Genomic DNA, 111,580 nt, shown 5'->3' on the forward strand with positions numbered 1-111,580 from the left:
GGGTTCCTGACGACCGGTCTACCAACCTGCGTATGGCCTCCACCCTTCGTTTGGTAGCGAGCGTGATGGCTCCTTTTCGTTCATCCGTCAGGAGTTGTACAGCCTGCAATTGCGCACGACCGGTTATTTTTCCGCTAAATAACCCCCACTGCATTGCCCGTAGCGCCCTATTGGCTGAATAGGCCGGGCGCTTGATTGTTAGCTATTTACGTGAAGAGAATTTATGTCTACTCCTGATAAGCCGAAGTTGCCGCTGCAAGCATTTGTGATGTCGTGCCTAGTGGCCGGCTGGGGTCTGGTGTATGCCGGTCAGGTGAAGTGGGCGGTGCGTGTTGCCGCTTTGCTTTATCTGGGGGTGATTTTACTCGGTGTCTGCGGGGTGCCTGCCACGCCATTGGGCCTGTATGTCTTCGCTACGTTTATCGTCCTGGTGAAACTCGGCTCGGCCACGGCGGCTGCGATATCGGTGCGTAGAAACGACCGTCCGGTGAACAGCCCCAGCACCCGTTTCCATGTGCTTTACGTGGTGGCGCTGGTCATCTTTACGCTGGTTCTTTTCGGTCCATTGCGAGGCCCGACGCTAGGGTTCAAGACTTACTTGATCCCCTCCGGCTCGATGGTTCCGACCCTTTCGATCGGTGACTATATCGTCACCAACATGCGCATCGACGCGCCGCAGGTGGGCGACATTGTGGTGTATCGCTATAACGGCACGGAGGCGGTCAAACGTGTGGCAGCAGTGGGTGGCGACACCTTGTCGATTGTTGACGGTAAGGTCATCCGCAACGGCGAAAACATGGGGCTGTTCTTTGCGCCGACAGAGCGCGTGAAGGATCCTCGTTATCTGCAAACGCCGCAGACGGTGGTCGAGAAAAATCATGTTTATCTGCTCGGCGATAACCGCGACAGCAGTAACGACAGCCGCTTTATGGGTCAGGTCGCAGTCCAGGACATTACCGGTAAAGTCACCGGAATCTGGTATTCATCCGATCGATCGAGGATTGGTACAGCCTTTCAATGAACACAAAAGCCGTCACCTTAAGGTGACGGCTTTCTCTTGCAGATCTAGCCAAACTGACTCGCCGACTCAACCGCAGATTTCGGCTTCCTCAACCGGGTCAGCTGGTAAGCAATCCAAACCATCACTGCATGGCCCTCAAGGCAATCTGCGTGTACCCATGCCCACCACGCACCACACACCACACACCACACACCACACACCGGACGCCTTCGAGGCAGTGATTGCGTGGCCAGGCATTTGAATCCGCATTTTCAACCCCGTTTTACGCCAATAGCGATGTGCCACAAATCATGATGGCAATGCGTCATCACGCCGCTCAAAAAGTTCAACGATTATACAAAAATATAAAGTTGTACAAGTTTTCCCAAAATTAATAGCATCCCTCCAGACACCTTTGCTGAAACGATAAATCCAGCGTGCAAATGCTCTGTTTGCGACGTGAAGGGTTTGTCTGCCGGTGCTCGCGTCGGGTCTCTTTTCGACGCTTCAACAGTATCGGCATTTGCATTTCCGGGGCAGCTGGAGCGTCCCGTATTACGCCCTGGATGACGACCCCCGAATGTCTGGACGGTGACTGTGGTTACCGGAGATCAATTTTTTGTGCCTGGCGTTTCGCGTCAGGACGTTTGAGGCTGAATATGGCAGTAGCATCGAATTTCCTCGGTGACATCAAAGTTTCCCGCAAGCTGGGAACCGGCTTCGGCATTCTTCTGCTGGCCGTTTTGGCGGTTGCCTTCATTGGCTATAACAGCAACAGCGTGCTGGTTGATCGCTTGAGTACGACGCGTCTGATCGGCACGTTGAATGACGCTACGCAAAATATGCGTCTGTCCGAGAAACAGTACGAAGCCGCCGCTGACGCAGCGTTCGCCGAGTCCTATAACGCGCAGTTGAATGTCTTGCAGGGCCTTGTGAGCAAGGCGCTGGACACCTTGACTCGCGCTGAAAACCAGCAAGCCCTGAAGGCTTTGCAAACCACGATTGTTGCCTACGACCAGAAGGTCAAACGGCTGATCGCTGCCGATCAATCGACCACTGATGCGCTGAAACCGCTGACGGCGCTGTCGGACAAGTACGCGCAAACTTTTGCCGGCATGCTTGAAGGCACCACAACCAGTGCACTGGCGTCTGCCGATGGTGAACGCGTTCGGGAGCTGCGCACGGTGGCCGATTTGCGCAATGGCATGACCACGTTTCGCCTGATGTTGCGTCGTTACATTGCGGTGCCCAACGACGTGAACAAAAAACTGCTGATGGAAACCATCGATAGCTTCTTGAGTGATATCAGCAAGGCGCGCACCAGCCTGCCGACGGCCCTGTCGAGCCAACTGGAAGAAGCGCATGCCGGCATGCGGCGTTATCGCGAAGTATTGATGGAAGTGGCCGGGCTGTTTGAGCAGAAGCAGAACATGCGCGAGCAGGTCGACCAGCAAAGCAAGGCGATGGACAAGATCATGAGTGGCCTGATGGACACCCAGCAGCGCCTTGCACATGAGGATCAGCATTCGGCTTTTATTCAGATGGCGGTATTGACTGCGTTGGCGCTGGTGATCGGGCTGTTGGCTTCGGTGGTCATCTCGCGCCAGATCACTGCGCCGCTAGCGCTGACGGTTGATCTGGCACGACGGATTGCCAAAGGCGACCTGACGGTACAGGCCAGGTCTGCGCGCAAAGATGAGTTGGGCGATCTGCAAAATGCGATGCAGGAGATGGCGCAGAACCTGAACACGCTGGTGCAAGGTATCGGCAATGGCGTCACGCAGATTTCCACTTCTGCGGAAAAGCTTTCGGCCATGAGCGAGCAGACCAGCGCAGGTGTACGTCAGCAAAAAAGCGAAGTGGATCAAGTTGCCACGGCGATGCACGAAATGGCTTCGACGGTGCAGGAAGTTGCGCGTAACACCACCGATGCTTCAGCTGCCGCGACCCTCGCCGATCAGCAGGCGCGCCATGGCAGCACGGTGGTCAAGCAGGCGACGGTGCAGATCAGCGAACTTGCCATGGCCATTGAGGAGTTGGGCGGTGCGATGAACGTGCTGACTCAGGACAGCGAGCAGATCGGCAAAGTCATCGATGTGATCAAAGCCGTCGCCGAGCAGACCAATCTGCTCGCGTTGAACGCCGCTATCGAAGCCGCACGGGCGGGTGAGCAGGGACGTGGTTTTGCTGTGGTGGCAGACGAAGTGCGCTCGTTGGCACAGCGCACGCAGGACTCGACCAAGGAAATCGAAGCGTTGATCGTCACCCTGCAACAAGGCACGCAAGCGGCCGCGACGCTGATGACCTCAAGCCGCGAGCGCACCCTCGATACGGTGGTACTGGCGCAGAAGGCCGAATTGGCGATTACCGAGATCAATCAGTCCATCGGTACGATCCAGGAGATGAGTCTGCAGATCTCGGCCGCCGCCGAGCAGCAAAGTGCCGTGGCCGACGAAATCAACCGCAGCATTGTCAGTGTGCGTGATGTGGCTGACCAGTCGGCTGTCGCCAGCGAAGAAAGTGCGGCGGCGACGATCGAATTGGCGTCCCTGGGGCAGGACCTGCAGCGAATGACCGCGCATTTCCGCACCTGACCATTTAACGTCGAGCACGCGGCGCCTTTGAATATTCAGGCGCCGCAGGGCTGCAGTTGTTGCCTGGTTTGCAGATGACGCAATCCTGCAACTGATCATTTATCACCATGGAAGGTTACAACCCGTTATCAGGGGTGTCATGACCGACTTTCCAAAATCAATAGTGTCTCCCGGTGGCTGCCAGGGCTGTAAGAACAAAGGTGTGCCAGAGATGGATTTCGCCTTCGCTTTCCAGCCCATTGTGGATCTGCGCGATCAAACGACGTTTGCCCATGAAGCGTTGGTTCGCGGCGTAAACGGTGAAGGCGCCTTGTCTGTCCTGGAGCAGGTGGACGATCAGAACCGTTATCGATTCGATCAACTGTGTCGTGTGCGGGCGATTTCCACGGCGGCTGACTTGGGCATGACGCAGTACCTGTCGATCAACTTTCTGCCGAATGCCGTTTACCGGCCGGAGATGTGTATTCGCAGCACGCTGGAAGCGGCGCGCACATACGGCTTTCCGCTGGAGCGGCTGATCTTTGAGGCCGTGGAAGGCGAGCACGTTGAAAGCAACAAGCATTTGATGAATATCTTGCGTGAGTATCGTGAGTTTGGTTTCAAGACGGCGATCGACGACTTTGGCGCAGGCTATTCCGGCCTTAACTTGTTGGCGGATTTTCAGCCAGACCTGATCAAGCTGGATATGGCGCTGATCCGCAATATTCACCGTGACCGCGTACGCCAGACCATCGTGCGCAACGTGGTGAACATGTGTAGAGAGTTGGGCGTGGAAGTGATCGCCGAGGGCATAGAAGATGCCGAGGAAAGAGACTTTCTCGCCGATTGCGGCATTTACCTGATGCAGGGCTACTGGTTCGCCAGGCCGGCCTTTAAATCATTGGCGCAGATCTCGACGAGTGCGTGGCAGGGGAGATCATCCAATCCGCGATCTTGTGCAAAACATTGATCACCACCAACACTGGCTGCCGTGGGTGCCCTGCGCCTTAATGTCGGTTGTTCTGCGGTCACGGGTTGCGTCGGGTTTCCAGCAGCGTAGCCCCATGCCTGCGAGCATCGCCAATACGAAAACGATTGCTTGCCAGTGGCCTGTCAACAGGATGGTCACTGCCGGGCCAGGGCAGATGCCGGCTATCCCCCAACCGACCCCGAACAGCAGGCTGCCACCAACCAGACGTCGGTCCAGCTCTTTTCGGGCGGGTAGTTGCATGGGGTTGCCCAGTACCGATTTGCGTTGCCGGCGTGCCCAGGTCAGCGGGCCGATAGCGATGGCAATGGCGCCCACCATGACCAATGCCAGCGAGGGATCCCAGGCCCCGGCCACGTCGAGGAACGCCAGGACTTTCGTCGGATTGGCCATGCCCGCCAGAAGTAATCCGACGCCGAACAGCAGGCCGGCCAGGAATGCATTGAGTTTGAGCACGTTCAAACTCCCGTCAGATGGCGCAGGACAAATACGGTGAAGAACCCGCTGAGCATAAAGCAGGCAGTGGCGAGCATCGAACGTGGCGAAAGGCGCGATATGCCGCAAACGCCATGGCCGCTGGTGCAACCTGAGCCGTAGCGTGTGCCAAGCCCTACGAATAACCCTGCGAGAATCAGCCCTGACCAGTCGCTCTGGAACTCGATCGGCGGTAACGCCTTGAACAATCCCCACAGCAGTGGCGCCACCAGCAGGCCAAGGATGAACAGCGCCTTCTCGCTGGCGCCTTCACGATTGCGTTGCAGCAGGCTGCCGATCAGGCCGCTGATGCCGGCAATACGTCCATTGCCGACCACGAACAGACTCGCGGCCAGGCCGATCAGCGCGCCGCCGGCAAGGGAAGACCAAGGCGTGAAATTGAGCCAGTCGACATTCATGGGACGCCTCAAGCGCAGTAGCGGTGGATGTGCGGTATGCATCGCGGCGGAAGCGAACGTGTCGCTGTGATTTCAGTGTAGGCCTTGTCTGCTTTTTGGAATTACGGCTGCCACTTTTCTCCACCGCGTGCCGACCGCGTGCATTGAGCGAACCGTTCCCTCAATGCGCGCGTCGGCCGGGTTCCTTGGCTTACTGCGGCACCGCAATCCACTCACTCAACGTCTGCTGATACTTGCCAGTGACCTTGCTCAAATGTAGCCACTGATCGACATACAGTTTCCAACTGATGTCATCGCGCGGCAGCAAGTACGCCTTCTCACCGTACTGCATGTACTGATGCGGATTCACTGCGCACAACCCCGGTTTGAGTTTCTGCTGATACAGCGCTTCCGAGGCGTCGGTGATCATCACGTCGGCTTTGTTGTCGAGCAGTTGCTGGAAGATCGTCACGTTGTCGTGCAGAGCCAGTTGCGCTCTGGGCAGGAAGGCGTGAACGAAAGCTTCGTTGGTGCCGCCGGCAGGTTCCACCAGGCGCACGTTGGGCTGGTTGATCTGGTCGATGGTCTGGTATTTGGACTGGTCGGCGCAGCGCACCAGCGGGATTTTGCCGTCAGTGTCGAGGGTGTTGCTGAAGTAGGCTTTTTTCTGCCGTTCCAATGTGACCGAGATGCCGCCCATGCCGATGTCGCATTTGCCGGCCTGCATGTCGGGCATCAGGGTTTTCCAGCTGGTCTGCACCCATTGCACCTTGACGCCGAGGCTGTCGGCCAGGGAGCGGGCCATGCTGATGTCGATGCCTTCGAAGTCGCCGTCGCTGCGCTTGAAGGTGTAGGGCTTGTAGTCGCCGGTGGTGCAGACACGCAACTGGCCTTGTTGCTGGATGCTGTCGAGGTGGGACGAGGCCGGGTCGGCGTGAGCGCCAGTCGCCAGGGTCAGCAGGCCGCCGAGGATCATCGTGCTTTTTAGTGTTGTCATTGAGATCGGGCTTCTGAAAGGGAAGGTGGCCCAGTGTAGTGAAAGCCTTCCACGGGTGTCATCCCGGGTCCGGACTCAATGTGCCGAGCCACGCCACCAGCGCCACGATCAACAGGGCAAGGGCCAACTCCATTACGACACTGCGCCGCAGCGCTTTCGCGGCGATGAGGTGCTGGCCGTCGCGCAGCGATCGTTGCAGTGACGGTCCAAGATGAAAGCGGTTCAACGCAGCCAGCACCAGCATCACGGCGAACGCCAGCACCTTGATCGCCAGCAGCAGCCCGTAAGTGCCGAACAGCACTCCGTCGAACCTTGGGCCGACGATGAAAAGATAATTCATCACGCCGGTGACCGACACCGTCAGCACGATCAGCGCGCCCACCCATTCGAAGCGTTTCACTGCATCGGCGAGCAGGCGAAGGCGTGTGTCACCGATCCGCCCGCTCACCATCAACACCAGCGCCAGCAAGGCACCCAACCACGCTCCCGCCGCAAGCAAATGCAAGATGTCGCTGAGAAAGTGCCAGAACCGCAGCCATCCTTCGTCCATCGCGCCATGCCCGCTCCACGCCAGCGAAGCGAGGGCAATGGCGCCTGCCAGCGACGCTGGCCACAGACCCGGCCGGATCACCACGATGGCCAGCGCTGTCATCCGCAGCGCCCACGCCAGGCCGACGTCCGTTTCCAATACCATCATCTGCAGGTGCGGCCACAACGCCGCGAGCTGTGTTTCGCCACTCATGGCGCGGGTCATCAGCACCAGCCCGGCCACTGACAGCAATGCCCCTGTGACTGCCATGCCACGCAATAACCGACGGAACTGCAGCAACGTGTTGAAGCTGTACAAGCCAAATAACGCCAGCCCGAACACCAGCAGCAAATCGATATACAAGGCGAACCGCAGGATGATGTTGAGCAGGTCCGCCATTGTTCACTTCACTTTGAACGTGACGTTACCGGTGATCGGGTGCGTGTCGGCGGACACCGCGCGCCACTGCACCTGATAGGTGCCGGCAGGCAGCGGGGCGAGCGGGGTGATCAGCATGGTTTTCGGATCGCTGCTGGCGCTGACTTTGGCTTTCATCGGCATCGGCGAGTGAGCCATGCCACCCATTTCGGTCATTACCAGTTTGGCCCCGGAAAATTGCGTGACCAGGTTCTCGGAAAAGTGCAGCTCGATCCTGCCCGGCGCGGCGCCTTCCGCGCCTTCGGCTGGCGTTGACGAAAGCAGTTTCGGGTGGGCCTGGGCGAGGGTGCTCAGGAGCAATCCGCTGGCGAATATCAGGGGCAGGGTTAATGTGCGCATGCAAGGTCTCCGATTTGTTTTTTTAGAAGAATTCAGAACCACAGCCTGACCCCGAGGACCAGGCGCGCCTCACTGCGATCCTCGTCTTCTTCGCGGGCGTAGTCGGCGGTGTTGCCGTAAGTGCGATTCCACGTCACGCCGATATAAGGCGCGAATTCGCGGCGGATTTCATAGCGCAACCGCAGGCCCGCCTCGGTATTGGACAACCCTGAGCCGATGCCCCGCTGCGGATCGTTTTTGCCATAGATATTCAGTTCTGCGGTCGGCTGCAGGATCAGTCGATTGGTCAGCAGGATGTCGTAGTCGCCCTCCAGCCGTACCGCACTCTGGCCGCCCTCGCCAAGGAAAGCCGTGGCTTCGGCCTCGAAGTTGTAGAGCGCCATGCCCTGCACGCCGAACGCGGCCCAGGATTGCGGTGCGCCGGGTTTGAAGTCCTGACGCACGCCGCCGACCACGTCCCACCACGGTGAAATGGCGTGGCCCCACAGCGCTTGAATTTCCGCGTCTTCGGTCTTGCCGTTGTTGCGCTCGCCTTCAGAGCGCAGCCACAACCGATCGGTATCCCCGCCGATCCAGCCGGACAGGTCCCAGGCCAAAGCGCTGCCGTCATCGGCGTTCTGCCATTCGAGTTTGTCGGCAAGAAAGTAACTGTTTATAACGCTGTCATGCACCTGATGACCGCCGGGGCTGGTGAACACCGCAGCGCGGTCGGCGTCGGTCACGGGCGGAATCGGCGTGCGGCTTTCGCTCGGCGCGGCGGGCTGCATCATGCCGTCGTCCATGCTTTGCATTGCCGAATGATCCATCCCGGGCATCTGGCTGTGGTCCATGCCGTGCATGGCGTCGGCGGCCATGGCGGAGGTGCCGGCTAGCAGCAGCGGAAACACGCTGAGTCGAGTCATGATCGGCCTCTTCATTCTTCCACCCGCACTTCGCGGAACATGCCCGTTTCCATGTGATAAAGCAGATGACAGTGATAGGCCCAGCGGCCGAGGGCGTCGGCGGTGACGCGATAGCTGCGGCGGCTGCCGGGCGGCATGTCGATGGTGTGTTTGCGCACCTGAAAGTTGCCGTTTTCGTCTTCCAGATCGCTCCACATCCCGTGAAGGTGGATCGGGTGGGTCATCATGGTGTCGTTGACCAGCACCAGGCGGATGCGCTCGCCGTATTTCAGCCGTAAAGGCTCGGCATCGGAGAATTTGATGCCGTTGAACGACCAGGCGAATTTCTCCATGTGGCCGGTCAGGTGCAGCTCTATCGTGCGGCCCGGATCGCGGCCGTCCGGGTCCTCGAAGGTGCTGCGCAGGTCGGCGTAGGTCAGCACTCGGCGGCCGTTGTTGCGCAGGCCAAGGCCCGGATCGTCAAGCTTTGGCGCGGTGATCATGGCCTGCATGTCCACCAGCGGATTGTTGTTTTCACTGTCGGGATGGGCTTGCATCGGGCCCATGCTGGAGTGATCCATGGCGCTCATGTCCATGCTGCCGTGATCCATGCCGCCCATGCCCATGTCGTCCATGCTCACCAACGGACGCGGATCCAGCGCCGGCACTGCTGCCGACATGCCGGCGCGTGTGGCGAGAGTGCCACGGGCGTAGCCAGTGCGATCCATCGCTTGAGCGAAGAGGGTATAGGCCTCGCTTTCAGGTTCGACGATCACGTCATAGGTCTCGGCCACTGCGATACGCAGTTCATCGACGCTGACCGGTTTGACGTACAGGCCATCGGCAGCCACCACCGTCATCTTCAGTCCCGGAATGCGCACATCGAAATAGGTCATGGCCGAGCCGTTGATCAGGCGCAGGCGCAGTTTTTCGCCGGGACGGAACAGCCAGGTGAAGTTGTCATCGGGGGCCTGGCCGTTGATCAAAAAGGTATACGTGGCGCCACTGACGTCGGCAATGTCGGTGGGATTCATGTTCATTTGCGCCCACATCTTGCGATCGGCAACCGTGGCGCCCCAGCCTTTTTCGCTGACATCGTTGATGAAGTCGCCAACGGTGCGTTTGTGGAAGTTGTAGTAGTCGGACTGTTTTTTCAGGGTCTTCATCAGGCTGGCCGGGTCTTCGTCGGTCCAGTCGCTGAGCATCACCACGTAGTCGCGATCGTAATGGAAGGGCTCTGGCTCCTTGGCCTCGATGACAAGCGGCCCATAGACGCCGGCCTGCTCCTGTAAGCCGGAATGGCTGTGATACCAGTAGGTGCCGTGTTGCCGGACCTTGAATTGGTAGACGTACACGCCGCCCGGTTCGATGCCGTGGAAACTCAGACCCGGCACGCCGTCCATGTTCGCCGGCAGCAGAATGCCGTGCCAGTGAATCGAGGTGTCGGCGGTGAGCCGGTTACGCACCCGCAGCGTCACGGTATCGCCTTCGCGCCAGCGCAACAGCGGGCCGGGCAGGCTGCCATTGATGGTCATCGCTGTGCGTGCGGAACCCGTGAAATTGACCGGAGTTTCGCCGATGAACAACTCGAATTCGTTGCCGCTCAGTTCGTTGACGGGCGCGGCGCCGTTCAGCGCCCAGACCGGTGTCCGCCAGAGCCCGAGGCCACCGAGCAAGCTACCGGCGGCCAGGCCTTTGACAAAAGTGCGTCTTGTGAGAATGGAAGGCATGCGCTGGAAATCCCCGTCTGGCTCATGACAGAGAGACTAGCCAGCCCCGGCTTTCAGTTGGCTGAGGCAAACATTACAGTTTTGTCAGTTAACCCGGGCGGCTTAAAGCCCCAGCCCTTGCTGCACCACTTGCAGCAGATTGTTTTCCGTCAGCGCAATCGCATCCAGCTCCTGGCCGGTCTCGATAGTCTGCAACCACCAGTGACTCTCGCCATGCTCGTCAACCGTGCGCAGCAACGACTGATCGCGCCCCGGCACCTTGATCTCGACACGTCCGCAACCGTCCTCGGTAAACCGCGCAATCGGATCGAACATCAAACTGTGATGGTTGGCTTCGATCACCAACTGGTCGATGGCGTAGTCGTGGCTTTCGCCGTCCGGCGAACTTTCGCAAACGTGCGTAGGATTTCGCCGAATCTTCAGTCCTACTTCGGTGACTGGTTGCAGCCAGCCCTCAATGCGGTGGTACAAGTCGTACACCTGAGCAGGCCAGCAATCGATTTCCAGCGCCGCATCAGCCTGGGTGTGCCGTGTCTGCTTGAGTCTGGCGGCGAGTTCGTCTGCTTTACTCATGTCGGTTCCCTTGTTGGATGTCTGCCTGTTCAGCGTAGACCTTTGCACGGCGCAGGGCCTTGCCTTGCGTCATGCGCTTGCAATACAAGCGTGTCGAAATCAGCACTGGCCAGGTCTGGCCAACAACGAAAACCACGGACGCAGGCGTCCCAAGGAACGGGTTAATGAAAAAGCTGTTTACAATTCTGGCGCTGATCGCGCTGACGGCCGGTAGCATCGGCACGAGTTCGGCGCGTCAGCCGGCGTCGATGAAAGCGCAGGCCGAATCGGTGGCGGGGGTGTTCGACTACTACCTGCTGGCGCTGTCCTGGTCACCGACTTTTTGTCTGACGCACAAGGACGATGCGCAGTGCACCGGCAAGGGTTATGGTTTTGTCCTGCACGGTTTGTGGCCGCAATACGCCAAGGGCGGCTGGCCGCAATCCTGTCCGCCGCTGACCAGGCTGTCGGCGGCAGAAACCAGCAAGGGCCTGACGATGTACCCGACGAAAAAACTCCTTGATCACGAATGGTCCAAGCACGGTACCTGCAGCGGTCTTGGCGCAATGGGTTATCTGGACAAGTCCGATCAGGCCCTCGGCGCGGTGAAGATTCCGCAGGCGTTACAGCCGTTCGGCTCGACGTCGTACTACTTCGAAGCGCAAGAGATTGTCGATCTGTTTCGCAAGGCCAATCCGGGTATTCCCGAGGATGGAATTGCGGTGATTTGCAGCGGCCCGCAGCTGTCGGAAGTGCGGGTGTGCATGGACAAGGATCTGCAGTTCGGCGCGTGTGGCAAAGGGGTGAAGACGCAGTGTCGGGCGGGGGATATTCGGGTGCCGCCGGTACGGTGAGCCATCCGTAATGAGCCAGGAAAAACAGGCGCTCCCGTGAGCGCCTGTTTTTTTGGTCTGAGGATTTTGAAATGTGAATATGAATACGAACCACGCTACTACTCAAACACCATGAACATCCCCACCGCCGACCTGCTCCGGGAAATCAACAAATCCGAATAAGGATCCCCGGGGGGGTTCAGGCAAATCCCCCCGCATCCACCCCCAATTCTCCACGCAAAAACTCCACCAGCCCCCGCTGCAAGTCGCTCAACACTCCCTCGCGGCTGACCAGCGCCAGTTCCGTCGGCGCCAACTCCGGCAGATCCCTACACACCTCGTGCTCTGGCAATACCGCCGAAACCGGCAGCACCGAAACCCCCAACCCGGACGCCACTGCGGCTTGAATTCCGGTCAGGCTGTGGCTGCCGAACGCCACTCGCCATGGTCGCTGCGCCACATCGAGCAGGCGAATAGCCCGCTGTCGGTACAGACAGCCCTGCGGAAACAGTGCCAGCGGTAGCACACCGCTGGAGGTGTCGAACTCGGTGCCTTTGACCCATACCAGTCGTTCCGGCCAGGTAGCCCATGCCGGGCCGCTGTCGGGTTCGCGTTTGATCAGGGCAATGTCGATGTCGCCGGCGTCGAGGCGTTGGCGCAGGTCGAGGCTCATGCCGCTGATGGTTTCCAGGCGCGCCTGCGGATGGTTGCGGGTGAAGCCGGCGAGGATCAGGGCCATGCGCCGGGCGTCGAAGTCTTCCGGCATGCCGATGCGCAGCACTTCCAGGTCGACGTCACTGGCCAGCGCTTGCGTGGCTTCGGCGGACAGCGCCAGCAACCGGCGCGCATAGTGGATCAGCAGTTCGCCGTGCTCAGTGAGAGCGACGTTCACTCCGGTGCGGTCGCGCAGGAGTAGCGGGTGGCCGACCAGATCCTCGAGTTTGCGCACCTGCTGGCTGACCGTCGATTGGGTGCGATGCACACGTTCGGCAGCACGGGTGAAGCTGCCTTCATCGACTACGCAGACAAAGGTTTTCAGCAATTCCAGATCCAGCATGGCGGCGCTCCTGATAGTGGATTTATGAATGACAATCGCGTGTTTATTTAATTTCACACTATCACCGCGCGCTCATAAGCTGAAGTCCTCACTGTGGAGGAATCGACCGATGACCTTAAACAACACGCCGCGCCCGCACTGGCTGACCTTCGATTGCTACGGCACGCTGATTCAGTGGGATGAAGGCCTGAAAGCCTTGGTCGAAAAAATGCTCAGCGACAAGGGCGAGCACGCAGTCGACGCCGCTAAGTTGATCGAAGTCTACGACCGTCACGAGCACCGTCTCGAACAAACACCGCCGCACCGTTCCTTTCGCGAACTGAGCACACTCGGCCTGCAACTGGCGCTGGCAGAACTGGGCTTGCCGAGCCAGTCCGAGGACAGTCAGCGTCTGGCGGCGGCCATCCCGAACATGCCGCCATTTGCCGAAGTGGTCGACACCCTCGCGCAGCTCAAAGCCTTGGGCTTCAAGCTGTGCATCGTCTCAAACACCGACGACGACATCATCGCCGGTAACGTCGCGCAACTCGGCGGCCATATCGACCGGGTGATTACCGCGCAACAGGCCGGTGCCTACAAACCGGCGCCGCGCCTGTTCGACTACGCTCATGAGCAATTGGGCGTGACCCGGGATGAAGTGGTGCACATCTGCGCCAGCCCGACGCTCGATCACACGGCGGCGCGGGACATGGGTTTTCGTTGCGTGTGGATCGATCGCGGCACGGGTCGTCAGTTGTTGCCGGACTATCGCCCCGACGCGATCCTGTCCAGCCTCGATCAAGTGCTGCCGCTGTTCAAATCCCTCGGCTGGACCTAAGGAGAATTGCCATGGCTCATATCTTGAGCGGCACTGGCAAAGCCAGACCCAGCGCAACGCTGCACCTGGACACCGAAGCGATCATCACCGCCCGCAACGAACTCGCTGCGTGCTTTCAACTGGCCGCGCTGCATGGGCTGGAGGAGGGCATCTGCAATCACTTTTCGGCGATGCTGCCGGGGCATGATGATCTGTTTCTGGTAAATCCATACGGCTACGCTTTTTCGGAAGTGACCGCGCAAAATCTGCTGGTCTGTGACTTCGCCGGCAACGTGGTCGATGGCGAAGGCGAGCCCGAAGCGACCGCGTTCTACATCCACGCGCGCCTGCACAAGCAACTGCCACGAGTAAAAGTCGCGTTCCACACGCACATGCCGCACGCCACCGCGTTGTGCCTATTGCAAGGCCCGCCGCTGCTGTGGCTGGGGCAGACTGCGCTGAAGTTTTACGGGCGCACAGCGGTGGACGAGGATTACAACGGCCTCGCGCTGGACGCATCTGAAGGCGACCGCATCGCCAGCGTCATGGGCGATGCCGACATTCTCTTTCTGAAAAACCACGGTGTGATTGTCGCTGCGCCGAGCATTGCCGAAGCCTGGGACGATCTGTATTACCTGGAACGCGCCGCGCAGGTGCAACTGCTGGCACTGGCCACTCAGCGCGAATTGAAACCGGTGCCCCATGCGATTGCGCAGCGCGCCTATGAACAAATGCGTGAAGGCGATGCGCAAAGTGCCCGCGCGCACCTGACCAGCGCGATGCGGCGGCTGGCCCTGCACAACTGATTAACCGTAAAGAAGCAATCGTAAATAAATCGACGAAAAGCGATCATCCAAACTCGCGACGCGCCGATAACTGGGCGGGAGGCGGGCGTTTGCCCGGTACATCCCGGTGGGCTACGCTCACAAATACAAGGGTTTCGGGCTCGCGCCCCTGTCGTACCTGCCCAGGACATGCTTTTGCCAATCCCCATTCACGATCCGCATCAGGCTCCCGGCACGCTCAAACGGTTGCCGCTTCGCAAAGCGGCGGTGCTGTTTATCGTTGCGGTGAGCCTGTGCCTGTGCGGTCTGCTGTACCTGCAATTGGAGCAGTCGCGGCGTCAGGATCTGGCGGTGGCGAAGATGGCCTCGGGCAACCTGACCCGGGCCATGGCGCAGCAGGCCGAAGACACTGTGCGTGCAGCGGATCTGGTGATGACCAGCCTGGTCGACTGGATTCAGGACGATGGTTATGGAGCGGCGCAGCGACCTCGGTTGCAACGGATCTTTGCCCGTCGCGCGCAGCAACTGGATCAGCTGCATGGCATCTTTCTCTTCGATCGCGAAGGGCAGTGGATCATCACCTCGTTCGCCGATCTGCCTCGTGGCAACGGCGTGGCCGATCGCGAGTATTTCAAGTTCCATCAGCAGAATGCGTCGACCGTTGCGCACATCGGCCCGGCGATTCGCAGCCGCGAAAACGGCGAATGGATCATTCCGATTTCCAGACGCGTCAACGACCAGCTCGGCAACTTTCAGGGCGTGCTGATGGCGGGCATCCGCATGTCCTACTTTGATCAGTTCTTCAAAAGCTTCAGCCTCGATGACAGCGGCATCATGTTTCTGGCGCTGACCGACGGCACCTTGCTGGCGCGACGGCCCTTTGATGAGTCGTTGATCAATACCTCGGTGGCCCACGGCGAGATCTATCAAACCCTGCTGCCGAACGCTAACGCTGGCACCGCGATGCTCAATTCAGTGGTAGACGGCGTGACCCGCTTGTATGGCTATCGCCAGCTCGCCTCGTATCCGCTGGTGGTCTCTGCGGCGACGTCGCAAGACACGATTCTGCAGGGCTGGTATGACCGCGCCTTTCAGTCCAGCGTGATTGTCGCGCTGGTGATTCTCGGGGTTGGCCTGTTCGGCTGGGTATTCATTCATCAGGTGCGCGACGGCGAGCGTATCGAGAAAAACCTGCGCAAGGCGCAACTGGCGCTGGAGCAGATCGCCACCCACGACAGCCTCACGGGACTTGCCAATCGGCGCCTGTTCGAGCGCTCGCTGGACATCGAGTTTGCTCGTGGCGCGCGCCAGGTCAGCCCGGTCAGCCTGATCATGCTCGATATCGATTTCTTCAAGCGCTACAACGACGCTTATGGTCATGTCGCCGGCGATCAATGCCTGGCGCAGGTGGCGCAAGTGGTGAAGGCCTGCTGCCAGCGCAAGTCGGATCTGGCGGTGCGTTACGGCGGCGAAGAATTTGCCGTGCTGCTGCCGGACACCGACATCAACGGCGCGCTGGCGATAGCCGGGCAGATTCGCCGCAGCGTGATCGACAAGCACATCATCCACAGCGGCTCGCCGACCGGTTATCTCACCGTGAGCCTGGGCTGTTATGCGTTTATTCCGCATGGCAACGACAGCCCGCAAGTGTTTATCCAGCGCGCGGACGCGGCGTTGTATCAGGCGAAAAATGCCGGACGCAATCGCGCGGCGGTGTATGCGCCGGAAGAAGGTTTTGCCGAACTGATGCGGTCGGATCGCTGATTCTTTCAATCAACAGAAATCAGAAGTGGGAGCGAGCCTGCTCGCGAATCGGTGTGTCAGCTTGCATCAAGGTTGGCTGACAGACCGCTTTCGCGAGCAGGCTCGCTCCCACATTGGGTCCTGATGTAAGCAGGACTATCTGGGATGGCTCTTGTTCGTTCAGCTGCCCGTGCCACCGCCCGCACCACCCGTGCCGCCGCCGGCCGAGCCGGTGCCGCCACCCGCGCCGGAACCCGAACCGCTGGCGCCGCCATTGGTGCCCGTTCCAGTGCCCATGCCCGAACCAGTTCCTGTCCCGGTTCCTGTGCCAGTTCCGTTATTGGTTCCACCCGAATTGCTGTCAACGGAAGGCGAGCCCGGCGTGCTGTCTGGCGGCATGGTTGAACTGCTGGCGCCGCCGGACTTGGTGCCCGTCGCATCGGTGCTGTCATTGGCAGCGAAGCTGGCGGCGGACGCCGTGGCGAGCAGGCCGGCCAACAATAACGAAGTGAATTTGCGCGTCATCATGGTACGTCTCCTGATAAAGGGGATTACCTGATATTGGTCTTGCGCACTGAAACCTTGGTGCCCGTCGAGTGACGAGCGGTCAGTCGCCGCGCCGAGTGGCCTACCGTTCTTCTGCAATATTGGCTATTTGCCGAACCACCCCCGGGGACTAACGTAGCCACACATTCAATCGCTACCCCGGAGCCCACCATGCAACCTCGTGCCGATTTCTACACCGCGTCCCCTGATGCCATGAAAGCGATGATGGCGCTGGAAAATGCCGTCTCGAAACTGTCGCTGGAAAAGAGCCTGCTCGAACTGGTCAAGCTGCGCTCTTCACAGATCAACGGCTGCGCATTCTGCATCGACATGCACACCGCCGACGCGATAAAGGACGGCGAAACCCCGCGTCGTCTGTTCGCCGTGACGGCATGGCGAGAAGCGCCGTTCTTCAGCGAGCGTGAACGCGCCGCACTGCTGTGGACCGAGTCGCTGACACAACTGAGCCTGACCCACGCGCCGGACGAAGACTATGAAGTCGTCGCTGCGCAGTTTTCGCCGAAGGAACTGGTTGACCTGACGGTGGCGATCAACACCATCAACGGCTGGAATCGCCTGGCAGTGGGCTTCCGCAAACTGCCGCAGGCCTGAGACATTCACGCTTTTACCTTGTGGGAGCGAGCCTGCTCGCGAAGGCGACGTGTCAGTCACCATCATCGTTGCTGACATACCGCATTCGCGAGAAGGCTCGCTCCCACAGGGTCCTATTCAATGCCCATCGGAGCTCGGCGTCGTCGGTGCTTGTACCTTGCGCATCAAGAACACCATCACAGCGTGCATTGCTTTGTATTAATACGAAGCATTACTATTCACGCCCCTTTCTCACCACGCCGCCCATCCCCCATGCGCTCCCGCAGATCCGGCTTTTTCGAGCATTACGAAGAGTTGATCGGCACCTGGACTCGTCGCCTGCGCAATCGCGCGCAGGCCGAGGATCTGGCGCACGACACCTTTGTGCGGGTGCTCGAGGCAGATTCGGCGGCGGTGCAGCAGCCGCGTGCGTATTTGCATCAGACCGCACGCAATATCGCCGTTGACGGTTATCGGCGGGAGGACCGGCGGGGCGTCATGGAGTCGGAGGCGGTCGATGACAGTGCATCGTCGGCGGGCGATCCGGAGCATTACATGCACGCGATCCAGTTGGCCGACTCCATCGAACGCGCGCTCACCGAGCTGCCGCTCAACTGCCGCAAAATCTTTGTCTGGCAGAAGATCGAAGGCCTGACGCAGGCAGAAATCGCCGAACGCCTGGGGCTGTCCAAGAACATGGTCGAAAAGTATATGATCCGCACCCTGCGCCATCTGCGTGAGCGACTGGATGGCTTGCAGTCATGATGACGAGTGACGTCGAAAAGATCGCAGCCTTCGGCAGCTCCTACAGGGGGGCCTGCCTGCTCTCAACCTCAGCCGGACAGAATATTCCATGATGGAGACGAGAGATTGCGCCTGTGGGCAAGCGGCGGTGCGTGACGAGGCGGCGGCATGGTTCGTGCGATTGCAGGAGCCGAATGTCAGCGTCGAGCAACGGCAGCGCTTCGACGCCTGGCTGAACGCGCATCCGCAGCACCGTGAAGAATTCCAGTTGCTGCAAGGATTGTGGGCGGCGGCTGATCTGCTGCCGACGTCGCGTCTGCAGGCCCTTGCCGAAACTCCGCCAGCTCGCCGCCAACGTCGGCCGATGCTGCGTTATGCCGTCGCCGCGAGTGTTCTGGCCGTGGCGCTGGGGCTTGGCCTGTTCAGCGGGCTGAATCATCCGGGCGGTTACCGCGCTGAATTCGCCACGGCGCCGGGCGAGCGCAAGCATGTGGCGTTGCCGGACGGTTCTGTAATCGATCTGAACAGTCGCAGCCGCTTGCAGGTGCGTTATGAGCAGGATCGACGGGTTATCGAATTGAGCGCGGGCGAGGCGATGTTCAGCGTTGAACACGACGCCTCGCGTCCGTTTATTGTCGAAGCCGGCAGCGGCAGGGTCACGGTCACCGGTACGCGTTTCGATGTGCGCCGCGATGCCACGCAAACCCGCGTGGCGGTGGAGCAGGGCACGGTGAAGGTGCAGGGAAGTGCTGCCCCGGACAACCAATTCATCAACCTCACCGCAGGCCTCGGCACGGCGGTCGATGGCCAAGGCAAAGTCCTGCCGGCCTACGCGGTCAACCCGGCGCAGCTGACCGCGTGGCGCAACGGCAAACTGGTGTTCAACAACGCCAGCCTCAGCGAAGTAGCGGCAGAAGTATCGCGCTATCGCGACAAGCCGCTGACCGTAACCCAGCCGAACGTAGCCAGCCTGCGCCTGACCAGCGTGTTCAAATCCGACGACACCGACGCCTTGCTCAAAGCCTTGCCGAGCATCCTGCCGGTGACGGTGCGCACCCTTGCCGATGGCAGTCAGGAAATAATTTCCAGATAGCATTCAGGTTTTTTCCCCGTTCATCGTCTTCCTGTTCAACTGCAACTGGTTTGCATTAACAGCCGCACACTCTTGCGATCCACAGGAATCCGTACGACGTGAACATCACCACAACCCACAATAAAAAATCCCCTTGGTTGCCACTGGCTCTCGCGCTGGCAGTCAGCGCCGCGATGCCGTTGGCGTTTGCCGCTGAAGCCATTCATATCCGCGCGCAACCGCTGGGCCAAGCCTTGAGCGAACTGGGCCAGCAAACCTCGCTGCAGGTGTTTTTCAGCCCTGAGCTGGTGGCGGGCAAACAAGCTCCGGCGGTGGACGGCGACCTCGCGCCAGAGCAGGCGCTGCGGCAGTTGCTGCAAGGCAGCGGCCTCGATTATCAGATCAATGAAGGCTCGGTGACGCTCGCCCCAGCAGCCACCTCCGCAGCCAGCAACGGCCCGCTGGAACTGGGTGTGACCGACATCAAAGTGGTCGGCGACTGGCTCGGTGACGCGGACGCTGCGGTGGTGCAGAACCACCCCGGCGCACGCACGGTGATTCGCCGCGAAGCGATGGTCGAGCAGGGCGCGATGAACGTCAGCGACGTGCTCAAGCGCGTGCCTGGCGTGCAGGTGCAGGACTCCAATGGCACCGGCGGCAGTGATATTTCCCTCAACGTCGGCGTACGCGGTCTGACTTCGCGGCTGTCGCCACGCTCGACTGTTTTGATCGATGGCGTACCAGCGGCGTTCGCGCCTTACGGCCAGCCGCAACTGTCGATGGCGCCGATTTCCTCGGGCAATCTCGACAGCATCGACGTCGTGCGCGGCGCCGGTTCCGTGCGCTACGGGCCGCAGAACGTCGGCGGCGTGATCAACTTCGTGACCCGCGCGATTCCGGAGAAAACCACCGGCGAAATCGGCACCACCCTGGAAACCACGCAGTACGGCGGCTGGAAACACATCGACACCGCATTTCTTGGCGGCACCGCCGACAACGGCATGGGCGTCGCGCTGCTGTACTCCGGCGTCAACGGTCACGGTTATCGCGAGCGCAACAACGGCAATGACATCGACGACGTGCTGCTCAAGACGCATTGGGCGCCGACCGATAAGGACGACTTCAGCCTCAACTTCCACTACTACGACGCCAGTGCCGACATGCCGGGTGGCCTGACTCAGCGTCAGTACGATGACAAACCGTACGAGTCGGTGCGTGACTACGACCAGTTCACAGGCCGGCGCAAAGACGTGTCGTTCAAGTGGATCCGCCAGATCGACGAGCGCACCCAGGCAGAAATTCTCACCTATTACACCGACAGCTTTCGCGGCAGTACCATTGCCGCGCGCGATCAGCGCACCCTCAGCTCATACCCGCGTTCCTATTACACCCTGGGCATCGAGCCGCGCGTGTCGCGGGTGTTCGATGTCGGCCCGACCACTCAGGAAGTCAGCGTCGGTTATCGCTATCTGAAAGAGGCCATGCACGAAGAATCGAGTCGTCTGGCGCTGGTCAACAATCAGCCGGTGGTCACGCCAACCTCCGACGGCCATGTGTTCCAGGATCGCACCGGCGGCACCGAGGCCAATTCGGTGTATGTCGACAACAAGATCGACGTCGGCAACTGGACCATCACCCCGGGCATTCGCTTCGAACACATCAGCACCGATTGGCACGACCGCGCCGTGCTCGACACCGCTGGCCGCCCGGTACCGGAGAAAAACCGCAGCATCGAAAGCAATGAGCCGCTGCCGGCGCTGAGCGTGATGTATCACCTCTCCGATGCCTGGAAACTGTTCGCCAACTACGAAACCTCGTTCGGCAGCCTGCAATATTTCCAGCTCGGCCAGGGCGGTTCGGGTGACAGCACCGCCAACGGTCTGGAGCCGGAAAAGGCCAAGACCTACGAGATCGGCACGCGTTACAACGATGATGTCTGGGGCGGCGAGGTGACGCTGTTCTACATCGACTTCGATGACGAGCTGCAATACATCAGCAACGACGTCGGCTGGACCAACCTCGGTGCGACCAAGCACCAGGGCATCGAAGCCTCGGCGCACTACGACATGGCCGCCCTCGATCCGCGCCTCGATGGTTTGACCGCCAACGCCGGTTTCACCTACACCCGCGCCACCTATGAAGGCGAGATCCCCGGCTTCAAGGGCCGCGACCTGCCGTTCTATTCGCGGCAGGTGGCCACGGTCGGTTTGCGTTACGACATCAACCGCTGGACGTACAACATCGATGGCTTCGCCCAATCGAAACAGCGTTCGCCGGGCACGGGTGTGAATGCGGATGGCAGCTTCAATGGCAACTACATCACTGAAGGCACGGCGGACGGGCAGTACGGCGACATCCCGGGTTACGTGACCTGGAACGTGCGCGGCGGTTATGACTTTGGTCCGCAGGCGTCGAACCTCAAGCTCGGTGCCGGGGTGAAGAACGTCTTCGACAAGCAATACTTCACCCGCTCCAGCGACAACAACTCGGGCATGTATGTCGGCGCACCGCGCACGTTCTTCGTGCAGGCCAGCGTAGGCTTCTGATAGAGCGCGGTGCCTTCTTCGCGAGCAGGCTCGCTCCCACATGGACCACTGAAACCCTGTGGGAGCGAGCCTGCTCGCGAAGCTTTTAGACCTTGAGGACCTTGCCGCCAATCGCCACAGCCACCAGCAACACCGCCATCAATCCAAAGGCAAAACTCAGGCTGCTGGCATGGGCGACAAAACCGATCACCGCCGGCCCGGCGAGAATCCCGGCATAACCGAGCGTGGTAATCGCCGGTACCGCGATGCTCTCCGGCATCACCGTCTGCTTGCCCACCGCCGTGTACAGCACCGGCACGATGTTCGAGCAACCGGCGCCGACCAGCGCATAACCCACCAGCGCCGCTTGCCAGCTCGGCGCGAACGTGGCGAGAAACAGTCCCGTTGCCGCCAACAGCCCGCCGAACAGAATGATCCGTGTAGCCCCCAGCTTGCGCACGATGCGGTCACCCAGCAGACGACCAACTGTCATGGTCAGGGCAAACGCCGCGTAACCCATTCCCGCGTAAGCCGTGTCGATCCCGCGTTCCTGAGCGAGGAACACTGCGCTCCAGTCCAGCGCCGCGCCTTCGGTAAGGAAAACGATGAAGCACATGCCGCCGATAAACAGCACGATGCCATGGGGAATGGCGAACGCCGGGCCGGAGCTTTCGCTGCCGTAGGGCAGCATGTGCGGCACGCACTTGAGCAAGGCGCCGATCAGCAACACGACGACGACCAGCATCGCTGCCAGCGGTGTCAGCCCGAGGCCGAGCAGGGCGCTGACGCCCGCCGCACCAACAATGCCGCCGAGGCTAAACAGGCCGTGGAACCCCGACATCATGTGCTTGCCGCTGGCGCGCTCGACGATCACTGCTTGCAGGTTCACCGTCGAATCCACCGTGCCGAGGCCGGCACCGAACATGAACAGCGTGGCGATCAGCGCCGGTATCGAGGACACCGTCGCCAGCAACGGCAGCGCCGCGCAGATCAGCAAGGTGCCGCCGGTGGCCACACGTCGGCAACCAAAACGCGTGGCCAGAATCCCCGCCAGCGGCATCGCCAGAATCGAGCCGACACCCAGGCACAGCAGCAATAACCCCAGCGTGCCCTCATCCAGCCCGGCCCGCGCCTTGGCATACGGCACCAGCGGCGCCCAGGCGGCGATGCCGAGGCCAGCGATGAAAAAAGCGACGCGGGTGGACATCTGTTGCAGACGTCCGGGGACGAAGGTGTCTTGGGGGTTGAGGCTGGTCATATCGATCCTTGGCAAAAAAAACAACTGCATCCCGAGTGACATTCTGACGGCGTTGAGGTTCGATCTCAGGCCTTTCGGGGCATAACGGTGAACATCCTACCCTGTGGGAGCGAGCCTGCTCGCGAAAGCGGTGGGTCAAATATGGAATTGTCGACTGACGCACCGCCTTCGCGAGCAGGCTCGCTCCCACACTGAATTGCGGTTTACAGTTGGATTTTCGCCAGCATGGAATACGGGAACAAGGCATGACGAGCTTCTACGACGCACGCGGCAATATCTACGCTGTGGTCTCACCCCAAGCCTTGCGCGAGGCCGGGATTGCTTTGCCGCTCAGCGCCGCCGAGTGCGCCGGATCTCGGCAGCAATGGAGCGAAGCTGCCATCGCCCTGTGCTGCCATTGGCCCGACGGCAAGCGCCCGGCCAACAGCAAGCCTCACCGCAGCGACGGCCTGCTGATCGGCCCGTTCCAGGCATCTGCGCCGTTCGATGTACTGATCGTCAACACCGACGGCAGCCTCGCCGAGCGCAGCGGTAACGGCCTGACGATTTTTTCTCAGGCATTGACCGAGCAAGGCTTGATGGCGGAGCAGGGCGCCATGCTGCGCGTTCATCATGACAAAGGCGAAGCGCTGGAAACCGCAGTGACACCGGCCGAAGTCGAAGGCGTGCGCGGTTTCTGGCTCGACCTCGGTCAGCCTGGCTTCGGCCCGGAGGCTATGGGTGCGCAGACGGTTGCAAACGTTCAGTTCAACAATCGCGACGTCAGCCATGTCCAGCCCCTGGCACAACTCGATCCCACTTGGACCCACAGCCAATTCGTCCGTATCGGCAATCCGCACTGTGTAACGCTGCTCAGCGATGCAAGCGCTTTGCCGAGCAACGAACAGATGCGTGAACCCACCCTGAACCAATGGCTTACAGCAATCGCCTATGCCATGCCCACCGGTGCCGGCAATCCCTGCCCGGCGGGCGTTAATCTGCAATGGGCCGTGCTGGTGTCGCCGCAGAAAATCGCTGCGCGGGTATTCGAGCGTGGCGAAGGTCCAACCGCGTCATCCGGCACCAGCGCCAGCGCGGTCGCGTGTGCAGCGTGGCGGGTGGGTTGGGTCGAGGCAGGGGAGGTGCGGGTGGTCATGCCGGGTGGCACCGCACCGGTTTTGCTTGAGGTTTCGCAAGGGGAGTTGCTGCGCGTCAGATTGTTTGGCACGGCGCGGTTGATGGATTGACTCGGCCGACGCTATCGCTGGCAAGCCAGGCTCCCACAGGGTTTTGCATGAGGGCCCAATCATGTGCTCAACACAAAACCTGTGGGAGCCTGGCTTGCCAGCGATGAGGCCATCAGCCCCAGCGCAATCTCAGCTGAACTCCACCACCGGCATCTGCCGCTTCATCAACACCTTGCCGCCGCGAATCGAATACAGCGGCAGGCCTTGGCTGCGGATCACTTCGTAGTCGCTGTCCGCCGAGAGAATCAGCAAATTCGCCGGGCGGCCCTGTTCCAGTCCGTAACGTTCGCCCAGGTGCATGGCTTTGGCGCTGTTGTCGGTGACCAGATCCAGCGCGCTTTGCAGGTTGCGATAACCGAGCATGTGGCAGATGTGCAGACCGGCTTCGAGCACGCGCAGGATGTTGCCGTTACCCAGCGGATACCACGGGTCGACGATCGAGTCCTGACCGAAACACACGTTCATGCCGGCTTCGAGCAGTTCGTTGACGCGGGTCACGCCCCGGCGCTTCGGGAAGTTGTCGAAGCGCCCTTGCAGGTGAATGCTTTCGGTCGGGCAGGAAACAAAACTGATCCCGGAATGGCCGAGCAGGCGGAACAGTTTGGCGCAGTAGGCATTGTCATAAGAACCCATCGCCGTGGTGTGGCTGGCGGTGACGCGGGCGCCCATGTCGCGGCTGCGTGCTTCTTCGGCAAGCACTTCAAGGAAGCGTGAATGCGGATCGTCGGTCTCGTCGCAGTGCACGTCGACCAGGCAGCCGGTACGCTCGGCCAGGTCCATGAGGAACTTCACCGAGCTGACGCCCTGATCGCGGGTGTATTCGAAATGCGGAATGCCGCCGACCACGTCAGCGCCCATGCGGATCGCTTCTTCCATCAGCTCGCGACCGTTGCGGAACGACTCGATGCCTTCCTGCGGGAACGCGACGATTTGCAGGTCAATCAGATGACGGCTTTCCTCGCGCACTTCGAGCATGGCTTTGAGCGCGGTGAGTTGCGGGTCGGTGACGTCAACGTGGGTGCGCACGTGCTGAATGCCGTGGGCAGCCAGCGCCTGAATGGTCTTCTTGGCGCGGGTCTTGGTGTCTTCTTCGGTGATGGTGACCTTGCGCTCGCCCCAGCATTCGATGCCCTCGAACAACGTACCGCTCATGTTCCAGCGCGGCTCGCCAGCGGTGAGGGTGGCGTCGAGGTGGATGTGCGGCTCGACGAAGGGCGGCACCACCAGATTGCCGCCGGCATCGAGGTCATCCGGGCCGAGGGTCGGCGCTTCGGTCTGACGGGCGATGCTGTGGATCAGCCCGTCTTCGAGGTGCAATTCGTGCAGGCCTTCCTGGTTGCGCAGGCGGGCGTTGATGATGTGCATCAGGCGAATCCTTTTTATAGGTCTTGTAGTGGTGCGCTGACGCGACGTGCGCCGAGCACACCGGTGACGATGACATACGTTAGCGCGGCAGCGGCGATCCCTACCAGCGGCGCGACCCAGGGCGAACTGAACGCAGCGACGGTGCCCACCCCGTAGGCCCCGAGCCCCGGCCAGTTGAACGCCGGCAACCGTGCGTCGGCCAGACGCGGGTAGTGCCCGCGCCAGCGATAGAAAAAGTCAGCCATGATCACCCCGCCAATCGGCGGAATCACCGTGCCGAGCAAGATGAGATACGGCACCAGCATGTCGTACATGCCCAGCAGGGCGAGCAGAGTGCCGATCACCGCGCCACCGAGGGTCACGGTCTTGCGCCGCCCGGTCCGCAGCAGGTTGCAGCCGGCCACGGCGAAGTTGTAGATGGTGTTGTCCTGCGTACTCCAGATGTTCAGCAACAGCATGGCCATCGCGGCCATGGCGAAACCTTGCAACAGCAGCACTTCAACCACATCCGGTTGCTGATAGACGATCGCGCCGTATGCGCCGATCAGCACCATCAGGCCGTTGCCGATGAAAAAACCGATCAGGCTGGCCAGCACTGCCACTTTTGCCGAGCGCGAAAATCGCGTCCAGTTGGTGGCTTGGGTCGCGCCGCTGACGAAGGTGCCGAACACCAGGGTGATCGCCGTCGACCAGTCCAGCGAACCGGTCGGCACCACGCTGAGCAAGCCTTCGAAGCCGCCGACTTTCACGGTCGCTGCCCACATCGACAGCATCAGCAGCAACATCATCGCCGGTACCGCGATGTACGAGAGAATCTCCAGTCCGCGATAACCGATGTACGCCGTAGCGCAGAAACCCAGACCGAACAGCACCATCAGGACCAGCACGGTGGTTTCATCGAGATTGAAATACTTGCCGATCACCACCGCTGCCGTCGCCGTGCCCCACGCGTACCAGCCAATCTGGGTGAAGCCGAGGATCAGGTCGCTGAGCTTGCTGCCGACTTCGCCAAAACAGAAGCGGCCCATCAGCACCGAATTGAGGCCGCTCTTGAAGGCGATGTAACCCAAGCCTGCCGCGTACAGACCGAGCAGCAGGTTGCCGACGATGATCACCGCCATCATCTCGGCGAAACCGAACGCAACCCCGAGCTTGCCGCCGGCAAACATGGTCGCGGTGAAAAACGTGAAGCCCAGTAACACCATCGCCGTCGAGGCCAGGCCTTTGCGCGCGTGCATGGGGACTTCACTGAGCGGGTAATCGTTGCCGGAGGCGTTCTGCGTCATGGGGCAGTCCTTGCAGGAAGGGGAAGACGCAGAAGGGTTGCAGCGGTCGTGCCAAGCGGCGTAAGTGAACGAATGTGTAGACGCGACTGAGGTTTTCAGCGCGAAAGCAGTGCACTGAATGCAGCAGGAGCCCAATGTGGGAGCGAGCCTGTTATGTGCATGGCAGATGATTCAAACCTGGCGCCGGACTCTTGTGGGAGCGAGCCTGCTCGCGAATACGGAGTGTCAGTCACCGAATAAATTGACTGGAACGACGCTTTCGCGAGCAGGCTCGCTCCCACAGGGGCGGGGAGATCTGTTGCTTATTCGCCGCGATAGATGCAGCCGCTGGTGCACGTCTCATGAATGCGGATCGCGCTGAGTTCCGGCAGCAATGGCTTCATCTCATTCCAGATGAATTTGGCCAGCACTTCGCTGGTCGGGTTTTCCAGGCCGGGAATGTCGTTCAGGTAGTTGTGGTCGAGGCGCTCATACAGCGGCTTGAAAATCGCTTTGATCTCGGAGAAATCGCGAATCCAGCCAGTGTGCGGATCGAGGTCGCCGCTCAGATGCAGCGCGACCTTGAACGAGTGACCGTGCAGGCGTCCGCACTTGTGGCCGTCCGGGACGTGCGGCAGGCGGTGGGCGGATTCGAAAGTAAACTCTTTGAAGATTTCCACGGTAGTTTCGGCTCTGTTCAGATGGCGTTCGCCGCAGCGATTCGGGCAGGCGGCGAGTTTATCAGCTTGTCTTTGGCCGTGCTGACTAAAGGGTCAGCAAGCGCTCGGCGAGGCGACCGTTGGCCGTCAGCTCGAGGAATTCGTCACCCAGTCGCCGGCTCTCGTCCATCGCCGTGTGCCAGTATTTCTGCCGGCCCGGCGCATCGCCCATGAAGCGTTTGAAGTCGTTGCGATCGGGCAGTTTGCCGTAGGGCAGGCGCGCCAGATATTCCTTCGATGGCGCGACCAGCAGCACATCCTGCAGACGCTGCACCGAAGCGCGGCGCCATGGCAGCGTCTTGTCGAACCAGCCGGGAATCACCCGATCGGTGAAGTGCGGATAGAGCACGATGCCGTCGCCGCTGTAGGGCAGGTCGAGGTGGTAGTCGAGCAAACCGCCATCGCGGAACGTACCGGCGCCGGCGCCGGGCAGGTCGCGCACGCCTTCCATCACCATCGGAATCGACCCGGAAGCGAGCAGGGCCTGGCGCAGGTTGCCGGTGTTGAGGGCAACGAAGCGTGAAGGGAAATCGGTCAAGGCATCAAGCGGCGGCGCCAGGCGTGGATCGTGGATGATCAGCCGCTCAAAGTGTCGCGACAGCCGTGCACGGCCGCGCAGGTTGTCGGCGATCACTGAACCCAGTGCCAGACCGAGGCGCCCGCGATGGTCTTCGGCGAGGCGGCCCTGGCTCTTCACCACCATGATGTTCAAGCGGTAATCGGCGTTTTCAAGAATGCTCGCATCGCGGCCGTCGAGCAGGTCATTGAGCATGCGCTGCGAGCTCTGGCTGATCTCGGCCATGCTCACGCCTTTGTTGAAATGCTGCTCGGCGTACAGCTCACCGAGGCGGCGAATGCCTTCGGCGGCGTCCGGCAGGCAGGCGCTGGCGAAGCGCCAGGAACCCACCGAGGCGCCGATCAGCGAACGCTCACGCGGCGCACCCGGCAGCCACTCGCCGAACAACGCCAGATCCAGCCCCTGTATCCCCAACGCCTTCGGCCCACCGGCTGCACCGGGCAGGGTGCAGACGTCCGCGGCGTGCAAGCCCTGCGCACGAATCCGCGCCATGGCCCGTGGGCCGGCCTTGAGGGTGAGGGCGGGAAACTTGATGTGGATGGCGGTCATACCGGTCTCGATCGTTAGCAAGCTGGCGATTATAAGCACATGTTGCAGGCCCATGTAGGAGTGAGCCTGTCCCACAAACGGGGCAGACGCAAAACCAGTGTGGGAGCGAGCCTGCTCGCGAAAGCGGCGGGTCAGAAACATCGCTGCAGCTGACACTCCGTCTTCGCGAGCAGGCTCGCTCCCACAGGGAATCTTGCCAACAGTGGGGCACAATGATGGCCATTCAGTTTCAGTTAAGTTGACCTCGCTATGGTGCCCACCGTAAGCAACATATAAGAATTCGGAGACACCATGAAAACCCTGACTGCCCTGACCACTGCCTCGATCCTCGGCCTTGGCGCCAACACTGCGCTGGCGCGCGATCTCGGGCCTGACGAGGCGCTTCGTTTGCGCGACGCTGGTACTATCGTCTCCTTCGAGAAGCTCAACGCCATCGCGCTGGAAAAACACCCCGGTTCGGAAATCACCGAGACCGAGCTGGAGGAAGAGTACGGCAAGTTCATTTACCAGATCGAACTGCGCGACCCGAAAGGGCTGAAGTGGGATCTGGAGTTGAACGCGGTCGATGGTGAAGTGCTCAGGGATCATCAGGATACGTAATGAAGCTGAATAGTCGCGCCACCCGCCTGACGGCGCTGGCGCTGGTGTTGTTGTGCAGTACGGCCATGGCTCGCGACCTCGATCAGGACGAGGCGCTGGCCCTGCGTCGCGATGGTGTAATCCTGCCGCTGGAGCAAGTGCTGCAGCAGGCCATGGATCGCTACCCCGGCGCCAAACTGCTGGAAGTCGAGCTGGAAGAAAAACACGACGTGTACATTTACGAAGTCGAATTGCTGACGGTCGAGGGCGTGGCGCGCGAGCTGCACCTGAAAGCCGATACCGGCGAGTTAGTGAAAGACAAGGAAGATTGATCGATGCGTTTGCTTCTGGTGGAAGACCACGTACCACTGGCCGACGAATTGCTCGCCGGCCTGCAGCGCCAAGGCTACGCGGTGGATTGGCTGGCCGATGGTCGTGACGCGGTGTATCAGGGCAGCAGCGAGCCCTATGACCTGATCATCCTCGACCTCGGCCTGCCCGGCGTGCCGGGGCTGGACGTGCTGGCGCAGTGGCGCGCGGCCGGTCTGGCGATTCCGGTGCTGATCCTTACCGCGCGCGACTCCTGGGCCGAGCGCATCGAAGGGCTGAAGGCCGGCGCTGACGATTACCTGACCAAACCGTTCCACCCGGAAGAACTGTACCTGCGCATTCAATCGCTGCTGCGCCGCTCCAAGGGCCAGGCCAACCAGCCGACCCTGCAAGCCGCCGGCCTGCATCTGGACGAAGGCCGCCAGTGCGTGGTTCGCGACGGCGCCGACATCCAGCTGACCGCCGCTGAATTCCGCCTGCTGCGCTATTTCATGCTGCATCCCGAGCAGATCCTCTCGAAAAGCCACCTCGCCGAACACCTCTACGACGGTGAGACCGAGCGTGACTCCAACGTCCTCGAAGTCCACGTCAATCACCTGCGGCGCAAGCTCGGCAAAAGCGTGATCGAAACCCGTCGCGGTCAGGGATACCTGTTCGGCGGACAAGCTTCATGAGATCAATCCAGCGCCGTTTGAGCCTGGGTCTGATCAGCGTGATGGTGGTGGTCGGTCTGGTGCTGGCGCAAACCAGCCTGTGGTTGTTCGAAGTCGGTTTGCAGCGCTACCTCGAAGCCGGCCTGCGCAACGACAGCGAAAGCCTGCTGGTAGCGCTGGTGCGCGGCCCGCAAGGTTTGCAGCTGGATGAGCGGCATCTGTCGCCGGCCTATCAGCGGCCGTTTTCCGGGCACTACTTTCGCATCGATTTCTCCGACAGCCACTGGCGTTCGCGCTCGCTGTGGGATCAGGAACTGCCGCTGCTGCAACACCCGGGGCTGCACAGCAATCTGCAACTTGGCCCGGACGGGCAACGCTTGTTGATATTGCGCTCGGACTATCGACGCCTGGGTCAGTCGATCTCGATCAGCGTCGCCCAGGATTACACGCCGGTCAGCGACAGTTTCCAGCGCATGCGCCAGATCGGCCTCGGTCTGGGGCTGGCGGCGTTGCTGTTGATCCTGTTCCTGCAACGCCTGACCGTACGCCGCGCCCTTAAACCGCTGGAACGCGCGCGCGAGCAGATCGCTCAGTTGCAGCAGGGCCAGCGCTCGCAACTCGACGATCAGGTGCCGGTGGAGCTGGAACCGCTGGTGGCGCAGATCAACCATTTGCTCGCCCACACCGAAGACAGCCTCAAGCGCTCGCGCAATGCCTTGGGCAACCTCGGCCACGCGCTGAAAACCCCTTTGGCGGTGCTGCTCAGCCTGGCCTCCAGCGACAAGCTCGATGACCATCCCGAGCTGCGCAGAATTCTCAAGGAGCAATTGGAACAGGTGCAGCAGCGCCTCAATCGCGAACTCAATCGCGCGCGGTTGTCGGGGGATGCGCTGCCCGGCGCGTTGTTCGATTGCGATGCCGAGCTGCCAGGGTTGCTGGCGACCTTGAACATGATTCACGGCGAGCATCTGGCCTTGAGCTACGTCGCACCGCCGGGTTTGCAACTGCCGTGGGACCGCGAGGACTTGCTCGAACTGCTCGGTAACCTGCTCGACAACGCCTGCAAATGGGCCGATGCCGAGGTGCGCTTGAGTGTGATCGAAAGGTCTGACGGCTTTGCCCTGAGCGTGGAAGATGACGGCCCGGGGATTCCCGAAGAGCAGCGCACTCAGGTGTTCAGCCGTGGCACGCGGCTGGATGAGCAGACCCACGGGCATGGGCTCGGCCTTGGGATCGTGCGGGATATTGTCGAAACGTGGGGCGGGTTACTGGTGCTGGGAGAAAGCGAGTGGGGCGGGTTGAAAGTGGTGATTGAACTGCCTCGGCGGTGAGCCCTTGAAAAGCCCCTCACCCTAACCCTCTCCCAGAGGGAGAGGGGACTGATTGTGTTGTTCTTGAGAGATGCACCCACTTGAAATCCGAGTCGAACTCAGGACTTGAATGGCATGAAGATCGGCTCCCTTTCCCCCCTCGCCCCTTGGGGGGAGAGGGCTGGGGTGAGGGGGGATTGGAACTGACACCCCGCACTTGTGCATCAAACGCGAAACTGATCCATCAACCGCTGCTGCTGATTCGCCAGGCTGTTGAGCGACTGGCTCACGCGCGCCGATTCATTGGCCTGCCCGGACAGCGACTCGGTCACATCGCGAATCGTTGCCACGTTGTTATTGATCTCTTCAGCCACTGCGCTCTGCTCTTCGGCAGCACTGGCGATTTGCAGGTTCATGTCGCTGATCACCGTCACCGCATCGCCGATCTGCCGCAACGCCGTGACAGCCTGACCCACCTGCTCAACGCTGCCCTGGGCCTGACGATGGCTGTTGCCCATCGCACCGACCACTTCCTGCGTGCCGTTCTGCAATTGCTCGATGACCTGGCGGGTTTCCTCCACCGACTCCTGAGTGCGGCGCGCGAGGTTGCGCACTTCATCGGCGACCACAGCAAAACCGCGTCCGGCTTCACCGGCGCGGGCGGCTTCGATGGCGGCGTTGAGTGCGAGCAGGTTGGTCTGCTCGGCGATGGCGCGGATGGTTTCCAGCACCGTGCCGATTTTCTCGCTGTTGGCGGCCAGGCCTTCGACCTGAACCATCGCTGCGCTCATGTCGGCGGCGAGGGTGTCGATGCTCGCGGTGGTGTGGTCGATCACGGTCAGACCCTGGCGGGTGGCGCGGTCGGCGTCCTTGGCGGCTTCGGCGGCCTGGGCGGCACTGCGCGCGACGTCCTGGGCGGTGGCGCTCATTTCATGGGACGCGGTGGCGACCTGATCGACCTGACGGTATTGCTGCTCCATGCCGGCGCTGGTCTGGGTGGCGATGGCCGAAGACTGGTCAGCAGTGTTGCGCGCGTCCTGCACCGAGCGTTTTACCTCGGCAATGATCGGCTGCAACTTGTCGAGGAACTTGTTGAACCAACCGGCCAACTGGCCCAGTTCGTCCTGCTTGTCGTAGGCCAGGCGCCGGGTCAGGTCGCCTTCGCCGCTGGCGATGTCTTCAAGCATGTGCGCCACACCGAGGATCGGCTTGGTCACGCTGCGCGCCATCAGCCACACCAGCAGCAGACCGATCAGGGCGGCGAACAGGCCGAGGCTCAGTTCGATCAGCGTGCCTGAGGTATTGCTCGCATCCAGTTGCTGCTTGAGCGCTTCGGCGCGGCTGACCAGGACTTTCTCCGGCACATCGAGCAACACGCCCCACGCCGGTCCGCCGGGAATCGGCTGGAACGGCGACAGCACTTTCAACTGGCCGTTGCTGTGCAGGCTGCTCACGCCAGTGCTCGAGGCGAGCAGGCGCAGCAACTCGCTGCCGCTGGCCTGATCTACCGCATCCAGGCGCTGGCTGAGTTTGCCGGCATCCGGGCTGTAACCGGCGAGCAGGCCGGCGGGGCTGACAATACTGACGGCGGTCTGACCGTCGTAAAGCTTGCGGCTGGCGTTCTGGCTGATCGCTTGCAGGCTGTTGAGGTTGATGTCGACCGACAGCGAGGCGATGACTTTGCCATTGACCTGCAGCGGGAAGACGATGCTGGTCATCAGCACTTTCTGGCCATCGATGACATAGAAGTACGGCTCGATCACGCAGGGTTTGAGCGTGGTGCGCGGGCAGGTGAACCAGGCGTTGGCGGCCTGACCGCTGGGGCCGGTGCTGGTGTCGCTCATGTCGCTTTCCGGCAGCGCCATCGAGGTGACTTTGCCCGGGGTCGGCTGCGACCAGTACAGGGCAAAACGGCCCTTGTCGTTGCTGCCCAGTTCAGCCTGATCGGCGAACAGTTCGTCCTTGCCGTCCAGCGCATTGGCTTCGAACACCAGCGACAGGCCGAGCAGGTCCGGGTTGGCTTGCAGCGCGGATTTGACCTGACGGGTCATGTCCTCGCGCAGGTCGAAGGCATCGAGAAAGCGCTTCTCGGCCTGCTCACGCAAAAACAGTACCTGCCGCGAGAAACCGTGGCCGTACTGATAGGCGTCCATGAATTGCTGACGAATGCCGGCGGCCTGCACTTCGCCTTGCGACTCGATACGCGCCTGCGCCGATTCGGTGAGCATCTCCATGCTCGAGGCCTTGACCAGCGCCGAGCTGTGTTCCATGCGATACAGCGAAAGACCGACCAACAGCGTCACGATACCGGCCAGGCAGAGGCCGGCGAGCAGGGTGATTTTCCACTGGATGGAAAGTTGTCTGAGCGCCATGGAAAACATCCTTATCCGATAAATATCTGAGACTTTGCACTGTAGCGGCCGCGTTTCGGCTTTCTTTATGCCGTGAGCGCAATATGACCGATTGCCGCATGCGGGGCCTGTGGTCCTGTGATCCTGTGGTCCTGTGGTCCTGTAGTCCTGTGGCGAGGGGATTTATCCCCGTTCGGCTGCGAAGCAGTCGTGACACCTGCGTACAGGGTTGATTTAAAGTTTGCCGGGGGCGGCTTCGCCACCCAACGGGGATAAATCCCCTCGCCACAGAGCTTTGACAGCGCCGCCACTCTGCGGCACAGTGCGCGCCCTCTAATAAGACCCTTCATACAAATCCGCCGGCCAACCCCGGGCGGACTCATCCTGTCTGGCGGTGTGTTTCCACCCGCAGTGTTTTTTGAGGTAGTGAAATGAATGCAGTCATAGCAGCCGTCGGCGTCATGCTGATCCTCAGCCTGTCGCGCGTGCATGTGGTGATCGCGCTGATCGTCGGGGCGCTGGTCGGTGGCCTGACCGGCGGTCTGGGCATCGACGCAACACTCAAGGCGTTCAACAGCGGTCTGGGCGGCGGCGCGACGGTGGCGTTGTCCTACGCCTTGCTCGGCGCGTTCGCCGTGGCAATCGCCAAGTCCGGCCTGGCTCATGCGCTGGCCGACAAGGCCCTGGCCATGGTGGATCGGCAGCACGCAACCGGCGGCGGTAACGTCAAATGGCTGCTGATCGGCCTGCTGTGGGTGGTGGCGATTGCCTCGCAGAACATCCTGCCGATCCATATCGCGTTCATTCCGCTGCTGGTGCCGCCACTTCTATATGTATTGACCAAGCTGCAACTCGATCGCCGTCTGATCGCCTGCGTCATGACCTTTGGCCTGATCACCCCGTACATGTTTCTGCCGGTGGGTTTCGGCAACATCTTCCTCAACGAAATCCTGCTGGCTAACGTCGCCCGCAGCGGCGTCGACATCAGCGGCATCAATGTCACCCACGCCATGGGCATTCCGGCGCTGGGCATGGTTTTCGGGCTGGCGATGGCGTTTATGAGCTACCGCAAGAAGCGCGTTTATGACCTGGCGAAGATCGAACAGGTCGAGCAGACGGCGGTGCAATACAACCCGCTGAGCCTGATGATTGCCGGTGTGGCCATCGCTTCGGCGTTTGTCGTGCAGTTGCTGTTGGACTCGATGATTATCGGCGCTCTGGTCGGGTTCCTGATTTTCTCGGTGTCGGGCATCGTCAAATGGCGCGAGACCGATGACCTGTTCACCGAAGGCATGAAGATGATGGCGATGATCGGCTTCATCATGATCGCCGCCTCAGGCTTTGCCGAAGTGATGAAGGCCACCGGGCAGGTGCAGACGCTGGTCGAATCGTCGGCGGCCTGGATCAATCACAGCAAAGGCGTCGGGGCTTTGTTGATGCTGCTGGTGGGCTTGCTGGTGACCATGGGCATCGGTTCGTCGTTTTCCACCGTGCCGATTCTCGCAGCGATCTTCGTGCCGTTGTGCGTGCAACTGGGCTTCAGCCCGATCGCCATCGTCTGCATCGTTGGCACTGCCGGTGCGCTGGGCGATGCCGGTTCGCCGGCCTCGGACTCGACCCTCGGCCCGACCTCGGGCCTGAACATCGACGGCCAGCATCACCACATCTGGGACACCGTCGTGCCGACCTTCCTGCACTACAACCTGCCGCTGCTGGTGTTTGGCTGGATCGCGGCGATGGTTCTCTAAAAAATCCACAATTGCCCCATGTGGGAGCGAGCCTGCTCGCGAAGGCGTCGTGTCAGTCGACACACAGGTTGCTGAGCCAACGCTTTCGCGAGCAGGCTCGCTCCCACAGGGGGGGCGGCGATGTTTCAAGACTCAACTTTTGCCCCGGCGTGCCGTTAAAGCCTTTAACCACGCCAACAAAATCAAAAGAGTGAGTCCCCCGATGCGCCTGAGTCTCAAGGCTAAAGTCCTGTCCCTTGCCGTTCTGCCGGTGCTGCTCTTTGCGCTGGTCATCAGCGTGACCACGCTGTTCATCCTCCAGGAACAGGCGCGCAAGGAGGTCGAACAGACCCGCGAGCGGCTGCTCGGCGACGCCAAGGCCACCCTGCAAAGTTACGTCGCCGTGGCCATGACCACGATCAAACCGCTGTACGACGCCGCCGCACCGGGCGACGACGCGGCGCGGGCGCAGGCGATCAAGTTGCTCTCGGGCATCCGCTACGGCAAGGACGGCTACTTCTTCGGCTACGACTCCGAAACCGTGCGCCTGTTCAAGGCCAACGACCCCGATGGCGTGGGCAAAAGCTTCAAGGACAACCGCGATCCGAACGGCGTCTACGTCAACCTCGGCCTGGTCAAAGTGGCCAAGGACGGCACCCACTATTTGCAATACAGCTCACCGCTGCCGGGTAACGCCAAGGTGCTGGTGCCGAAACTCGGCTACACCGAATACCTGCCGAAGTGGGACATGGCGGTCGGTACTTCGGTCAACCTCGACGGCATCGAAGCGCAAGTGGCGCAGGTCGAGGCGCAAGTGCAGGAGCGCGTGCAAGGCGTGGTGCTGAGCATTGTCGGCGTTGCGGTGCTGGTGCTGTTGGTGATCGCGGCGGCGGGCATGCTGCTGGCCAACACCATTCTGCGCCCGCTGACCCTGATGAAAGCCAACCTCGATGATATCGCGGCGGGCGAGGGCGACCTGACCCGACGCCTGAACATCACCAGCCAGGACGAACTCGGCGAACTGGCCGGCTCGTTCAATCGTTTCGTCGACAAGATCCACGGCCTGGTGCGGCAGATCACCGAGATGACCACGCAACTGACCGGTCTGGTCACCCAGGTCTCGGAACAGGCGCAGCGTTCCGATCAGGCCATGGAGCGTCAGCGCCACGAAACCGATCAGGTCGCCACGGCGATCAACGAAATGTCCGCCGCCGCCCAGGAAGTCGCCAAGAGCGCACAGAACGCCGCCGTCGCCGCTCAGCAGACCGACGAAGAAGGCCAGAGCGCCAAGCGCGTGGTCGCAGGCAGCATCAAGCAGATTCATGCATTGGTCGACGACATCCGCAACAGCGGCGTGTCGCTGGACAGCCTGCAGCAGGACGTCAGTTCGATTGTCGGCGTGCTTGGGGTGATTCGTTCGATTGCCGAGCAGACCAACTTGCTGGCGCTCAACGCCGCGATCGAAGCGGCGCGCGCCGGTGAGGCCGGTCGTGGCTTTGCGGTGGTTGCGGACGAAGTACGCGCACTGGCCAGCCGCACGCAGATCAGCACTCAGGAAATCCAGGGCATGATCGACCGCTTGCAGGCCGGCACGCAGCAGGCGGTCGAAGCGATGCGCCGTTCCAGCGAGGCCGGCGACGGCACTTCGCAGCAAGCCAATCAGGCCGGTGCATCGCTGGACGCGATGGCGCAGTTGATCGCGACGATCAACTCGATGAACGCGCAGATCGCCAGCGCAGCGGAAGAGCAGACGGCGGTGGCCGAAGAGATCAACCGCAGCGTGCATCAGATTGCGGTGGCGGTGGACAGCGTCGCCGATGAAACGCAACTGGGCGCGCAAACGTCGCGCAGTCTGGCGGAGCTCGGGCAGCGGTTGGGCAAGCTGGTCGGGCAGTTCCGTATCTGATGGCCTGAAAAGCCCCTCACCCTAGCCCTCTCCCAGAGGGAGAGGGAACCGATTGGGGAATATTGCGGGATTACGCCGACCTGAAAGTCCTGCTTTGAACCCATAATCGACGCGGTTTTTCAGGTCGATGCAGTAGGTGGGACACCTCGGTCGGTTCCCTCTCCCTCAGGGAGAGGGCTAGGGTGAGGGGGCTCTTGATCTTCAGGCTCTGTCCCAATAAGGAATCTCGCCAAAGCACTCGACAAAAAAATCAATCACCGTCCTCACCTTCACCGACAGCCGTCGGCTCCCCGGCCACAGCACGGCGATCTGCTGCGGTTCCAGACTGTTCGACACCTGATATTCCCCCAGCACCGGCACCAGTGTGCCCTCGCGCACCGCTTCGCCAATCAGCCACGACGGAAACATCACCAGCCCTAAGCCTTGCTGGGCGGCCTGGGTCAGGGTGTCGGCGTGGTTGCCGGTGATCGGGCCTCTGACCGTGTATGGCGTCCAGTCCTCGCCGTCGCGGCGGAAAAACCAACGCTGCTGACCGGCCGCGCCTTTATAGGCCAGGCACTGATGTTGCGCAAGTTGGTCGGGATGCTGCGGGATGCCGTGGCGTTTGAGATAGGCCGGGCTGGCGGCGACCTGAAAACGGTGCGGCGCCAGAATGCGTGCCTGCATGCTCGAATCGTGCAGCGCGCCGATGCGAAACAGCAGGTCGGCGCCTTCCTGTAGCGGGTCGACGTAATGGTCGGTTTGCTGGATATCCAGTTGCAGCTTCGGATAGCGCGCGCAGAGCTCGCCTAGCCAGGGCGTCAGATGGCGTTGGCCGAACACCACCGGGGCGTTGATGCGCACCAGTCCGGTGGGTTCGCTTTGCTGTTCCTGCAACGCCTGCTCGGCTTCTTCCAATTGCACCAGCAGCAACCGCGCATGGTGACCGAGCGTGCGCCCGGCTTCGGTCGGCGTGACTGCGCGGGTGTGGCGGTAGAGCAATTGCTGGTTCAGCGCCTGTTCCATCAACTGGATCTGCCGAGAAATGGAGGAGGGCGCGACCCCTCCGCGGCGGGCGACTTCGGAAAAACTGCCGTGGTCTAGGACCGCTACAAACAGCCTTAACGCTTTGAATCCGAGTTCGTTGAGCCCGTGCATGCCATGTCTCGCTGTGCGTGTTGCGCAAAAGTGTTGTCCGGATGCTCCCATTTATCGCACAGCGGCACCAGCCGATAATCCGCGCCATTGTTTTTGAGCGTGGAAGGTTATGTATGCAGACGTTGGCTGAAGGGGTGGTTGCTGCACCGGTGAAAAAATCGGTGTTGCGTCTGCTGTTGCTGCCGCTGGTGATTCTCGCTGGCATGGGCTTGTCGGTAGAAGCCGGATTGCTCGGGCCGCTGGGTGAGCAGGTCGGGCATTTATGGGCGACGTTGAGCATCTTCGGTGTGGGTTCGGCAATTCTGTTTTTGCTCTTGCTGTTCGCCGGCCCACAGAAAGGTCCGGCGCTGACCCAGTTGCCGCGCTGGCAGTTGATCGGCGGTTTTCTCGGGCCGATCTACGTGGTGGTGTTGACGCTGGCGACGCCGCATATCGGCATTGCCATGACGATGATCGCGATTTTGTCCGGTCAGGTCGGCAAGAGTGTGCTGATCGACCATTTCGGCTGGTTCGGCGCGACGCGCAAGAAGGTCAACGGCGAGCGCTGGCTGGCGTTGGGCTTGATTGTGGTGGCTTTGGTTCTGATTGCGCGGGGGTGAGTGATGGGTCTGGTGATTTTGTTGGTGGTGGTGGTATTGGCCGGTGCGGTGTTGAGTGTGCAGGCCGCGATCAATGGGCGTCTGGGTGAAACGGTGGGGGTGCTGCGTAGCAGTTTGCTGACCTTTGCGGTGGGCGCGGTGGTGACCGGGTTGTTGATTCTGTTTTTCGAGCCGGCGCAGGCGGTGAGTCTGCTTGAGGTGCCGAAGTGGCAGTTGACCGGGGCGCTGTTCGGCGTGGTGTACATGATGGTGATGGTGGGTGCGGTGCCGGTGGTCGGGACGGCTGTGGCGACGGTGGCGGTGATTGTCGGGCAGTTGGGGATGGGGATGTTGATCGACAATTTTGGCTGGTTGGGGAATCCGGCGATCGGCTTGTCTGCGAGTCGGATGTTGGCGATGGTGTGTCTGGCGGTGGCTTTGGTGTTTATGTATCGGAGTTCGCGGCAGGCGCAGTGATTTTATTTGTTTGACTGTGTACATATCCGTTGCTGCGGGTGTTGCTGATTACGGTTCCGCTCTTACAGCGGGTCACTTTTTCAGACGCCAAAAAGTAACCAAAAGGCTTGGCCCCGGCGTTCGGCCCGCTCGCTGGGGCTCGGGGTTTCTTCGCTCCGGGACCGATCCCTCCACTCAGCCTGCCGATGGGGCCGGCACGGCAAGATCAAGGGCGGTACTCGAGCTTGCGCTCATTGTGTTGAGTGGTTAGGAGCGGGTGGTGTCTGGCTTTGGTTTTGTGCCGGGATTCGCCCCCTCACCCCAGCCCTCTCCCGAGGGAGAGGGAGCCGACCGAGTTGTTTCGCGTTATACAGCGAACTGAAAGACCTTATCGATTATGGATTCGGTGACGCACGATCAGGTCGGTGTACTTTTGAAGCACTCCCCAATCAGTCCCCTCTCCCTTTGGGAGAGGGCTAGGGTGAGGGGCTTTTGATGTCATGTGCAGGTCTGTGCAGCGCGATGTCGTTCTGGTGGGAGCGAGCCTGCTCGCGAAAGCCATCTCTGCGTCGCCCAATCTCTCAACAGTTGGTCAGCCTGCAACACCACCTTCTACACTGTCCCTTACGGCTTACCACTCAAGCCTCAGACAACCACCACGCAAGGAGTCTGTCCCATGTCCGATAAAAAATGCGACTGCCCGGGCTGCAACTGCACGATCAAAGAAGGCGAACATTCCTACGCTGTACACGGTAAACACTATTGCTGCGAGGCTTGCGCTCATCACCACAAACACGGTGAAGAATGTGCGATGAAGGGTTGCGGTTGCGCTCATCCGAAATAAGCGCGGCAAAAAAAAGTGGAGCCTAATCAGGCTCCACTTCCATTTTCAGACTGTCGTCTTCCTGTCGCTCAAAGTGCCTCACCGTGCCTTGCAAGGTTCGCCCTTCGACCTTGATCACCACAACCTTGGCTTGGTGGAGGTCTTCCGGTACCGGTGCCTGGACGCACAAGGTGAAGCGATAAGGGTCATCCGCGACCGTTTCCAGTGCGACTGCGCAATTCACCGTTTTGGTGATCTGGCCGAAGAAGGTGGTCAGGCCGTAGTCCAGTCGGGCCGTGTGATAAGTGTCGGTCATCGGTCGATTCCCCCTGTCGATTGCCAAGCCTGCGGTGGAGGCGGTGGGGTCAGTTGGTCTGGCGCCAGGTGACGTTTTCCAGGCCGAATTTTTCTGCCATCGGTTTGCTGGTCTTTTGCACTTTCTCGCGGCCGAAGCGCGGGATGCGACCCACGCCCGCGTCGCAGCTTGCCCAATGCCAGGCTTCGGCGTTGTCCATTTTGTCCGAGCGGATAATGAACGACTTGGGGGTGCCATGCAGTGTGTAGTCGATGACGTAAAGTTTTGCGTTGTTCATAAAGCCCGAATTCCTCCCTGTGGTATTAAACGGATCGCGCTGTGCCGGGAAAATTCATTCGGATTGTCCGACGGTATCTATCGTTGGCGAGGGCGCGGCGTGCTGGTTACCATGGCGGCTTCGCCAACCCCCTGTGAACGCTCGCCATGGCCCTCGCCGCGCCCCCTGATCTGACCGACACCGATGTGCCCGTGCAACCGCTGGCGCGAACCTATCCGCGTGGTTTGTTCATCGAGCCGCACGAGCATGTCTGGGGGCAGTTGCTGTATGCGATGAGCGGGGTGATGTGGGTCGAAACCCCGCACGAAGCGCTGGTGGTGCCGCCGCAGCGGGCGGTGTGGTTGCCGCCGGGGGTGCCGCACGGGATTCGGGTGGTGTCGGATTTGCAGATGCGCAATATCTACCTGCGCCCGGCGCTGGCGGCGACGCTGGATGCGACGGTGCAGGTGATCGAAGTCGGTGGTCTGCTGCGCGAGTTGATCGTCGGACTGGTGGCGCAGGGCGATGACGGCGAGGCTGAGTATTACGATGCACTGGTCGGGCTGGCATTGCTGGAACTGCGCCGGGCCAGGCGTTCGCAGTTGAAGATTCCACTGCCGGACGAGTCCGACCGGCGTCTGATGAATCTGTGTCAGGCGGTGATGGCCGCGCCGTCGCTGGAGATCCCGTTCGAGCAGCATGCGCAGAACGCCGGGGCCAGCGTGCGCACCCTGGCGCGGTTGTTCAAGGACAGCCTCGGCATGGGCTTCGCCGAATGGCGACGGCAGGTGCAGTTGGCGACGGCGGTGGCGGCGTTGATTCAAGGCGTGGCGGTGAGCGTCATTGCTCGCGAACTGGGTTATTCACCGAGCAGTTTCAGCGACATGTTTCGCCGGGAACTTGGCGTAGCGCCTTCGCAATTCTCGGCAACTTGAACAGATCCATGTGGGAGCGAGCCTGCTCGCGAAAGCTTTGCACCAGGCAATGAAGTGCTGACTGGAAGACCGCATTCGCGAGCAGGCTCGCTCCCACACGGTTCTATGGCGGCTGCAGAAGGTTTGTCCGAAATTCAGAAGTCCTTGGCCGATACCGCTCCGCCCGTTTCCCTAGACTCTGCCCATCACTTATCGCGGCGGAGTTCCTTTCATGAACTACCTCATTTCTCTGGCCATCGGCCTGGGCGTCGGCCTGCTCTACGGCGCGCTCGATTTCCGTTCTCCCGCCCCACCGGCCATCGCGCTGGTCGGTCTGCTCGGCATGTTGGCCGGTGAGCAGTTGTGGCCGTTGGGCCGGCAACTGGTCGCTGGCTGGGTGTCCTGAATTTCCTTTTTCTTTTCGGTGGATGTGCCCATGAAAGCGTTGCAATTCGATCAGACCGGCGACCTGTCTTCCCTGCGTTTCGTCGACGTTCCGACCCCGGTGCCCGGCGCCGATGAAGTGCTGGTGCAGATCAAGGCTGCCGGGCTCAATCCCAGCGATGTGAAAAACGTCCTCGGGCGTTTTCCCTACACCACACTGCCACGGGTTCCGGGGCGGGATTTTGCCGGGGTGGTGGTCGAGGGGCCGCAAGCGTTGATCGGTCAGGAAGTCTGGGGTACCGGGCGCGAGCTGGGCTTCTTCGCCGACGGCGCACATGCGCAATTCGTCAAATTGCCGGCCCGTGGCGTGGCGCACAAACCGGCGCATTTGAGTTTCGCTCAGGCGGCCAGCCTTGGCGTGCCGTACACCACGGCGTGGGATGCGCTGGAACGCAGCCTGGTCAGCGCCGATACGCGTTTGCTGGTGATCGGCGGCGGGGCAGTGGCAACTGCGGCTTTGGCCCTGGCAAAAGTGCGCGGCGCGCAATTGCTGGCGGCGGCGCGCCGGCCCGAGCAGGTCGCGGATCTGCAGAAGCAGGGCTATCAGACGATTCAACTGGATAAGCCTGAAGACCTCGGTGCCCAGGTCAATGCGGTGTATCGCGGCGGCGCCGATGTGATCTTCGACACCACCGGTTTCTGGCTGCCCGCCTCGGTGGCGGCACTGGCGACCTTCGGCCGCATCGCCATCATCGCCGCGCCGGTCGACGGCCACGTGCAATTGCCGGCGCTGGCGCTGTATCGCAAGGGCGGCTCGGTGGTCGGGATCAACTCGTTGTTGTACGGCGTTGAGGCGTGCGCGGCGATGCTCGAGCAGTTCGGGCGCTTCTTCGATGAGGATCGCTTGCCGCTGCCGCAGGGCTTGGTGGAGGTGCCGCTGTCTGAAGGGCCGGCGCGCTATGCAGAGGTCAATCAAGGTGGTGGCGACAAGATCATCTTGCTGCCCTGATTCACGCAAATCCCTGTGGGAGCGAGCCTGCTCGCGATGACGGTAGATCAGTTAAACCGTCGGCGACTGACACACCGTTTTCGCGAGCAGGCTCGCTCCCACAGGGGAAAGGCATAGGATTCGGGATCATTTCCGTAGGATCCAGGGCGTTTCTCTGTGGGCCACGTCCTTTTCGCTCGCAGACCGGCAAAACAGGGAAACCTCTGACTTCACCCATTGCAGTGCACCGTTGCACAGTCCCGTCTTTCAATCAGACACAGGGACAGGTGGATGCGCATCGCTGGCAGGCCCGTTGTTTTCACTCTCGAGATAGAAGGCGTTGCCCACGATCTTCAAGTGTTCGGTTTTCGCACCCGGGAAGTGCTCAACCAGACCTATGAACTGGATCTCGAGCTGGTCAGCGAGCGGTCCGATGTGGATCTGGAAGGCTTGCTGCATCGGCCGGCCTTTCTCTGTTTCGGTGCCGACGGTAGCGGCATGCACGGGCTGGTCTATCGGGTCGGTCAGGGTGATTGCGGTGTTCGGCTGAGCCGTTACCAGATCACCCTGGCGCCACACCTTGCCTACCTCGCGCATCGGCGCAATCAGCGGATTTTCCAGAACCTGAGCGTGCCGCAGATCATCGCCAATGTGTTGAGCGATCACGGCATGCAGGCCGATGCCTGGCATTTTCAGCTCAGCGCCGAGTACCCGGCGCGAGTGTATTGCGTGCAATATCAGGAATCCGATCTGCACTTCATCCAGAGGCTGTGCGAAGAGGAGGGCTTGCACTTTCACTTCCGCCACCGCCGTGAGGCGCACCTGTTGGTGTTCGGCGACGATCAAACGGCGTTCCTCAAACACGACGTGACGACGCGCTATTTGCAGGGCAACGGCCTGGTTGCCGATGCGCCGGTTATCGACCAGTTCACTGTGCGCCTGGAGCCACGCTCCAACATCGTCGAGCGCCGCGATTATCACTTCGAAAAGCCCGCAGTGCAGTTGGACGCCAAGGTCAGTGCAGCGCGGGTTCCGCTGCTGGAAGATTATGAGTTTCCCGGGCAGTTCACCCACCGCGAGCGCGGCAAGCACCTCAGCCAGCGTGCGCTGGAGCGCCATGGTGCCGACTATCGTCTGGCTAACGGGCGCAGCAATCAGGCGCTGATGCGCGGCGGCAGTTTCATGTCCATGGCGGATTACTCGCGCGCCGACTGCAACGATTTATGGTTGCTGACCGAGGTCGAGCACATCGGCAAACAGCCGCAAGTGCTCGAGGAAGCGTTCACCGAGCAGGCTGACGCAGATGGTTTCAGTCAGGGCTATCGCAACCATTTCGTCGCGACACCGTGGGACGTGGTGTTTCGCCCGCAGCTCAAGCATGTCAAACCGCGCGTCAGTGGCAGTCAGTTGGCGGTGGTGACCGGCCCGCCCGGCGAAGAAATCTACAGCGATGCCTACGGCCGCGTGAAAGTGCAAATGCTCTGGGATCGCGACGGCCAGCGTGATGAACAGTCAAGTTGCTGGCTGCGCGTGGCCACTGCCTGGGCACATGACCGCTACGGCAGCGTGCAGATTCCTCGCGTCGGTATGGAAGTGCTGGTGGGGTTCACCGATGGTGATCCGGACAAACCGCATGTGGTCGCCTGCCTGCCCAACGCCGAAACCCCGGTGCCACTGGACCTGCCGGCGCAACAGACGCGCAGTATCTGGCGCAGCCAGAGCAGCCCCGGCGGCGGTGGTTACAACGAACTGCGCATCGAGGACCGGCAAGGCGCGGAAGAAATCTCCATCAGGGCGCAGCGCGACTTGGTGCAGCACGTGCTCAACGACTTGCGTGTGCAGATCGACAACCTGCACAGCCAAGTGATTGGCGGCGTCTCCAGCCTTGAGTTGCGCGACGAAGAACATCATCTGACCCATGGCAATCGCCTGACTGAACTCAAGCAGGACGATCATCTGTGGGTGCAGGGCGAGCAGCATGTGCGGGTCGCCAGCCAGCGCGTCAGTGCCGCGCAGCAGCTGCATTTCGGCGCGGGCGAGCAGGTGGTTTTCAACAGCGGCCTGCAGATCACTCTGGCTGCTGGCGGGCATTGGCTGACGGTCGGCGCCGCCGGCATTTTCAGCAGTGTGCCGGTGGTGCAGGGCGGGGCGCCGACGGTGTGTCTGCCAGCGGAACCCTTGCTGCCGGGGGCCGCGCCGTTGCTCAAGGCGACGTTCGATGCCGTGCAGCAACGGCATGCGTTGCTGACCACGCGGACCTCGCGTTGCCTGATCTGCGAGGCAGCCCAGGCATGAGCCTTTTGACGGATTGGCCTGAAGGTTTGCCGTGGGCTGAGCAGCAGGCGTTTGTGCTGCTCGATGGTGCGACGATCACCGATTTACCGGCGCAACTGCGAAGGCTCGATCCCGCCGCCAACGCTTTTGCGCTGTACGACCAGCCACCGTTTTCGGCCCTGCGTGACATCTCGCCGCTGCTGGTGGCGCTCGCTGACGCCGACGATCCGGTGGCGCGGTTTTATCGCCAGTACGCCCAACAGGAATGGGGCGTGCTGTTGTTCAGCGCCGCGCCGGCGCATGAAATCGTCGCGCACTTGCGTCAGTTGCTGATCGTCGAGTTGCCGGTCGGCTCGCCGGTGTTGTTGCGGCTGGCGGATGCCGCCGTGGCGCAGGCGCTGTTTGCCAGCGGCGATGCGAGTCTGTTCGGGCCGCTGGGGTGCGTGGTCACGGCGGATGGCGCGCGGGGAGTCTGGCACTGTCAGCGACCTCGGCACGGGCAGGGTGGGGCGCTGGTGGCGCCGTATCGGTTGAGTGCGGAGCAGGATGCCGCGCTGGATCGGGTGGATCGGCGGCGAGTGTTGCTCGACATCGATACCCACCTGCTCAAGCACTTTCCTGACTTTCATGTCGGGGACACGGCAGTTGAACGTTGGCAATTGCTGGAACGCATCCACGCCCATGCCAGCGAGCTTGCCTTGAGCAGCCCGTCCGAGATTCTGCTGTACGCCAACGTGGTGGCATGGCTGGACGATGCAGCGTGCAGTCGGCATCCGCAGATCCATCAGCTGATGCACACACCTTCGCTGCAATCCCCCGGCGAGCGCGTTGCGATTGCCGCTGCAATAGCCTTTCGATGGGCCTCTGAGAGACATCAATCATGAACCACCCCGCCAACCTCGATGCGTTAGCCGCCTCGAAAGCGCCCATTGGTGCACCCGCCGCCTGCCCCTTGCGCAACACCCACGTGCAACTATTGCCCCTCGCGTACGGCCTGGTGGAAAAACCCTTCGACCCCAGCACCGAATTCACGCTGCCGTACACCCTGACCACGCGCCCCATGGGCATCCGCCGCCTGCGCGACGGTTGGCTGTACATCGTCGACAGCCTCAGCGGTGAGCTCTACGAATACCGCGTGCTGGAAGGGGTCATCAGCGCATTGCTGCATCGCGGCAAAAGCGTCAGCGAGGATCAGCGCAGCGCCATCGAAGAACGTCCGGCGTTGATCTTTTCGCGCAAAAGCACCCTTTACGTGACCTTTGCCGACGTGCAGTTGAGCGCGGCGAAATGCCGACAGGTGCTGGACAGCGCGCAGGAACGCGAGCACTTCATGCAGGCCGTCGATCTCGGCCCGGTGCATTGTCTGATCGGCGGCGAGCATCTGCTTACCGTGGCCCAGGCCAAACAGTGGCTGGCGGAAGTGGCCTGCACAGCGAAACCGCTGGCCGAGGCAGACGCCACGCGGATGCCGGCGGTGCAGGTCAGCGATGCGCCGGAGCACGAACGCGAACCTTATCTGTGGGAAAACCCGCGACGTTTTCGCGAGGCGCATATCGGCGAATTTCTTGGTCGGGTGCGCGGACCTTATCAGGACGACACGCTGTTTCTGCTGGTCAACGACGACCTTGGGGTGATGCGCGACCTGGCCGATTATCAGGACCTGGTAGTCGGCTGGATCGAGCAGTGGAGCAACACCGACAACAACGAGCGCGACTACCTGCTGGCCAGTTACATCGAGTCGCTGAGCCAGTTGGGCGCTCAGGATTTCGACACCCTGGCCAAGGCCAGCGACGATCCGCGCGCCCAGGCATTGTTCGCTGAGCTGGAGCAATTGCCCGAACCGGATCGGGAAAATACCCGGCAGGCGCTGCTCGACTATTTGAACAAGGGTGGTGAGGTTGTCCCGACCGATACCCAGGCTCGACCTGAACTGCAGCAACAGCGCGAAAAGGCTTTAGACGAGTCATTGGCGCTGAACCGCTTTGATGGCGTCGCCCCTGATTTCACCGCGCACGCTCGCGTCACCGCCGAGGCGGACCGACGCTTTTACACCCGCGAATATTTTGCTGAAGTCGCCCCGGCCGACTTCGTCGAGCGCCACCTGAACACACTGGTCGACCTCGGCAAGGATCAGAGCCGACGCATGAAAGACGTGCTCGACGGCCCATTGCTCAGCGGCAAACGCGGCATCAACGACCTGATCGACCGCCCGGCCATGGATGAGGTGCTGAACAGTCATCGCGACAACCTCGGACGCTGGAATCGCCTGCTCGAACGCATCACCGCCGATCGCGCGCAACTGCTGTGCGCCGGGCGTTTCCATCGCTCGGCGTGGTATTTCGACGGCCAAGCGCAGATCGATCAGGCGCTCGCCAGCGAATACGCCTGCCTCAAGGACATCGGCCGTAGCGACGCGGCCAATGAGCAAATGCTCGGTTACCTCGAGCAGCACCCGCAACTGACCCGCCCGCTGTTCTACACCTTGCCGCTGCGCTTGCAGACCGAACAGGCCGGGCAATATTCAACGCTGTTCAACGCCGGCATGGCGATGTTCAACAACCTGCCGGACTGGCTGGCCAAATTGCAGAGCATCGAGCAGCCACAGCTTCCAGCCCTCGACGATCTGCCGGCACACAGCCGCGTCCTCGCCGATGCCGTGCAAGACACCTACAGCCCGGCGCTGAACCTCGGCCTGAGCCGGGCGCTGGAAGGCTTTGATCTCGCCGGCGAGAAAATCCCCGACCTCGACGAACTGTTCCAGCGCCTGCCCAAAGCCCTGCGCCTGCGCGTCTTCGACGCCGCGCGAACCAGCGGCGTGACCTTCACCGTATCCACCCCGGCGGAACAAGCGGCGCTGCAAGCCACGATCAAGGAAGTGCTGCGCGAACGCGACTACCTGAAAACCCTCAACCGCGAACGCAACCAGCTCACCCACAATAAAAACCGCCAAGGCCACAAAACCGCCCGGGCGATGGAATTGCAGGAAGAAATCGTCCGCGTGCGCACGCAATTGGCGCTGTTCGAAGGCCGCCTCGCGGCGGCGTTGAGCCCGATTGACGAACTGCCGGATCGCTCGGCACGGCTGTACGGCGCCACCCCGGCGAAAGCGGGATTGACGGTGGTGTTTCCGCCGGCGCAGCACGGGGAATTGCGTGGGTTGCTGGAGAATATTCGCGCGGGGGTGGCGGGGGTTTCGAAGGCGAGTCTGGTGCGGACGGAGGGGATGGGGTTGTTGGTGGTGTTGGTGCAGGTGGTGAATTTGGTGGGGGCTTATCGAGAGGTGATGAAGCAGACGAGGGACAGGAAGAAACGGGCGGAGTTTTCCGCGGCCCTTGCCGCGACAGGCGCGGCGGGTTTTACCGCTGCACAGGGGCTTGCTGATACAGCGTTAAGGGCTCGAAGATCCAGCCTTATTGCCAGTTTGCAGCTGGAAGCGCTGCAACAGGTTCGTGTGCAAATAGGTAAGTTGCATGTTGGTTTGGGCTTCTTTACTTATATTTTTGGTTTCAGAACGTCTATCACCAGCCTCGGAAACCAAGATCGAAAATGGCAAGACGCGATCCGCAGTGGCACTCCATCTGAGCAAAGCGCGGCTGCGCTGGCAACGTTGGGCGCTGCAGGAATGGTTGCAGCTAACGGATATGGAGCGAGCAACACCTTTCACGCTTCTTTTAAAGTGTTGACTGCACTGAACAGTTCGGCACGCGCAGCGGCGTGGGCTGCCGCTGGCACACGTCTTTCTACTGTATTTTTTCGCTTTAATCTCGCCGGTGCGTTGTTCACCGTGCTGGAGTTCGTCGGTACTTGGCTGTTCAATCGTTACAACCTCTCTGCCCACGATAAGTGGTTGAAAATTACGCCTTGGAGCCGTGATGAAGAGATGCGCGGTGACCACTCCCTGGATGACTATCAAAATTATCTGGCGTTTTTGATACACGCTCCTTACGCCCAATCAGGACCTGATCCCAGTGATACCTGGCTGAAGACTTTATTATTTGGCGCCAAACCCAGTGATATTCATTTGGTTCTGCCGAGGCTGACGCTAAATGATCTTCTGCCGCCGTTAAACGGTAAACCGAGTCAACGCTTGGGAATCGGTGCCCATCGACTTGTTGCACCGCTGCATGGTCGCGGTGTGCCGCAAGTGCGCAAGGAAGTCATCAGTGAGGAGATATTGAGCAGTCTGCGAATCGTGAAGTCATCGCCAGATGGTTTGGTGCTTTGTCTTCACTACCCCATCCGTCCTGATTCTGACTACACGCCTGCAAAGGAAACGCTCGAACTTGCCATATGTATACAGACCGTCAATGGCAAAGGCGGGGCGGAGTCAAGAACGCGCGTAATTCATATTGACCCTCGGGATAGCGGTCATTTTGCTGTAGTAACTCCCGGCTCGGTTAAAGAAAACCCTCCGGTTTTGCTGGTAGAAACTCAATACCTCGAATGGGCTGACCATGCTGAATAATCGTAGTAATCCTCTTTCCAGTTCGGAATATGAGAGGGTAAAAAAAGCGGGCGATATTGAGCCGTTCCCAACCGGGAAGATTACCTATCTCGCACCATTGCCCTTACCTACAGCGATGCCGCCTTACGGACCTCATATTGGAGCGTTCAATGACGGATACATGGACTTTGGTCTCGGCTCACTGGAGGTATTCCCATGGCAGCTAATTATCGGCGGAACGACCGCAGGCACTTTTATAGTTCTCGTTTTATTTCCTTTGTTCACGGGCTTGCTAGGAATTCTATTTGGCTATGGAAACGAGGCGATTTGGGAGTCAATGGTTGGTTTATTCGAAGTGGCATTGGAAAATGAATTAATCAGCAGCCCCTTGATCTTGCTTATCTGTCTAAGCGTCTGGCTCCACGTCCACAAAAAACGTCTCTCCCTCATCCCAACCCGCTTCAACCGTCAACGCCGCGAAGTCTGCTTCATGCCCGAAGGCGCCACCGAGCCGGTCTTTGTCCCGTGGGAGTCGCTCAGCGCCTGGATCATCGAAGCCAAGGGCGCCACCCAGTTCGGGATCCATCGCCAATACGGCATGGGCATCGGTTTCTACCAAGGTGAAACCCTCATAAGCCAGGAATTCCAATGCGCCGGCCTGGAGCTCGCGATCAGCCATTGGGAGGCGATTCGCGGTTACATGGAGTACGAAGTCAACGACCTCAAATCAATTCAGGATTTGCAGGATCTGCAAGGCCCGGACGACCCGCCCTACGAAGGCCTGCACACTTTCCGTAACGCCCGCGCGCGGATGCACCAGCAGATTCGTGAAGGCCGCCGCTCGCGGCTGTCGGGGTTCTTTTGGTACCTGTATCACGTCATGACTTTATGGACGATTCCAAACCGTTTGGTCGAATGGGAAGTGCGCCGACTCGAAAGAATCGGCAAGCAGGCGCTGCCGGAAGTCATGCGCGCCTGGTCCGAGCCGCTGCCGAAAGAGCAATGGGCCAAGCCCAGTGAAGAGTTGTTGCGACTGGGTGAACAAGTGCGGCGGATGCACAAGCGCCAGCCGCATCGGCCGATTACACAGATTTTTGCTGAGGTTTGCAGGCGGGCTGTGGACTGATGCAGAGCAGTTTTGTGACCAGAGGAGGGGAGGTTTTTTGCCTGTTTGAGCGCCTTCGCGAGCAGGCTCGCTCCCACAGGGGACCGCGTTGGATGCGGATGTTTCGGTTGATCTTGGCCAAAGTGGGAGACCCTCGGGGTGGCGGCCATTTCTCAATTGTTGCTCCCGGGTCGGTCAAGGAAAACCCGATGGTTCTGCTGGTAGAAACTCAATATCTCGAATGGGCCGACCATGCTGAATAATCACAATGAGCCTCTTGTTGATGCGCAAAGTGAGGTGATCAGAAAAGCGGGCGATGTAGAGCCGTTCCCAAGCGGAAAGATCACCTATCTCGCACCGTTGCCACTGCCCACACCGATGCCCCCTTATGGTTCACATATCGGTGAGCTCAATGATGTTTACATGGACTTCGGATTAGGCCAGCCGCAAGTTTTTATGTGGCAAATGACGTTGGGGGGGCCGGTCAGTTTAGCGGTTATGGTCATTTTCATATTCCCCTTGATTACGGGAATGCTGGGTGTCGTATTCGGCTATGGTCCAACACTCATTTGGGAATCAATAGTGGGTATATTCCAAGCAGGATATGAAAGCGCTTTACTGACCGAGCCTTTGATTCTACTGATCGGCCTGGGCGTCTGGCATCACTTCCACAAAAAACGCCTCTCCCTCATTCCAACCCGCTTTAACCGCCAACGCCGCGAAGTGTGCTTCATGCCCGAAGGCGCCATCGAGCCGGTCTTTGTCCCGTGGGAATCGCTGTCCGCGTGGATCATCGAAGCCAAAGGCACCACCCAATTCGGCATCCATCGTCAATATGGCATGGGCATCGGTTTTCATCACGGCGATACCCTCACCAGCCTTGAATTCCAATGCGCCGGCCTGGAGCTCGCGATCAGCCATTGGGAGGCGATTCGCGGTTACATGGAGTACGAAGTCAACGACCTCAAATCGATTCAGGACCTGCAAGACCTGCAAGGCCCGGACGACCCGCCCCACGAAGGCCTGCACACTTTCCGCAATGCCCGCGCGCGGATGCATCAGCAGATCCGTGAAGGCCACCGCTCGCGGCTGTCGGGGTTCTTTTGGTACCTGTATCACGTCATGACTTTATGGACGATTCCCAACCGTTTGGTCGAATGGGAAGTGCGCCGTCTGGAAAGAATCGGCAAGCAGGCGCTGCCGGAAGTCATGCGTGCCTGGTCCGAGCCGCTGCCGAAAGAGCAATGGGCCAAGCCCAGTGAAGAGTTGTTGCGACTGAGTGAACAAGTGCGGCGGATGCACAAGCGCCAGCCGCATCGGCCGATTACGCAGATTTTCGCTGAGGTTTGCAGGCGGGGCTGACTGGGCGGTGCAGGCAGGTTCGATAGCTTTCGCGAGCGGGCTAGCTCCCACAGGAGACCACCGTACAAATGTGGGAGCGAGCCTGCTCGCGAAGGGGCCGCTCGGTCAGCACAAAAATCTGCGCTCTCGCGCTCTGCTAGAATCCGCCCCATTCATTGCCAGAGACTCTCCCATGAGCGAGCCGATTCGTCTGACCCAATACAGCCATGGCGCCGGTTGTGGCTGCAAGATTTCCCCACAGGTGCTGGAAGTGATCCTCGCCGGCAGCGGCGCACAGAACCTTGATCCAAAACTCTGGGTCGGCAACGCATCGCGCGATGACGCGGCGGTGTATGCGATCGATGCCGAGCGCGGTGTGGTGTCGACCACCGATTTCTTCATGCCGATTGTCGATGACCCGTTCGATTTCGGCCGCATCGCCGCAACCAACGCGATCAGCGACATCTACGCGATGGGTGGCGATCCGTTGATGGCGATCGCGATTCTCGGTTGGCCGGTGAATGTGCTGGCGCCGGAAGTGGCGCGGGAAGTGATTCGTGGCGGTCGCTCGGTGTGCGACGCGGCGGGCATTCCGTTGGCGGGGGGGCATTCGATCGATGCGCCGGAGCCGATCTTCGGCCTCGCCGTCACCGGGCTTGTGGAAAAGCGCCACATGAAGCGCAACGACACCGCTACCGCCGGTTGCCTGTTGTACCTGACCAAACCGTTGGGCATCGGCATCCTCACCACCGCCGAAAAGAAGGGCAAGTTGCGCGCCGCCGACGTCGGTGTCGCCCGCGACTGGATGTGCACCCTGAACAAGCCTGGCAGCCGCTTCGGCAAACTCGCCGGCGTTACGGCGATGACCGACGTCACCGGTTTCGGCCTGCTCGGGCACTTGGTGGAAATGGCCGACGGCAGCCAGTTGACCGCGCGCATCGCCTATGACCGCGTGCCGCGTCTGGACAGCGTCGAGTACTACCTCGATCAGGGCTGCGTGCCGGGCGGTACGCTGCGCAACTTCGACAGCTATTCGAGCAAGGTTGGCCGCGTGCAGGAGTTGCACAAACGCGTGCTGTGCGATCCGCAGACCAGCGGCGGTCTGCTGATTGCGGTCACGCCTGAAGGTAATGCCGAGTTCCTCGGCGTCGCCGCCGAACTGGGCCTGAGCCTTGCGCCGATCGGCGAACTGGTTGAGCGACAGACGAACGCGGTCGAGGTGATTTGATGCTCCGCGACTGCACCGACTACCGCGACATTTTCCTCAACGACCGGCCAATGATGGATGTCCGCGCGCCGGTCGAGTTTCACAAAGGCGCGTTCCCCGGCGTGGTCAATCTGCCGCTGATGAATGATCTGGAGCGGCAGAAGATCGGCACCTGCTACAAGCAGCATGGCCAGCAGGCGGCAATCGAGCTGGGCCACCAACTGGTGTCCGGCGCAGTCAAGGCCGAGCGCATCCAGGCCTGGGCCGAGTTCGCCCGGGCTCATCCCGATGGTTATCTGTATTGTTTTCGCGGTGGCTTGCGCTCGCAGATCACCCAGCAATGGTTGCGCGACGAGGCCGGCATCGACTATCCGCGCGTCGGCGGCGGCTACAAGGCGATGCGCAGCTTTTTGATCGACACCCTTGAGCAGGCCGTCGCGCAGTGTGATTTCGTTTTGCTCGGCGGCATGACCGGCACCGGCAAGACCGAAGTGCTGGTGCAGTTGCGCAACGGTGTGGATCTGGAAGGCCACGCCAACCATCGCGGCTCCAGTTTCGGCAAACGCGCCACCGGGCAGCCGTCGAACATCGATTTCGAGAATCGCCTGGCCATCGACTTTCTGAAGAAACGCGATGCTGGGATCGAGCAGTTTGTGCTCGAAGACGAGAGCCGTGTGGTCGGCAGTTGCGCCTTGCCGTTGACGTTGTATCAGGGCATGCAGCAGTACCCGATGGTCTGGCTGGAAGATCGTTTCGAGGATCGTGTCGAGCGGATCCTGCGTGATTACGTCATCGATCTGTCGGCGGAATTTGCCTCGCTGCACGGCGAAAACGGTTTTGCGCTGTTTTCCGAACGTCTGCTGGAGAGCCTCAACAACGTACAGAAACGCCTCGGCGGTGAGCGCCATTCGCGGATGCTGGCATTGATGGAACAGGCGCTGGCCGAGCAGGGCCGCAGCGGCGCGGTGGACCTGCATCGCGGCTGGATCGAGGGTTTGCTGCGTGAGTACTACGACCCGATGTATGTATTCCAGCGCGAGAAGAAGGGCGGGCGGATCGAGTTTGCCGGGGAGCGTCAGGCGGTGATCGAGTATTTGCGCGCGAGGGTGAGTCAGAAGGCTTGAGGCGCAAGCGGATGGCCTCTTCGCGAGCAGGCTCGCTCCCACAGTTGAAATGCGTTTCCCTGTGGGGGCGAGCCTGCTCGCGAAGACGCAAGGTCAGGCGATACAAACTCAGGTCGGGCAAGTGTCCTTGCCGTTATCCAGTCCCTGTTTGTAGATGTGGCTCTGCAAACTGGCCTTGCCGTTGTGCCACTTCAGGGTCAGCACATACAGCGAATCGAAGTCATCGCCGGCCCAGTCATCGGTGATCTTTTGTCGCTCGCCCACTGCGTTGCCGGCGACCTTGTTGATCAGATCCGGCAGATAACCGTGGGACCAGGCGGTGTAGATCGTCGAGTTGTGATACTTCTCGTCCAGCAGCTCGCGGGCCAGATCGCTGGTGTCGTTGGCGGAGAACTCGATGTTCACCGGCAGGCCGAGCTTGATCGCGGCCGGGCTGATGGTCATCAGCGGACGAATGTAGCTGTAGGAATTGTCCAGCTCGCCTTCCTCGACGTTGCGCGTCGGGTTGGCGGCGAACACGTAATCGGCCTTGCCGAATTTTTCCGGCAGCAGCGTCGACAGGTCGATGGCGCGGTTCAGGCCCTGGCAGTTGAGCTGGCCGAGGCCGCCTTCGGGCTTTTCCGCGTGGCGCAGGAACACCAGCGTCTGTGTGCCGTCCGCCGGTTGGGCGCGGCTTTCGCTGGATTCGAGGGACAGAAAAAGCGCGCTGACTGCCAGCAGGGAGGGCAGGGCCACGTACGCGCGATGTTTGAAACGTTTGGCGAAACTCATCAGGTTCGTCATCAATTCGAGGGTTCTTCAGCAAAATCGGTTAAGGCTGACAAACCTTGGCACCGCGGGCTCCCAGCACCGGGTGTTTCCCTGTCATAAACAGCTTCCTCTGCGAGAAAGGCATAACTCAGAGTCCTGTAATGCCCGTTTGGTTCGATCCGGGCCAGTGCGCAGCACTCTAACGGCAACCTTTGCGGGCATGCAGGCAGGTTAGCGACAGGATGTTACGGTTCGTGTAGGCGCAGCGGCAGGCCTACTTTATGATCGGTTTTCAATTTGTGACTGGATGCTTCCAATGACCGATCTGTCTGCATTCCCGATTACTCAGAAATGGCCGGCGCAGTACCCGGACTGGATTCAGCTCTACTCCCTGCCGACCCCCAACGGCGTCAAAGTGTCGATCATGCTCGAAGAGATCGGCCTGCCGTACGAGCCGCACCGCGTCGGTTTCGACACCAACGACCAGACCTCGGCGGAATTTCTCTCGCTGAACCCGAACAACAAGATCCCGGCGATCCTCGACCCGCATGGCCCGGAAGATAAACCCCTGCCGCTGTTCGAATCCGGCGCGATCCTGATTTATCTGGCCGACAAGAGCGGCCAGCTGCTCGCTCAGGAAGGCGCGCTGCGCTACGAGACCATCCAATGGCTGATGTGGCAGATGGGCGGCATTGGCCCGATGTTCGGCCAGCTCGGTTTCTTCAACAAATTCGCCGGCAAGGATTACGAGGACAAGCGTCCACGCGATCGGTATGTCGAGGAGAGCAAACGCCTGCTGAATGTGCTCAACACTCGCCTCGAAGGCCGCGACTGGATCATGGGCGAGCGCTACACCATCGCCGACATCGCCACGTTCCCGTGGGTGCGCAATCTTCTCGGGTTTTATGAGGCCGGGGATCTGGTCGGCATTCAGAATTTCCCCAATGTCACCCGAGTGCTGGAGCGGTTTCTAGCTCGCCCGGCCGTCATTCGTGGCCTGACCATCCCATCCTGACTTTCAGTTGTACACATGCCCCCTGTGGGAGCTGGCTTGCCAGCGATGAAGCCAGCACAGTCAACCTCATTGGTGACTGACCTGCCGCCATCGCTGGCAAGCCAGCTCCCACAGGAATTTGAAATGTACATGCAGGATTATTACAAGCCCGGTAACGCTCTCTTGATCGATCCAGGTTTGTCCCGCACCCGCCGCAAGGCATAAGCTTCGCCCCCTACGACTTTCGTCTCATCCGCTGTTTTCAGGAAAGGCCCCATGTCCAGTCAGTTCCCCGAAGCACGTCCCCGCCGTCTGCGCCGCAATGCGAGCCTGCGCAGTCTGTTCCAGGAAACCGAGTTCAGCCTGAACGATCTGGTCCTGCCAATCTTCGTCGAGGAAGACATCGACGACTTCGTGCAGATCACCAGCATGCCCGGCGTGCAGCGCATCCCCGAGCGTAAACTGGCCAGTGAAATCGAGCGCTATGCCCGTGCCGGGATCAAGTCTGTGATGACCTTTGGCGTGTCCCATCATCTCGATGCCAACGGCAGCGATACCTGGCGCGAAGACGGTCTGGTGTCGCGCATGTCGCGCATTGCCAAGGACGCCGTGCCGGAAATGATCGTGATGTCCGACACCTGCTTCTGCGAATACACCGATCACGGCCATTGCGGCGTGATGCACAACCACGAAGTCGACAATGACCAGACCCTGATCAACCTCGGCAAACAAGCCGTAGCGGCCGCCCGCGCCGGTGCTGACGTGATTGCGCCGTCGGCGGCGATGGACGGCCAGGTGCGCGCGATTCGCCAGGCGCTCGACGCTGCCGGCTTCACGCAGATTCCGATCATGGCCTACTCGACCAAATTCGCTTCGGCACTCTACGGCCCGTTCCGCGAGGCTGGCGGCAGCGCGCTCAAGGGCGACCGCAAAAGCTATCAGATGAACCCGATGAACCGCCGCGAAGCCCTGCGCGAATCGCTGCTTGATGAACAGGAAGGCGCCGATGCGCTGATGGTCAAACCGGCCGGTGCTTACCTCGACATCATCCGCGACATCCGCCAGGCCTCGAACCTGCCACTGGCGGCGTATCAGGTCAGCGGCGAGTACGCGATGATCAAGTTCGGCGCCCAGGCTGGGGCGATCGATGAGGATCGCGTGGTCCGCGAAAGCCTTGGCGCAATCAAGCGTGCGGGGGCGGATCTGATCTTCACTTACTTTGCGATGGATCTGGCGTTGGCGGGGATCTGAGAAAGGAATCGCAACTTGCAGCATTGCCTATATGGAATGGTTGCTCCTTGTAGGCAGAGGCGTCAGGTTGCGATCGTCTCCATGATTCGATTTTTATCAGAAAAGAGCTTTGCTGAGTTTGACACCTAGCGACGCAGTGACATACAGCGTTGAAGCACCAGTTTTGTGTTCGACTGGATCGAAATCAGCTTTGATTACTCCACTGAAACGAGTTTTATTTTCAGAAATCGTTAGATGCAAGATTGATTGATTGGGCGATGCGTACGTCCAACCTGCATGATTTGCAAAGTAGAATGCGGCGTACTGGTAGTAGGTCGAAGGTATTTCATATGTTCCATCTTCCAGATCGCTGAAAATTTGAAATATAAAAGACCTGTCGTTGGCCTCCGTTCTCCCTCGGAACTCATATTTTACCCGCTGGGTTGAACGCAACTCGATCAAAGCAGCATTTAAAGGTTGGTGGTCGGCGACTTCGAACAGTGCGTTTAATGTTCCAGTGACCTCTATGTCTTGCACTTGTTCTGCGGTGGACAGTTCCATCTTGATTGCTCCTTGAAAACGGTGAGCAATGATTAGAGGTGGCGCTGCGCAATGCGTCCACTGTCAGAGTTGACAGGTGTTCAGGTCTTTCCGACGAATGGCTGGCCAACAAAGTGTGAAGGTCACTGAAAAGGCCGGATGCCGTGATCGAGGAAGTAGCGTTCGATCACCTTCGGATCGGCGCTGCTATCGGCAATCGCCACATAGGTATCCGGCCGCAGCAGGTAAAACCCGTTGCGCCCCAACCCCGCCGTTTTGAACGCCGGGCGCCAGTCGAAGACGTGCAGCGGCAAGTGGTGTTCGGCGCACCAGGCGATCATCTCGTCGCTGGTGTCGCCATAGACATGCACCTGCCAGCATGGCTGCCGTAGCGGTTCGAAATTATCCCCTTCGCCATCATGCGCCCACGGCAAGCGGTCGCCGCCGTGCACGTGGCCGGCTTCACCCTGGCTCAGTGGCATGCCGCGATAGTTGAGGGTGACTTGCGAGACCGTGCGAAACAGGAATTCGCGGCTGGCTTCGAACCCGGCCATTTTCGGCAGCAGAAACGGCGCCACACGCATCCGTAGCAGATCGGCCATGCGACCCTGCGCGGTGACGAAACTGAAGACCTTGTCGGTGGTGGAGACCAGTCGGCGAGCGAAGGCGATGCGCTCGGTTTCGTAGGTGTCGAGCAGTTTCGGTTCGGCACCACCGCTGAGCACGGCGGCGAGCTTCCAGGCCAGATTGATTGCATCGCCAATGCCCGTGTTCATGCCCTGGCCACCGGCCGGACTGTGTACATGGGCGGCATCGCCGAGCAGAAACGCCCGGCCGTTGCGAAAGTGCTCGGCCACGCGGTGATGCACGCGGTAGGTGGAGAACCAGTGCACGTCTTCGATATGCACTTTCAGGTGTTCGATGGCGCGGCTGCTGACGTCGGCAAATTGCAGGGTTTCGGCACGCTCGGCGCGTTCGTCACGCACCGTGCCGATCAGTCGCGCGCGGCCTTCGCCGGCCAGTGGAAACACCGCGAGAAAATCCGCTTGGTCCAGGTCCAGATGCAACTCGCCATTGAGCGCCGGGCCGCTGGCCGTGATATCGGCGACGTAGAAAATCTGCTGATAGGTGCCGCCGGGGAAGTCGGTGTCGAGGGCTTTGCGCACCACCGAACGGGCGCCGTCGCAACCGGCCAGATAGCAGGCCTGACAAACTTCCCGCCGGCCATCGGGCAGGCGCAGGTGGGCGGTGAGGGTGTCGCCGGTTTCCTCGAAGCTGTCCAGTGCGGTATTGCGCTCCACACTGACGCCGTAATCTTCGAGGCGTTCGAGCAACAGCCGTTCGTGCTCGTCCTGCGGGAAAATCTCGACAAACGCGTAGGGCGTCAGGCCTTCGCCGATGCGCTTGAGGGGCAACTGCGCGACCGGTTTGCCGTTGACCCAGAAGTTCGCCGCCGCGACCTGATGGCCGCGACGCACGATGGTGTCGGCGAGGTCGAGTTGGCGATACAGCTCAAGGGTGCGTGCCTGCACGGCCAGAGCACGGGAAGTGGTGCCTGGCGCCGCGGTCTTGTCGATGATGCGCACGCGCACGCCGAGTTTGCTCAGCCACAGCGCCAGGACCAGACCGGTCGGGCCGGCGCCGATGATCAGCACGTCGCTGCGGTTCATGGGGCTGTCCTCCTGTGGCTGTGCAGCAAGTATGGATCAGGTCGCCAGTTCCGGCCTCTTCGCGAGCAGGCTCGCTCCCACAGGGGACGCATTCCAGTGTGGGAGCGAGCCTGCTCGCGAAGCGTCCGGTCAAGCACCACAAAAACCAGAAAGGCCCCGCAACCGTGAAGCTGCGGGGCCTTTTCTGCGACGCGATGACGCTTAGAAGTCGATCGTCCCCGACAACTTCGCCACTCGCGGTTCGCCCTGGGTCAGGTAGCCGCCCTGAGCCGATTCCCAGTACTTCTTGTTCGCCAGGTTCTCGACGCCGAACCGTACGGTCACGTCCTTCTCCGACACCTTGAACGCATAGCGCGCGCCGGCATCGAAGCGGTTCCACGTCGGCAGGCTGAGGTTGTTCGCTGCGTCGGCGTATTGTCCGCCGGTGCGCAGCATCCGCGCATTCAGCGCAACGCCTTGCAGGCCCGGCACGTCCCAATCCACGCCAGCGTTGAACTGGAAGGTCGGCACGCCGATGGCGTGGTTACCGTCGTTGGCGCCGTTGAGGGTGTTCTTCAGTTCGGTGTCCATCAGGGTCAGGCCGCTGATCAGGCGCAGGCCGTCGATCGGCTCGCCGAACACGTTCATCTCCACGCCTTTGTTGATCTGCTCGCCTTCGCGCACGTAGGTGCAGGTGGTGGCGCTGTTGATTTCGCAGTAGCCGTCGCTTGGCTGTTCGATGCGATAAACACCGAGGCTCGCGCCATAGGTGCCCATGTCGACTTTCACGCCCAGTTCGGTCTGCTTGGAGCGTTTCGGTGCGTAGACTTCGTTGCCGTTGGTGACACGGAAACCGCCGGAGCTGGTCGGCGAAGTCGGCCCTTGGGCCAGACCTTCGATATGGTTAGCGTAGAACGACACATGCTCCCACGGCTTGAACACGATGCCGTACACCGGCGTGGTGATCGATTCGTCGTAGCTCGACGAACGCGGGCCGCTGCCGTAGCTGGCGTAGCTGTAACCCTGCACCACCAGTTGCTGACGACGCAGACCGGCGGTGACCAGCAGGCGATCGTCGAAGAACCCGAGGGTGTCGGAAATCGCCACGCTGCGGTTGAAGGTCTTGCCGACGATGCCCGGATCGTTGAGATCGCCGCCAGAGAAGTTGCCGACCGGTGCCGGCGGGGTGATCGGGTGATAGATGTTGTTGGAGTAACGGGTCAGGTCGAAGTCATAAGCGCTGCGCTGCTCGGCCCAAATCCCGGTCAGGCCGAAATTCAGCTTGTGGCTGACTGGCCCGGTGTTGAATTTGCCGTTGAGGCCGGCCATGACGCTGGTGTTGTCCTCATCGTGGGGGACGAACGAGCCGGTGGTGAACGAGGCGCCGCTGTTGCCGACCAGCGTGGTCGAGTTATAGCGCCCGACTTCACGGGTGTGCTTGGCGCCACCGGCGGCGTAGGCGGTCCAGTTGTCGTTGAGGTCGTACTCGGCGCGGAGCATGCCGAAGGTGTCTTCGATGTCGGTGTAACCCCATTTCGGCGCGTAGTTGGTGTCCGCCGATGGCGCGTCCGGGATGTGCGTGGCGGTGCCGAGGTTGACCGAGCTGCGGCCACCGTTGACGCGTTCCTTCTGATAGGCAAAGTCACCGGAAACCCGCAGCGCGTCGCCGCGATAATCCAGGCCGATGGCGAACAGTTTCGAGCGCTGGTTCTCGTGATCGATGCCGGTGTCGCCTTCGCGCTGCGACAGGTTGACCCGCGCGCCGAAGCGGTTGTCTTCACCGAAACGCTGGCCGATATCGAAGTGATGACCGATGCGGCCCTCGCTGTTGATGTCGGTGGTGTAACGGCGCAGCGGCACGTCGCCGGCACGCTTGGGTTGCAGGTTGACGCCGCCGCCGATGCCGGAGCCGGTCGGCGTTACGCCGTTGATGAAAGCGTTGGGGCCTTTGAACACTTCCACGCGCTCCAGCGCATCGGTGGAAATGATCTGCCGGGGCAACACGCCGTACAGGCCGTTATAGGAAATGTCGTCGCCATTGAGCGGCAGGCCGCGAATCATGAAGACCTGCGCCTGGTTGGAGAAGCCCGAGGCCTGGCGCACCGAGGAATCGTTGAGCAGTACATCGGCGACGTTTTCCGCCTGCTGATCCTGGATCAATTGCTCGGTGTAGGACGCCGCGCTGAACGGCACGTCCATCATGTCCTGATTGCCGAGCACGCCCAACTGGCCGCCGCGCGCAACCTGACCGCCAGCGTAGACCGGGGGCAGGGCGTTGGGTGTCGGGGCTTGGGCATTGACGTTGACGTCGTCGAGCATCAGCGCTTTGCTGTTGTCTTCAGCGGCGTGGGCGGTAACGGTCAGGGAGCACAGCAGGGCAAGCAAAGTCGGGCGAAATGGAGCGCCGAGTCGAGCTGAAGCGGGCATGTCAGATCCTGGAGGCGAGCGGCCAAAGAAAAATAAGGGCGGCGCGGAACTCCTTGCGCTAATGCGACTCCAGGCGCGAATGATAGGGTTTCGCAGTAACGTTTTGCAATCAGTTTGTCATCAGCGTGTTGGAGCTGCCGAAGGCTGCGATCTTTTGATTTTGATCTTGATCTGATCTGCAAAAAGCAAGATCAAAAGATCGCAGCCTGCGGCAGCTCCTACGGGGGTTGTGTATGGTGTTGTGGCTAATTTGATTGGATGGAGCAACATGCGATTACTCATTACTCTCGGCGCCGTGCTACTGCTCGCCGGTTGCGCCAGCCAGCGCAGCAACGAACCGGCGCCGCGTCCGCCGGCCGAAGTGAAGGCTGAAATCGTTCGGCTGTTGCCGGCGAAAACTGCCGACCGTCAGGGTTGGGCCACGGACATCTACGCCGCGTTCGCCGCGCAAGGCATCAACACCACCACGCAGAATCTGTGTTCGGTACTGGCCGTGGCCGAGCAGGAATCGACTTTCCAGGCCGACCCGACGGTGCCCGGGCTGGGCAAGATCGCCCGCGACGAAATCGACCGCCGCGCCGCCAAGGTGCACATCCCCAGCCTACTGGTCAGCGGCGCTCTGCAAGTGCGCTCGCCCAACGGCAAGACCTACAGCGAGCGTCTGAATGCGGCGCGCAGTGAAAAGGAACTGAGCGCGATTTTCGACGACTTCATCGGCATGGTGCCGATGGGCCGCACGCTGTTCGGCGGCTTCAACCCGGTGCACACCGGCGGGCCAATGCAGGTCAGCATCGAATTCGCCGAGGAGCACGCCAAGGATTACCCGTACCCGGTGGACGGCACGATCCGCCGTGAAGTGTTCAGCCGGCGCGGCGGCATGTATTTCGGCATCGCCCATTTGCTCGGGTATCCGGTGAATTACCGCGAGCCGTTGTATCGTTTCGCCGATTTCAACGCCGGCTGGTACGCCAGTCGCAATGCCGCGTTTCAGAATGCGGTCAGCCGCGCGTCCGGCATCCCCCTGACCCTGGACGGCGACTTGATTCGTTACGACTCGATCATGCCCGGCAGTACCGAACTGGCGGTGCGCACCCTCGGCAAGTCGCTGGGCATGCGCAACCCGACGATTCGCGATCAACTGGAGAAGGGCAAAACCTTGGAATTCGAAGAGACCAGACTCTATCAGCGCGTGTTCGAACTGGCGGAGCGGGCCGAAGGCAAGGCGTTACCGCGCGCGGTATTGCCGGGGATTGTGCTGCAGAGTCCGAAGATCACTCGCAAACTCACCACAGCCTGGTTCGCCAAACGCGTGGACGAGCGTTACAAGCGCTGCATGGCGAAGGCCGGATAAAACACGCAGACATAAAAAACCCGGCTGCGGGAGCCGGGTTTCTCTGCGGTGTTGCGCTTGCAGTGATGCATCAGGCAACACGGCGTTCGATCAGACGATCCGAGCCACCTTCAGCAACGCGGCGTTCGATCAGACGATCCGAACCACCTTCGGCAACGCGGCGCTCGATCAGACGATCAGAGCCACCTTCGGCAACGCGGCGTTCGATCAGACGATCCGAACCACCTTCGGCAACGCGGCGTTCGATCAGACGATCCGAACCACCTTCGGCAACGCGGCGCTCGATCAGACGATCAGAGCCACCTTCGGCAACGCGGCGTTCGATCAGACGATCGGAACCACCTTCGGCAACGCGGCGTTCGATCAGACGATCCGAACCGCCTTCAGCCAGACGGCTTTCGATCAGTTTGTCCGAGCCGCCTTCGGCGATCATGGTGTGCGCCGGGGTGGCAGCGAAAGCGTTAACTGCGAAAACCGAGAAAGCGATGCTGAGAAGAGTCTGGCGTTTCATGATGGTGTGCTCCGGGGTGTTGTTGGTTGGTATGGAGCTGATGTTACGCCCGGAATTTTTTATGAGAACTTCATTGCCGTGATGGTGAACATCGACGTCGATGATGGTTGCGGACAACCGCGTAGCAGAGCCTCAGAGCACCTTCACCGCACGCCCGATCGCCTGAATCGGCCCGGTCGGTTTGCCGATCGGTGAGCCATTGGCGCCTTCCAGCGTCAGCTCAAACAGCTGGTTCGGTTGCAGCGGCGGCAACTTGTCCAGCGGCACCGACAACGCTTGCCCCGGTTTGACCAGTCCCAATGACACCGGCCCCGACCAGCCGTCAGCCTTGGTCCAGAACTCCAGCGCCTTGTCCGCCGGCACCTCGACCACCCCCAGCGGAATCAACTGGATCTCCCGCGCATTGCTCGCCTGAATCACCCAGCCCGGCGCCTTGTCCTGCGGCGCCACCAGCACCACCAGATAACTCGGTTTCGGCGCAGTCTGGGTCAGTAGCATCGCGCCCAGAATCAGCGTCGCAGCCAGGCCCGCCGCACTCAGGCCACGCCACAGTGGCAGCAGATTCCACCACGAGGTCAGCGGCTTCTTCACCGTAAGCCGTTCGAGACTGCGCTCGATACGTGACCATAACTGCGCCGAGGGTTGCTGAGGTTCGGCCAGATCGGTCAGCTCCAGCAGACGTCGCTCCCATGCGTCGACTGCCGCGCGCAACTCAGGATCGTTCGGCAGCCGCCGTTGCACCTCGATGCGCTGCTCGAACGACAAGGTGCCGAGCACGTATTCGCCGGCCAGTTCATCCCGTTCCTGCGCTGATTCGCCGGTCATCCCATGCACTCCCGCAAAGCATTGAGGCTGCGCTTGATCCACGCTTTGACCGTGCCCAGCGGCGTGCCGAGGCGCGCGGAAATCTGCGCGTGGCTGTAACCGTCGACGTAGGCATGGAGGATGCAGCTGCGCCGCTGCGGTTCCAGTTGTTCGAGGCAGCGATGAATGCGCGCCGAGTGAATATCGGCCAGCTCATCAGGCGCCGCTGCCTCATGTTCTTCGCTGAACGGCGTTTCCCGACTTTGCTTGCGCAACTGATTCAAGGCAAGGTGCCGGGTCACGCTGAACATCCAGCCCCGCGCCGAGCCGCGCGCCGGGTCGAACCCGGCCGCGCCGTGCCAGATCTTGATGAATGCCTCATGCACAATGTCCTCCGCCAGCGCCGTATCGCGCACCAGCCGCTTGGCCACACCGAGCAGGCGCGGGCCTTCCTGCACATACAAATCGCGCAAAGCCGCGCGCTCGCCTCGGGCACAGGCGGCGAGGCGGGCTTCGTAATCGAAAACGGATTCGGGTAAAGGCATGGGGTGCAATCTAGCTCACATTTCCCAAACATCCAGAGGCATGGTTCCCTGTGGGAGCGAGCTTGCTCGCGAATGCGGTGGGTCAGAAAGTAATAAGGCGACTGACACTCCGTCTTCGCGAGCAGGCTCGCTCCCACAGGATTGTGCACTGCTTCCGGATATCAGTTCGCCGCCCAGAAAATATAATCCGCTTGGTACTTCACCACTTCCTGCTTGCCCTTGTTCGCCATGGTGCACTCACTGCCCGGCGCGACGCCGCCCTTGAGCGCAACACGCTGGATATAGCTGACCCCGGTCATCGCGCCTTTGCCCTCGGCCGGATTGGCCTTGACCAGTTGATAAGGCAGGTTGCCCGGGCTCGACGGTGCCACGGCGAGTTGCGTGCCGGTGACTTTCGAACCGTCCTTGGCTTGCCACGTCGCTGGCGGGCCGAAATAGGTGCCGACCTGTTTGCCGCTGCGATCATTGAGCACCGCTTTCGGGCCGACAAAGGTCCATTCGGTCTGCCCGGCCATATTGGGTTTGTCGCGGCATTCGTAGGTGATCTCGCCAACCCCGGTGGTTTCCAGGGCAATCTTGTGCCCGTCCGGCACCTTGATCGCGTCGGGATAACTGCTCTGGGCGAAGGTGGTCGCGGTGAAGGCGAGCAAACCGGTGAAGCCAATCAGCTGGGTGATGTTCATCCGATGATTCTCCGAAAAGGGTAGGGCGCTTACAGCACCAGAGTGGGCTGTTACAGGGACTACCCGTGACGGAGGCGATTGGATGCAGTGCCGGAAAAATATTTTTGGATCACCTCTATACCTGTGGGAGCTGGCTTGCCAGCGATGGCGTCGTGTCAGCAGACATCGATTTTTCTGATACACCGCCATCGCTGGCAAGCCAGCTCCCACAGGGTTCTTCATCAGGCTTGAGGCCCGAGGCCTTCAGTAACTCTTGGGTATACGGATGTTGCGGCGCAGCGAAAATCTCCCGCGAAGAGCCTTGTTCAACCACCTTGCCATCCTTGATCACCATCAAGTCATGCGCCAGAGCATGTACCACCGCCAGATCATGGCTGATGAACAGATAGGTCAGCCCATGCCTGATCTGCAACTGGCGCAACAATTCCACCACTTGCTTCTGCACCGTGCGATCCAGCGCCGACGTCGGTTCGTCGAGCAGGATCAGCGCCGGTTCCAGCACCAGTGCGCGGGCGATGGAGATGCGCTGGCGCTGGCCGCCGGAAAACTCGTGGGGGTAACGATGGCGGCTTTGCGGGTCGAGGCCGACTTCCTCCAGCACGCGAATCACCGCTGCCTCGCGCTCGGCCTCGCTGCCGATACCATGGGTCAGCAAGCCTTCGGCAATGATCTGCTGCACTGACATGCGCGGGCTGAGGCTGCCGAACGGGTCCTGAAACACCACCTGAATCTGCCGGCGCAACGGCCGCATCAGACGCTGATTGAGCAGGCTCAACTGCTTGTTGCCGAAACGGATATTGCCCTCTGATTCGACCAGGCGCAGGATCGCCTGGCCCAGCGTCGACTTGCCCGAACCCGACTCGCCGACAATCCCCAGGGTCTTGCCGCGTTGCAGGGTGAAACTGACGCCGTCCACCGCTTTGATGTAATCCTGCTGGCGGCTGAAGAGTTTTTTCGGCAGGGGAAACCACACCTTCAAATCATCGACTTCCAGCAGGTTGTGCTCGTACTCACTGGGCACTGGCGCGCCGCTCGGTTCCGCTTCGATCAACAAGCGGCTATAGGAGTGTTGCGGCGCTTGGAACAGCGTCTCGCAATCGGCCTGTTCAACGATCACGCCCTGACGCATTACGCACACGCGCTGAGCGATCCGGCGTACCAGATTGAGGTCGTGGCTGATCAGCAACAGCGACATGCCGAGGCGCTGCTGCAACTCGATCAGCAGCTCAAGAATCTTCTGCTGTACGGTCACGTCCAGCGCTGTGGTCGGTTCATCGGCAATCAACAATTCCGGCTCGTTGGCCAATGCCATGGCGATCATCACCCGTTGCCGCTGCCCGCCAGAGAGTTGATGCGGATAGGCTTTGAGTCGCTGCAACGGCTGGCGAATACCGACCAGCTCCAGCAACTCCAGGGTCCGCGCGCGAGCGGCGCGGCCCTTGAGGCCCTTGTGGATTTCCAACACTTCGCTGATCTGTTTTTCCACCGTGTGCAGCGGGTTCAGCGAAGTCATCGGCTCCTGGAAAATCATCGCAATGCGATTGCCGCGCAAACCACGCATCTGCTGTTCGCTGGCGTGCAGCAAATCCACGCCGTTGTAGCGAATCGCGCCGCTGCTGCTGACGCTCTGGCCAGGCAGCAGGCGCAGGATCGAATGCGCCGTCACCGACTTGCCCGAGCCGGACTCGCCGACCAGCGCCAGACACTCGCCACGGCGAATATCCAGGTTCACACCGTGCACCACTTCTTGCCCTGCGAAGGCGACGCGCAGGTCGCGGATCTCGATTAAATGGTCTTGCATGTCAGCTCCTCGGATCAAAGGCATCTCGGCACGCTTCACCGATGAAAACCAACAAAGACAGGATCAACGCCAGGGCAAAAAACGCCGTCAGCCCCAGCCACGGTGCCTGCAGATTGCGTTTGGCCTGGCCAATCAACTCGCCCAGCGACGCGGTGCCGGCGGGCATGCCGAAGCCAAGAAAATCCAGCGCAGTCAGCGTCGCAATCGCACCAGTCAGAATGAATGGCAGGTAGGTGAGGGTGGAGGTCATGGCGTTGGGCAGGATGTGCCGGCACATCAGTTCGTTGTCAGTCAGGCCCAGCGCGCGCGCGGCTTTCACGTATTCGAGATTGCGCCCCCGCAGGAACTCGGCGCGCACCACGTCGACCAGCGCCAGCCAGGAAAACAGCGCCATGATCCCCAGCAACCACCAGAAACTCGGCGAGACGAAGCCGGACAGGATGATCAGCAGGTACAGCACCGGCAACCCCGACCAGATTTCCAGTACGCGCTGCCCGAGCAAGTCGACCCAGCCGCCGTAATAACCCTGTAAAGCCCCGGCGAGAATGCCGATCAACGCGCTGATCGCGGTGAGGATCAGCGCAAACAGAATCGAAATCCGTGTGCCGAAAATCACCCGCGCCAAAACATCGCGAGCCTGATCATCGGTGCCCAGCCAATTGCTCGAAGACGGCGGGCTGGGCGCCGGTTCGGTGAGGTCGTAGTTGACCGTGTCGTAACTGAACGGGATCGGCGGAAACAGCATCCAGCCGCCCTGATCCTCGATCAGTCTGTGTACGTAGTTGCTGGCGTAATCCGGTTGGAACGGCAACTCGCCGCCGAAATCGGTTTCCAGATAATCGCTGAGGATCGGAAAGTAAAAGGCGTCGTGGTAGCGGATCACCAGCGGCTTGTCATTGGCGATCAGCTCGCCACCGAGGCAGATCAGGCACAGTCCGATAAACAGCCACAGCGACCAGCGCCCACGGCGGTTGGCCTTGAATTGCGCGACGCGGCGCTGGCCCAGAGGCGACAGTGTGAACATCAGGCAGTCCTCGCCGAGAAATCGATGCGCGGGTCGAGCAGGGTGTAGCAGAGGTCGCCGATCAGCTTGATCAGCAGGCCGAACAGGGTGAACAGAAACAGCGCGCCGAACACCACCGGATAGTCACGCGACACCGCCGCTTCGTAGCTCATGCGCCCGAGGCCGTCGAGGTTGAAGATGGTTTCGATCAGCAGGGAGCCGGCGAAAAACACTTCGATCAGCGCCGACGGCACGCCGGCCACCACCAGCAGCATGGCGTTGCGAAACACGTGGCCGTACAGCACGCGCCGCTCGGTCAGGCCCTTGGCTCGTGCGGTGATCACGTACTGCCGGCTGATCTCGTTGAGAAAGCTGTTCTTGGTCAGGATCGTCAGCGTGGCGAAGCCGCCGATCACCAGCGCCGTGACCGGCAGTACGAGGTGCCAGAGGTAGTCGCCGACCTTGCCCAATGTGCTGAGGCTGTCGAAGTTGTCCGACACCAATCCCTGCACCGGAAACCAGTTGACGTAGCTGCCCCCGGCGAACACCACGATCAACAGAATGGCGAAGAGAAACGCTGGCATGGCATAGCCAACGATGATCGCGGTGCTGCTCCAGACATCGAAGGCGCTGCCGTTCCTGATCGCCTTGCGAATGCCCAGCGGAATCGAAATCAGGTAGGTGATCAGCGTCGCCCACAAGCCCAGCGACAACGACACCGGCAGCTTCTGCACGATCAGGTCGGTGACCTTGGCGCCGCGAAAGAAGCTGTTGCCCAGATCCAGTTGTGCGTAGTTTTTCAGCAGCAGCCACAGGCGTTCGTGCAGCGGTTTGTCGAAGCCGTAATGGTGTTTGATTTCCTCGATCAGCGCCGGGTCCAGCCCACGGCTGCTGCGCCCGGCACCGCCGACCGCCGCGACTTCGCCGCCACCGCCCATGCTGTGCCCGCCAAAGCCTTGCAGGCGAGCGATGGCTTGTTCCACCGGGCCACCGGGTGCGGCCTGCACGATAAGAAAATTCACCACCAGAATGCACAACAGCGTGGGGATGATCAGCAGCAAACGGCGACTCAGATAACGCAGCATGTCACTGGCCTCCCGCAAGCTGAGCGCTCATTTGCTGAGTCGTCAGCGGCCTGGCCGAGACTTCCCACCAGGTGTTGAGACCTTCGTCATACGAAGGTTGCACGGCGGGTATGCCGAAGCGGTTCTGATACACCGTCGGCGTGCCTTTGGAGTAGTAGTTGGGAATCATGTAGTAACCCCATTGCAGCACCCGGTCGAGGGCGCGGGCGTAATGCACCATGGCTTCGCGGTTGTTGGCCTGGACCAGCCCGTCAATCAGTTGATCGATTGCCGGATCGGCCAGCACCATCGCGTTCGAGCTGCCGACTTGCGTGGCACTTTGCGAGCCGTACAGGCTGTACAACTCGCGGCCCGGGGACACGATCGGATCGCCACTGCGCGGGAAAGCGCAGACGATCATGTCGTAATCGCGGGCGTTGAGACGGTTGATGTATTGCGCCGAATCGATGCGGCGCAGATTGAGCGTGATGCCGATCTGCGCGAGGGTGCGTTTGAACGGCAGCAGCATGCGATCGAAGCCGCCCTGGCCATCGAGAAAGGTGAATTCCAGCGGCTCGCCGGCGGCGTTGACCAGACGATTGTTTTTCGCCGTCCAACCGGCTTCGGCGAGCAGCTTCAGCGCTTGCAGTTGCTTGTCGCGGATGTAGCCGCTGCCATCGGTTTTCGGCGCTTCATAGACCGTGGTGAACACCTCGTCAGGGACCTTGCCGCGCAGCGGTTCGAGGATCTTCAATTCCTCGGCATCGGGCAGGGCGCTGGCGGCCATTTCACTCTTGGGCCAGAAGCTGTTCTGACGCACGTAGAAGCCGCGCATCATCTGTTTGTTGGTCCACTCGAAATCCCAGAGCAGGCTGATCGCCTGACGCACGCGGCGATCCTTGAAGAACGGGTTCTGCAGGTTGAACACGAAGCCCTGAGCAGCGGTGGGTTTGTCCGGAGCGAGGATCGACTGCTGCAAGCGGCCGTCACGCAGTGCCGGGCTGTCATAGCCGACCACGTAACCAGAGGAGGAGAACTCACGGTTGTAGTCGAACGCGCCGGCCTGCAACAGCTGGCGGGCGACGTCGGTGTCGCCGTAGAAATTCACCGTCAGGCTGTCGAAGTTGTACATGCCGCGACTGACCGGCAGGTCCTTGCCCCACCAGTCCGGGTCACGCTGGAAACTGATGCTGCGCCCGGCGTCGACCTTGCTCACCCGGTACGGGCCGCTGCCCAGCGGTGGCTCGAAGCCGCCGCCGTTGGCGAAGTCGCGGGTTTTCCACCAGTGCTCGGGCAGCACGCGCATCGTCGCCAGATCCAGCGCGAGGGTGCGATTGAGGTTGTTCTTGAAGGTGAAACGGACCTGCCGTGGACTTTCGACCAGCACGTCCTGCACGTCGGCGTATTGCTGGCGGTAACTCAGGCTGCCCTTGGTCATCAGCAGGTTGAAGGTGTAGCGCACGTCTTCGGCGGTGATCGGCGTGCCGTCGGCAAAGCGTGCCTTGGGGTTGAGGGTGAAGCGCACCCACAAACCTTCGGGATCGCGCTCGATCTGCTGCGCGACCAGAGCGTAAACCGTGTAGGGCTCGTCCAGCGATCGGAACGCCAGCGGCGCGTAGACCCAATCGTTGACCTGCACCACCGAAATGCCCTGATCGGCATACGGCGTGATGTAGTTGTACTGACCGATCTCCATCGATGCACGGCTGAGCGAACCGCCCTTGGGCGCGTCGGGGTTAACAAAATCGAAATGCTTGAAGCCGGCCGGATACTTCGGCGCTTCGCCGTACACCGTCAGCGCGTGACTGCCAGCGGCCAACGCCGACGCCCCGAAGCACAGCAGCGCACTGCCGAGCAGCAGGCCAGCCATGTTGCGCAAAAAACTCATGAAGTCACCCTGAAAATCCCTGAAGAAACCCGGCCCCGATGTGAGGCGAGCTTTTGTGGCGAGGGGATTTATCCCCGATCGGCTGCGCAGCAGTCGCAAGATCAATGCATGCGGTACTTCTGATGCTCCGCGTCGGCAGGTCTTGGGGGCGCTTCGCACCCCATCGGGGATAAATCCCCTCACCACAAAGGCTCGCTCCCACAGGGGGATGCGCTTTATCTCGGGTTAGAAGTGGTAAGTCATGCGCGCAAACAATGTCCGGCCCAGCGGGTCGGTGTAGCGCGGGTCATAGCCGCTCTGGAAGTTGTAGGCCTGGTTGGAGAACGGCGGGTTGCGGTCGAAAACGTTCTTCATTCCGGCATCAACGTCGAGCACTTTGTTGAAGGTGTAACCGGCCGACAGATCCCACACCGAATACGACGCCACCCGCGCGTGCGTCTCGCGGTCGTAATCGTTGTAACCGGTGGTGAAGCGGTTGGTCAGCGCTGCTCGCGCCGCACCGAGGCTCCAGCTGCCGGTGAGGTTGTGCTTCCAGCGCGCGATCACGCCGTCACCCTGAAAGTCGCCGACCTTGTCGGTGAACGGGCCTTTGATGGTGCTCTGGAAGTCGTACTCGTCGACATAGGTGCCTTGCAGGCCGAGGCCGAACTGACCGTACGGCGTGTTCGGGAAGCGATAGTCGAGCGACACATCGACACCATTGGTTTCGACGACGCCGAGGTTGGCGTTGCCGGTAACGATGTAGTTGAGCGTGCCGTCGGCGTTGCGCACGAAGCGGTCCGGGTAGGAGCCAGCCTGATCGAACACGGTGGACTCCGGGAACGGCTGGATCTGGTTGGAGATGTGAATCCACCAGAAATCCAGACCCACCGAGAGGTTGCTGATCGGCTGGTAGACGAAGCCCAACGTCACGTTGCGCGCCTTCTCCGGGGCCAGATCTTCGTTGCCGCCAATCTGGTTGAGGAATTGCTGACCGCAATCGCGCCCGCCGTTGCCGCCCGGTTGCACCACACCGCCGGTACACAGCACCGGGTCGTTGTAGTAACCCTGAGTGAACGTGATGCTGCGCGGCGAATACAGCTCGTACAGCGATGGCGCGCGGAAACCTTCGCTGTAGGCACCACGCACCACCAGCTCTTTGATCGGCTGATAACGGAACGAATATTTCGGGTTGGTGGTGCTGCCGAAGTCGCTGTATTTGTCGTGGCGCACAGCGGCGGACAGTTCGAGGCTGTCGAGCACCGGCACGTTGAGTTCGGCATAGGCGGCCTTGACGCTGCGGTCGCCCTCGACGCTGCCGGCCGGGTCGATGCCGAGGCTCTGGATGTCGCCGGCGAACGACTCGAAGTCCTGATGGAATTTCTCCTTGCGGTACTCGCCGCCCAGAGCCAGGCCGGACGGACCTGCGCCGAACCAGTCACCGATTTCACGGCTGACGCGACCATCGAACCCGGCGACGCGACCCACGGCTGTGGAGTAGGCGCCGTGGTAGGCGGCGGCATCGATGTACTGCTGGCCGGCAGCGGTCTGCGGGCCGAACGGGTTGAGCAAACCGCTGGCCAGGCCGTCAATCATCGCCTGATCGCTGACATAGCCACTGGTGACGCTGGAGACGATTTTGTTCTGGTTGTACGAGGCGCCGACGTTGTAATCCCAGCCGCCAACCAGACCATCGAAGCTCAGCAGAAAGCGCTGGCTGGTGTTCTGGTCTTTCGATTCACGCGGGCCGGCGGCAGTCTCGCGCCAGTTGACGTCCACCGGCTGCGTCGGGTCGAGGGCGAAATCGGTCGGCGCCGGGGTGATGCCGTTGCCGGGGTAGTACGGCGACGAGGAATCCAGGCTCAGACCAGTCAGTGGCGCCGGGCCGACGGCGACGGCGTTGTTGTTGCGCGACCAGAAATATTCAAGGTTGGCGTTGTGATCATCGCCGAGCTTGGCAGTGGTCTTGCCGAAGAACGAGGTCTTCTCGGTCTGTGGCACCAGATCGATGTATTCACGGGTGCTGAAGCGGCACAAGCCGTCGCGGGCGATCAGGTTGGGGCCGTTGCAATTGCTGTTGGCCAACGGGTTGGTGGCGTTGCCGTTCTGGCTGTAGTTGCCGGGGAACGCGGTGCCGGAAGTCTGATCGAGACCGCGACCGGGCGCATAGTCGGTGGCGAAGGAGCGGTCGTTGGCGTCGAGGTTCTGCTGCTTGTTGTAGTTGAACACGCCGAGGACGTTGAAGCGGTCTTCTTCCAGATCGCCGTAGCCCCAACTGGCGCTCATGTCTTTGGTCGCGCCGCCACCGCTGTGGGTCGGCGTTTCGCCGCCCAGGGTCAGGGCGCCATCGGTGAGAGATTTTTTGGTGATGAAGTTGATCACACCGCCGATGGCGTCGGTGCCGTACAGGGCCGAGGCGCCGTCGCGCAGCACTTCCACGCGCTCGATGGCGGCGAACGGGATCATGTTCAGATCCACCGCGCCGCCGGCGGAGTTGGTGCCGGACAAGGCATTGTTGGCCAGGCGTCGACCGTTGAGCAGCACCAGCGTTTTGTTCGCGCCGATGCCGCGCATGTCGGCAAACGACGCACCGCCCGTTGCCGCGCCGACAGAGCCGGCGCTGTTGTTGATCGACTGGCTGCCGGTGATGCGCTGCACCAGTTCGGCGGTGGTGGTCACGCCCTGTTTGCGCAGCTCGTCAGCCTTGAGGATGGTGATCGGCACCGCCGTTTCCGCATCGACCCGGCGAATCGCCGAACCGGTCACTTCGACCCGTTGCAGTTGCGTGGTCGGCGCCGCCACGACAGCAGCTGCCGGCGTGGCACTGTTGTCGTCCTCGGCCGCTTGCACGGTTCCGGCGCCCATCCCCATGGCCACCAGATACAGCGGAACAAAACGGTGGCGAGACATCGTTGCCACCAAAGGTTTGAGCGTGAAGCGTGGAGTGTTCATCAGCATGGTTGTTTCCGATTTTCAGACGTTATCGAATTGGCCTTGTGAGCCGCTCATTGCTCCGCTTCCGGTGATACCGCGCGCGGAAAACCACTTTCTTCAAGCAAGCCGATCCCCTCCGAAGACGCGGGGCGTTTTTTCGGTCGGCCGGGTGCGACGGGATTTCTTTCAGCGGCGCCGGGCGGGTGTTTCAACACCCATCCGGCACCGCACTCAGTGGGTGGTCATCACCGAAATCTTGCTGATGCCGGAGCGCTCGATCGATGCCATCGCCTTGGCCACCTGGCCGTAATTGACGGCGGCGTCGGCCTGCAACTGCACGCGCACGTCGGCGTCCTTGGCCTTGACCTCCTTGAGACTGGCCTCGAGGGATTCCGGGGCCAGTTCGGTCTTGGCCAGATAGAACTTGCCGTCCTGATCGACGCTGACCACCACCGGGTCTTTCTTTTCGGCAGGGGCGACGGCGTCGGTTTTCGGCAGGTTGACCTTGATCGCGTTGGTCATCAGCGGCGCGGTGACAATGAACACCACCAGCAGCACGAGCATCACGTCGACCAGCGGCGTGACGTTCATTTCGCTGAGCACTTCATCGCTGTCTTGGGTAGAAAAGGACATCAGCTGGCCTCCCGCACGGCGTTGGTGCTTTTGCTGGCGATGGCCTGGCGGCTGATGGAAAACGCACTGCGCGAGGCGAGGGCGTCGAAGTCGTGGGCGAAGTCGTCCATGTCCGCCGAGGCGAGTTTCAGCCGACGCAGGAAGAAGTTGTAGATCAGCACCGCCGGCACCGCGACGGCGATGCCCACGCCAGTGGCGATCAGCGCGTGGCCGATAGGCCCGGCGACCGCCTCAAGGCTGGCCGAGCCGGTTTCGCCGATGCTTTGCAGGGCTTCCATGATTCCCCACACGGTGCCGAACAAACCAATGAACGGCGCGGTGCTGCCGATACTGGCGAGGATCGCCTGGCCGTTTTCCAGCGAGCGACGTTCCTTCTGGATCTGCTGGCGCAGGTTGCGTTCCAAGCGATCGGAACGGTTGATGGTGTGCGCCAGTTGCTGCGTGGTACGCGGCGAATCTTCCACCAGCAGGGCTTCAAAACCGCTGCTGGCGATGCGCGCCAGCGAGCCCGGATACTGGCTGGCGTGTTCGGCGGCGGTGAGCAGGTCCGGCGCGCTCCAGAAGGCTTTGGCGAACTGTTTGTTCTGCGCTTTCTGGCGCAGGTACTGGGCCGACTTGACCAGCAGGATCGCCCAACTGACCACGGAAAACAGCACCAGACCCCAGAGCACACCGGGGACAATCATCGAAGACAGTGAATCGTTCATGGCTACACCTCGCTTGCGTTAATCAGTAATGAGTCGGTTGCGCCGTCATTGCGGCAATTTGAAATCGATGGTCTGGGTGGCGAAGCCGTCGATCGGCGTGTCACCGCGCTTGGCCGGAATGAACTTCCAGTTCTTCACCGCCGCGACGGCCGCCTCATCCAGTTGCGCCTTGCCGCTGGACTTGGTCACCGTCACCGCACCGGCACGGCCGTTGGCCAGCACCTGAATGCGCAGCACCACGCTGCCTTCCCAATTGCGGCGCAGCGCCAGCGACGGGTATTCCGGCGGCGGGTTGCCAAGGCTGGCCAGGCCGGAAATCGCCGCCGACTCCTTGACCGGAGCGGGCGCAGCAGGGGGTGCCGGTGGTGCGCTCGGTGTCGTCGGCGCCGCAGGTGCGGCAGGTTGCGCCGGGGCTGGCGGTGCTTTCGGTGGCTCGACTTTCTTCACCGGTTTGGGTTTCTCGACCGGTTTTGGTTTTTCGATTGGCTTGGGCTTCTCCACCGGTTTGGGCGGCGGCTTCACCGCGTCCTCGTCTTCCACCGGCTGCTCGGGTTCCGGCGGCGGTGGAGGCGGGGGCGGCGGTGGTGGTTCCGGTGTCGGTGGGGCCGGAGGCGTCGGGCTGGTCAGCTCGACGGTCATTTCCGGAATTTCCGGCGGCGTCGGCAGTGGCTCCGGCCGCGCCTGATGGAAGAACCACCACGCGCCGCCGTGTATCAGCGCCGACACGGCGATCAGCAAAAGCATCTGTGGTTTGTTCAACCCGCCGGGTCGTGACGTATTGGCTGTAAACGCCGGCCTGCCCGTTGCCGGCGGGACCGGTGCTTGCCGCAACGGCCCCGGCAGGGTTTTATGCTTTACCGCATCGTTCATTAAAGCTCCCTCGGGTCAGATGAAGGGCAATAAGGTGCCGTCCGAACATATGGCTGATGTTCGAGTGAGTGGGTGCAACTTTCTTCAAGGTGTACGCGAGCCGATAGTTGGACTATCTGTTTAAATGGCCTCGAACAAACTTAATGGCTTAGTAGTATCTATATCGATTGTTCATTATCCATTCCGTGGCTAGTTGTTGTGTGGGGACGTGAGCTGTCTCAGGTTTGTTACAGTTTGCAACAGGTGTGCCAGATGTTGCTGAAACCGGTTGAGCGCATATCTTCGGTATTGCTCATGTCGCATTTATATAAGTTTCAAGTTCGCCCGCTGTTTATTCGGCGCGAAGTGGTCCTCAAGCCCTCGCAGAAGGGCTTTTTCCAGAGCGAGTCAGAGGGAACGCTGTATCACGCCAATCGACGGGATAGAGCGGCTGCTCGGTGATCAGGCTTAGCACCTATCGGTGCGTAGCGAATCGATTTGGTGCAGGTCAGTCATTCAGCGGTTCACAGGGCATGTTCCTTATTTTGATTCTGGAGTATTGGTTAACTGCATCACATTCGGGCGTGCGGTTTTGGTGCAACTTCAATGGCGGCAAATCATTGTTCGACAATCTTGTTGTTGTGACTTTTATTAATTGCCGTATTTAAAAAATAAATAACACTCGGCGCCCGGCGATCGCTCGATCGCCAGGCACGCAAAGTGTGCATTGGGTTTCAGGTAATAAAGGAGAAGCGCGCCAGGCTGAATAGGTTCGGCTGAACTTGCGGCTGGATTTGCGAGTAAGTCGGGTATGTCGTACGGCGGAGCATTTGAAGATTCACGGGTGAACTCCTTGTTGCCAGCTCGGACAGGCGAACTTTTGGTTCGCTGTCGCACCTTACAAGAACGCGGATAGCGTTCGATGAATGCTCTTGGTGCGGGATGGGCACCGCCAGCGCTGATTGGCGAAGGTTGATTTCGCAAGTCGGCAGTGCATGGGAAAAACGTGCCAATCACGACACATTTGCAGAATTTTCTACGTCAGGCCAGCCAGCCATCTACCCTGTGCAAAGGCCTTATCGGGGGAACGGACATGTACCAGCTCTACGGGCACAAGAATTCCGGCGCGGCTGCCATCGAGGCGGCACTGGAGTTGTGCCAGATCGCCTATCGCTTCATTGATACCGAAGCCAGCGCCGAGGCCGACGAGGCGCTGGGCAAACTCAATCCGCTGAAACAGATACCGACCCTGCAACTGCCGGACGGCAGCGCCATGACCGAAAGTGCGGCGATCCTTATTCACTTGGGCCTGACGTTTCCCAAGTCCGGCCTGCTGCCGAGCAAGGCTGCCGATCGTGATCAGGCAATTCGCGGCCTCGCCTATATCGTCAGCAATTGCTACGCAGCGGTCGGCATCATCGATTACCCCGAGCGCTGGCTGAGCACGCCCGACGAGAGCGCACGGCAAAACCTGATCGCCGGCACCCGCCAGCGCCTGCACTTCAGTTGGGAGGTGTTTGCCGATCAGTTTTCCGGGGAGCTGTATCTGGATGATGAAACGCCCGGCGCACTGGATGTGCTGGCGGCCGTGGTGAGCCGCTGGGCCGGCAGCCGCGAACACCTGCGCCAGACCCGCCCGGGCTTTTATGCATGGCTGCAAAGGATCGACCGGCACCCGGTGCTGGCACCGGTGTTCGAGCGGCATTGGCCGGCCTGACAGGCGCGATCGTTCCCACGCTCTGCGTGGGAATGCCTCAACGGACGCTCCGCGTTCGGCTTTAGAGGGACGCGGAGCGTCCCGGGCTGCATTCCCACGCAGAGCGTGGGAACGATCATCTCTGACCTGGCGCATTCGCGAGCAGGCTCGCTCCCACAAGGGGATCACGGCGGTGGGCTCAGTCGCCGCGAATGTACTGCTCCAGCTGTTTGATCAGTTCGGCCTGTTCCGCAATCGCCTCTTTCACCAGGTCGCCGATCGACAACAGGCCGATCAACTGGCCGTCCTCGACCACCGGCAAGTGGCGCAGGCGTTTGTCCGACATGATGCCAAGGCAGGTGTCGACGGTTTGTCGGGTATCCACGGTGATCACGTCCTTGACCATGATGTCGCGCACTGGCGTGCCCACCGAAGAGCGTCCGTGCAGCACCAGTTTGCGTGCGTAATCGCGCTCGCTGATGATGCCGACCACTTTGTCGTCTTCGACCACCAGCAAGGCGCCGACGTTTTTCTCGGCCATCTTCATCAGCGCTTCGAGCACCATGTGATCGGGTTTGATCTGGTGCACTTCCTGATTTTTCTGATCTTTGAGCTTGAGCAGTTGGGCGACGGTCTTCATGGCGGTTACTCAGGTGTTGTCGTTGTTCATCAAGCATCGTAGACGCAGCCGCGCAGAGCAAGGTGGCAAAGCGGCAGTTAGCGTGCAAAAAACGCCATTTGCCGGAAAAAACATCTTTGTATCGGTGAATGAAGCATGTGGCTAGGGGATTTAGCCCTGCAGGTCTGCGCAGCAGGCCCTTTCATTAAAGGCGGGGCCGCTTCGCGGCCAGCGGGGATAAATCCCCTCGCCACAGATAAATCCCTCGCCACAAATGCTGCGTAGAATGGCGTTCTGATTGAAACGTTGAGGTCGCAGTGGTGGATTTACAGCAGGGCTTCGTCCTGACCCGGCATTGGCGCGATACGCCGGCCGGCACCGAAGTCGAGTTCTGGCTGGCAACGGACGCCGGGCCGCGCCGTGTGCGTCTGGCGCATCAGCCATCGGTGGCGTTTATTCCCGCCGCCCAGCGGGAAGCGGCCGAGCGTCTGCTGCACGATGAAAAGAATGTGGAACTGCGACCGTTGGCGCTGCTGGATTTTCAGCATCGTCCGGTGCTCGGTCTGTATTGCCAGCAGCACGGCCAGTTGATGCGCCTCGAAACCGCGCTCAACCGCGCCGGCGTCGACGTCTTTGAAGCCGACGTGCGCCCCCCGGAACGCTATCTGATGGAGCGCTTCATCACCGCGCCGGTGCTGTTCGGCGGCACGCCTGATGCTGACGGCGTGCTGATCAACGCCCAACTGAAACCCGACCCCATTTACCGGCCGAAACTGCGCTTGGTCTCACTCGACATCGAGACCACCGAAAACGGCGAGCTGTATTCCATCGCGCTGGAAGGCTGTGGCGAGCGCCAGGTGTACATGCTCGGCGCGCCGAATGGCGATGCCAGCATTGTCGATTTCGACCTTGAATACTGCGATTCGCGCACGCTCATTCTGAAGAAGCTCAACGACTGGTTCGCCCGCCACGACCCTGACGCGATCATTGGCTGGAACGTTGTGCAGTTCGACCTGCGCATCCTTCACGAACACGCACGGCGTCTCGGCGTACCGCTGAAGATCGGTCGTGGCGGCGAAGAAATGCAGTGGCGCGAGCACGGCAGCCGCAATCACTACTTCGCCTCGGCAGCGGGGCGGCTGATCATCGATGGCATCGAGTCGTTGCGTTCGGCGACCTGGAGTTTTCCTTCGTTCAGCCTGGAAAACGTCGCGCAGACCCTGCTCGGCGAAGGCAAGGCGATCAACAACCCATACCAGCGCATGGACGAGATCAACCGCATGTTCGCCGAGGACAAGCCTGCTCTGGCCAAATACAACCTCAAGGACTGCGAACTGGTCACGCGGATCTTCGCCAAGACCGAACTGCTGACGTTCCTGCTTGAGCGCGCCAGCGTTACCGGTTTGCCGGCCGACCGCAGCGGCGGTTCGGTCGCCGCGTTCACCCATTTGTACATGCCGTTGATGCACCGCCAGGGCTTCGTTGCACCCAATCTGGGCACCAATCCACCCCAGGCCAGCCCCGGCGGTTTCGTTATGGATTCACGGCCGGGTCTGTACGAGTCGGTGTTGGTCCTCGATTACAAAAGCCTCTACCCGTCGATCATTCGCACCTTTCTGATCGACCCGGTGGGCTTGATCGAGGGCCTGCAACACCCGGACGACGCTGACTCGGTAGCGGGTTTTCGTGGCGCACGCTTCTCGCGCACCCGCCATTGCCTGCCGTCCATCGTGGCGCGGGTGGCCGAAGGGCGCGAAACCGCCAAGCGCGAACACAACGCGCCGCTGTCCCAAGCGTTAAAGATCATCATGAACGCCTTCTACGGCGTGCTCGGCTCCAGTGGTTGCCGTTTTTTCGATACCCGGCTCGCCTCGTCGATCACTTTGCGCGGCCACGAAATCATGCTGCGCACCCGCCAGTTGATCGAAGAACAGGGCCACGCGGTCATTTACGGCGACACCGATTCAACCTTCGTCTGGCTGCGCAGTCTGCACGGCCAGGAAGAAGCAGCGCAGATCGGCCATGCGCTGGTCAAGCACGTCAACGGTTGGTGGCGCGCGCATGTGCGCGAGGAACACGGGCTGGAAAGCGCGCTGGAATTGCAGTTCGAGATTCACTACAAGCGCTTCCTGATGCCGACCATTCGCGGCGCCGAGGAGGGCAGCAAGAAGCGCTACGCCGGTCTGGTCACCCGCGCCGATGGCAGCGAGGAAATGGTCTACAAGGGCCTGGAAACCGTGCGCACCGACTGGTCGCTGCTGGCCCGGCAATTTCAGCAGGAACTCTATGAGCGGATTTTCCTGCGCAAGCCGTATCAGGATTACGTGCGCGACTACGTGGGCAAGACCCTCGCCGGCGAGTTCGACGATCGGCTGATCTACCGCAAGCGCCTGCGCCGCACCCTCGACGATTATGAACGCAACGTGCCGCCGCACGTCCGCGCGGCGCGGCTGGCCGACGAATACAACGCCGAGCATGGCCGGCCACGGCAATATCAGAACGGCGGCTGGATCAGCTACCTCATCACCCTGGCCGGCCCGGAGCCGCTGGAGGTGCGCCGCGCCGCTATCGACTACGACCACTACATCACTCGGCAGCTGCAACCAGTGGCGGATGCGATTCTGCCGTTTGTCGACGACGACTTCTCAACCCTGATCGGTGGGCAACTGGGCCTGTTTTGAGTCGAGCAATTGCAGCGTCCATTCATCGAGAATACCGTGGAAGTAGCGCTCCAGTGCCTGATGGAACAGGCTGTCCTCGGCGCTGAACTGGGCGAACAAAGTCATCGAAGAATGAAATTTCAGGTCATCGGGATGGCCGAAAATGTCTGCAATCGAGCGCTGCGGCACATTCAGCACCAGTTGCGTGCAAGTGCGCAGCCGCGCCCCGAGCAGCTCCTGGGCCAGATACGCCTGGGCTTCCTCGGCTGAACCAATGGCAAAGCGCCGGGCCATCTCGCTGCCGCCCAACCCGGCGAATTGCGGGAAGACGAACCACATCCAGTGGCTGCGCTTGCGGCCAGTTTCAAGTTCACGCTGGACCCGGTCGAACACCGGGTCCTGTGCCTGGACAAAACGTTGCAGGTTGTACGGGTCGTGCAGATCTGTGCTTCTCATCGCGAAGCCCTCACAGTCGGCAGCTCAGACCATGGCCAGGCGCTGCTTGCGTTGTGGCGCCGGAAACACCTTGTCCAGCGCCGCCAGATCCCCGGCGTCCAGTTGCAACTGGGCCGCCTCGGCATTGAGTTGCACATGCTCCGGGCGCACAGCCTTGGGAATCGCAATCACGCCGTCCTGACGCAGGAGCCACGCCAGCGAAACCTGCGCCGGGGTGGCGTTGTAACGGCTGGCAATGTCTTGCAGAACCGGCTCGGCGAGCATCGCGCCGCCCTGGCCGATCGGACAGTACGCCATCAGCGGCAGGCGCTGATGCTGGCACCACGGCAGCAAATCGAATTCGATACCGCGCTCTTCGAGGTTGTACAGCACCTGATTGGTGGCGCAGGCCGAGCTGCACAGTTCTTCGAGGTCATCGACATCGAAATTCGACACGCCCCAACGGCCGATCTTGCCGTCCTCGCGCAGGCGTTCGAAGGCTTCGACGGTTTCCTCCAGCGGATACTGACCGCGCCAGTGCAGCAGATACAGATCGATGTAGTCGGTACCGAGCCGACGCAAACTGCGCTCGCAGGCTTGCGGGATGCCCTCGCGGCTGGCGTTGTGCGGGTAGACCTTGCTGACCAGAAAGACTTGATCGCGCAGACCGGCGATGGCTTCGCCGACCACCGTTTCGGCACCGCCCTCGGCGTACATCTCGGCGGTGTCGATCAGGGTCATGCCGAGCTCGATGCCCGTGCGCAGCGCCGCCACTTCACGGCTGTGCGCCGAACGATCCTCGCCCATGCGCCAGGTGCCCTGACCAATCACGGGAACCTGTACGCCGGCCAATTCAAGAGTACGCATCCAAACCTCCTGCCTTAAAGAGTCGATATCTTTAGTGGGCAGCAGGATAGAGCAAGGGTTCCCGGAAGGAAGGAGGAGTCAAGGATGAAACCGGTCAATCGTGGCGAGGGGATTTATCCCCGCTGGGCTGCGAAGCAGCCCCGATCCTGCAACTCGCGCTGTATCAGACAGCGTTCTATTGCAGGTTTTTGGGGCTGCTTCGCATCCCAACGGGGATGAATCCCCTCGCCACAGGGGGAGCATGGCAGGTTACTTGGTGGAGAACTTCAGGATCACGCTGTGGGCGTAAGTCTGCCCCGGATCAAGCCGCGTGCTCGGGAAGTCTGGCTGGTTCGGCGAATCCGGATAGTGCTGGGTCTCGAGGGTGAATGCGCCCCAGTGTGGATAGACCTTGCCGCCCTTGCCCTTGACCGTGCCGTCGAGGAAGTTGCTGGTGTAGAACTGCACGCCCGGCTCGCTGGTGAACAGTTGCAGGACCCGTCCGGATTGCGGATCGCTGACTTCGGTGGCGAGCTTGCTGACATCGCCCTTGGTGTCCAGCGCCCAGTTGAAATCGAAGCCGCCCTGTTTCGGCTCGGCGAATTTCAGCTGCGGATGATCAGCCTTGATGTGCGTGCCGATTGCCGTCGGTTTGCTGAAGTCCATCGGCGTGCCGGCGACAGCCGCCAGCTCCCCGGTCGGGATCAGTTTGGCGGTGACTGGCGTGTAATGGCTGGAGTTGATCATGGCGACTTGCTTGAGAATATCGCCATTACCGGCGCCGGCCAGGTTGAAGTAGCTATGGTTGGTCAGGTTGAGCACGGTCGGCTTGTCGGTGCTGGCCTTGTAGTCGATGCGCAGCTCGTTGTTGTCGGTCAGGCGATAGGTGACTTCGGTGGTCAGATTGCCCGGGAAGCCCATCTCGCCGTCTGCCGACAGGTAGGTCAGGGTTACGCCCACCGAATCCTTGTCCTTGGTTTCCTTGGCCTTCCAGACTTTCTTGTCGAAACCTTCAGGGCCGCCGTGCAGGGCGTTGGATTTGTCGTTCTGCGGCACTTGATAACGCTTGCCGTCGAGTTCGAAAGCACCTTCGGCCAGGCGATTGCCGAAGCGGCCGATGGTCGCGCCGAAGTACGCGGTGCCTTTCTGATAGCCCTGCACATCGTCAAAGCCCAACACGATGTCGTCGAACTTGCCGTGCTTGTCGGCGACTTTCAGCGCTTGCAGGGTCGCGCCGTAGGTGATCACGGTGGCCTGCATGCCGTGGCTGTTGCGCAGGATGTATTGTTCGACGGGCGTGCCGTCATTGGTTTTGCCGAAGGCTTTGTGTTCGGCGGTCAGGCCCGCCGCGTTGGCGGAAAGGGTAGCGATCATCAGGGACAGTCCGAGGCCGGAGAGCAGGTGACGGGATTGAAGCATGGTTGACCTTCCTTTTTGTTGTTGTTTTCGTATTGACCGTAGGAGCTGCCGAAGGCTGCGATCTTTTGATCTTCATCTTGATCTTGATTTTTAGAAGCAAGATCAAAAGATCGCAGCCTTCGGCAGCTCCTACATGTCACTAGTCATGCTATTTGAGTCGAGAAAGAAGATTTATAGCGGATTTACCGCTGTTGGCAAATATAAAGTCCGACTAATTGATATGGCGAAAAGCACCGAAGGTCGGCTCACCGCCCGGGCACTGCACTTTTTCGTAATCGGCGGCTCTATGCATGGCCAGGATGCGGTGACTCCCGCCGCACAGGAATGTGCCTGTCCGAGATTTCATGCCGAGTGTTTTTGCCCTGATCACCGTCGCTCACCGCCGCCCGTGCCTGCTGCTGGCCTGCCTGTTGTCGCTGTTGCTCAGCGGCTGCAGCCACCAGAACGGCAATGGATTTTTCAATCAGATACGAGAAGGGCAGCCGCAGGAATTTCTGCAGACCAGCGTCGACCGCATGGCCACCCTGGCGATGCGCGACAACCTCGACAGCCTTTACCGGCTGATGGGCAAGCTCTACCTGCGCAACCCGGATGAACTGCGCAAATCCGGTTTCCTCACCGTCAACGCCGCCGTGAAACAGGTGCGTCTCGCTGTCGAGCAACAGCAGCCATTGCCCGTGCTGGGCGGGCGCAAGGATCTGGCGGCACTGAGCTATGCGATGAGTCCGGAATTCCTCGGCGACCGCGTCGGCGCCTTCATCTATGCAATCGGCAGCATGCTGGTCACCGCTCACGGCAATCGCACCGAGTTCTACATGACCGACGCGATCAATCCGACGTTCGTGCACAACGCCGCGCGTAACATCGAAAAAGCCATGTGGATTTTGTCGCAACGGCAGAACAAGGAAGGCCAGCCGTTGCTGTTCTCCAACGAAATCTCGGAGGAGGGCAGCAACCTCAGCTTCGCCACCGAATTCAGCAAAATCGTCGCACGCCTCGACCTGCTCACGCAGATGCTCGATGAGCGCTATCGCAGGATCGGACTGAATTACGCGCAGAGCCTGCTGTTTCTGAATTTCCTGCCGGTGCAGTGAGCACGGCAGGTTTTCTGTAGCGCAAAGATCCACTGTGGGAGCGAGCCTGCTCGCGAAAGCGTTGCATCATTCAACTCATCGGTCGGCTGACACCCCCTTCGCGAGCAGGCTCGCTCCCACAGGCATCTGCGGTAAATTCGATATGGCATAACCATAGACCGCATCGATATATGTGGTTATAAGAAAAATCGCTATGCTGCGGGCCAGATTTTCCTGTCGTTTTCTGGACGTTTGAATGGAATTGGCAAATTTCGGCCTTGTGATTGCCGGGCTGGTGGTGGGGTTTATCGTAGGCATGACCGGTGTCGGCGGCGGTTCGTTGATGACGCCGATTCTGCTGTGGTTCGGCATCAACCCGGCGACGGCGGTAGGTACCGACCTGCTGTACGCCGCGATCACCAAATCCAGCGGCGTCCTCGTTCACAAAAAAACAAGAACATCGACTGGGCGATCACCGGCTGGCTGACCCTCGGCAGCGTGCCGGCCGTGGCCATGACCCTGTGGTTCCTCAGCACCCTGCACACCGCGCCGGACGCGATGAACGCCATCATCAAACAGGCGCTCGGCTTCGTCCTCTTCGCCACCGCCCTGGCAATCTTCTTCAAGAAACGCTTGCTCGAATTCGCCCACAAACGCGCCGGCGGCAACTACAACCCGAGCGGTTCGCGGCTTAACGTGATGACGGTGATCACCGGTCTGATCCTCGGCACCATGGTCGCCCTGACCTCGATCGGTGCCGGCGCACTGGGCACCGTCGCCTTGTTCATCCTTTACCCACTGCTGCCAACCCGGCGCCTGGTCGGCACCGAAATCGCCCACGCCGTACCACTGACCCTCGTCGCCGGCCTCGGCCACGCAAGCATGGGCAACATGGACTGGGGCGTGCTGGGCTTCCTGCTGATGGGCTCGCTGCCCGGCATCTGGCTCGGCAGCCACCTGACCGGTCGCATCTCCGACGAAGTCCTGCGCCCGTGCCTGGCGACGATGCTGGTGTTGATTGGTTACAAGTTGGCGTTCTGACTCAGCCTGGAAAAAACACTTCCTGTGCAGCGGCCGTAGGGAGGTGCCGATGATCGCTCGCGCCATGTTGCGCAAAGCTCTCCCTGACCTAAGCTTCTGACAGGGCAATGCCTTTTTGCCAGACGCCGCCGGAACAATCGCCACGATGCGCAATCAGTAGTGCGTGGATATCAAAAGGAGATGCGCATGCTCATCAGGTCCCTGACCCTGACCCTCTTGCTGGCAATCGCCGGCCCCCTGTTAGCCGCCGACAGCGATTCACCCCTGGCCGGGGACGTGGGCCGCGCCCGCCCGCTGATCGTGATTGCGCAAAGCACCGTCGACCCGGTCTGGCTGAGCCTGAAAAAGTCACTGGAAGACCCGGCCAACAAAAAGGGCGTCACCGACCGCAACATCAAGGTCTACACCATCCTCAGCATGTCCGGCCAGCTCGACGGCAAGGACATGGGCCAGCAGGACACCATGGCCCTGCTGCGCTCGCTGAAGCTCGGCGCCGGCGCTTATCCAAAAGTGTTCCTGGTGGGCAAGGACGGCGAAACCAAGCTCTCCGCCTCGGGTGACGAAGCCAAGGCATTGAGCCTGGCGAAAATCTTCGAAACCATCGACGCCATGCCCATGGCCGAAAAAGAAGCCGCCGCTGCGGCCGCCGCCGCACAAACACCTGCCGCCACCGAGCCGGAACCGGCCAAAGGCGCGAAGGGCAGCAAACCGGCCAAACCGAGCAAGCCGCCGCAGATGCCGGATGATTGATTGCGCGTTGCGTGAGTGAAGCAAAATCCCTGTGGGAGCTGGTAGACCAGCTCCCACATTTTTTTGTGAAGTGCACAGTTCAAATGTGGGAGCGAGCCTGCTCGCGATAGCGGTTTTTCAGGCGCTGAAAGGTGACTGATCGAGCGCATTCGCGAGTAGGCTCGCTCCCACAAGTCATCTTCTGATCGAAAGTTGTTGCAGCCTGCGACACCTCCAACGTTAACCGAGTGAAAACCCGATCCTGTAGGAGCCGCAGAAGGCTCGGGCCGCGATCTTTTGCTCTTAATCCGCCAACGCCGCGAAAACCGTGTGCGCAATCTTCACCCGTTCGGCATTCGGGTAATTCTTGTTGGCCAGAATCACGATGCCCATGTCCCGCGACGGCACGAACGCTACATACGCACCAAAGCCGCGCGTAGAACCGCTTTTGTTGAACAGCACATTGGCCGGTTCAGCTTGCGGTGGGGTCAGCCACTCGACTTTGTGAGGTTCCATGGCCATGGTGGTCGAGTTGCCGTTTTGCAGTTTTTCCAGGGTGATCGGGTAGGCGTAGCGTTCCCAGCCCAGGCCTTGGGTCATGTCGCCGACGCGGTAATAACCGATGTGGGTGTTGGCGATGGCTTGGTGCAGATCAGGCGCAAGGCTGGCCGGTTTCAGTTGTGCCTGGACGTAACGCAGCAGGTCGGCGGCGCTGGTTTTGATGCCGTAGGCTTCGGCGTCGAGGGCGCCGGGGCTGACGCGCACCGGTTGGTCGGCGCTGTCGTAGCCTTGGGCGTAAAGCTTCGACTGCGCTGACGGTACGCTGAGGAAGGTGTGCTGAAGGCCGAGTTTCGGCAGCAGGGTTTGCGTCATTGCCTGGTCGAACGGCTGGCCGAGGCTTTTCGCCGTCAGGTAGCCGAACAGGCCCAGGCTCGGGTTGGAATACAGGCGATGGCTGCCGGCGGGAAATTGCGGTTTCCACTGCTGGTAATAGCCGAGCATCTTGTCGGAAGAATCCGCCTCGGCAGGAAATTGCAACGGCAGACCGCCAGCACTGTAGGTGCCCAGTTGCAGCACGCTGATGTTGTCGAAGGCGCTGCCCTTGAGCTCAGGCCAGAGCTGGCTGGCCTTGCTCGACAGGTCAAGTTTGCCTGTGGCCTGGGCGTAACCGGCGAGGGTGGCGGTGAAGGTTTTACTCACCGAGCCGACTTCGAACAGGGTGTTTTCACTGACTTTTTGCCCGGTGTCTTTGGCAGCGACTCCGTAATTAAAGTAATGCGCCTGGCCATTCAGCGTGATCGCTACGGTCAGCCCCGGGATGTTGTTTTGCTGCATCACCGGGGTGACGGCTTGGCTGACCAGTGCCTGCAATTGCGCATCCGTCGGCGTTGCGGCATGACAGGCAACGCTGCCGAAGAACAGTGCGAAAGCGCTGTGGGAAAAGACCTTGCTCGGGTTGAAGGAACACATGAGTGAATCACTCTCCATGAGTGTCGTTTGTTGTATCCCGCTACACTGCGGGTGATTTTTTCATCGGGCGGCTGATCAGCGCGGTTAATTTAGGCACTTTGCCGACCTTCGACAAACGATGAAAACTCGCACGAAGCCTTAGAAAAATTTGGGACAACCCATGATTCGACCGCAACTGCCGCTCAACGCTCTGCGCGCGTTTGAAGCTTCGGCACGCCACCTGAGCTTCACCCGCGCCGCCGTCGAACTGTGCGTAACGCAGGCAGCGGTCAGCCATCAGGTCAAAAGCCTGGAAGCGCAGCTCAACCTGACCCTGTTCAAACGCCTGCCCCGTGGGCTGATGCTGACCAGTGAAGGCGAAACCTTGCTGCCGGTGCTCAGCACCTCATTCGACCACATTGCGCAGATGCTTGAGCGTCTGGCCGGTGGGCAGTATCGCGACATGTTGACGGTCGGCGCAGTGGGCACGTTTGCGGTGGGCTGGCTGTTGCCGAGGCTGGCGGACTTTCGGGCGAAATATCCGCTGATCGATTTACGCCTGTCGACCCACAACAACCGGGTCGATGTGGCGGCGGAAGGGCTGGATTACGCGATTCGGTTCGGCGCTGGCGCCTGGCATGGCATTGAGGCGACACGCTTGCTCGATGCGCCGTTGTCGGTGTTATGCGTGCCGGAGATTGCCCGGCAACTGCACGCGCCGGCGGACCTGTTGCAGCAGACCTTGCTGCGTTCCTATCGCACTGATGAATGGCCGCAGTGGTTTCAGGCGGCGGGCCTGGCGACCCAGGCTGCGCCACCGCAAAGCATCGTCTTCGACTCTTCACTGGCGATGATGGAAACGGCGTTGCAGGGCGGCGGCGTGGCGTTGGCACCACCGCTGATGTTCGCCCGGCAACTGGCGGCTGATGCGATTTGCCAGCCGTTCGCGATCGAGATCACCACCGGCAGTTACTGGCTGACGCGGTTGCAGTCGCGAGCGGAAACGGCGGCGATGAACGCGTTCAAGGCGTGGTTACTGCAAGTTTCTGCCTGACACAAACCCCCCCCTTGTGGGAGCGAGCCTGCTCGCGAAAGCGGTGCATCAGCGACAGCACTATCGACTGACCTGACGCCTTCGCGAGCAGGCTCGCTCCCACAATTGAAATCAGCGGCGCCTGCTGGATCACCGCACCAGACACGGCCGTTTGTTATCGAATTTCCACCCCGGAATCAGGAACTGCATCGCCACGCTGTCATCCCGCGCGCCGAGGCCCATGCCTTTGTACAGTTCGTGGGCCTTGGCCACTTGATCCAGATCCAGCTCCACGCCCAGTCCCGGTTTCTGCGGCACTTGCACGCAGCCGTCGACAATTTGCAGCGGTGCCTTGGTCAGGCGCTGGCCGTCCTGCCAGATCCAATGGGTGTCGATGGCCGTGATCTCGCCCGGTGCCGCAGCGGCGACGTGGGTAAACATCGCCAGAGAGATATCGAAGTGGTTGTTGGAATGCGAGCCCCAGGTCAGGCCCCACTCGTGGCACATCTGCGCGACGCGCACCGAACCCTGCATGGTCCAGAAGTGCGGGTCGGCCAGCGGGATGTCCACTGACTGCAACTGAATCGCGTGGCCCATTTCACGCCAATCGGTGGCGATCATGTTGGTCGCGGTTTTCAGGCCGGTGGCGCGACGGAATTCAGCCATGACTTCGCGCCCGGAATAACCGTTTTCCGCGCCGCAAGGGTCTTCGGCGTAGGCGAGCACTTGGTGCTGATCGCGGCACAGACGAATTGCTTCTTTCAGCGACCAGGCGCCGTTCGGATCGAGGGTGATCCGCGCGTCGGGGAAACGCTCGGCCAGTGCCGTGACCGCTTCGATTTCGGCATCGCCGCTGAGCACGCCGCCCTTGAGTTTGAAATCCTTGAAGCCGTATTTGGCATGCGCCGCCTCGGCCAGACGCACGACCGCTTCGGCGGTCATGGCTTTCTCGTGGCGCACGCGGAACCAGTCGTTGTCGGCGTCCGGTTCGCTGCGGTAGGCGAGATCGGTTTCGTGCTGATCGCCAACGTAAAACAGATAACCGAGCATTTTCACTTCGTCGCGTTGCTGACCTTCACCGAGCAGTGCCGCCACCGGCACGTCCAGATGTTGGCCGAGCAGGTCGAGGAGGGCGGCTTCCAGGCCGGTGACCGCGTGAATGGTGATGCGCAGGTCGAACGTCTGCAGACCACGGCCGCCCGCATCGCGGTCGGCGAAGGTCTGGCGCACCTGGTTGAGGATCTTCTGGTAGGTGCCGATGGGGCTGCCGACCACCAGATTGCGCGCGTCTTCCAGGGTCTGGCGAATGCGCTCGCCACCGGGCACTTCGCCGACGCCGGTGTGGCCGGCGTTGTCCTTGAGGATGACGATGTTGCGGGTGAAAAACGGCCCGTGGGCGCCGCTCAGGTTGAGCAGCATGCCGTCGTGACCGGCCACCGGAATGACCTGCATGTCGGTGATGATCGGAGCTTTGGCGGTGTCATGAACAGTCATTATTGTTTTCCTTGTCGAGACGAAGTCAGGCGTGTTTCGGCGCGGCGTCGGCCACAGCCTTTTCAGCAGCGGGTTTCGGCGTGGTGCGCGCGGCGAAGACGATGATTGCGGCGATGATCGAGGTCGCGGCCAGGCCATAGAGGCCGCCCTGAATCGAGCCGGTGTGTTGCTCAAGCAGGCCAAAAGTGGTCGGTGCGACGAAGCCGCCGAGGTTGCCGACCGAGTTGATCAGCGCGATCACTGCCGCCGCGATGCGTGCATCCAGATAAGCCTGGGGAATCGGCCAGAACAGTGACGAGGCGGATTTGAAGCCCAGCGCCGCAAAGCAGATCGCGACGAAGGCGAAGATCGGCCCGCCAGTGGTGGACATGAACATCCCCGCTGCGGCGATCAACAGGGCGGTGGCGACCCAAGCTTGTTGATGTTTCCACTTCGCCGACAGCGAGGCGAAGGCGTACATGCCGACGATCGACAGCAACCATGGAATCGAGTTGAACAGGCCGACCTGCACGTCGCTGAGTTCGCCCATCTTCTTGATGATGCTCGGCAGCCAGAAAGTCGCCGCATAAATGGTCAACTGAATGAAGAAGTAGATCAGGCAGAACAGAATGATCTGCCGGTCCTTGAGCAGTTTGCCCAGCGACGGCCGGATCGGCGTCGCGGCTTCGCGGGCCTTTTGCTCGTCGTCGATGGCGCTGACCAACGCATCCTGTTCGGCGCGGCTCAGCCATTTCGCGTCGTGGGGTTTGGCGTCCAGCCAGAACCAGACAAACACGCACAGGCACACCGAGAACATCCCCTCGATGAAGTACATCCATTGCCAGCCGTGCATGCCCAGCCCATTGATCTGCAGGAGCAGACCGGACAGCGGGCCGGAGATCAGCGAGGCCACGGCAGAGCCGCTGAGGAAGATCGCGATCGCCTTGCCGCGCTCGACGCCGGGCAGCCAACGGGTGAAGTAATAAATCACCCCGGGAAAGAACCCGGCCTCGGCGACACCGAGCAGGAAACGCAGAATATAGAAGTGGGTTTCGTTCTGGATGAAGGCCATGCAGGCCGCGACTATGCCCCAGGTGAACATGATGCGGGTCAGCCAGATGCGTGCGCCGACTTTCTGCAAAAGCATGTTGGACGGCACTTCGAACAGCGCGTAACCGATAAAGAACAGCCCGGCGCCGAAGCCATAGGCGGCAGCACCAATGCCCAGATCGGTTTCCATATGCGTGCGGACGAAGCCGATGTTCACCCGGTCAATGTAATTGACGATGAACATGATCACGAAGAGCGGCAGGACGTGGCGTTTGACTTTGGAGATGGCTGAGGCGAGCGTCGGGTCGACGCTGTCCTGCATCCCGGAGATGGAGGTTTTCACTGATGTTTCTCCCACTGATTATTTTTATGCGGGTAGGGCTGGGTGCTGCGTTGTTGCTAGACATCATACAACTGTAATTTTTTGTCCTACAAGTGGGGAGGGCGATCAAATTCTTCTGATTGTTCGGTTTTTTATGCGAAAACAGGATTTAAGCTTGTATTTATTGATTGTTGCGCCAGTCGAGCGGAGCGCCTTTTTGAGATATGAATGGTGATGCGTGATGGCTGGCTATTGAAAATATTCGACGTAATTGAGTGTTGTCATACAAGTAGATGGCCTATCGACCGCTAAAATCCATCTCAACCGTCATCCCGCAGTGCTACGATCGGCAAGCCCCGATCACCGGAACCGACCATGCAAGAAGACCTCGACGCGCCCGCGCGCAAACGCACGCACAACCTCGCTCATGACCTGGTGGAAAAGCTCACCCAGAGCATCCTGCTCGGACAACTGTCGCCCGGTGACAAGCTGCCTTCGGAGAACTCCATCGTTCAGGAGCACGGCGTCAGCCGCACGGTGGTGCGCGAGGCGATTTCCAAGTTGCAGGCCTCGGGGCTGGTGGAGACGCGCCATGGCATCGGTACTTTCGTCATCGAACGTGCAGCGGAGCAGGGCCTGCGCCTGAATGTCGACACGGCGCTCGGCGTGCGCAGCATTCTTGAGCTGCGCATGGGCCTGGAAACGCAAGCGGCGGCGCTGGCGGCGCAGCGGCGCAGTGAGCAGCAGGTGCAGCAGATGCGTCAGGCGCTGGATGACTATCAACGGATGCTGGCAAACAATGACAGCTGCGTGGAAGCCGATCGGCGTTTTCATCTGCTGATCGCCGAGGCCACTGGCAACGCTTGTTTCAGCGAGATCATGCAGCACCTGGGCAGTGCGATGATCCCGCGCAATCGCCTGAATGCCGCCGAGCGTGGCGCGGCGGATCTGAGCAAGCTCGGGCACTTGGCCAATCTGGAACACGAGGCGATTCTGAATGCGATCAAACGTCAGGACGCCGATGCCGCCCGTGCCGCGATGTGGTTGCACCTGACCAACAGTCGCGATCGCTTTACCGCCCAAGGCTGATGCCGCTGGTCTGATCTATCGCACGCCGTCAACGGTCGCGCTTCCAAACAATACGCCCCGGATAATCCGGGCCAGTATTGTGAGGTGCAGCATGGCTGATGACTCGCTTGTTCCCGGTGGCGTGGCGCCCACCGAGCAGACCCGCCCCGTATCCGGCACTGACGAGCCGACCCTGAGCGATCACGACGCACCGCCGGGCATGGACCCGGGCCGCGACCCGTTGAGCGATGCCGACCGCCCGGATGACTGGAAGAATCCGCCGGATGACGAGGATGTGCCGCCAGCGGATGAGCCGACGCCGTTGTCGGATGATTTGCGCTGAGGTCTGGATTATTCATTGAGTGGGCCGGCCTCTTCGCGAGCAGGCTCGCTCCCACAGTGGATGACACAAACTCCCTGTGGGAGCGAGCCTGCTCGCGAAGACGGCATCGGCTTTGCAGTAAATTACGGCCATGCTGCGAGTGCCAGACAAGATCGCCAGTCAACCAACACGCAAATCCCGCATCAACAACCCAAAGCGCAAATCCACCGCATCCGGAATCGGCACGTACACGGTATGCCCGTCCCCCGGCGCCACTTCGATCGCTTGCCCGCTGACACTCTGCAATTCATGCAGATCAAAATGGAAATTGCCCTTGGGCGTCATCAGTTCCAGATGATCGCCCACGGCAAAACGATTCTTCACTTTCACTTCGGCCAGGCAATCCCGGCGCTCGCCGGTCAGCTCGCCAACGAACTGCTGACGCTCCGACACCGAACTGCCGTGCTGATAGTTCTGATATTCGTCATGGACATGGCGGCGCAGAAAACCTTCGGTGTAGCCGCGCTGGGCCAGCGATTCCAGATCCAGCATCAGGCTGCGATCGAACTCGCGCCCGGCCACGGCATCATCGATCGCCCGGCGATATACCTGGGTGGTGCGCGCGCAGTAGAAATGCGATTTGGTACGGCCTTCGATTTTCAAGGAGTGCACGCCCATGCGCGTCAGCCGTTCGACATGCTGCACCGCGCGCAGGTCCTTGGCGTTCATGATGTAGGTGCCGTGTTCGTCTTCGAACGCCGGCATCAATTCGTCGGGGCGATTGGCTTCCTGGAGCAGGAAGACTTGATCGGTCGGTGCGCCGAGACCCAGCGTCGGCTCGGGCTGAAAGGTCTGGACGATCTCGCCGAGCTGGTTTTCCGTGGCTTCTTGCGCCGTGTACTTCCAGCGGCAAGCGTTGGTGCAGGTGCCCTGATTGGCATCGCGCTTGTTCATGTAACCGGAAAGCAGGCAGCGCCCGGAATAGGCCATGCACAGCGCGCCATGCACGAACACCTCCAGCTCCATGCCCGGCACCTGCTCGCGGATTTCACCGATTTCTTCGAGCGAGAGTTCGCGCGACAGGATGATCCGGCTCAGCCCCTGTTGCTGCCAGAACTCGACGCTCGCCCAATTCACCGTATTGGCCTGCACCGACAGGTGAATCGGCATCTGCGCAAAGTGCTGGCGCACCAGCATGATCAGGCCCGGGTCGGACATGATCAGCGCATCCGGGGCCATCTCGATCACTGGCGCCAGATCCTTGAGAAACGTCTTCAGCTTGGCGTTGTGCGGGGCGATGTTGACCACGACGTAGAAGCGCTTGCCCTGCGCCTGCGCCTCACGGATGCCCAGCGCCAGGTTGGCATGATCGAACTCGTTGTTGCGCACCCGCAGGCTGTAGCGCGGCTGGCCGGCGTAGACCGCATCGGCGCCGTAGGCGAAGGCGTAGCGCATGTTTTTCAGGGTGCCGGCGGGGGCGAGAAGCTCGGGGGCGATGAGAGTCTGCATTTGGATGTCGGTCGCAAAAGCCGCGCAGGGTAGGGCAGCTGTTGCGAGGGTTCATTGATCTGGATCTATGCTCCATGAATAAACATGGCACTCGCGCGCTCGGCGGCTGACTAAGTGGGGCGGGCGTGCGTGACGCCTGACTGACATGGACCGGATATGAACGAAGAGAGTCTGCAATTCAAATCCCTGACGGTGCTGCTGGTGCTGGTCACGGTGGCCTTTATCTGGATTCTGTTGCCGTTCTACGGCGCGGTATTCTGGGCTGTCATCCTCGGCATTCTGTTTGCGCCGGTACAGCGCAGGTTGCAGCAGAAGTTCGGCTGGCAACGCAACGTGACGTCGCTGTGCACCTTGAGCCTGTGCCTGGTGGTCGCGATTCTGCCGGTGATCATCGTCAGCATCCTGCTGGTCCAGGAAGGGGCGACTGTCTACAAGAACATTGAAAGCGGCGAGCTGGACATCGCTGCGTATCTGGCGCAGTTCAAGCACAGCCTGCCGCCTTACTTTCAGCACTTGCTCGACCGCTTTGGCATGGGCGAACTCGACAGCTTGCGCGAGAAGATCGTCAAAGCGGCGATGCAGGGCAGCCAGGCGCTGGCGACTCAGGCGTTCAGTTTCGGCCAGGGCACGTTCGAATTCGTGGTGAGCTTTTTCATCATGCTGTATCTGCTGTTTTTCTTTCTGCGTGACGGCCCCGAGCTGGCGCGCAAGATGCGCACTGCTGTGCCGCTGGAAGAAAACCACAAGCGCCGCCTGCAACTGAAGTTCAACCGCGTGGTGCGTGCCACGGTCAAGGGCAACGTGGTCGTGGCCGTGACCCAGGGCGCGCTGGGCGGGCTGATTTTCTGGTTTCTCGACATTCCCAGCGCATTGCTCTGGGCGGTGCTGATGGCGTTTCTGTCGCTGTTGCCAGCGGTGGGCGCGGGGATTGTCTGGGCGCCGGTGGCGGTGTACTTCCTGCTCAGCGGCATGATCTGGCAGGGCGTGGTGCTGGGCTTGTTCGGCGTATTCGTGATCGGCCTGGTCGACAACGTGCTGCGCCCGATTCTGGTGGGCAAGGATACGAAAATGCCCGATTACCTGATTCTGGTCTCGACCCTCGGCGGCCTCGCGGTCTTCGGCCTCAACGGCTTTGTGATCGGGCCGCTGATTGCCGCATTGTTCCTGTCGAGCTGGGCGCTGTTCGTCGAGACCAAGCCCAAGGTGCAACTGCCTTAAGCATGAAACGTGCTGCTGGCGACCTGTTGCGACAAGGCCTGCGCCGCTGGTAACGAGGTGAGCGGGCCGCTGATCGGCTCGCCATCGCGCACCAGATACCAGCAAGCGAGCAAACCGGATGCACGCAGCGAAGCGGGAACTGCGCTGCCGATGACCGACATGATTTGAACCTGTGCCATGGGAAAACCTCCATCAAACTGATGGGGCTACCTTAGGGATTTGCCGGCACGACGGACAATCAACGCTTTCGATAGTGGTCATTGATGCCAGTGAGGTCTGGCGTCATTCGACCACTTGATCGAGCATGTGCATGACTTCGCGCTCATTGAGCAGGCCCTTGTGCACGAGGTTCTCGGCGAGCAGGGACAGCAGCTTGGCGCAGCGATGGCCTTCCAGGTGCTTGAGCTCGGTGAGCGCGCTGTACACCTTGCTCGAGGTGCACAGACCGACTATGCGGTGCGGGTTTTGTGTGGGCATACAGTCGTCCTTGTTGTTATCGATCTGTTGTTTACGGACGGATTCAGATTGCGGTTCCGTCATGACAAAGCGGTGACCGTTTGATGAAAAAAATCACTACGGTCGATTCCATCATGCCGACTTTAGCTGCTCAAACTGTTCTCACAGCGACCTTGGCGAGATTTTTTCAGACGTTGGCCGACCAGCGGTCATAAAAAAAGCCCCGCTCGAAAGCAGGGCTCTGTATTGCGCTTACCAGCGTGGACCGCCGTAGTAGCCATGCGGGCCGCCGTAGTAGCCGTGGGGGCGACCGTAATAACCACGAGGCGGACCGTAATAGACGGGGGCCGGCTGCACGTAAACCGGTTGCTGCACATACACCGGCGCCGGCTGGTAATAGACCGGCGGTGGCGGTTGCTGCACGTAGACCGGTTGCGGCTGTACATAAACCGGCTGCTGCTGCACGTACACCGGCCGATCCTGGTTGATCAGTGCCGAGCCGATGATGGCCGAGCCGACGATCGCGCCAAACACTGCAGGGCCCTGCCAGCCATGGCCACCACCCGCTTCAGCCTGGCCGGTGACGGCAAGTGCGCCAATCAACAAAGCCATGATGGGAAGTTTACGAATCATGATAAGTCCTCGGTTCTTCGACCCGGCGCCGCGGCCTGAATCAGGCCCACAGTTGTCGCGGGGATACAGCTAAGACAGCAAATTTGCGAAATTCAGCACAGCCGCTGGGTAAATTTTGTGTAAGGTCTGTAGCGGCTTCTTTACCCGGCTGCGCAGCGCCACAGACAAGCCGCAATGATGATTCAGAACCCGGTGGGCTGGCCAATCCCGTCCATCCGAAAGTGCGTTTGAAGGAGAAGTTTCATGCAGATGAACCCGAACAAAGACACCCAATTGTGCATGTCCCTGTCCGGGCGGCCGGGGAATTTCGGTCTGCGTTTTCACAACCATTTGTATGAACAGCTGGGCCTGAACTTCTACTACAAGGCGTTCAGCAGCCAGGACCTGACCGGCGCGGTCGGTGGCATCCGGGCACTGGGCATTCGTGGCTGCGGCGTGTCCATGCCGTTCAAGGAAGCCTGCATTGCGCTGGTCGATGAGCTGGATGCGTCGGCGGCGGCGATCCAGTCGATCAACACCATCGTCAACACTGGCGGCCACCTCAAGGCCTACAACACCGATTACATCGCCGTCGCGCAATTGCTGGAAAGCAACGCGGTGCCGAAGGATTCCACCTTCGCCCTGCGCGGCAGCGGCGGCATGGCCAAAGCGGTGGCCAGCGCCCTGCGCGATGGTGGCTACAAGAACGGTTTGATTGTCGCCCGTAACGAGCGGGCCGGCCGCGCCCTGGCGGATTCGCTGGGTTATCGCTGGCAGGCCGAGCTGGGTGACGAGCGCCCTCAGATGCTGATCAATGTCACCCCGGTAGGCATGGACGGCGGGCCGGAGGCGGGGCAACTGGCGTTCGATCCTGAAGTGATCAAAGCGGCTGAGACTGTATTCGACGTGGTGGCGATCCCTTCGGAGACGCCGCTGATTGTGCGGGCGCGGGCCGAGGGCAAGCGAGTGATTACCGGGCTTGAGGTGATTGCGATTCAGGCGCTGGAGCAGTTTGTCCTGTACACCGGGGTGCGGCCGAATGAGGCTCAGTTTGCGGCGGCGGTGGATTTTGCGCGTAGCTGATTGATCTTTTAGTGGCTGGGCTGGCCTCTTCGCGAGCAGGCTCGCTCCCACAGGTTGAGCTGGAATGCGATTGAATGTGGGAGCGAGCCTGCTCGCGAAGGCCGCGCTGCGGTTCTGGATCACTATCTATAATCCTCGCCAGCACGCACAGATGTGCCCACCACAAAAACCATAACCGAGGCCGCCCATGCATCCGCCCATCCTCAATCTCAACGAGGTCGAACTCGAAGCCCTTCCCGAAGCCCTGGCCCCTGAAGGCGAAACCGCCGGGCGTTATCAGCAGCGTTTCGCGCGGATCGGCCAGCAACTCGGTGCGCAGAAACTCGGTTACCGTCTGTACGCGCTGCCAGCAGGCATGCGCGGTAGTCCATTCCACAGCCATCGGGTCAATGAGGAGATGTTCTACATGGTGGCCGGGGAGGGCGAGGTGCGGTTGGGAGGTGAGCGTTTTCCGATCCGCGCCGGTGATGTGATCGCCTGCCCACCGGGAGGACCGGAAAAGGCTCACCAGATCATCAATACCAGCGCGGATGAGCTGCGTTATCTGGCGATCAGCACTCAGCAGCAGCCGGAGATCTGCGAGTATCCGGATTCGAACAAGTATGCGGTGATGGATAATTTCACGGTGGATGCCGAGGGCAAGGCCTCGGGCTTTGTCGCTGTCGCGCGGCAGGTGGATGGGGTGGATTATTGGGATGGGGAGTGATGCGGGCTGCTGAATATCGCGCAGACCCTGTGGGAGCGAGCCTGCTCGCGAAGGCGGCGGGTCATCCAAGATCGTGGTGACTGACACTACGCTTTCGCGAGCAGGCTCGCTCCCACAGAGGTTCTGTTGCGATTATTCGAGGCGGGCCAGGCGTTCTTCCAGTGCGGCGATCCGCGCTTCCAGTTCTTCGATACGCTCCAGGGAAACGCCAGCGCTCGAGCGCTCCCCAGGATTTTGCCGCGCCGCCAATATTGCCTCGACATCCGCCGGGTCGCCCAGGGCATGGGTATAACGATCCTCACGCTGCCCGGCCTGACGCGGAATCAATACCGCCAGACCGCGTGCGATCAGCCGTTCAAGCTGATGAACCACCTGCTCGGCGTCCTCGAACTCGTGCATGCGCCCGCTGCGAGTCAGCAGTTCGTTGACGGTCTGCGGACCGCGCAGAAACATCAAACCCGTCAGAATCACCTGTGCTGGCACCAGTTCCAGCGCCTTGTCGACCTTGTGCTCCCAGCGGTCGGCGCGGCTGCCCATCACCAGCCGGGTGAAACCTCGACCTTCCAGCGCCCGCAGGCTCTGCCCGACCTGACCCTGATTGAGGTTCATCACCGGCTCGCGACTGGTTTTCTGATTGCAGGCCAGCACCAGTGCGTTGAGGGTCAGCGGATAGGTTTCGGGGCTGGTGGCCTGTTTTTCGATCAGCGCACCGAGAATGCGGATTTCCGTGGCATTTAACCGTGGCTGTTCGGAGGTGGATTCTTGTTCGTTGCTCATCGCGCGTTCCCTCTGCAGTCGAAGCCGCCTAGCCTAATCCTTGCCAAACAAAAGGCAAGCCGTGTGCTCATCAAGCATGGCTATAATCGCCACCACGTATTACCCAGCCATCACATGAGACTGCCATGACCATTTCACTGTACGCCGCATCCGTCCCGGTTTTTCAACAAATGCTCAACGCCCTGAGCGATGTGCTGAAAAAGGCCGAAGCCCACGCCAGCGCGAAAAACATCGACCAGAGCGTCTTCCTGCAAGCGCGTCTGTACCCGGACATGTTCCCGCTGGTGCGTCAGGTGCAGATCGCCGTGGATTTCGCCAAAGGCGTGTCGGCGCGTCTGGCCGAAGTCGAACTGCCGAAGTACGACGACACTGAAACTACCTTTGCCGAACTGCAAGCGCTGATCACCAAGGTTCTGGCCTTCATTGGCGAGATCAAGCCAGAGCAGATCGACGGCAAGGAAGGCATCGAAATCGTGACCCGTCCGGGCACGCCGAAAGAGAAGCGCTTCAGTGGTCAGGCGTATCTGCTGACTTACGGCCTGCCGCAGTTCTTCTTCCACGTTACCACCACCTACGCGCTGCTGCGTCATAACGGCGTTGAAGTGGGCAAGCGCGATTACATGGGCGCGTTCTAAACACCCGGATACGAAAAAGCCCGCCAAGGTTCGCGCCTTGGCGGGCTTTTGTTTTTCTGTGGGAGCGAGCCTGCTCGCGAATGCAGCGTATCAGGCGATATTAATGCTGAATGTCTCGCCCCTTTCGCGAGCAGGCTCGCTCCCACAAGGTAAGGCGGTTACGCCGTACGCTGAGCCTTCTCTTCCTCGCCCAGGCAAGCCGCCGCTGTAAACAGCACGTCAGTCGACGAGTTCAGCGCGGTCTCCGCCGAATCCTGCAGCACGCCAATAATGAAGCCCACCGCCACGACCTGCATGGCAATCTCGCTCGGGATGCCGAACAGGCTGCACGCCAGCGGAATCAGCAGCAGCGAACCACCGGCCACGCCCGAGGCACCACAGGCGCAAATGGCTGCGACGACGCTGAGCAGGATTGCGGTCGGAATGTCCACTGCGATGCCTAAAGTGTGCACCGCCGCCAGGGTCAGCACGGTAATGGTGATCGCCGCACCGGCCATGTTGATGGTCGCGCCGAGCGGGATCGATACCGAGTAGGTGTCTTCGTGCAGGCCCAGGCGCTTGCTCAATTCCAGATTGACCGGAATGTTCGCCGCCGAGCTGCGGGTGAAGAACGCGGTAATGCCGCTTTCACGCAGGCACATCAGGGTCAGCGGGTACGGATTGCGGCGCAGCTTCCAGAACACGATCAGCGGGTTCATCACCAGCGCGACGAACAGCATGCAGCCCAGCAGCACCGCCAGCAGGTGCGCGTAGCCGAGCAGCGCGCCGAAACCGGAGGTGGCCAGTGTCGACGCGACCAGGCCGAAGATGCCCAGCGGCGCGAAGCGAATGACCACACGGACGATCACGGTGACGCCGTTGGACAAGTCACCCAGCACCTCGCGGGTGGTGTCGCCGGCATGCCGGATGGCAATGCCCATACCGATCGCCCAGGCCAGAATGCCGATGAAGTTGGCATTCATCAGCGCGCTGACCGGGTTGTCGACGACGCTCAGCAACAGGCTTTGCAGCACCTCACTGATGCCGCCGGGCGCAGTGACCGCAACGTTTTCCGTCGAAAGCACCAGATTCGACGGAAAGCTCATGCTGGCAACCACGGCCACCACCGCTGCGGCGAAAGTGCCCAGCAGGTAGAGGAACAGGATCGGCCGGATGTGGGTTTCCTGGCCGTGCTTGTGGTTGGCGATCGAGGCCATCACCAGCACGAACACCAGAATCGGCGCCACGGCTTTCAACGCCGAGACAAACACCTTGCCGATGAACGCGGTGGACTTCGCCAGCTCCGGTGCAATCAGGGCCAGGGCAATACCGGCGATCAGACCAATGACGATTTGGCTGACCAGACTCAGGCGTTTCAGGCGTTGCAGTAACGAAGGGGATGAAGCGGTCATAGCGGCATCTCTGTTTTTTATAGGGTGCGAAGCGTCGTGGGCAGTCACGAAACGCCTGTCGAAGTGACATCAACGCCGCCAAACGGCACGTTGAACGGCTGTACGATTTTCAGGGCGCGGACTTTATCACAGCCTAGGCGTGAACCTTCAGGCCTGTGACGATCTGCCACCGGATCGGCCCGGCAGATCGGCAGTTTTGGGCAACTCAGTGCGGACGCAGTCTGTTAAGCTTCGCCATCCTCATTTTCAAGTTCTGCCAGCGGGCCTCCGGGTCATCGCTGGTGTCGTCGTTTTGCTGGAGTTGCGCATGCTGTTGCCTATTCTTCTGTTGTCCGCCGCCGGGTTCACGGTGCTGACCACGGAATTCGTCATTGTCGGCCTGTTGCCGGCGATCGCCCGAGACCTCGAAGTCAGCATCCCGCAAGCCGGGCTGCTGGTGACCTTGTTCGCCTTTACCGTGGCGCTGTTCGGCCCGTTCCTGACCGCGTATTTCGCCCGATTCGAACGGCGCAAACTGTTCATCAGCATCCTGATCATGTTTGGTCTGGCCAATACCGTGGCAGCGTTGGCGCCGAACATCTGGGTGATGGCCATCGCGCGTCTGATTCCGGCGTTGGGTTTGCCGGTGTTCTGGGCCTTGGCCAGCGAGACGGCGGTGGATATCGTCGGCCCGGATTTCGCCGGCCGCGCCATCGCCAAGATCGGTTTCGGCATCGTCTGCGCTACGGTGTTCGGCATTCCGGTCGGTACGCTGATTTCCGACGCGTTCGGCTGGCGCAGCGCCTTCGGCATTCTGGCGTTGATCGCGTTTGCCAAAGCCTTGCTGCTGTTTGTCTACCTGCCGAAAACCAGTCTGCACCAGCATCAGGTCAGCTTCCGTTCGCAGTTCAAGATCCTGCGCAGCCCGCTGATGCTCGGCCATATCTTGTTGTCGATTCTGGTGTTCAGCGGCATGTTCACCGCTTACACCTACCTTGCCGACATCCTCGAACGACTTGCCGGATTCAACGGCACCGTGGTCGGCTGGTGCCTGATGGCGTTTGGCGCAGTCGGGCTGATCGGCAACTCGCTTGGCGGGCGTGCGGTGGATCGGCATCCGCTGGGGGCGTCGGTGTTGTTCTGTGCGTTCATGATCGCGGGCATGGTCTCGCTGGTGCCGAACATTCATTCGCCAGTCGGCCTGGCGGTGGCGATGGGCATTTGGGGCGTGACCCAGGCGGCGTTGTTCCTGGTCAGCCATGTGCGCCTGATGAAAGCCGCGCCGGAAGCGCCGGCCTTCGCCGCGTCGCTGAACATCGCCGGAGCCAATCTCGGCATCGGCCTGGGCGCGATGGTCGGCGGCCGGGTGATCGACAGTGCCGGGCTGGGCTTTCTCGGCTTTGCCGCTGCCGGCTTCATTTTGCTTTCGGTGTTCCTCGCCATGGTGCTGATGACGCTGAAGCCGCGTGAAGTCTGCGCTTCATAACCCGGTAAACAGCTCGCGTCGGGCGCCCTCGGTAATCGCTACGATGCCAGGGTGCTTGACCTTGCGCTCCACCGAGATGGCATAGAACGACTCGCTCACGGCGTCGGTCTGGCCGATCAACTCGACGCCGTACTGGCGCTTCACTTCCTCGGCAATCACGCTCGGGCCAATAAAAATCCCGCTGCCGGATTGGCCGAAGGCCTGCATCAAAGCACTGTCATCGAACTCGCCGACAATCTGCGGCTGGATCTGCTGTTCGGCGAACCAGCGCTGCAAACGGCTGCGCACCACGGTTTCCGCGCCGGGAATCAGCAACGGTGCGCCGTGCAGGCTTCGCGGGAAATCCTGGCCATACTGCGCGGCAAGTTCGGCGGTGGCGAAGAAGCTGATCCCGCACTCACCGAGCTTCTGGCTGTAGCCTTTGATGTCCAGATGCGAAGGCATCGGGCTGTCGGAAATCACCAGATCCAGACGCTGGATGGCCAGATCAGCGAGCAGACGTTCGAGTTTGTCTTCGCGACAGGTGATGCGCAGCGGCTCGCTCAATTCCATGGTCGGCGCGATCAGGCGATAAACAATGGATTTGGGCACCACGTCGGCCACGCCGACGCGAAAGAGGATCTGCTGCTCGTTGGGCTGCGCTCGCAGCATCAGCTCCAGCTCGCCGCCCAGTTGAAACATCTGCTCGGCGTAGGGCAGGGCCTGGCGCCCGGCTTCCGTGAGCTCCAGCTGTCGGCCAACCCGGCGAAACAATTCCACGCCATAGGTTTGTTCGAGCAGTGAAATCTGTCCGCTGATCGTCTGTGGCGTCAGGTTCAGCTGCTCGCACGCCCGGACGATGCTGCCGGTTTTGGCTACAACCCAGAAGTAATGCAGTTGTCGGTAATTGAGCATAGTGATGGCCACTTCGTGAAAACCGAAGTATAGCCGCTAAAAATACGAATTTTCCTGAAGTGTTCATCTCCCTAGAATGCCCAGCCATCGACGGCCGGTGTGTGCGCCTGTCTGTTCATTCGAAGGAAACCTTATGAAATACACATTTCCCGCAGTGATGTTTGCGTCTTTACTGGTTCTGGCCGGTTGTGATCAGGCGGAAAAAAGCGCCCAACAACTGATGGGCGCGGCGGCTGAAACCGCCAAACAAGCAATCGACGACACCCATAAAGCCGCTGAGCAAGCGCTCAGCGATGCCACTGGTGGTTTGATCGAGAAAAAAGAAACACCGGAAAAACAAGCGGAAGAATCCGAATCTTCCTCCAAGACCATCTAAACCGTCTTACACAGAGTCAGGACTGACCCATGGAATATCTGTTAGAACTCGCCGCCAGCCCCACCGCTTGGGTTGCTTTGGCCACACTGGTGGTAATGGAAATCGTGCTCGGCATCGATAACCTGATCTTTATTTCGATCCTGACCAACAAATTGCCCGAACAGCATCGGCAGAAGGCGCGTCGTATCGGTATCGGCATGGCCCTGATTCTGCGTCTGGCCCTGTTGAGCACCATCGCGTTCATCGTGCAGTTGACCGAGCCTGTGATCGAAATCCTTGGCCAGGCGTTCTCCTGGAAGGACATGATCCTGATCGCCGGTGGCCTGTTCCTGGTGTGGAAGGCCACGACCGAGATCCATCACAGCATGGACCCGTCGCCGGAAGACCCGAAGACCGCGACTTCGACCGTAACCCTGGGTTTTGCCGCGGCCATCGGTCAGATCCTGATGCTCGACATGGTGTTCTCGATCGACAGCATCATTACCGCTGTCGGCATGACCGAACACTTGCCGATCATGATCATCGCGGTGGTGGTGTCGGTGCTGGTGATGCTGCTGGCGGCTGATCCGCTGGCCAAGTTCATCAACGACAACCCGACGGTGGTCATGCTGGCGCTGGGCTTCCTGATCATGATCGGCATGACGCTGATCGCCGAAGGCTTCGGCGCTCACGTACCGAAAGGTTATGTGTACGCAGCCATGGCGTTCTCGGCGGGCATCGAAGTGTTGAACATGATGTCGCGCCGGGCGAAGCAGAAGAAGGTTGCTCAGCAGGCGTAAACGCTGACAACAAAAAAACCGCCTGGGCTGGTTGAGCTCAGGCGGTTTTTTTTCGCTTTGGTGTTGGGGGGTGTGGTTTAGAGCTTGCCCCTCATCGGAACGCCGCCCGCCCAGCCCTCTCCCGAGGGAGAGGGGGCCGATTGGGGGGGCTTTTCAGATCCTGAGTTCGGCTGGATATTTCACGTCGACCTAATTCGGAAGAACAACCCGGTCAGTTCCCTCTCCCTCCGGGAGAGGGCCAGGGTGAGGGGCTCTTGATCTTCAATGCGCAGCAGCGTGCCGCACTGGATGCTTCTCTGTTTCCTCAACCGGCATCGTCTGCACCGGATGATGCCGCCGCGAAATCCGCAGCACACCCCACAACATGGCAGTCGCCACGGCCAGCCAGCCGGCTATCAACATTACGATGGTCATGGTCAGGCTCATTGGTGCCTCCTCTTCGCCCTGCGTCGGGCGCTCGCTTTTCGCAATTCGCTCTATTTCAGTGACAGTCTAGTCAATGGGGTGTTTCAAGCTATTGACCAAAGGTCGTTAGTGACCAATCAGTTTGCTCTATGCAATCGCCCGCTCTGCCGTTTAAGGCTATACCTCTGGCGGGTGCGGCTCTATGATCGCTGGCGTTGCCGGAACACGATGACCGGCGTCTGGAAGAGAGTGATTGATGGTGCAGGTATTTTCTCGAGTGCGCGGAGCGTTGCTTGCCGGCGCTTGCGCGGTGGTGCTGAGCGGATGTGCGGGCAACGTAGCGCCAGAAGTCAAACGCTTGCCAGAGCGAGTTGAACTCAGCGGCACCTTCTATCGTGGCGAAGCCAACCAGAGTGGGCCACAGGTGCTGGCCAGTCTGCTGTCGCAACAAGGCATCGTCATCACCCCGGGCCTTCTGGAAAAACCGCTGCACTTGCCGGGCGCTGAGGACAAGCTGCAGCAGAACATGCAGAACCTCGCCCGCGAATATGGCCTGGTGGTTTATCCGCTCGACAGCGAGCTGCCAGCCTTGCTGACCCAGGTCGCGGCGGGCTATCCGGTCATGGTACGTTTCAGCGAAGGTTCGGCATTCTGGGCCGAGCCGCGTTACGCGATCCTGTCCGGCTACGACCGCAACAAACAGAAGGTCCTGCTGCGCGCCGGCATGAATCGTCGGCAGTTGATGGATTTCGGCAGCTTTCAAGCAGCGCTCGAAAAGGCCGGTGGCTGGGCGATCCTGATTCAGAAACCGTCGCAGATCCCGGCTGCCGTCGACCGCTCCCTTTGGCTGAAAGCCGCCGATGAACTGGCCCAGGCCGGTGAAGAAAACGCTGCGGCGCAGGCGCGAAAGGCTCTGGCGGCGCAATAAACCTCCGTTCGTCATCTGCCGGGCACGACTGCGCCGGGCCGGCCTCTGAAGATTAATGCCCGTGCTTCGCGGGTGAATCAAGGAGGCAACATGGCAGATTCCCAAACCCCGAAAGGCCCACACTCGTCCGAACATTCCTCGGGCGATGATCTGGGCTTCGATCCGGATTCGCCGGACCTCGAGGATCCGCAAGTTGATCCGGTCGGTCCGGCTAAGGCCCCGCAGGATGTCGAGCCCGGTGAAGATCCGAAGAAACCGGCCAAGCCCTATGATCCGTTAGCCGATCTGAAACCTTGATGTGAGGTGCGTATGAGTACCGATTCAAGCTTCGATGACCACAAACCTGACAGCGTACCGACCACGCCGGAGCCGGAGGTTGATCCGGTGCTGGACCCGGACAGCCCGATGCGCGACCCGATGGCGCGGCCAAATGTGCTGACGCCGGACGTTTCGCCAGAGCCGAGCTCGGGCGATGGCATTCCTGATGACGACAAGATGCCACTGCCCAACGACTGACGCGCAGACGAAAAAAAGCCCCGAACATTCGGGGCTTCTTCATGATTGCCGGATCTACTTTGCCGCTTCGACCACGCCGCTCTGACGGCTCTTGAGGTTCTTGTCGGCTTTGTACTGCTGTGCCACCGCTGGAACACTGGCGCTGCGCCCGGTTTCCACCCAGCTGCGGATACGGCTGGCGTCGGCAAAATGCGTGTATTTGCCGAACGCATCGAGAATGACCAGGGCGACCGGACGGTTGCCCATCTTCGTCACCAGCACCAGGCAATGGCCGGCCGGGTTGGTAAAACCGGTCTTGGTAATCTTGATGTCCCAATCGGCCTTATTGACCAAGTGGTCGGTATTGCGGAAGCCCAAAGTGTAGTTGGGCTTGCGGAACGCCACGGTCTTTTCCTTGGTGGTGGTCAGTTGCACCAGAAGCGGTTGCTTGTGCGCGGCCACCAGCAATTTGCTCAGGTCGCGGGCGGTGGAAACGTTGCGCTCTGACAGCCCGGTCGGCTCGACAAAGTGCGTGCTGGTCATGCCCAGCGCCTTGGCCTTGGCGTTCATTGCCGCGATAAAAGCAGCGTAGCCACCTGGATAGTGGTGCGCGAGGCTGGCGGCGGCACGGTTTTCCGAAGACATCAAGGCGATCAGCAGCATCTCGCGGCGAGGCAGCTCACTCTTGAGTTTGACGCGGGAGAACACACCCTTCATTTCCGGAGTATTCCTGATGTCGACATCGATCCATTCGTCCATGTTCTGTCGAGCTTCCACCACGACAAGGCCAGTCATCAACTTGCTGACGGAAGCGATCGGTACGATCACGTCAGGGTTGCTGGAATAAATGACTTTGTTGGTCTGCATATCCATGAGCAGGGCGCTGCCAGACGCGATCTTCAATGTCGAAGCGTCACGTGGAGCAGCGGTGGTTTCCGCAGCGTTGATCGTTGGCGTGATGAATGTGCCTGTAACAGCAAACAACAGGCTCAGAATCGAGAGACGAATTTTCACGCGGGCGAACTCTAAAAGGTTGGATATACCGTTAGTTTGTAACGGGTTATTTCTCAAAACCGGCGCATTTTAGGAGTATGGCTGAAGAACTGTCGATGGTTGTTTGTAAGACCTGAAAATCTCGTGAAAAGGCCTGTAAAAAGAGCGGTTTCCGGCGAACGGTTGAAGTTTTTTCTCAGGCACGAAAAACCCCGCACGAGGCGGGGTTCTGATGCGGCGTAAAAACCCGGTCAGACGTGCAGTGTTTCTGCGGCGTAGAGGGTGTTTTCCAGCAGGCAGGCGCGGGTCATCGGGCCAACGCCGCCCGGTACCGGGGTGATCCAGCCAGCGCGGGGCAGGGCGGTTTCGTAGACAACGTCACCGACCAGTTTGCCGTCGTCCTGACGGTTGATGCCGACGTCGATCACGATCGCGCCTTCCTTGATCCACTCGCCCTTGACCAGGCCCGGCTTGCCGGCGGCAACGACCACCAGATCAGCACGGCCGACGTGGCCGGCCAGATCCTTGGTGAAGCGGTGAGTCACAGTGACGGTGCAGCCGGCCAGCAGCAATTCCATGGCCATCGGGCGACCGACGATATTGGAGGCGCCCACGACTACCGCGTCCATCCCGTAAAGATCAGCGCCAGTGCTTTCCAGCAAGGTCATGATGCCTTTCGGGGTGCAGGGGCGCAGCAGCGGGATGCGCTGGGCCAGGCGACCGACGTTGTACGGGTGGAAGCCGTCGACGTCTTTGTCCGGGCGGATGCGTTCCAGCAGCTTGGACGCGTCGAGGTGTTCGGGCAGAGGCAACTGCAGGAGAACGCCGTCGATAGCCGGATCGTCGTTGAGGCGATCGATCAGATCGGTCAGGGCGTCCTGAGTGGTGTCGGAGGGCAGGTCGTAGGCTTGAGAGAGGAAGCCAACCTCTTCACAGTCTTTACGCTTGTGCGAGACATAAACCTGAGAGGCAGGATCGCTGCCGACCAGGATCACCGCGAGGCCGGGGGTGCGCAGGCCTTGCTGGCGACGCTCGGCAACTCGTTGGGCGATCTGCTGGCGCAGGCTGGCGGCGATCGATTTGCCGTCGATTAGTTGTGCAGTCATTGCGCGTGATTAACCATCGAGAGGGGAAAAAATGAGAACGCATTCTCGCATGTCGAGCGGTGAGGGCAAAGGCGCTTGGTCAGCAAATTCCTCTAACTCCTTTAATTAAATGAATTTTTTTCAAAAAGGATTTGACGACCTTTGGAGCCCTCTATACTATTCGTCGCACTTGTCGGGCACAGCCTAGCACTGGTTAAGAAGGTGAGGCGGAATCAAGGTTCTGCGACACTGGAAAGCACTTAGTTTGTAGTCCTTTAAGAGTACAGATTAACAAGGCGCCCGTAGCTCAGCTGGATAGAGCATCCGCCTTCTAAGCGGATGGTCGCAGGTTCGAGTCCTGCCGGGTGCGCCATTAGGCAGCTTTGGCACAAGTAACGCGATATGGTGGGCGTAGCTCAGTTGGTAGAGCACGGGATTGTGACTCCCGTTGTCGTGGGTTCGATCCCCATCGTCCACCCCATATTTCGAAAGGCGCCAGATTTAACGGTCTGGCGCCTTTGCTTTAAAAGCTTCATCCGCGGATGTGGTGGAATTGGTAGACACACTGGATTTAGGTTCCAGCGCCGCGAGGCGTAAGAGTTCGAGTCTCTTCATCCGCACCAAATAAAGCTTCATCTGTGCCTAGGGCCTGATGAAGTTTCGACAAAGAAGTTGTTTGGCTTTTTTGTTACGCAATATGGTGGGCGTAGCTCAGTTGGTAGAGCACGGGATTGTGACTCCCGTTGTCGTGGGTTCGATCCCCATCGTCCACCCCATATTTCGAAAGGCGCCAGATTTAACAGTCTGGCGCCTTTTTTGTTTTAGCGGTTTCGAAATCCGGCCATGGCCGATTTCGAGGCGCAGGGCAGGGCACTTCATCGCTTTTAAAGGATCGGATGACGCTGAACTGCTCGTCGTTCCGGTTTTGCCGGAACGCCTGTCGGGGCCTATCTGGTAGTTGCTTCTATATATAGAAGCGTTGTTGCAGAGCCCTGACGTGATCGCTTGTATTCGCCAGTGGAGTGCACGGCATTCGTGCGGCGCTCCCTATAAATTGCCTGCTGTTTTTTTACCCGTTTCCAGTAGGGTGACTTCTTGAGTTTGACCCACTAGAATGCATGCCCTTGATTCTGGGGTCGGAAACGGCCGGCTAACGTCTGTGCAACGAGGAATATCCATGCAAGTTTCTGTTGAAAATACTACTGCTCTCGAGCGCCGCATGAGCGTCACCGTGCCGGCAGAGCGCATCGAGACTCAGGTCAACAAGCGTCTGCAGCAGACTGCCCAAAAGGCCAAAATTGCTGGCTTCCGTCCAGGCAAAGTGCCAATGAGCGAAATCAAGCGCCGTTTCGGTGCTGATGCGCGTCAGGAAGCGGTAGGCGACGTCATCCAGTCTTCCTTCTACGAAGCTGTGGTCGAGCAGAAGCTCAACCCTGCCGGTTC

General features: G+C 60.6%; 104 protein-coding genes, 4 tRNA genes and 3 pseudogenes (1 of these 111 only partly in view). 58 read left to right on the plus strand and 53 right to left on the minus strand.

The window, feature by feature from the left end; genetic code table 11:
• The first annotated feature begins 223 nt into the window (after positions 1-223).
• From lepB to rimA, 4 genes and pseudogenes are all read left to right on the plus strand, one after another.
• Entirely contained in the window at positions 224-1,021 is a 798-nt protein-coding gene (gene lepB, locus AB4N48_RS06835; RefSeq protein WP_460095000.1) for a signal peptidase I, read from the plus strand.
• Positions 1,022-1,659: 638 nt separating this feature from the next.
• Positions 1,660-2,688: pseudogene (locus AB4N48_RS06840) on the plus strand (methyl-accepting chemotaxis protein); the annotation flags it as partial.
• 201 nt (positions 2,689-2,889) lie between these two features.
• Entirely contained in the window at positions 2,890-3,594 is a 705-nt protein-coding gene (locus AB4N48_RS06845; protein WP_370593522.1) for a methyl-accepting chemotaxis protein, read from the plus strand.
• A 139-nt stretch (positions 3,595-3,733) separates the two neighbouring features.
• On the plus strand, positions 3,734-4,543 hold the full coding sequence (gene rimA, locus AB4N48_RS06850; protein WP_375122437.1) for a S6 modification regulatory phosphodiesterase RimA: 810 nt from the start codon (positions 3,734-3,736) through the stop codon (positions 4,541-4,543).
• Here the strand turns inward: rimA and AB4N48_RS06855 are convergent, their stop codons facing one another.
• The 8 genes from AB4N48_RS06855 to AB4N48_RS06890 all read right to left on the minus strand — a co-directional run bounded on the left by AB4N48_RS06855 (position 4,544) and on the right by AB4N48_RS06890 (position 10,920).
• Entirely contained in the window at positions 4,544-5,017 is a 474-nt protein-coding gene (locus AB4N48_RS06855; RefSeq protein WP_460095001.1) for a DUF6691 family protein, read from the minus strand.
• A 2-nt stretch (positions 5,018-5,019) separates the two neighbouring features.
• Positions 5,020-5,454 (minus strand): YeeE/YedE family protein, encoded by a 435-nt coding sequence (locus AB4N48_RS06860; RefSeq protein WP_056791428.1) that lies wholly within the window; start codon positions 5,452-5,454, stop codon positions 5,020-5,022.
• A 190-nt stretch (positions 5,455-5,644) separates the two neighbouring features.
• A complete protein-coding gene (locus tag AB4N48_RS06865; protein ID WP_375122436.1) occupies positions 5,645-6,430 on the minus strand; it encodes a transporter substrate-binding domain-containing protein in 786 nt (261 codons plus the stop codon).
• Between the two features lie 58 nt (positions 6,431-6,488).
• The gene (gene copD / locus AB4N48_RS06870; RefSeq protein WP_460095004.1) at positions 6,489-7,358 is read right to left on the minus strand and encodes a copper homeostasis membrane protein CopD; all 870 of its coding nucleotides are present in this window, start codon (positions 7,356-7,358) and stop codon (positions 6,489-6,491) included.
• A 3-nt stretch (positions 7,359-7,361) separates the two neighbouring features.
• Positions 7,362-7,736 carry a copper homeostasis periplasmic binding protein CopC gene (gene copC, locus AB4N48_RS06875; protein WP_056791417.1) on the minus strand — a complete coding sequence of 125 codons (375 nt, stop codon included), beginning with the start codon at positions 7,734-7,736 and terminating at the stop codon, positions 7,362-7,364.
• 32 nt (positions 7,737-7,768) lie between these two features.
• Positions 7,769-8,638 carry a copper resistance protein B gene (locus AB4N48_RS06880; RefSeq protein WP_460095005.1) on the minus strand — a complete coding sequence of 290 codons (870 nt, stop codon included), beginning with the start codon at positions 8,636-8,638 and terminating at the stop codon, positions 7,769-7,771.
• 11 nt (positions 8,639-8,649) lie between these two features.
• Complete coding sequence (locus AB4N48_RS06885; protein WP_460095006.1) at positions 8,650-10,347, minus strand: copper resistance system multicopper oxidase; 1,698 nt, start codon at positions 10,345-10,347, stop codon at positions 8,650-8,652.
• A 102-nt stretch (positions 10,348-10,449) separates the two neighbouring features.
• On the minus strand, positions 10,450-10,920 hold the full coding sequence (locus tag AB4N48_RS06890; protein WP_041477268.1) for a hypothetical protein: 471 nt from the start codon (positions 10,918-10,920) through the stop codon (positions 10,450-10,452).
• A 164-nt stretch (positions 10,921-11,084) separates the two neighbouring features.
• On the opposite strand from AB4N48_RS06890, the gene AB4N48_RS06895 reads away from it, so the two are divergent.
• Positions 11,085-11,753, plus strand: a complete 669-nt coding sequence (locus AB4N48_RS06895) for a ribonuclease T2 family protein (protein WP_150634854.1) — start codon at positions 11,085-11,087, stop codon at positions 11,751-11,753.
• Positions 11,754-11,931: 178 nt separating this feature from the next.
• Here the strand turns inward: AB4N48_RS06895 and AB4N48_RS06900 are convergent, their stop codons facing one another.
• On the minus strand, positions 11,932-12,789 hold the full coding sequence (locus AB4N48_RS06900) for a LysR family transcriptional regulator (RefSeq protein WP_460095008.1): 858 nt from the start codon (positions 12,787-12,789) through the stop codon (positions 11,932-11,934).
• A 109-nt stretch (positions 12,790-12,898) separates the two neighbouring features.
• Here AB4N48_RS06900 and AB4N48_RS06905 point away from each other — a divergent pair, with 109 nt between their 5' ends.
• The 3 genes from AB4N48_RS06905 to AB4N48_RS06915 all read left to right on the plus strand — a co-directional run bounded on the left by AB4N48_RS06905 (position 12,899) and on the right by AB4N48_RS06915 (position 16,134).
• Positions 12,899-13,606 (plus strand): haloacid dehalogenase type II, encoded by a 708-nt coding sequence (locus AB4N48_RS06905; protein WP_460095010.1) that lies wholly within the window; start codon positions 12,899-12,901, stop codon positions 13,604-13,606.
• An 11-nt stretch (positions 13,607-13,617) separates the two neighbouring features.
• Positions 13,618-14,391 (plus strand): aldolase, encoded by a 774-nt coding sequence (locus tag AB4N48_RS06910; protein ID WP_041477259.1) that lies wholly within the window; start codon positions 13,618-13,620, stop codon positions 14,389-14,391.
• A gap of 174 nt (positions 14,392-14,565) precedes the next feature.
• Positions 14,566-16,134 (plus strand): sensor domain-containing diguanylate cyclase, encoded by a 1,569-nt coding sequence (locus tag AB4N48_RS06915; protein WP_130900561.1) that lies wholly within the window; start codon positions 14,566-14,568, stop codon positions 16,132-16,134.
• 159 nt (positions 16,135-16,293) lie between these two features.
• Here AB4N48_RS06915 and AB4N48_RS06920 read toward each other — a convergent pair whose 3' ends face one another.
• Positions 16,294-16,641 (minus strand): hypothetical protein, encoded by a 348-nt coding sequence (locus AB4N48_RS06920; protein WP_282386968.1) that lies wholly within the window; start codon positions 16,639-16,641, stop codon positions 16,294-16,296.
• Between the two features lie 189 nt (positions 16,642-16,830).
• On the opposite strand from AB4N48_RS06920, the gene AB4N48_RS06925 reads away from it, so the two are divergent.
• The 4 genes from AB4N48_RS06925 (at position 16,831) to AB4N48_RS06940 (ending at position 21,612) form a co-directional block, all read left to right on the plus strand.
• Complete coding sequence (locus AB4N48_RS06925; RefSeq protein ID WP_016775423.1) at positions 16,831-17,271, plus strand: carboxymuconolactone decarboxylase family protein; 441 nt, start codon at positions 16,831-16,833, stop codon at positions 17,269-17,271.
• A gap of 252 nt (positions 17,272-17,523) precedes the next feature.
• The gene (locus AB4N48_RS06930; RefSeq protein WP_065615952.1) at positions 17,524-18,015 is read left to right on the plus strand and encodes a sigma-70 family RNA polymerase sigma factor; all 492 of its coding nucleotides are present in this window, start codon (positions 17,524-17,526) and stop codon (positions 18,013-18,015) included.
• 88 nt (positions 18,016-18,103) lie between these two features.
• Positions 18,104-19,087, plus strand: a complete 984-nt coding sequence (locus AB4N48_RS06935; RefSeq protein WP_460095012.1) for a FecR family protein — start codon at positions 18,104-18,106, stop codon at positions 19,085-19,087.
• A gap of 98 nt (positions 19,088-19,185) precedes the next feature.
• Positions 19,186-21,612 (plus strand): TonB-dependent siderophore receptor, encoded by a 2,427-nt coding sequence (locus AB4N48_RS06940; RefSeq protein WP_460095014.1) that lies wholly within the window; start codon positions 19,186-19,188, stop codon positions 21,610-21,612.
• An 85-nt stretch (positions 21,613-21,697) separates the two neighbouring features.
• Here AB4N48_RS06940 and AB4N48_RS06945 read toward each other — a convergent pair whose 3' ends face one another.
• On the minus strand, positions 21,698-22,849 hold the full coding sequence (locus AB4N48_RS06945; protein ID WP_460095015.1) for an MFS transporter: 1,152 nt from the start codon (positions 22,847-22,849) through the stop codon (positions 21,698-21,700).
• Between the two features lie 245 nt (positions 22,850-23,094).
• Here AB4N48_RS06945 and AB4N48_RS06950 point away from each other — a divergent pair, with 245 nt between their 5' ends.
• Complete coding sequence (locus AB4N48_RS06950; protein ID WP_460095017.1) at positions 23,095-24,075, plus strand: diaminopimelate epimerase; 981 nt, start codon at positions 23,095-23,097, stop codon at positions 24,073-24,075.
• Between the two features lie 129 nt (positions 24,076-24,204).
• Here the strand turns inward: AB4N48_RS06950 and codA are convergent, their stop codons facing one another.
• From codA to AB4N48_RS06970, 4 genes are all read right to left on the minus strand, one after another.
• Entirely contained in the window at positions 24,205-25,440 is a 1,236-nt protein-coding gene (gene codA, locus AB4N48_RS06955) for a cytosine deaminase (RefSeq protein ID WP_071172997.1), read from the minus strand.
• A 14-nt stretch (positions 25,441-25,454) separates the two neighbouring features.
• Entirely contained in the window at positions 25,455-26,726 is a 1,272-nt protein-coding gene (codB, locus tag AB4N48_RS06960) for a cytosine permease (RefSeq protein WP_130900554.1), read from the minus strand.
• Between the two features lie 302 nt (positions 26,727-27,028).
• Entirely contained in the window at positions 27,029-27,385 is a 357-nt protein-coding gene (gene queD, locus AB4N48_RS06965) for a 6-carboxytetrahydropterin synthase QueD (RefSeq protein WP_007915588.1), read from the minus strand.
• An 85-nt stretch (positions 27,386-27,470) separates the two neighbouring features.
• Positions 27,471-28,550, minus strand: a complete 1,080-nt coding sequence (locus AB4N48_RS06970) for a patatin-like phospholipase family protein (RefSeq protein WP_460095018.1) — start codon at positions 28,548-28,550, stop codon at positions 27,471-27,473.
• A gap of 291 nt (positions 28,551-28,841) precedes the next feature.
• Between AB4N48_RS06970 and AB4N48_RS06975 the strand changes: the two genes are divergently transcribed.
• Genes AB4N48_RS06975 through AB4N48_RS06990 form a run of 4 tightly spaced genes read left to right on the plus strand, consistent with a single transcriptional unit; the run spans position 28,842 to position 31,443 of the window.
• Positions 28,842-29,150, plus strand: a complete 309-nt coding sequence (locus AB4N48_RS06975) for a PepSY domain-containing protein (RefSeq protein WP_016775414.1) — start codon at positions 28,842-28,844, stop codon at positions 29,148-29,150.
• Entirely contained in the window at positions 29,150-29,461 is a 312-nt protein-coding gene (locus tag AB4N48_RS06980) for a PepSY domain-containing protein (protein ID WP_016775413.1), read from the plus strand. Before AB4N48_RS06975 ends, AB4N48_RS06980 begins: the two co-directional genes overlap by 1 nt.
• A 3-nt stretch (positions 29,462-29,464) precedes the next feature.
• Positions 29,465-30,133: a response regulator transcription factor gene (locus AB4N48_RS06985; protein WP_016775412.1), complete on the plus strand. Its 669-nt coding sequence runs from the start codon at positions 29,465-29,467 to the stop codon at positions 30,131-30,133.
• Entirely contained in the window at positions 30,130-31,443 is a 1,314-nt protein-coding gene (locus AB4N48_RS06990) for a sensor histidine kinase (protein WP_056791379.1), read from the plus strand. Before AB4N48_RS06985 ends, AB4N48_RS06990 begins: the two co-directional genes overlap by 4 nt.
• Before the next feature lie 203 nt (positions 31,444-31,646).
• Here AB4N48_RS06990 and AB4N48_RS06995 read toward each other — a convergent pair whose 3' ends face one another.
• Positions 31,647-32,402, minus strand: a complete 756-nt coding sequence (locus tag AB4N48_RS06995) for a methyl-accepting chemotaxis protein (protein WP_370593523.1) — start codon at positions 32,400-32,402, stop codon at positions 31,647-31,649.
• A 150-nt stretch (positions 32,403-32,552) separates the two neighbouring features.
• A pseudogene (locus AB4N48_RS07000) lies at positions 32,553-33,803 on the minus strand (PDC sensor domain-containing protein); the annotation flags it as partial.
• 401 nt (positions 33,804-34,204) lie between these two features.
• Here AB4N48_RS07000 and AB4N48_RS07005 point away from each other — a divergent pair.
• Positions 34,205-35,521, plus strand: coding sequence for a Na+/H+ antiporter family protein (locus AB4N48_RS07005; RefSeq protein WP_460095020.1), 1,317 nt, complete (start codon positions 34,205-34,207; stop codon positions 35,519-35,521).
• Positions 35,522-35,723: 202 nt separating this feature from the next.
• Positions 35,724-37,406 (plus strand): methyl-accepting chemotaxis protein, encoded by a 1,683-nt coding sequence (locus tag AB4N48_RS07010; protein WP_150741218.1) that lies wholly within the window; start codon positions 35,724-35,726, stop codon positions 37,404-37,406.
• Positions 37,407-37,607: 201 nt separating this feature from the next.
• On the opposite strand, the gene AB4N48_RS07015 is transcribed toward AB4N48_RS07010, so the two are convergent.
• Complete coding sequence (locus tag AB4N48_RS07015) at positions 37,608-38,543, minus strand: LysR family transcriptional regulator (RefSeq protein WP_460095021.1); 936 nt, start codon at positions 38,541-38,543, stop codon at positions 37,608-37,610.
• Positions 38,544-38,656: 113 nt separating this feature from the next.
• Here AB4N48_RS07015 and AB4N48_RS07020 point away from each other — a divergent pair, with 113 nt between their 5' ends.
• The 3 genes from AB4N48_RS07020 (at position 38,657) to AB4N48_RS07030 (ending at position 40,421) form a co-directional block, all read left to right on the plus strand.
• The gene (locus tag AB4N48_RS07020; protein WP_460095022.1) at positions 38,657-39,142 is read left to right on the plus strand and encodes a DMT family transporter; all 486 of its coding nucleotides are present in this window, start codon (positions 38,657-38,659) and stop codon (positions 39,140-39,142) included.
• Positions 39,143-39,145: 3 nt separating this feature from the next.
• On the plus strand, positions 39,146-39,598 hold the full coding sequence (locus AB4N48_RS07025; protein ID WP_460095023.1) for a DMT family transporter: 453 nt from the start codon (positions 39,146-39,148) through the stop codon (positions 39,596-39,598).
• 655 nt (positions 39,599-40,253) lie between these two features.
• On the plus strand, positions 40,254-40,421 hold the full coding sequence (locus tag AB4N48_RS07030; RefSeq protein WP_016775405.1) for a metallothionein: 168 nt from the start codon (positions 40,254-40,256) through the stop codon (positions 40,419-40,421).
• Positions 40,422-40,443: 22 nt separating this feature from the next.
• Here AB4N48_RS07030 and AB4N48_RS07035 read toward each other — a convergent pair whose 3' ends face one another.
• Complete coding sequence (locus tag AB4N48_RS07035) at positions 40,444-40,716, minus strand: hypothetical protein (RefSeq protein ID WP_460095025.1); 273 nt, start codon at positions 40,714-40,716, stop codon at positions 40,444-40,446.
• Positions 40,717-40,765: 49 nt separating this feature from the next.
• Positions 40,766-40,993, minus strand: coding sequence for a DUF6555 family protein (locus tag AB4N48_RS07040; protein WP_016775403.1), 228 nt, complete (start codon positions 40,991-40,993; stop codon positions 40,766-40,768).
• Positions 40,994-41,139: 146 nt separating this feature from the next.
• On the opposite strand from AB4N48_RS07040, the gene AB4N48_RS07045 reads away from it, so the two are divergent.
• The 10 genes from AB4N48_RS07045 (at position 41,140) to mnmH (ending at position 54,753) form a co-directional block, all read left to right on the plus strand.
• The gene (locus tag AB4N48_RS07045) at positions 41,140-41,907 is read left to right on the plus strand and encodes an AraC family transcriptional regulator (RefSeq protein WP_150634876.1); all 768 of its coding nucleotides are present in this window, start codon (positions 41,140-41,142) and stop codon (positions 41,905-41,907) included.
• 211 nt (positions 41,908-42,118) lie between these two features.
• Positions 42,119-42,292, plus strand: a complete 174-nt coding sequence (locus tag AB4N48_RS07050; protein ID WP_081932387.1) for a DUF1427 family protein — start codon at positions 42,119-42,121, stop codon at positions 42,290-42,292.
• Positions 42,293-42,322: 30 nt separating this feature from the next.
• The gene (locus AB4N48_RS07055; RefSeq protein WP_460095026.1) at positions 42,323-43,279 is read left to right on the plus strand and encodes a quinone oxidoreductase family protein; all 957 of its coding nucleotides are present in this window, start codon (positions 42,323-42,325) and stop codon (positions 43,277-43,279) included.
• A 270-nt stretch (positions 43,280-43,549) separates the two neighbouring features.
• Positions 43,550-45,553 carry a type VI secretion system tip protein TssI/VgrG gene (gene tssI / locus AB4N48_RS07060; RefSeq protein ID WP_460095028.1) on the plus strand — a complete coding sequence of 668 codons (2,004 nt, stop codon included), beginning with the start codon at positions 43,550-43,552 and terminating at the stop codon, positions 45,551-45,553.
• Positions 45,550-46,416 (plus strand): DUF4123 domain-containing protein, encoded by an 867-nt coding sequence (locus AB4N48_RS07065; RefSeq protein WP_460095029.1) that lies wholly within the window; start codon positions 45,550-45,552, stop codon positions 46,414-46,416. Before tssI ends, AB4N48_RS07065 begins: the two co-directional genes overlap by 4 nt.
• Positions 46,413-49,997 carry a toxin VasX gene (locus AB4N48_RS07070; RefSeq protein ID WP_460095031.1) on the plus strand — a complete coding sequence of 1,195 codons (3,585 nt, stop codon included), beginning with the start codon at positions 46,413-46,415 and terminating at the stop codon, positions 49,995-49,997. The genes AB4N48_RS07065 and AB4N48_RS07070 overlap by 4 nt, the downstream gene beginning before the upstream one ends.
• Positions 49,987-51,102 carry a hypothetical protein gene (locus AB4N48_RS07075; RefSeq protein WP_460095032.1) on the plus strand — a complete coding sequence of 372 codons (1,116 nt, stop codon included), beginning with the start codon at positions 49,987-49,989 and terminating at the stop codon, positions 51,100-51,102. Before AB4N48_RS07070 ends, AB4N48_RS07075 begins: the two co-directional genes overlap by 11 nt.
• A 231-nt stretch (positions 51,103-51,333) precedes the next feature.
• Complete coding sequence (locus AB4N48_RS07080; protein ID WP_460095033.1) at positions 51,334-52,443, plus strand: hypothetical protein; 1,110 nt, start codon at positions 51,334-51,336, stop codon at positions 52,441-52,443.
• 172 nt (positions 52,444-52,615) lie between these two features.
• Positions 52,616-53,650: a selenide, water dikinase SelD gene (gene selD / locus AB4N48_RS07085; protein ID WP_073471375.1), complete on the plus strand. Its 1,035-nt coding sequence runs from the start codon at positions 52,616-52,618 to the stop codon at positions 53,648-53,650.
• A complete protein-coding gene (gene mnmH, locus AB4N48_RS07090) occupies positions 53,650-54,753 on the plus strand; it encodes a tRNA 2-selenouridine(34) synthase MnmH (protein WP_073471374.1) in 1,104 nt (367 codons plus the stop codon). Before selD ends, mnmH begins: the two co-directional genes overlap by 1 nt.
• A gap of 108 nt (positions 54,754-54,861) precedes the next feature.
• Here the strand turns inward: mnmH and AB4N48_RS07095 are convergent, their stop codons facing one another.
• On the minus strand, positions 54,862-55,536 hold the full coding sequence (locus AB4N48_RS07095) for a hypothetical protein (protein ID WP_041477219.1): 675 nt from the start codon (positions 55,534-55,536) through the stop codon (positions 54,862-54,864).
• A 283-nt stretch (positions 55,537-55,819) separates the two neighbouring features.
• Here AB4N48_RS07095 and AB4N48_RS07100 point away from each other — a divergent pair, with 283 nt between their 5' ends.
• The gene (locus AB4N48_RS07100; protein WP_122611212.1) at positions 55,820-56,518 is read left to right on the plus strand and encodes a glutathione binding-like protein; all 699 of its coding nucleotides are present in this window, start codon (positions 55,820-55,822) and stop codon (positions 56,516-56,518) included.
• A 255-nt stretch (positions 56,519-56,773) separates the two neighbouring features.
• A complete protein-coding gene (hemB, locus tag AB4N48_RS07105) occupies positions 56,774-57,748 on the plus strand; it encodes a porphobilinogen synthase (RefSeq protein WP_150634882.1) in 975 nt (324 codons plus the stop codon).
• Positions 57,749-57,844: 96 nt separating this feature from the next.
• Here the strand turns inward: hemB and AB4N48_RS07110 are convergent, their stop codons facing one another.
• From AB4N48_RS07110 to AB4N48_RS07120, 3 genes are all read right to left on the minus strand, one after another.
• Positions 57,845-58,288: a hypothetical protein gene (locus AB4N48_RS07110; RefSeq protein WP_252867917.1), complete on the minus strand. Its 444-nt coding sequence runs from the start codon at positions 58,286-58,288 to the stop codon at positions 57,845-57,847.
• A gap of 122 nt (positions 58,289-58,410) precedes the next feature.
• Positions 58,411-59,937, minus strand: a complete 1,527-nt coding sequence (locus AB4N48_RS07115) for an FAD-dependent oxidoreductase (protein ID WP_460095036.1) — start codon at positions 59,935-59,937, stop codon at positions 58,411-58,413.
• A 201-nt stretch (positions 59,938-60,138) separates the two neighbouring features.
• Entirely contained in the window at positions 60,139-62,343 is a 2,205-nt protein-coding gene (locus AB4N48_RS07120) for a TonB-dependent receptor (RefSeq protein ID WP_150741207.1), read from the minus strand.
• 268 nt (positions 62,344-62,611) lie between these two features.
• On the opposite strand from AB4N48_RS07120, the gene AB4N48_RS07125 reads away from it, so the two are divergent.
• Positions 62,612-63,694 (plus strand): DUF1615 domain-containing protein, encoded by a 1,083-nt coding sequence (locus AB4N48_RS07125; RefSeq protein ID WP_315435410.1) that lies wholly within the window; start codon positions 62,612-62,614, stop codon positions 63,692-63,694.
• Positions 63,695-63,764: 70 nt separating this feature from the next.
• Here AB4N48_RS07125 and AB4N48_RS07130 read toward each other — a convergent pair whose 3' ends face one another.
• From AB4N48_RS07130 to AB4N48_RS07185, 12 genes are all read right to left on the minus strand, one after another.
• Positions 63,765-64,205 carry a phage infection protein gene (locus tag AB4N48_RS07130; RefSeq protein ID WP_071172976.1) on the minus strand — a complete coding sequence of 147 codons (441 nt, stop codon included), beginning with the start codon at positions 64,203-64,205 and terminating at the stop codon, positions 63,765-63,767.
• A gap of 132 nt (positions 64,206-64,337) precedes the next feature.
• Complete coding sequence (locus AB4N48_RS07135) at positions 64,338-65,030, minus strand: anti-sigma factor (protein WP_252867914.1); 693 nt, start codon at positions 65,028-65,030, stop codon at positions 64,338-64,340.
• On the minus strand, positions 65,027-65,554 hold the full coding sequence (locus AB4N48_RS07140; protein WP_252878565.1) for a sigma-70 family RNA polymerase sigma factor: 528 nt from the start codon (positions 65,552-65,554) through the stop codon (positions 65,027-65,029). Before AB4N48_RS07140 ends, AB4N48_RS07135 begins: the two co-directional genes overlap by 4 nt.
• 161 nt (positions 65,555-65,715) lie before the next feature.
• Positions 65,716-66,237: a DUF3455 domain-containing protein gene (locus AB4N48_RS07145; RefSeq protein WP_016775383.1), complete on the minus strand. Its 522-nt coding sequence runs from the start codon at positions 66,235-66,237 to the stop codon at positions 65,716-65,718.
• A gap of 115 nt (positions 66,238-66,352) precedes the next feature.
• Positions 66,353-68,038, minus strand: coding sequence for an ABC transporter ATP-binding protein (locus AB4N48_RS07150; protein WP_460095037.1), 1,686 nt, complete (start codon positions 68,036-68,038; stop codon positions 66,353-66,355).
• A 1-nt stretch (position 68,039) separates the two neighbouring features.
• Positions 68,040-69,062 (minus strand): ABC transporter permease, encoded by a 1,023-nt coding sequence (locus tag AB4N48_RS07155; RefSeq protein WP_252886469.1) that lies wholly within the window; start codon positions 69,060-69,062, stop codon positions 68,040-68,042.
• Entirely contained in the window at positions 69,062-70,126 is a 1,065-nt protein-coding gene (locus AB4N48_RS07160; protein ID WP_056788670.1) for a microcin C ABC transporter permease YejB, read from the minus strand. Before AB4N48_RS07160 ends, AB4N48_RS07155 begins: the two co-directional genes overlap by 1 nt.
• Before the next feature lies 1 nt (position 70,127).
• Positions 70,128-71,993, minus strand: a complete 1,866-nt coding sequence (locus AB4N48_RS07165) for an extracellular solute-binding protein (protein ID WP_258706957.1) — start codon at positions 71,991-71,993, stop codon at positions 70,128-70,130.
• Positions 71,994-72,218: 225 nt separating this feature from the next.
• A complete protein-coding gene (locus tag AB4N48_RS07170) occupies positions 72,219-74,930 on the minus strand; it encodes a TonB-dependent receptor (protein ID WP_191622350.1) in 2,712 nt (903 codons plus the stop codon).
• A gap of 207 nt (positions 74,931-75,137) precedes the next feature.
• Complete coding sequence (locus AB4N48_RS07175; protein WP_041477201.1) at positions 75,138-75,539, minus strand: ExbD/TolR family protein; 402 nt, start codon at positions 75,537-75,539, stop codon at positions 75,138-75,140.
• On the minus strand, positions 75,539-76,246 hold the full coding sequence (locus tag AB4N48_RS07180) for a MotA/TolQ/ExbB proton channel family protein (protein ID WP_095182128.1): 708 nt from the start codon (positions 76,244-76,246) through the stop codon (positions 75,539-75,541). The genes AB4N48_RS07175 and AB4N48_RS07180 overlap by 1 nt, the downstream gene beginning before the upstream one ends.
• Before the next feature lie 45 nt (positions 76,247-76,291).
• On the minus strand, positions 76,292-77,116 hold the full coding sequence (locus tag AB4N48_RS07185; protein ID WP_460095039.1) for an energy transducer TonB: 825 nt from the start codon (positions 77,114-77,116) through the stop codon (positions 76,292-76,294).
• A gap of 1,072 nt (positions 77,117-78,188) precedes the next feature.
• Between AB4N48_RS07185 and AB4N48_RS07190 the strand changes: the two genes are divergently transcribed.
• Positions 78,189-78,812: a glutathione S-transferase N-terminal domain-containing protein gene (locus AB4N48_RS07190; RefSeq protein WP_073471360.1), complete on the plus strand. Its 624-nt coding sequence runs from the start codon at positions 78,189-78,191 to the stop codon at positions 78,810-78,812.
• A gap of 178 nt (positions 78,813-78,990) precedes the next feature.
• Here the strand turns inward: AB4N48_RS07190 and AB4N48_RS07195 are convergent, their stop codons facing one another.
• Entirely contained in the window at positions 78,991-79,431 is a 441-nt protein-coding gene (locus tag AB4N48_RS07195; protein WP_041477195.1) for a CBS domain-containing protein, read from the minus strand.
• Positions 79,432-79,730: 299 nt separating this feature from the next.
• Here AB4N48_RS07195 and AB4N48_RS07200 point away from each other — a divergent pair, with 299 nt between their 5' ends.
• Positions 79,731-82,091, plus strand: a complete 2,361-nt coding sequence (locus tag AB4N48_RS07200) for a DNA polymerase II (protein ID WP_460095041.1) — start codon at positions 79,731-79,733, stop codon at positions 82,089-82,091.
• Here AB4N48_RS07200 and AB4N48_RS07205 read toward each other — a convergent pair.
• The 3 genes from AB4N48_RS07205 to AB4N48_RS07215 form a co-directional block, all read right to left on the minus strand.
• A complete protein-coding gene (locus AB4N48_RS07205; protein WP_423662271.1) occupies positions 82,056-82,526 on the minus strand; it encodes a DUF1810 domain-containing protein in 471 nt (156 codons plus the stop codon). The two genes, AB4N48_RS07200 and AB4N48_RS07205, sit on opposite strands and share 36 nt — an antisense overlap.
• A 24-nt stretch (positions 82,527-82,550) precedes the next feature.
• Positions 82,551-83,372: an aldo/keto reductase gene (locus AB4N48_RS07210; RefSeq protein ID WP_460095043.1), complete on the minus strand. Its 822-nt coding sequence runs from the start codon at positions 83,370-83,372 to the stop codon at positions 82,551-82,553.
• Between the two features lie 249 nt (positions 83,373-83,621).
• Positions 83,622-84,770, minus strand: coding sequence for an aldose epimerase family protein (locus AB4N48_RS07215; RefSeq protein WP_056788705.1), 1,149 nt, complete (start codon positions 84,768-84,770; stop codon positions 83,622-83,624).
• 344 nt (positions 84,771-85,114) lie between these two features.
• On the opposite strand from AB4N48_RS07215, the gene AB4N48_RS07220 reads away from it, so the two are divergent.
• The 3 genes and pseudogenes from AB4N48_RS07220 to AB4N48_RS07230 all read left to right on the plus strand — a co-directional run bounded on the left by AB4N48_RS07220 (position 85,115) and on the right by AB4N48_RS07230 (position 87,634).
• Complete coding sequence (locus AB4N48_RS07220) at positions 85,115-85,864, plus strand: hypothetical protein (protein ID WP_460095044.1); 750 nt, start codon at positions 85,115-85,117, stop codon at positions 85,862-85,864.
• Between the two features lie 235 nt (positions 85,865-86,099).
• Positions 86,100-86,884 (plus strand): annotated as a pseudogene (locus tag AB4N48_RS07225) (sulfite exporter TauE/SafE family protein).
• A gap of 186 nt (positions 86,885-87,070) precedes the next feature.
• Positions 87,071-87,634 carry a DUF4174 domain-containing protein gene (locus tag AB4N48_RS07230; RefSeq protein ID WP_460068193.1) on the plus strand — a complete coding sequence of 188 codons (564 nt, stop codon included), beginning with the start codon at positions 87,071-87,073 and terminating at the stop codon, positions 87,632-87,634.
• 282 nt (positions 87,635-87,916) lie between these two features.
• On the opposite strand, the gene ampC is transcribed toward AB4N48_RS07230, so the two are convergent.
• The gene (ampC, locus tag AB4N48_RS07235; protein ID WP_460095045.1) at positions 87,917-89,083 is read right to left on the minus strand and encodes a class C beta-lactamase; all 1,167 of its coding nucleotides are present in this window, start codon (positions 89,081-89,083) and stop codon (positions 87,917-87,919) included.
• 160 nt (positions 89,084-89,243) lie between these two features.
• Here ampC and AB4N48_RS07240 point away from each other — a divergent pair, with 160 nt between their 5' ends.
• Positions 89,244-90,116 carry a LysR family transcriptional regulator gene (locus tag AB4N48_RS07240; RefSeq protein ID WP_056788727.1) on the plus strand — a complete coding sequence of 291 codons (873 nt, stop codon included), beginning with the start codon at positions 89,244-89,246 and terminating at the stop codon, positions 90,114-90,116.
• Positions 90,117-90,245: 129 nt separating this feature from the next.
• Here the strand turns inward: AB4N48_RS07240 and gudD are convergent, their stop codons facing one another.
• Together gudD and AB4N48_RS07250 are read right to left on the minus strand one after the other, a co-directional pair.
• Complete coding sequence (gudD, locus tag AB4N48_RS07245; protein ID WP_460095046.1) at positions 90,246-91,589, minus strand: glucarate dehydratase; 1,344 nt, start codon at positions 91,587-91,589, stop codon at positions 90,246-90,248.
• Between the two features lie 25 nt (positions 91,590-91,614).
• Positions 91,615-92,961 (minus strand): MFS transporter, encoded by a 1,347-nt coding sequence (locus tag AB4N48_RS07250; protein WP_024013478.1) that lies wholly within the window; start codon positions 92,959-92,961, stop codon positions 91,615-91,617.
• Between the two features lie 354 nt (positions 92,962-93,315).
• Between AB4N48_RS07250 and AB4N48_RS07255 the strand changes: the two genes are divergently transcribed.
• Both AB4N48_RS07255 and AB4N48_RS07260 read left to right on the plus strand, forming a co-directional pair.
• Positions 93,316-94,029 (plus strand): FadR/GntR family transcriptional regulator, encoded by a 714-nt coding sequence (locus AB4N48_RS07255; RefSeq protein ID WP_460095048.1) that lies wholly within the window; start codon positions 93,316-93,318, stop codon positions 94,027-94,029.
• Between the two features lie 91 nt (positions 94,030-94,120).
• Positions 94,121-94,351 carry a hypothetical protein gene (locus tag AB4N48_RS07260; protein WP_460095049.1) on the plus strand — a complete coding sequence of 77 codons (231 nt, stop codon included), beginning with the start codon at positions 94,121-94,123 and terminating at the stop codon, positions 94,349-94,351.
• Positions 94,352-94,510: 159 nt separating this feature from the next.
• On the opposite strand, the gene trhP is transcribed toward AB4N48_RS07260, so the two are convergent.
• Entirely contained in the window at positions 94,511-95,839 is a 1,329-nt protein-coding gene (gene trhP / locus AB4N48_RS07265; RefSeq protein ID WP_460095050.1) for a prephenate-dependent tRNA uridine(34) hydroxylase TrhP, read from the minus strand.
• A gap of 156 nt (positions 95,840-95,995) precedes the next feature.
• On the opposite strand from trhP, the gene AB4N48_RS07270 reads away from it, so the two are divergent.
• A complete protein-coding gene (locus tag AB4N48_RS07270; RefSeq protein ID WP_460095052.1) occupies positions 95,996-97,057 on the plus strand; it encodes an AI-2E family transporter in 1,062 nt (353 codons plus the stop codon).
• Here the strand turns inward: AB4N48_RS07270 and AB4N48_RS07275 are convergent.
• From AB4N48_RS07275 to AB4N48_RS07285, 3 genes are all read right to left on the minus strand, one after another.
• Positions 97,054-97,236, minus strand: a complete 183-nt coding sequence (locus AB4N48_RS07275) for a hypothetical protein (protein ID WP_041477171.1) — start codon at positions 97,234-97,236, stop codon at positions 97,054-97,056. The genes AB4N48_RS07270 and AB4N48_RS07275 overlap by 4 nt on opposite strands.
• 103 nt (positions 97,237-97,339) lie before the next feature.
• Entirely contained in the window at positions 97,340-97,534 is a 195-nt protein-coding gene (locus AB4N48_RS07280) for a hypothetical protein (protein ID WP_016770691.1), read from the minus strand.
• A gap of 231 nt (positions 97,535-97,765) precedes the next feature.
• Positions 97,766-98,146, minus strand: coding sequence for a hypothetical protein (locus tag AB4N48_RS07285; RefSeq protein ID WP_024013471.1), 381 nt, complete (start codon positions 98,144-98,146; stop codon positions 97,766-97,768).
• A gap of 243 nt (positions 98,147-98,389) precedes the next feature.
• On the opposite strand from AB4N48_RS07285, the gene AB4N48_RS07290 reads away from it, so the two are divergent.
• The gene (locus AB4N48_RS07290; RefSeq protein WP_423662253.1) at positions 98,390-99,208 is read left to right on the plus strand and encodes a shikimate 5-dehydrogenase; all 819 of its coding nucleotides are present in this window, start codon (positions 98,390-98,392) and stop codon (positions 99,206-99,208) included.
• 187 nt (positions 99,209-99,395) lie between these two features.
• The gene (locus tag AB4N48_RS07295; RefSeq protein WP_460095053.1) at positions 99,396-99,914 is read left to right on the plus strand and encodes a cupin domain-containing protein; all 519 of its coding nucleotides are present in this window, start codon (positions 99,396-99,398) and stop codon (positions 99,912-99,914) included.
• A gap of 132 nt (positions 99,915-100,046) precedes the next feature.
• On the opposite strand, the gene AB4N48_RS07300 is transcribed toward AB4N48_RS07295, so the two are convergent.
• A complete protein-coding gene (locus AB4N48_RS07300; protein ID WP_150741184.1) occupies positions 100,047-100,691 on the minus strand; it encodes a YceH family protein in 645 nt (214 codons plus the stop codon).
• Between the two features lie 125 nt (positions 100,692-100,816).
• Here AB4N48_RS07300 and AB4N48_RS07305 point away from each other — a divergent pair, with 125 nt between their 5' ends.
• Positions 100,817-101,326 (plus strand): DUF1993 domain-containing protein, encoded by a 510-nt coding sequence (locus AB4N48_RS07305; protein ID WP_041477165.1) that lies wholly within the window; start codon positions 100,817-100,819, stop codon positions 101,324-101,326.
• 158 nt (positions 101,327-101,484) lie between these two features.
• Here the strand turns inward: AB4N48_RS07305 and sstT are convergent, their stop codons facing one another.
• Positions 101,485-102,717, minus strand: a complete 1,233-nt coding sequence (gene sstT, locus AB4N48_RS07310; RefSeq protein WP_095182114.1) for a serine/threonine transporter SstT — start codon at positions 102,715-102,717, stop codon at positions 101,485-101,487.
• A gap of 307 nt (positions 102,718-103,024) precedes the next feature.
• Here sstT and AB4N48_RS07315 point away from each other — a divergent pair, with 307 nt between their 5' ends.
• Positions 103,025-104,182 (plus strand): MFS transporter, encoded by a 1,158-nt coding sequence (locus AB4N48_RS07315; protein ID WP_024013467.1) that lies wholly within the window; start codon positions 103,025-103,027, stop codon positions 104,180-104,182.
• On the opposite strand, the gene nhaR is transcribed toward AB4N48_RS07315, so the two are convergent.
• A complete protein-coding gene (nhaR, locus tag AB4N48_RS07320; RefSeq protein WP_016775345.1) occupies positions 104,177-105,076 on the minus strand; it encodes a transcriptional activator NhaR in 900 nt (299 codons plus the stop codon). The two genes, AB4N48_RS07315 and nhaR, sit on opposite strands and share 6 nt — an antisense overlap.
• A 133-nt stretch (positions 105,077-105,209) precedes the next feature.
• On the opposite strand from nhaR, the gene AB4N48_RS07325 reads away from it, so the two are divergent.
• Together AB4N48_RS07325 and AB4N48_RS07330 are read left to right on the plus strand one after the other, a co-directional pair.
• Positions 105,210-105,452 (plus strand): hypothetical protein, encoded by a 243-nt coding sequence (locus AB4N48_RS07325; protein ID WP_024013465.1) that lies wholly within the window; start codon positions 105,210-105,212, stop codon positions 105,450-105,452.
• 29 nt (positions 105,453-105,481) lie between these two features.
• Entirely contained in the window at positions 105,482-106,231 is a 750-nt protein-coding gene (locus AB4N48_RS07330; protein WP_071172950.1) for a TerC family protein, read from the plus strand.
• 261 nt (positions 106,232-106,492) lie between these two features.
• On the opposite strand, the gene AB4N48_RS07335 is transcribed toward AB4N48_RS07330, so the two are convergent.
• Positions 106,493-106,657 carry a hypothetical protein gene (locus tag AB4N48_RS07335; protein ID WP_252867897.1) on the minus strand — a complete coding sequence of 55 codons (165 nt, stop codon included), beginning with the start codon at positions 106,655-106,657 and terminating at the stop codon, positions 106,493-106,495.
• A gap of 235 nt (positions 106,658-106,892) precedes the next feature.
• Here AB4N48_RS07335 and AB4N48_RS07340 point away from each other — a divergent pair, with 235 nt between their 5' ends.
• From AB4N48_RS07340 to AB4N48_RS07350, 3 genes are all read left to right on the plus strand, one after another.
• The gene (locus tag AB4N48_RS07340) at positions 106,893-107,564 is read left to right on the plus strand and encodes a cysteine peptidase family C39 domain-containing protein (protein WP_460095054.1); all 672 of its coding nucleotides are present in this window, start codon (positions 106,893-106,895) and stop codon (positions 107,562-107,564) included.
• Positions 107,565-107,654: 90 nt separating this feature from the next.
• Positions 107,655-107,861 (plus strand): DUF6021 family protein, encoded by a 207-nt coding sequence (locus tag AB4N48_RS07345; protein ID WP_056788754.1) that lies wholly within the window; start codon positions 107,655-107,657, stop codon positions 107,859-107,861.
• 12 nt (positions 107,862-107,873) lie between these two features.
• Complete coding sequence (locus AB4N48_RS07350; RefSeq protein ID WP_041477156.1) at positions 107,874-108,080, plus strand: hypothetical protein; 207 nt, start codon at positions 107,874-107,876, stop codon at positions 108,078-108,080.
• A 54-nt stretch (positions 108,081-108,134) separates the two neighbouring features.
• Here AB4N48_RS07350 and pbpG read toward each other — a convergent pair whose 3' ends face one another.
• Positions 108,135-109,073, minus strand: coding sequence for a D-alanyl-D-alanine endopeptidase (gene pbpG / locus AB4N48_RS07355; RefSeq protein ID WP_073471341.1), 939 nt, complete (start codon positions 109,071-109,073; stop codon positions 108,135-108,137).
• A gap of 230 nt (positions 109,074-109,303) precedes the next feature.
• Positions 109,304-110,158: a bifunctional methylenetetrahydrofolate dehydrogenase/methenyltetrahydrofolate cyclohydrolase FolD gene (folD, locus tag AB4N48_RS07360; RefSeq protein ID WP_016775338.1), complete on the minus strand. Its 855-nt coding sequence runs from the start codon at positions 110,156-110,158 to the stop codon at positions 109,304-109,306.
• Between the two features lie 275 nt (positions 110,159-110,433).
• On the opposite strand from folD, the gene AB4N48_RS07365 reads away from it, so the two are divergent.
• The 5 genes from AB4N48_RS07365 to tig form a co-directional block, all read left to right on the plus strand.
• Positions 110,434-110,510, plus strand: a tRNA-Arg gene (locus AB4N48_RS07365).
• Positions 110,511-110,542: 32 nt separating this feature from the next.
• Positions 110,543-110,618: transfer RNA gene (locus tag AB4N48_RS07370), tRNA-His, on the plus strand.
• Positions 110,619-110,675: 57 nt separating this feature from the next.
• Positions 110,676-110,760, plus strand: a tRNA-Leu gene (locus AB4N48_RS07375).
• 77 nt (positions 110,761-110,837) lie between these two features.
• Positions 110,838-110,913: transfer RNA gene (locus AB4N48_RS07380), tRNA-His, on the plus strand.
• 401 nt (positions 110,914-111,314) lie between these two features.
• On the plus strand, positions 111,315-111,580 hold the 5' end (the start) of the coding sequence (gene tig / locus AB4N48_RS07385; RefSeq protein ID WP_016775337.1) for a trigger factor. 1,045 nt of this gene lie beyond the right edge of the window; 266 of the gene's 1,311 nt are visible here — the first part of the coding sequence; the start codon lies at positions 111,315-111,317; its stop codon lies off the right edge, out of view.

The sequence above is a fragment of the Pseudomonas sp. S2_C11 genome, from assembly GCF_054668395.1.

What these genes read in the sequence shown, in the direction of transcription:
- lepB (WP_460095000.1), top strand. Translation starts at nt 224, where the DNA reads ATGTCTACTCCTGATAAGCCGAAGTTGCCGCTGCAAGCATTTGTGATG.
- AB4N48_RS06845 (WP_370593522.1), top strand. Translation starts at nt 2,890, where the DNA reads ATGGCTTCGACGGTGCAGGAAGTTGCGCGTAACACCACCGATGCTTCA.
- rimA (WP_375122437.1), top strand. Translation starts at nt 3,734, where the DNA reads ATGACCGACTTTCCAAAATCAATAGTGTCTCCCGGTGGCTGCCAGGGC.
- AB4N48_RS06860 (WP_056791428.1), bottom strand. Translation starts at nt 5,454, where the DNA reads ATGAATGTCGACTGGCTCAATTTCACGCCTTGGTCTTCCCTTGCCGGC.
- AB4N48_RS06865 (WP_375122436.1), bottom strand. Translation starts at nt 6,430, where the DNA reads ATGACAACACTAAAAAGCACGATGATCCTCGGCGGCCTGCTGACCCTG.
- copD (WP_460095004.1), bottom strand. Translation starts at nt 7,358, where the DNA reads ATGGCGGACCTGCTCAACATCATCCTGCGGTTCGCCTTGTATATCGAT.
- copC (WP_056791417.1), bottom strand. Translation starts at nt 7,736, where the DNA reads ATGCGCACATTAACCCTGCCCCTGATATTCGCCAGCGGATTGCTCCTG.
- AB4N48_RS06880 (WP_460095005.1), bottom strand. Translation starts at nt 8,638, where the DNA reads ATGACTCGACTCAGCGTGTTTCCGCTGCTGCTAGCCGGCACCTCCGCC.
- AB4N48_RS06885 (WP_460095006.1), bottom strand. Translation starts at nt 10,347, where the DNA reads ATGCCTTCCATTCTCACAAGACGCACTTTTGTCAAAGGCCTGGCCGCC.
- AB4N48_RS06890 (WP_041477268.1), bottom strand. Translation starts at nt 10,920, where the DNA reads ATGAGTAAAGCAGACGAACTCGCCGCCAGACTCAAGCAGACACGGCAC.
- AB4N48_RS06895 (WP_150634854.1), top strand. Translation starts at nt 11,085, where the DNA reads ATGAAAAAGCTGTTTACAATTCTGGCGCTGATCGCGCTGACGGCCGGT.
- AB4N48_RS06900 (WP_460095008.1), bottom strand. Translation starts at nt 12,789, where the DNA reads ATGCTGGATCTGGAATTGCTGAAAACCTTTGTCTGCGTAGTCGATGAA.
- AB4N48_RS06905 (WP_460095010.1), top strand. Translation starts at nt 12,899, where the DNA reads ATGACCTTAAACAACACGCCGCGCCCGCACTGGCTGACCTTCGATTGC.
- AB4N48_RS06910 (WP_041477259.1), top strand. Translation starts at nt 13,618, where the DNA reads ATGGCTCATATCTTGAGCGGCACTGGCAAAGCCAGACCCAGCGCAACG.
- AB4N48_RS06920 (WP_282386968.1), bottom strand. Translation starts at nt 16,641, where the DNA reads ATGATGACGCGCAAATTCACTTCGTTATTGTTGGCCGGCCTGCTCGCC.
- AB4N48_RS06925 (WP_016775423.1), top strand. Translation starts at nt 16,831, where the DNA reads ATGCAACCTCGTGCCGATTTCTACACCGCGTCCCCTGATGCCATGAAA.
- AB4N48_RS06930 (WP_065615952.1), top strand. Translation starts at nt 17,524, where the DNA reads ATGCGCTCCCGCAGATCCGGCTTTTTCGAGCATTACGAAGAGTTGATC.
- AB4N48_RS06935 (WP_460095012.1), top strand. Translation starts at nt 18,104, where the DNA reads ATGATGGAGACGAGAGATTGCGCCTGTGGGCAAGCGGCGGTGCGTGAC.
- AB4N48_RS06945 (WP_460095015.1), bottom strand. Translation starts at nt 22,849, where the DNA reads ATGACCAGCCTCAACCCCCAAGACACCTTCGTCCCCGGACGTCTGCAA.
- AB4N48_RS06950 (WP_460095017.1), top strand. Translation starts at nt 23,095, where the DNA reads ATGACGAGCTTCTACGACGCACGCGGCAATATCTACGCTGTGGTCTCA.
- codA (WP_071172997.1), bottom strand. Translation starts at nt 25,440, where the DNA reads ATGCACATCATCAACGCCCGCCTGCGCAACCAGGAAGGCCTGCACGAA.
- codB (WP_130900554.1), bottom strand. Translation starts at nt 26,726, where the DNA reads ATGACGCAGAACGCCTCCGGCAACGATTACCCGCTCAGTGAAGTCCCC.
- AB4N48_RS06970 (WP_460095018.1), bottom strand. Translation starts at nt 28,550, where the DNA reads ATGACCGCCATCCACATCAAGTTTCCCGCCCTCACCCTCAAGGCCGGC.
- AB4N48_RS06975 (WP_016775414.1), top strand. Translation starts at nt 28,842, where the DNA reads ATGAAAACCCTGACTGCCCTGACCACTGCCTCGATCCTCGGCCTTGGC.
- AB4N48_RS06980 (WP_016775413.1), top strand. Translation starts at nt 29,150, where the DNA reads ATGAAGCTGAATAGTCGCGCCACCCGCCTGACGGCGCTGGCGCTGGTG.
- AB4N48_RS06985 (WP_016775412.1), top strand. Translation starts at nt 29,465, where the DNA reads ATGCGTTTGCTTCTGGTGGAAGACCACGTACCACTGGCCGACGAATTG.
- AB4N48_RS06990 (WP_056791379.1), top strand. Translation starts at nt 30,130, where the DNA reads ATGAGATCAATCCAGCGCCGTTTGAGCCTGGGTCTGATCAGCGTGATG.
- AB4N48_RS06995 (WP_370593523.1), bottom strand. Translation starts at nt 32,402, where the DNA reads ATGGAGCAGCAATACCGTCAGGTCGATCAGGTCGCCACCGCGTCCCAT.
- AB4N48_RS07005 (WP_460095020.1), top strand. Translation starts at nt 34,205, where the DNA reads ATGAATGCAGTCATAGCAGCCGTCGGCGTCATGCTGATCCTCAGCCTG.
- AB4N48_RS07010 (WP_150741218.1), top strand. Translation starts at nt 35,724, where the DNA reads ATGCGCCTGAGTCTCAAGGCTAAAGTCCTGTCCCTTGCCGTTCTGCCG.
- AB4N48_RS07015 (WP_460095021.1), bottom strand. Translation starts at nt 38,543, where the DNA reads ATGCACGGGCTCAACGAACTCGGATTCAAAGCGTTAAGGCTGTTTGTA.
- AB4N48_RS07020 (WP_460095022.1), top strand. Translation starts at nt 38,657, where the DNA reads ATGCAGACGTTGGCTGAAGGGGTGGTTGCTGCACCGGTGAAAAAATCG.
- AB4N48_RS07025 (WP_460095023.1), top strand. Translation starts at nt 39,146, where the DNA reads ATGGGTCTGGTGATTTTGTTGGTGGTGGTGGTATTGGCCGGTGCGGTG.
- AB4N48_RS07030 (WP_016775405.1), top strand. Translation starts at nt 40,254, where the DNA reads ATGTCCGATAAAAAATGCGACTGCCCGGGCTGCAACTGCACGATCAAA.
- AB4N48_RS07035 (WP_460095025.1), bottom strand. Translation starts at nt 40,716, where the DNA reads ATGACCGACACTTATCACACGGCCCGACTGGACTACGGCCTGACCACC.
- AB4N48_RS07040 (WP_016775403.1), bottom strand. Translation starts at nt 40,993, where the DNA reads ATGAACAACGCAAAACTTTACGTCATCGACTACACACTGCATGGCACC.
- AB4N48_RS07045 (WP_150634876.1), top strand. Translation starts at nt 41,140, where the DNA reads ATGGCCCTCGCCGCGCCCCCTGATCTGACCGACACCGATGTGCCCGTG.
- AB4N48_RS07050 (WP_081932387.1), top strand. Translation starts at nt 42,119, where the DNA reads ATGAACTACCTCATTTCTCTGGCCATCGGCCTGGGCGTCGGCCTGCTC.
- AB4N48_RS07055 (WP_460095026.1), top strand. Translation starts at nt 42,323, where the DNA reads ATGAAAGCGTTGCAATTCGATCAGACCGGCGACCTGTCTTCCCTGCGT.
- tssI (WP_460095028.1), top strand. Translation starts at nt 43,550, where the DNA reads ATGCGCATCGCTGGCAGGCCCGTTGTTTTCACTCTCGAGATAGAAGGC.
- AB4N48_RS07065 (WP_460095029.1), top strand. Translation starts at nt 45,550, where the DNA reads ATGAGCCTTTTGACGGATTGGCCTGAAGGTTTGCCGTGGGCTGAGCAG.
- AB4N48_RS07070 (WP_460095031.1), top strand. Translation starts at nt 46,413, where the DNA reads ATGAACCACCCCGCCAACCTCGATGCGTTAGCCGCCTCGAAAGCGCCC.
- AB4N48_RS07075 (WP_460095032.1), top strand. Translation starts at nt 49,987, where the DNA reads ATGCTGAATAATCGTAGTAATCCTCTTTCCAGTTCGGAATATGAGAGG.
- AB4N48_RS07080 (WP_460095033.1), top strand. Translation starts at nt 51,334, where the DNA reads ATGCTGAATAATCACAATGAGCCTCTTGTTGATGCGCAAAGTGAGGTG.
- selD (WP_073471375.1), top strand. Translation starts at nt 52,616, where the DNA reads ATGAGCGAGCCGATTCGTCTGACCCAATACAGCCATGGCGCCGGTTGT.
- mnmH (WP_073471374.1), top strand. Translation starts at nt 53,650, where the DNA reads ATGCTCCGCGACTGCACCGACTACCGCGACATTTTCCTCAACGACCGG.
- AB4N48_RS07095 (WP_041477219.1), bottom strand. Translation starts at nt 55,536, where the DNA reads ATGACGAACCTGATGAGTTTCGCCAAACGTTTCAAACATCGCGCGTAC.
- AB4N48_RS07100 (WP_122611212.1), top strand. Translation starts at nt 55,820, where the DNA reads ATGACCGATCTGTCTGCATTCCCGATTACTCAGAAATGGCCGGCGCAG.
- hemB (WP_150634882.1), top strand. Translation starts at nt 56,774, where the DNA reads ATGTCCAGTCAGTTCCCCGAAGCACGTCCCCGCCGTCTGCGCCGCAAT.
- AB4N48_RS07110 (WP_252867917.1), bottom strand. Translation starts at nt 58,288, where the DNA reads ATGGAACTGTCCACCGCAGAACAAGTGCAAGACATAGAGGTCACTGGA.
- AB4N48_RS07115 (WP_460095036.1), bottom strand. Translation starts at nt 59,937, where the DNA reads ATGAACCGCAGCGACGTGCTGATCATCGGCGCCGGCCCGACCGGTCTG.
- AB4N48_RS07120 (WP_150741207.1), bottom strand. Translation starts at nt 62,343, where the DNA reads ATGCCCGCTTCAGCTCGACTCGGCGCTCCATTTCGCCCGACTTTGCTT.
- AB4N48_RS07125 (WP_315435410.1), top strand. Translation starts at nt 62,612, where the DNA reads ATGCGATTACTCATTACTCTCGGCGCCGTGCTACTGCTCGCCGGTTGC.
- AB4N48_RS07130 (WP_071172976.1), bottom strand. Translation starts at nt 64,205, where the DNA reads ATGAAACGCCAGACTCTTCTCAGCATCGCTTTCTCGGTTTTCGCAGTT.
- AB4N48_RS07135 (WP_252867914.1), bottom strand. Translation starts at nt 65,030, where the DNA reads ATGACCGGCGAATCAGCGCAGGAACGGGATGAACTGGCCGGCGAATAC.
- AB4N48_RS07140 (WP_252878565.1), bottom strand. Translation starts at nt 65,554, where the DNA reads ATGCCTTTACCCGAATCCGTTTTCGATTACGAAGCCCGCCTCGCCGCC.
- AB4N48_RS07145 (WP_016775383.1), bottom strand. Translation starts at nt 66,237, where the DNA reads ATGAACATCACCCAGCTGATTGGCTTCACCGGTTTGCTCGCCTTCACC.
- AB4N48_RS07150 (WP_460095037.1), bottom strand. Translation starts at nt 68,038, where the DNA reads ATGCAAGACCATTTAATCGAGATCCGCGACCTGCGCGTCGCCTTCGCA.
- AB4N48_RS07155 (WP_252886469.1), bottom strand. Translation starts at nt 69,062, where the DNA reads ATGTTCACACTGTCGCCTCTGGGCCAGCGCCGCGTCGCGCAATTCAAG.
- AB4N48_RS07160 (WP_056788670.1), bottom strand. Translation starts at nt 70,126, where the DNA reads ATGCTGCGTTATCTGAGTCGCCGTTTGCTGCTGATCATCCCCACGCTG.
- AB4N48_RS07165 (WP_258706957.1), bottom strand. Translation starts at nt 71,993, where the DNA reads ATGAGTTTTTTGCGCAACATGGCTGGCCTGCTGCTCGGCAGTGCGCTG.
- AB4N48_RS07170 (WP_191622350.1), bottom strand. Translation starts at nt 74,930, where the DNA reads ATGCTGATGAACACTCCACGCTTCACGCTCAAACCTTTGGTGGCAACG.
- AB4N48_RS07175 (WP_041477201.1), bottom strand. Translation starts at nt 75,539, where the DNA reads ATGTCCTTTTCTACCCAAGACAGCGATGAAGTGCTCAGCGAAATGAAC.
- AB4N48_RS07180 (WP_095182128.1), bottom strand. Translation starts at nt 76,246, where the DNA reads ATGAACGATTCACTGTCTTCGATGATTGTCCCCGGTGTGCTCTGGGGT.
- AB4N48_RS07185 (WP_460095039.1), bottom strand. Translation starts at nt 77,116, where the DNA reads ATGAACGATGCGGTAAAGCATAAAACCCTGCCGGGGCCGTTGCGGCAA.
- AB4N48_RS07190 (WP_073471360.1), top strand. Translation starts at nt 78,189, where the DNA reads ATGTACCAGCTCTACGGGCACAAGAATTCCGGCGCGGCTGCCATCGAG.
- AB4N48_RS07195 (WP_041477195.1), bottom strand. Translation starts at nt 79,431, where the DNA reads ATGAAGACCGTCGCCCAACTGCTCAAGCTCAAAGATCAGAAAAATCAG.
- AB4N48_RS07205 (WP_423662271.1), bottom strand. Translation starts at nt 82,526, where the DNA reads ATGAGAAGCACAGATCTGCACGACCCGTACAACCTGCAACGTTTTGTC.
- AB4N48_RS07210 (WP_460095043.1), bottom strand. Translation starts at nt 83,372, where the DNA reads ATGCGTACTCTTGAATTGGCCGGCGTACAGGTTCCCGTGATTGGTCAG.
- AB4N48_RS07215 (WP_056788705.1), bottom strand. Translation starts at nt 84,770, where the DNA reads ATGCTTCAATCCCGTCACCTGCTCTCCGGCCTCGGACTGTCCCTGATG.
- AB4N48_RS07220 (WP_460095044.1), top strand. Translation starts at nt 85,115, where the DNA reads ATGCCGAGTGTTTTTGCCCTGATCACCGTCGCTCACCGCCGCCCGTGC.
- AB4N48_RS07230 (WP_460068193.1), top strand. Translation starts at nt 87,071, where the DNA reads ATGCTCATCAGGTCCCTGACCCTGACCCTCTTGCTGGCAATCGCCGGC.
- ampC (WP_460095045.1), bottom strand. Translation starts at nt 89,083, where the DNA reads ATGTGTTCCTTCAACCCGAGCAAGGTCTTTTCCCACAGCGCTTTCGCA.
- AB4N48_RS07240 (WP_056788727.1), top strand. Translation starts at nt 89,244, where the DNA reads ATGATTCGACCGCAACTGCCGCTCAACGCTCTGCGCGCGTTTGAAGCT.
- gudD (WP_460095046.1), bottom strand. Translation starts at nt 91,589, where the DNA reads ATGACTGTTCATGACACCGCCAAAGCTCCGATCATCACCGACATGCAG.
- AB4N48_RS07255 (WP_460095048.1), top strand. Translation starts at nt 93,316, where the DNA reads ATGCAAGAAGACCTCGACGCGCCCGCGCGCAAACGCACGCACAACCTC.
- AB4N48_RS07260 (WP_460095049.1), top strand. Translation starts at nt 94,121, where the DNA reads ATGGCTGATGACTCGCTTGTTCCCGGTGGCGTGGCGCCCACCGAGCAG.
- trhP (WP_460095050.1), bottom strand. Translation starts at nt 95,839, where the DNA reads ATGCAGACTCTCATCGCCCCCGAGCTTCTCGCCCCCGCCGGCACCCTG.
- AB4N48_RS07270 (WP_460095052.1), top strand. Translation starts at nt 95,996, where the DNA reads ATGAACGAAGAGAGTCTGCAATTCAAATCCCTGACGGTGCTGCTGGTG.
- AB4N48_RS07275 (WP_041477171.1), bottom strand. Translation starts at nt 97,236, where the DNA reads ATGGCACAGGTTCAAATCATGTCGGTCATCGGCAGCGCAGTTCCCGCT.
- AB4N48_RS07280 (WP_016770691.1), bottom strand. Translation starts at nt 97,534, where the DNA reads ATGCCCACACAAAACCCGCACCGCATAGTCGGTCTGTGCACCTCGAGC.
- AB4N48_RS07285 (WP_024013471.1), bottom strand. Translation starts at nt 98,146, where the DNA reads ATGATTCGTAAACTTCCCATCATGGCTTTGTTGATTGGCGCACTTGCC.
- AB4N48_RS07290 (WP_423662253.1), top strand. Translation starts at nt 98,390, where the DNA reads ATGCAGATGAACCCGAACAAAGACACCCAATTGTGCATGTCCCTGTCC.
- AB4N48_RS07295 (WP_460095053.1), top strand. Translation starts at nt 99,396, where the DNA reads ATGCATCCGCCCATCCTCAATCTCAACGAGGTCGAACTCGAAGCCCTT.
- AB4N48_RS07300 (WP_150741184.1), bottom strand. Translation starts at nt 100,691, where the DNA reads ATGAGCAACGAACAAGAATCCACCTCCGAACAGCCACGGTTAAATGCC.
- AB4N48_RS07305 (WP_041477165.1), top strand. Translation starts at nt 100,817, where the DNA reads ATGACCATTTCACTGTACGCCGCATCCGTCCCGGTTTTTCAACAAATG.
- sstT (WP_095182114.1), bottom strand. Translation starts at nt 102,717, where the DNA reads ATGACCGCTTCATCCCCTTCGTTACTGCAACGCCTGAAACGCCTGAGT.
- AB4N48_RS07315 (WP_024013467.1), top strand. Translation starts at nt 103,025, where the DNA reads ATGCTGTTGCCTATTCTTCTGTTGTCCGCCGCCGGGTTCACGGTGCTG.
- nhaR (WP_016775345.1), bottom strand. Translation starts at nt 105,076, where the DNA reads ATGCTCAATTACCGACAACTGCATTACTTCTGGGTTGTAGCCAAAACC.
- AB4N48_RS07325 (WP_024013465.1), top strand. Translation starts at nt 105,210, where the DNA reads ATGAAATACACATTTCCCGCAGTGATGTTTGCGTCTTTACTGGTTCTG.
- AB4N48_RS07330 (WP_071172950.1), top strand. Translation starts at nt 105,482, where the DNA reads ATGGAATATCTGTTAGAACTCGCCGCCAGCCCCACCGCTTGGGTTGCT.
- AB4N48_RS07335 (WP_252867897.1), bottom strand. Translation starts at nt 106,657, where the DNA reads ATGAGCCTGACCATGACCATCGTAATGTTGATAGCCGGCTGGCTGGCC.
- AB4N48_RS07340 (WP_460095054.1), top strand. Translation starts at nt 106,893, where the DNA reads ATGGTGCAGGTATTTTCTCGAGTGCGCGGAGCGTTGCTTGCCGGCGCT.
- AB4N48_RS07345 (WP_056788754.1), top strand. Translation starts at nt 107,655, where the DNA reads ATGGCAGATTCCCAAACCCCGAAAGGCCCACACTCGTCCGAACATTCC.
- AB4N48_RS07350 (WP_041477156.1), top strand. Translation starts at nt 107,874, where the DNA reads ATGAGTACCGATTCAAGCTTCGATGACCACAAACCTGACAGCGTACCG.
- folD (WP_016775338.1), bottom strand. Translation starts at nt 110,158, where the DNA reads ATGACTGCACAACTAATCGACGGCAAATCGATCGCCGCCAGCCTGCGC.